The organism is Acinetobacter sp. SFB, assembly GCF_001647545.1.
Classification (GTDB): domain Bacteria; phylum Pseudomonadota; class Gammaproteobacteria; order Pseudomonadales; family Moraxellaceae; genus Acinetobacter.
Window position 1 is genome coordinate 1 of record NZ_LSZH01000011.1, and the last position, 115,343, is coordinate 115,343.

General features: G+C 40.0%; 96 protein-coding genes, 1 tRNA gene, 1 other RNA gene and 2 pseudogenes (1 of these 100 running past the window's edge). 53 read left to right on the forward strand and 47 right to left on the reverse strand.

Going from position 1 to position 115,343, the window contains the following annotated elements:
* Together AY606_RS16750 and AY606_RS04555 are read left to right on the forward strand one after the other, a co-directional pair.
* Positions 1-5,331: beta strand repeat-containing protein (locus AY606_RS16750; protein WP_155858123.1), on the forward strand; the 5,331-nt coding region annotated here is incomplete at its 5' end.
* A 93-nt stretch (positions 5,332-5,424) separates the two neighbouring features.
* Entirely contained in the window at positions 5,425-6,510 is a 1,086-nt protein-coding gene (locus tag AY606_RS04555) for a tetratricopeptide repeat-containing glycosyltransferase (RefSeq protein ID WP_067865424.1), read from the forward strand.
* Positions 6,511-6,633: 123 nt separating this feature from the next.
* On the opposite strand, the gene AY606_RS04560 is transcribed toward AY606_RS04555, so the two are convergent.
* A tRNA-Gly gene (locus tag AY606_RS04560) sits at positions 6,634-6,709 on the reverse strand.
* Between the two features lie 62 nt (positions 6,710-6,771).
* Complete coding sequence (gene cysS / locus AY606_RS04565; RefSeq protein WP_067865427.1) at positions 6,772-8,193, reverse strand: cysteine--tRNA ligase; 1,422 nt, start codon at positions 8,191-8,193, stop codon at positions 6,772-6,774.
* Positions 8,194-8,406: 213 nt separating this feature from the next.
* Here cysS and AY606_RS04570 point away from each other — a divergent pair, with 213 nt between their 5' ends.
* From AY606_RS04570 to AY606_RS04605, 8 genes are all read left to right on the forward strand, one after another.
* The gene (locus AY606_RS04570; RefSeq protein WP_067865430.1) at positions 8,407-9,384 is read left to right on the forward strand and encodes a KpsF/GutQ family sugar-phosphate isomerase; all 978 of its coding nucleotides are present in this window, start codon (positions 8,407-8,409) and stop codon (positions 9,382-9,384) included.
* Between the two features lie 3 nt (positions 9,385-9,387).
* Entirely contained in the window at positions 9,388-9,927 is a 540-nt protein-coding gene (locus AY606_RS04575; RefSeq protein ID WP_067865433.1) for a KdsC family phosphatase, read from the forward strand.
* A gap of 41 nt (positions 9,928-9,968) precedes the next feature.
* The gene (gene lptC / locus AY606_RS04580; protein WP_067865436.1) at positions 9,969-10,517 is read left to right on the forward strand and encodes an LPS export ABC transporter periplasmic protein LptC; all 549 of its coding nucleotides are present in this window, start codon (positions 9,969-9,971) and stop codon (positions 10,515-10,517) included.
* Entirely contained in the window at positions 10,501-11,067 is a 567-nt protein-coding gene (lptA, locus tag AY606_RS04585; RefSeq protein WP_067865443.1) for a lipopolysaccharide transport periplasmic protein LptA, read from the forward strand. Before lptC ends, lptA begins: the two co-directional genes overlap by 17 nt.
* Positions 11,067-11,813 carry an LPS export ABC transporter ATP-binding protein gene (gene lptB, locus AY606_RS04590; protein ID WP_067865445.1) on the forward strand — a complete coding sequence of 249 codons (747 nt, stop codon included), beginning with the start codon at positions 11,067-11,069 and terminating at the stop codon, positions 11,811-11,813. Before lptA ends, lptB begins: the two co-directional genes overlap by 1 nt.
* Positions 11,814-12,040: 227 nt before the next feature.
* The gene (locus AY606_RS04595; protein ID WP_249409219.1) at positions 12,041-13,507 is read left to right on the forward strand and encodes a TolC family outer membrane protein; all 1,467 of its coding nucleotides are present in this window, start codon (positions 12,041-12,043) and stop codon (positions 13,505-13,507) included.
* Complete coding sequence (locus tag AY606_RS04600) at positions 13,504-15,642, forward strand: type I secretion system permease/ATPase (protein ID WP_067865448.1); 2,139 nt, start codon at positions 13,504-13,506, stop codon at positions 15,640-15,642. Before AY606_RS04595 ends, AY606_RS04600 begins: the two co-directional genes overlap by 4 nt.
* Entirely contained in the window at positions 15,639-16,829 is a 1,191-nt protein-coding gene (locus AY606_RS04605; RefSeq protein WP_067865452.1) for an HlyD family type I secretion periplasmic adaptor subunit, read from the forward strand. Before AY606_RS04600 ends, AY606_RS04605 begins: the two co-directional genes overlap by 4 nt.
* Positions 16,830-17,170: 341 nt before the next feature.
* Here AY606_RS04605 and AY606_RS04610 read toward each other — a convergent pair whose 3' ends face one another.
* On the reverse strand, positions 17,171-20,113 hold the full coding sequence (locus AY606_RS04610; protein WP_067865454.1) for a BapA/Bap/LapF family prefix-like domain-containing protein: 2,943 nt from the start codon (positions 20,111-20,113) through the stop codon (positions 17,171-17,173).
* An 845-nt stretch (positions 20,114-20,958) separates the two neighbouring features.
* Between AY606_RS04610 and AY606_RS04615 the strand changes: the two genes are divergently transcribed.
* The 3 genes from AY606_RS04615 to AY606_RS04625 all read left to right on the forward strand — a co-directional run bounded on the left by AY606_RS04615 (position 20,959) and on the right by AY606_RS04625 (position 23,145).
* Complete coding sequence (locus tag AY606_RS04615) at positions 20,959-21,558, forward strand: IMPACT family protein (RefSeq protein ID WP_067865457.1); 600 nt, start codon at positions 20,959-20,961, stop codon at positions 21,556-21,558.
* Entirely contained in the window at positions 21,551-22,168 is a 618-nt protein-coding gene (locus tag AY606_RS04620; protein ID WP_067865459.1) for an acyltransferase, read from the forward strand. Before AY606_RS04615 ends, AY606_RS04620 begins: the two co-directional genes overlap by 8 nt.
* A gap of 134 nt (positions 22,169-22,302) precedes the next feature.
* Positions 22,303-23,145 carry a universal stress protein gene (locus AY606_RS04625; RefSeq protein ID WP_067865463.1) on the forward strand — a complete coding sequence of 281 codons (843 nt, stop codon included), beginning with the start codon at positions 22,303-22,305 and terminating at the stop codon, positions 23,143-23,145.
* A gap of 143 nt (positions 23,146-23,288) precedes the next feature.
* Here the strand turns inward: AY606_RS04625 and AY606_RS04630 are convergent, their stop codons facing one another.
* From AY606_RS04630 to AY606_RS04685, 12 genes are all read right to left on the reverse strand, one after another.
* Positions 23,289-23,954 (reverse strand): O-methyltransferase, encoded by a 666-nt coding sequence (locus AY606_RS04630; RefSeq protein WP_067865466.1) that lies wholly within the window; start codon positions 23,952-23,954, stop codon positions 23,289-23,291.
* 135 nt (positions 23,955-24,089) lie between these two features.
* Entirely contained in the window at positions 24,090-24,812 is a 723-nt protein-coding gene (locus tag AY606_RS04635) for a D-Ala-D-Ala carboxypeptidase family metallohydrolase (RefSeq protein ID WP_067865469.1), read from the reverse strand.
* Between the two features lie 145 nt (positions 24,813-24,957).
* On the reverse strand, positions 24,958-25,281 hold the full coding sequence (fdxA, locus tag AY606_RS04640) for a ferredoxin FdxA (protein ID WP_004651686.1): 324 nt from the start codon (positions 25,279-25,281) through the stop codon (positions 24,958-24,960).
* 204 nt (positions 25,282-25,485) lie between these two features.
* Positions 25,486-28,137, reverse strand: coding sequence for a DNA mismatch repair protein MutS (gene mutS / locus AY606_RS04645; RefSeq protein WP_067865471.1), 2,652 nt, complete (start codon positions 28,135-28,137; stop codon positions 25,486-25,488).
* Positions 28,138-28,565: 428 nt separating this feature from the next.
* The gene (locus AY606_RS04650) at positions 28,566-30,578 is read right to left on the reverse strand and encodes an esterase/lipase family protein (protein WP_502692108.1); all 2,013 of its coding nucleotides are present in this window, start codon (positions 30,576-30,578) and stop codon (positions 28,566-28,568) included.
* A 122-nt stretch (positions 30,579-30,700) separates the two neighbouring features.
* A complete protein-coding gene (locus AY606_RS04655) occupies positions 30,701-31,615 on the reverse strand; it encodes an ABUW_2363 family tetratricopeptide repeat lipoprotein (RefSeq protein ID WP_067865474.1) in 915 nt (304 codons plus the stop codon).
* A 231-nt stretch (positions 31,616-31,846) separates the two neighbouring features.
* Positions 31,847-32,653, reverse strand: coding sequence for a serine O-acetyltransferase (gene cysE, locus AY606_RS04660; protein WP_067865476.1), 807 nt, complete (start codon positions 32,651-32,653; stop codon positions 31,847-31,849).
* Complete coding sequence (locus tag AY606_RS04665) at positions 32,646-33,503, reverse strand: RNA methyltransferase (protein WP_067865480.1); 858 nt, start codon at positions 33,501-33,503, stop codon at positions 32,646-32,648. The genes cysE and AY606_RS04665 overlap by 8 nt, the downstream gene beginning before the upstream one ends.
* 33 nt (positions 33,504-33,536) lie before the next feature.
* Entirely contained in the window at positions 33,537-37,100 is a 3,564-nt protein-coding gene (dnaE, locus tag AY606_RS04670; RefSeq protein ID WP_067865483.1) for a DNA polymerase III subunit alpha, read from the reverse strand.
* 218 nt (positions 37,101-37,318) lie between these two features.
* Positions 37,319-38,014 carry a methionine ABC transporter permease gene (locus tag AY606_RS04675; protein WP_067865486.1) on the reverse strand — a complete coding sequence of 232 codons (696 nt, stop codon included), beginning with the start codon at positions 38,012-38,014 and terminating at the stop codon, positions 37,319-37,321.
* The gene (locus AY606_RS04680; protein ID WP_067865489.1) at positions 38,011-39,036 is read right to left on the reverse strand and encodes a methionine ABC transporter ATP-binding protein; all 1,026 of its coding nucleotides are present in this window, start codon (positions 39,034-39,036) and stop codon (positions 38,011-38,013) included. The genes AY606_RS04675 and AY606_RS04680 overlap by 4 nt, the downstream gene beginning before the upstream one ends.
* A 73-nt stretch (positions 39,037-39,109) precedes the next feature.
* Positions 39,110-39,979 carry a MetQ/NlpA family ABC transporter substrate-binding protein gene (locus AY606_RS04685; protein WP_067866596.1) on the reverse strand — a complete coding sequence of 290 codons (870 nt, stop codon included), beginning with the start codon at positions 39,977-39,979 and terminating at the stop codon, positions 39,110-39,112.
* A 908-nt stretch (positions 39,980-40,887) separates the two neighbouring features.
* On the opposite strand from AY606_RS04685, the gene imm45 reads away from it, so the two are divergent.
* On the forward strand, positions 40,888-41,193 hold the full coding sequence (gene imm45 / locus AY606_RS04690; RefSeq protein WP_067865492.1) for an Imm45 family immunity protein: 306 nt from the start codon (positions 40,888-40,890) through the stop codon (positions 41,191-41,193).
* Between the two features lie 120 nt (positions 41,194-41,313).
* Here the strand turns inward: imm45 and AY606_RS04695 are convergent, their stop codons facing one another.
* Entirely contained in the window at positions 41,314-41,781 is a 468-nt protein-coding gene (locus AY606_RS04695; protein WP_067865495.1) for a DMT family transporter, read from the reverse strand.
* A gap of 12 nt (positions 41,782-41,793) precedes the next feature.
* Positions 41,794-42,222, reverse strand: coding sequence for a DMT family transporter (locus AY606_RS04700; RefSeq protein WP_067865498.1), 429 nt, complete (start codon positions 42,220-42,222; stop codon positions 41,794-41,796).
* Positions 42,223-42,353: 131 nt separating this feature from the next.
* Between AY606_RS04700 and AY606_RS04705 the strand changes: the two genes are divergently transcribed.
* The 5 genes from AY606_RS04705 (at position 42,354) to AY606_RS04725 (ending at position 46,800) form a co-directional block, all read left to right on the forward strand.
* On the forward strand, positions 42,354-43,286 hold the full coding sequence (locus tag AY606_RS04705) for a LysR family transcriptional regulator (RefSeq protein WP_067865502.1): 933 nt from the start codon (positions 42,354-42,356) through the stop codon (positions 43,284-43,286).
* Between the two features lie 111 nt (positions 43,287-43,397).
* Positions 43,398-43,760, forward strand: a complete 363-nt coding sequence (locus AY606_RS04710) for a NirD/YgiW/YdeI family stress tolerance protein (RefSeq protein WP_067865504.1) — start codon at positions 43,398-43,400, stop codon at positions 43,758-43,760.
* Between the two features lie 391 nt (positions 43,761-44,151).
* A complete protein-coding gene (locus AY606_RS04715; protein WP_067865508.1) occupies positions 44,152-44,592 on the forward strand; it encodes a winged helix-turn-helix transcriptional regulator in 441 nt (146 codons plus the stop codon).
* A 348-nt stretch (positions 44,593-44,940) separates the two neighbouring features.
* Positions 44,941-45,744, forward strand: a complete 804-nt coding sequence (locus tag AY606_RS04720; protein WP_067865511.1) for an oxidoreductase — start codon at positions 44,941-44,943, stop codon at positions 45,742-45,744.
* Positions 45,745-45,801: 57 nt separating this feature from the next.
* The gene (locus AY606_RS04725) at positions 45,802-46,800 is read left to right on the forward strand and encodes an NADP-dependent oxidoreductase (protein ID WP_067865514.1); all 999 of its coding nucleotides are present in this window, start codon (positions 45,802-45,804) and stop codon (positions 46,798-46,800) included.
* A gap of 288 nt (positions 46,801-47,088) precedes the next feature.
* Here the strand turns inward: AY606_RS04725 and purD are convergent, their stop codons facing one another.
* The 8 genes and pseudogenes from purD to AY606_RS04765 all read right to left on the reverse strand — a co-directional run.
* Positions 47,089-48,372, reverse strand: coding sequence for a phosphoribosylamine--glycine ligase (purD, locus tag AY606_RS04730; RefSeq protein ID WP_067865516.1), 1,284 nt, complete (start codon positions 48,370-48,372; stop codon positions 47,089-47,091).
* Positions 48,373-48,502: 130 nt separating this feature from the next.
* Positions 48,503-50,077: a bifunctional phosphoribosylaminoimidazolecarboxamide formyltransferase/IMP cyclohydrolase gene (gene purH, locus AY606_RS04735; protein ID WP_067865519.1), complete on the reverse strand. Its 1,575-nt coding sequence runs from the start codon at positions 50,075-50,077 to the stop codon at positions 48,503-48,505.
* 94 nt (positions 50,078-50,171) lie between these two features.
* On the reverse strand, positions 50,172-50,441 hold the full coding sequence (gene fis, locus AY606_RS04740) for a DNA-binding transcriptional regulator Fis (RefSeq protein WP_001086304.1): 270 nt from the start codon (positions 50,439-50,441) through the stop codon (positions 50,172-50,174).
* Positions 50,442-50,826: 385 nt separating this feature from the next.
* The gene (locus AY606_RS04745) at positions 50,827-51,696 is read right to left on the reverse strand and encodes a DUF3426 domain-containing protein (RefSeq protein WP_067865522.1); all 870 of its coding nucleotides are present in this window, start codon (positions 51,694-51,696) and stop codon (positions 50,827-50,829) included.
* A gap of 15 nt (positions 51,697-51,711) precedes the next feature.
* On the reverse strand, positions 51,712-52,617 hold the full coding sequence (gene prmA, locus AY606_RS04750; protein ID WP_067865525.1) for a 50S ribosomal protein L11 methyltransferase: 906 nt from the start codon (positions 52,615-52,617) through the stop codon (positions 51,712-51,714).
* Positions 52,618-52,733: 116 nt separating this feature from the next.
* Complete coding sequence (locus tag AY606_RS04755) at positions 52,734-53,627, reverse strand: bile acid:sodium symporter family protein (RefSeq protein ID WP_067865528.1); 894 nt, start codon at positions 53,625-53,627, stop codon at positions 52,734-52,736.
* 285 nt (positions 53,628-53,912) lie between these two features.
* Positions 53,913-54,803: a bile acid:sodium symporter family protein gene (locus tag AY606_RS04760; protein WP_067865531.1), complete on the reverse strand. Its 891-nt coding sequence runs from the start codon at positions 54,801-54,803 to the stop codon at positions 53,913-53,915.
* Between the two features lie 280 nt (positions 54,804-55,083).
* Positions 55,084-55,431 (reverse strand): annotated as a pseudogene (locus tag AY606_RS04765) (hypothetical protein); the annotation flags it as partial.
* 257 nt (positions 55,432-55,688) lie between these two features.
* Between AY606_RS04765 and mnmG the strand changes: the two are divergent.
* The 3 genes from mnmG to AY606_RS04780 all read left to right on the forward strand — a co-directional run bounded on the left by mnmG (position 55,689) and on the right by AY606_RS04780 (position 59,555).
* On the forward strand, positions 55,689-57,569 hold the full coding sequence (gene mnmG / locus AY606_RS04770) for a tRNA uridine-5-carboxymethylaminomethyl(34) synthesis enzyme MnmG (RefSeq protein WP_067865537.1): 1,881 nt from the start codon (positions 55,689-55,691) through the stop codon (positions 57,567-57,569).
* 312 nt (positions 57,570-57,881) lie between these two features.
* The gene (gene mhpT / locus AY606_RS04775) at positions 57,882-59,087 is read left to right on the forward strand and encodes a 3-(3-hydroxy-phenyl)propionate transporter MhpT (protein WP_067865540.1); all 1,206 of its coding nucleotides are present in this window, start codon (positions 57,882-57,884) and stop codon (positions 59,085-59,087) included.
* A gap of 141 nt (positions 59,088-59,228) precedes the next feature.
* Positions 59,229-59,555: a hypothetical protein gene (locus AY606_RS04780; protein ID WP_067865543.1), complete on the forward strand. Its 327-nt coding sequence runs from the start codon at positions 59,229-59,231 to the stop codon at positions 59,553-59,555.
* 380 nt (positions 59,556-59,935) lie between these two features.
* Here AY606_RS04780 and glnG read toward each other — a convergent pair whose 3' ends face one another.
* Both glnG and glnL read right to left on the reverse strand, forming a co-directional pair.
* The gene (gene glnG, locus AY606_RS04785) at positions 59,936-61,417 is read right to left on the reverse strand and encodes a nitrogen regulation protein NR(I) (RefSeq protein WP_067865546.1); all 1,482 of its coding nucleotides are present in this window, start codon (positions 61,415-61,417) and stop codon (positions 59,936-59,938) included.
* Positions 61,404-62,513, reverse strand: a complete 1,110-nt coding sequence (gene glnL / locus AY606_RS04790) for a nitrogen regulation protein NR(II) (protein WP_067865549.1) — start codon at positions 62,511-62,513, stop codon at positions 61,404-61,406. Before glnL ends, glnG begins: the two co-directional genes overlap by 14 nt.
* A 360-nt stretch (positions 62,514-62,873) precedes the next feature.
* Between glnL and rimO the strand changes: the two genes are divergently transcribed.
* From rimO to lpxA, 12 genes are all read left to right on the forward strand, one after another.
* Complete coding sequence (rimO, locus tag AY606_RS04795) at positions 62,874-64,217, forward strand: 30S ribosomal protein S12 methylthiotransferase RimO (protein WP_067865552.1); 1,344 nt, start codon at positions 62,874-62,876, stop codon at positions 64,215-64,217.
* A gap of 58 nt (positions 64,218-64,275) precedes the next feature.
* Entirely contained in the window at positions 64,276-65,004 is a 729-nt protein-coding gene (gene pyrH / locus AY606_RS04800; protein ID WP_067865555.1) for a UMP kinase, read from the forward strand.
* Positions 65,005-65,081: 77 nt separating this feature from the next.
* A complete protein-coding gene (gene frr / locus AY606_RS04805) occupies positions 65,082-65,636 on the forward strand; it encodes a ribosome recycling factor (RefSeq protein WP_067865558.1) in 555 nt (184 codons plus the stop codon).
* A gap of 6 nt (positions 65,637-65,642) precedes the next feature.
* On the forward strand, positions 65,643-66,395 hold the full coding sequence (uppS, locus tag AY606_RS04810; RefSeq protein WP_067865563.1) for a polyprenyl diphosphate synthase: 753 nt from the start codon (positions 65,643-65,645) through the stop codon (positions 66,393-66,395).
* Positions 66,396-66,398: 3 nt separating this feature from the next.
* Positions 66,399-67,223 (forward strand): phosphatidate cytidylyltransferase, encoded by an 825-nt coding sequence (locus AY606_RS04815; protein ID WP_067865565.1) that lies wholly within the window; start codon positions 66,399-66,401, stop codon positions 67,221-67,223.
* Entirely contained in the window at positions 67,224-68,420 is a 1,197-nt protein-coding gene (ispC, locus tag AY606_RS04820; RefSeq protein ID WP_067865568.1) for a 1-deoxy-D-xylulose-5-phosphate reductoisomerase, read from the forward strand.
* 3 nt (positions 68,421-68,423) lie between these two features.
* A complete protein-coding gene (rseP, locus tag AY606_RS04825) occupies positions 68,424-69,779 on the forward strand; it encodes an RIP metalloprotease RseP (RefSeq protein WP_067865572.1) in 1,356 nt (451 codons plus the stop codon).
* 41 nt (positions 69,780-69,820) lie between these two features.
* Positions 69,821-72,325: an outer membrane protein assembly factor BamA gene (gene bamA, locus AY606_RS04830; protein WP_067865574.1), complete on the forward strand. Its 2,505-nt coding sequence runs from the start codon at positions 69,821-69,823 to the stop codon at positions 72,323-72,325.
* A 76-nt stretch (positions 72,326-72,401) separates the two neighbouring features.
* Complete coding sequence (locus AY606_RS04835; RefSeq protein ID WP_067865578.1) at positions 72,402-72,896, forward strand: OmpH/Skp family outer membrane protein; 495 nt, start codon at positions 72,402-72,404, stop codon at positions 72,894-72,896.
* A 3-nt stretch (positions 72,897-72,899) separates the two neighbouring features.
* Complete coding sequence (gene lpxD / locus AY606_RS04840) at positions 72,900-73,967, forward strand: UDP-3-O-(3-hydroxymyristoyl)glucosamine N-acyltransferase (RefSeq protein ID WP_067865581.1); 1,068 nt, start codon at positions 72,900-72,902, stop codon at positions 73,965-73,967.
* A gap of 6 nt (positions 73,968-73,973) precedes the next feature.
* Complete coding sequence (gene fabZ, locus AY606_RS04845) at positions 73,974-74,459, forward strand: 3-hydroxyacyl-ACP dehydratase FabZ (RefSeq protein ID WP_171255359.1); 486 nt, start codon at positions 73,974-73,976, stop codon at positions 74,457-74,459.
* Positions 74,456-75,244 carry an acyl-ACP--UDP-N-acetylglucosamine O-acyltransferase gene (gene lpxA / locus AY606_RS04850; protein WP_067865587.1) on the forward strand — a complete coding sequence of 263 codons (789 nt, stop codon included), beginning with the start codon at positions 74,456-74,458 and terminating at the stop codon, positions 75,242-75,244. The genes fabZ and lpxA overlap by 4 nt, the downstream gene beginning before the upstream one ends.
* Before the next feature lie 55 nt (positions 75,245-75,299).
* Here lpxA and AY606_RS04855 read toward each other — a convergent pair whose 3' ends face one another.
* Entirely contained in the window at positions 75,300-76,163 is an 864-nt protein-coding gene (locus AY606_RS04855; protein ID WP_067866598.1) for a YbgF trimerization domain-containing protein, read from the reverse strand.
* 295 nt (positions 76,164-76,458) lie between these two features.
* Here AY606_RS04855 and ffs point away from each other — a divergent pair.
* An RNA gene (ffs, locus tag AY606_RS04860) (signal recognition particle sRNA small type) lies at positions 76,459-76,555 on the forward strand.
* Between the two features lie 44 nt (positions 76,556-76,599).
* Here ffs and AY606_RS04865 read toward each other — a convergent pair.
* From AY606_RS04865 to AY606_RS04880, 4 genes are all read right to left on the reverse strand, one after another.
* Positions 76,600-77,199: a regulatory protein RecX gene (locus tag AY606_RS04865; RefSeq protein ID WP_067865590.1), complete on the reverse strand. Its 600-nt coding sequence runs from the start codon at positions 77,197-77,199 to the stop codon at positions 76,600-76,602.
* Between the two features lie 87 nt (positions 77,200-77,286).
* Positions 77,287-78,330: a recombinase RecA gene (gene recA / locus AY606_RS04870; protein WP_067724567.1), complete on the reverse strand. Its 1,044-nt coding sequence runs from the start codon at positions 78,328-78,330 to the stop codon at positions 77,287-77,289.
* A 144-nt stretch (positions 78,331-78,474) separates the two neighbouring features.
* Entirely contained in the window at positions 78,475-78,915 is a 441-nt protein-coding gene (locus AY606_RS04875) for an RNA-binding S4 domain-containing protein (protein WP_067865592.1), read from the reverse strand.
* Positions 78,908-79,594, reverse strand: coding sequence for an HAD-IA family hydrolase (locus tag AY606_RS04880; protein WP_067865595.1), 687 nt, complete (start codon positions 79,592-79,594; stop codon positions 78,908-78,910). Before AY606_RS04880 ends, AY606_RS04875 begins: the two co-directional genes overlap by 8 nt.
* A 13-nt stretch (positions 79,595-79,607) precedes the next feature.
* Here AY606_RS04880 and AY606_RS04885 point away from each other — a divergent pair, with 13 nt between their 5' ends.
* The 3 genes and pseudogenes from AY606_RS04885 (at position 79,608) to AY606_RS04895 (ending at position 84,639) form a co-directional block, all read left to right on the forward strand.
* Entirely contained in the window at positions 79,608-80,462 is an 855-nt protein-coding gene (locus AY606_RS04885; RefSeq protein ID WP_067865597.1) for a 3'(2'),5'-bisphosphate nucleotidase CysQ family protein, read from the forward strand.
* 56 nt (positions 80,463-80,518) lie between these two features.
* Complete coding sequence (locus AY606_RS04890) at positions 80,519-81,256, forward strand: histidine phosphatase family protein (protein ID WP_067865600.1); 738 nt, start codon at positions 80,519-80,521, stop codon at positions 81,254-81,256.
* A gap of 437 nt (positions 81,257-81,693) precedes the next feature.
* Positions 81,694-84,639: pseudogene (locus AY606_RS04895) on the forward strand (M66 family metalloprotease).
* Between the two features lie 109 nt (positions 84,640-84,748).
* On the opposite strand, the gene AY606_RS04900 reads toward AY606_RS04895, so the two are convergent.
* Positions 84,749-85,192, reverse strand: a complete 444-nt coding sequence (locus tag AY606_RS04900; protein ID WP_067865603.1) for an META domain-containing protein — start codon at positions 85,190-85,192, stop codon at positions 84,749-84,751.
* A 399-nt stretch (positions 85,193-85,591) separates the two neighbouring features.
* Positions 85,592-85,858, reverse strand: coding sequence for a 30S ribosomal protein S20 (gene rpsT, locus AY606_RS04905; RefSeq protein WP_005010321.1), 267 nt, complete (start codon positions 85,856-85,858; stop codon positions 85,592-85,594).
* 215 nt (positions 85,859-86,073) lie between these two features.
* Between rpsT and AY606_RS04910 the strand changes: the two genes are divergently transcribed.
* The 6 genes from AY606_RS04910 (at position 86,074) to AY606_RS04935 (ending at position 92,740) form a co-directional block, all read left to right on the forward strand.
* Positions 86,074-86,739 carry an NAD(P)H-binding protein gene (locus AY606_RS04910; RefSeq protein ID WP_067865605.1) on the forward strand — a complete coding sequence of 222 codons (666 nt, stop codon included), beginning with the start codon at positions 86,074-86,076 and terminating at the stop codon, positions 86,737-86,739.
* 12 nt (positions 86,740-86,751) lie between these two features.
* On the forward strand, positions 86,752-87,264 hold the full coding sequence (gene rraA, locus AY606_RS04915; protein WP_067865608.1) for a ribonuclease E activity regulator RraA: 513 nt from the start codon (positions 86,752-86,754) through the stop codon (positions 87,262-87,264).
* A gap of 22 nt (positions 87,265-87,286) precedes the next feature.
* Complete coding sequence (locus AY606_RS04920; RefSeq protein ID WP_067865611.1) at positions 87,287-88,063, forward strand: glutathione S-transferase N-terminal domain-containing protein; 777 nt, start codon at positions 87,287-87,289, stop codon at positions 88,061-88,063.
* 1,489 nt (positions 88,064-89,552) lie between these two features.
* Entirely contained in the window at positions 89,553-90,236 is a 684-nt protein-coding gene (locus tag AY606_RS04925; protein ID WP_067865614.1) for a response regulator, read from the forward strand.
* 32 nt (positions 90,237-90,268) lie between these two features.
* Positions 90,269-92,110, forward strand: coding sequence for a sensor histidine kinase (locus AY606_RS04930; RefSeq protein ID WP_249409220.1), 1,842 nt, complete (start codon positions 90,269-90,271; stop codon positions 92,108-92,110).
* A gap of 150 nt (positions 92,111-92,260) precedes the next feature.
* Positions 92,261-92,740: a hypothetical protein gene (locus tag AY606_RS04935; protein WP_067865620.1), complete on the forward strand. Its 480-nt coding sequence runs from the start codon at positions 92,261-92,263 to the stop codon at positions 92,738-92,740.
* A gap of 86 nt (positions 92,741-92,826) precedes the next feature.
* On the opposite strand, the gene AY606_RS04940 is transcribed toward AY606_RS04935, so the two are convergent.
* The 3 genes from AY606_RS04940 to AY606_RS04950 are packed head-to-tail and all read right to left on the reverse strand — an operon-like array spanning position 92,827 to position 94,988.
* The gene (locus AY606_RS04940) at positions 92,827-93,996 is read right to left on the reverse strand and encodes a ribosomal protein uL16 3-hydroxylase (protein ID WP_067865623.1); all 1,170 of its coding nucleotides are present in this window, start codon (positions 93,994-93,996) and stop codon (positions 92,827-92,829) included.
* Between the two features lie 15 nt (positions 93,997-94,011).
* Complete coding sequence (locus AY606_RS04945; RefSeq protein WP_067865626.1) at positions 94,012-94,605, reverse strand: Maf family protein; 594 nt, start codon at positions 94,603-94,605, stop codon at positions 94,012-94,014.
* Positions 94,605-94,988 carry a DUF2237 family protein gene (locus AY606_RS04950; protein ID WP_067865629.1) on the reverse strand — a complete coding sequence of 128 codons (384 nt, stop codon included), beginning with the start codon at positions 94,986-94,988 and terminating at the stop codon, positions 94,605-94,607. Before AY606_RS04950 ends, AY606_RS04945 begins: the two co-directional genes overlap by 1 nt.
* 140 nt (positions 94,989-95,128) lie before the next feature.
* Between AY606_RS04950 and AY606_RS04955 the strand changes: the two genes are divergently transcribed.
* From AY606_RS04955 to AY606_RS04970, 4 genes are all read left to right on the forward strand, one after another.
* Complete coding sequence (locus AY606_RS04955) at positions 95,129-96,316, forward strand: phosphoglycerate kinase (RefSeq protein ID WP_067865632.1); 1,188 nt, start codon at positions 95,129-95,131, stop codon at positions 96,314-96,316.
* 166 nt (positions 96,317-96,482) lie between these two features.
* Positions 96,483-96,755 carry a hypothetical protein gene (locus tag AY606_RS04960; RefSeq protein WP_067865635.1) on the forward strand — a complete coding sequence of 91 codons (273 nt, stop codon included), beginning with the start codon at positions 96,483-96,485 and terminating at the stop codon, positions 96,753-96,755.
* Positions 96,756-96,877: 122 nt separating this feature from the next.
* Positions 96,878-97,915, forward strand: a complete 1,038-nt coding sequence (fba, locus tag AY606_RS04965) for a class II fructose-bisphosphate aldolase (protein WP_067724604.1) — start codon at positions 96,878-96,880, stop codon at positions 97,913-97,915.
* A gap of 80 nt (positions 97,916-97,995) precedes the next feature.
* Positions 97,996-98,856, forward strand: a complete 861-nt coding sequence (locus tag AY606_RS04970; RefSeq protein ID WP_067865637.1) for an EamA family transporter — start codon at positions 97,996-97,998, stop codon at positions 98,854-98,856.
* 311 nt (positions 98,857-99,167) lie between these two features.
* On the opposite strand, the gene nfsB is transcribed toward AY606_RS04970, so the two are convergent.
* Positions 99,168-99,821, reverse strand: coding sequence for an oxygen-insensitive NAD(P)H nitroreductase (nfsB, locus tag AY606_RS04975; protein ID WP_067865640.1), 654 nt, complete (start codon positions 99,819-99,821; stop codon positions 99,168-99,170).
* Positions 99,822-100,165: 344 nt separating this feature from the next.
* On the opposite strand from nfsB, the gene hpaI reads away from it, so the two are divergent.
* Complete coding sequence (hpaI, locus tag AY606_RS04980) at positions 100,166-100,960, forward strand: 4-hydroxy-2-oxoheptanedioate aldolase (protein WP_067865645.1); 795 nt, start codon at positions 100,166-100,168, stop codon at positions 100,958-100,960.
* An 83-nt stretch (positions 100,961-101,043) separates the two neighbouring features.
* Here the strand turns inward: hpaI and AY606_RS04985 are convergent, their stop codons facing one another.
* The 3 genes from AY606_RS04985 to AY606_RS04995 form a co-directional block, all read right to left on the reverse strand.
* Positions 101,044-101,463 carry a hypothetical protein gene (locus AY606_RS04985; protein ID WP_067865649.1) on the reverse strand — a complete coding sequence of 140 codons (420 nt, stop codon included), beginning with the start codon at positions 101,461-101,463 and terminating at the stop codon, positions 101,044-101,046.
* A gap of 174 nt (positions 101,464-101,637) precedes the next feature.
* Positions 101,638-102,357, reverse strand: coding sequence for a UDP-2,3-diacylglucosamine diphosphatase (locus AY606_RS04990; RefSeq protein WP_067865652.1), 720 nt, complete (start codon positions 102,355-102,357; stop codon positions 101,638-101,640).
* Between the two features lie 115 nt (positions 102,358-102,472).
* A complete protein-coding gene (locus AY606_RS04995; RefSeq protein WP_067865654.1) occupies positions 102,473-102,982 on the reverse strand; it encodes a peptidylprolyl isomerase in 510 nt (169 codons plus the stop codon).
* 166 nt (positions 102,983-103,148) lie between these two features.
* Between AY606_RS04995 and AY606_RS05000 the strand changes: the two genes are divergently transcribed.
* Together AY606_RS05000 and AY606_RS05005 are read left to right on the forward strand one after the other, a co-directional pair.
* Entirely contained in the window at positions 103,149-104,873 is a 1,725-nt protein-coding gene (locus tag AY606_RS05000; protein WP_067865657.1) for a glutamine--tRNA ligase/YqeY domain fusion protein, read from the forward strand.
* Between the two features lie 190 nt (positions 104,874-105,063).
* On the forward strand, positions 105,064-105,513 hold the full coding sequence (locus AY606_RS05005; protein WP_067865659.1) for an SRPBCC domain-containing protein: 450 nt from the start codon (positions 105,064-105,066) through the stop codon (positions 105,511-105,513).
* A 178-nt stretch (positions 105,514-105,691) separates the two neighbouring features.
* Here the strand turns inward: AY606_RS05005 and AY606_RS05010 are convergent, their stop codons facing one another.
* The gene (locus AY606_RS05010; RefSeq protein WP_067865662.1) at positions 105,692-106,228 is read right to left on the reverse strand and encodes a lecithin retinol acyltransferase family protein; all 537 of its coding nucleotides are present in this window, start codon (positions 106,226-106,228) and stop codon (positions 105,692-105,694) included.
* A gap of 162 nt (positions 106,229-106,390) precedes the next feature.
* Between AY606_RS05010 and AY606_RS05015 the strand changes: the two genes are divergently transcribed.
* Positions 106,391-107,149: a phosphodiester glycosidase family protein gene (locus AY606_RS05015; RefSeq protein ID WP_067865665.1), complete on the forward strand. Its 759-nt coding sequence runs from the start codon at positions 106,391-106,393 to the stop codon at positions 107,147-107,149.
* 169 nt (positions 107,150-107,318) lie between these two features.
* On the opposite strand, the gene AY606_RS05020 is transcribed toward AY606_RS05015, so the two are convergent.
* From AY606_RS05020 to putA, 4 genes are all read right to left on the reverse strand, one after another.
* A complete protein-coding gene (locus AY606_RS05020) occupies positions 107,319-108,494 on the reverse strand; it encodes an outer membrane protein transport protein (RefSeq protein ID WP_502692109.1) in 1,176 nt (391 codons plus the stop codon).
* A 293-nt stretch (positions 108,495-108,787) separates the two neighbouring features.
* Positions 108,788-109,015, reverse strand: a complete 228-nt coding sequence (locus AY606_RS05025; RefSeq protein WP_067865671.1) for a hypothetical protein — start codon at positions 109,013-109,015, stop codon at positions 108,788-108,790.
* A gap of 251 nt (positions 109,016-109,266) precedes the next feature.
* On the reverse strand, positions 109,267-110,349 hold the full coding sequence (trmA, locus tag AY606_RS05030; RefSeq protein ID WP_067865674.1) for a tRNA (uridine(54)-C5)-methyltransferase TrmA: 1,083 nt from the start codon (positions 110,347-110,349) through the stop codon (positions 109,267-109,269).
* A 295-nt stretch (positions 110,350-110,644) separates the two neighbouring features.
* On the reverse strand, positions 110,645-114,415 hold the full coding sequence (putA, locus tag AY606_RS05035; RefSeq protein ID WP_067865677.1) for a trifunctional transcriptional regulator/proline dehydrogenase/L-glutamate gamma-semialdehyde dehydrogenase: 3,771 nt from the start codon (positions 114,413-114,415) through the stop codon (positions 110,645-110,647).
* Positions 114,416-114,533: 118 nt separating this feature from the next.
* On the opposite strand from putA, the gene AY606_RS05040 reads away from it, so the two are divergent.
* Positions 114,534-115,025 carry an Lrp/AsnC ligand binding domain-containing protein gene (locus AY606_RS05040; RefSeq protein WP_067865679.1) on the forward strand — a complete coding sequence of 164 codons (492 nt, stop codon included), beginning with the start codon at positions 114,534-114,536 and terminating at the stop codon, positions 115,023-115,025.
* Positions 115,026-115,121: 96 nt separating this feature from the next.
* Here the strand turns inward: AY606_RS05040 and AY606_RS05045 are convergent, their stop codons facing one another.
* Positions 115,122-115,343 carry the 3' portion of a sodium:solute symporter family transporter gene (locus tag AY606_RS05045; RefSeq protein WP_067865682.1) on the reverse strand. The gene runs 171 nt beyond the window's last position, so 222 of the gene's 393 nt are visible here — the last part of the coding sequence; its start codon lies beyond the right edge, outside the window; the stop codon is at positions 115,122-115,124.

A 115,343-nucleotide genomic window follows, 5' to 3' on the forward strand; every position in this document is an offset into this window, starting at 1 on the left:
GCGACCGGAGCAGACGGCAAAGACGGAAAATCAGCCCTGGAATTGTTGATTGAAGCGGGTGAATTACCAGCAGATGCAACCATTAATAATTTAATTGAATACCTTAAAGATGCAGATGGTGCTACGGGAGCAGACGGCAAATCAGCCCTGGAACTGTTGATTGAAGCGGGTGAATTGCCAGCAGGTGCGACGGTTACGGATCTGGTCGATTATCTCAAAGGTGCAGATGGCGCTGACGGTACAGACGGAAAATCAGCCCTGGAATTGTTGATTGAAGCAGGTGAATTACCAGCAGATGCAACCATTAATAATTTAATTGAATACCTTAAAGGCGCAGATGGCACTAACGGTACAGACGGCAAATCAGCCCTGGAACTGTTGATTGAAGCGGGTGAATTGCCGGAAGATGCGACGATAACGGATCTGGTCGATTATCTCAAAGGTGCAGATGGCGCTAACGGTACAGACGGTAAATCAGCCCTGGAGCTGTTGATTGAAGCAGGTGAATTGCCGGAAGATGCGACGATAACGGATCTGGTCACTTATCTCAAAGGTACAGATGGTGCGACCGGAGCAGACGGCAAATCAGCCCTGGAACTGTTGATTGAAGCGGGTGAATTACCAGCAGATGCAACCATTAATAATTTAATTGAATATCTTAAAGGTGCAGATGGCGCTAACGGTACAGACGGCAAATCAGCCCTGGAACTCTTGATTGAAGCAGGTGAATTGCCGGCAGGTGCGACGGTTACGGATCTGGTCGATTATCTCAAAGGTGCAGATGGCGCTACGGGAGCAACGGGTGCCACTGGAGCTACAGGTAATGATGGTGCAACAGGCGCCACAGGTGATACCGGAGCTACAGGATCTGCTGGAGTAACAGGTGCTACAGGATCTACGGGAGCCAATGGTACTGACGGTACGAATGGTGCAACGGGTGTCACTGGAGCAACAGGTGCCACTGGAGCTACAGGTAATAATGGTGCAACAGGCGCAACAGGTGATACCGGAGCCACAGGATCTGCTGGAGTAACAGGCGCTACAGGGTCTACGGGAGCCAATGGTACTGACGGTACGAATGGTGCAACGGGTGTCACTGGAGCAACAGGTGCCACGGGCGATACCGGAGCCACAGGATCTGCTGGAGTAACAGGTGCTACAGGATCTACGGGAGCCAATGGTACTGACGGTACGAATGGTGCAACGGGTGCCACTGGAGCAACAGGTGCCACGGGCGATACCGGAGCCACAGGATCTGCTGGAGTAACAGGTGCTACAGGATCTACGGGAGCCAATGGTACTGACGGTACGAATGGTGCAACGGGTGCCACTGGAGCTACAGGTAATAATGGTGCAACAGGCGCCCCGGGTGATACCGGAGCCACAGGATCTGCTGGAGTAACAGGTGCTACAGGATCTACGGGAGCCAATGGTACTGACGGTACGAATGGTGCAACGGGTGCTACTGGAGCTACAGGTAATAATGGTGCAACAGGCGCCCCGGGTGATACCGGAGCCACAGGATCTGCTGGAGTAACAGGTGCTACAGGATCTACGGGAGCCAATGGTAATAACGGTATGGATGGTGCAACGGGTGCCACTGGAGCTACAGGTAATAATGGTGCAACAGGCGCCACAGGTGATACCGGAGCCACAGGATCTGCTGGAGTAACAGGTGCTACAGGATCTACGGGAGTCAATGGTACTGACGGTACGAATGGTGCAACGGGTGCCACTGGAGCTACAGGTAATAATGGAGCCACAGGATCTGCTGGAGTAACAGGTGCTACAGGATCTACGGGCGCCAATGGTACTGACGGTACGAATGGTGCAACGGGTGCCACTGGAGCTACAGGTAATAATGGTGCAACAGGTGCCACGGGTGATACCGGAGCCACAGGATCTGCTGGAGTAACAGGTGCTACAGGATCTACGGGAGCCAATGGTACTGACGGTACGAATGGTGCAACGGGTGCCACTGGAGCAACAGGTGATACCGGAGCCACAGGATCTGCTGGAGTAACAGGTGCTACAGGATCTACGGGAGTCAATGGTACTGACGGTACGAATGGTGCAACGGGTGCCACTGGAGCAACAGGTGATACCGGAGCCACAGGATCTGCTGGAGTAACAGGTGCTACAGGGTCTACAGGAGCCAATGGTACTGACGGTACGAATGGTGCAACGGGTGCCACTGGAGCAACAGGTAATGATGGTACGAATGGTGCAACGGGTGCCACTGGAGCTACAGGTAATGATGGTACGGATGGTGCAACAGGTGTTAGCGGTTCAGCAGATTTAATTACATCGATTACTTTAAATTCTGATACAGATCTAAATGGTAAATTGAGTCAGGGAGAGCTTCGAGATCTACCGAACGAAGTCACTATTACTTTGGGAGCCGATGCGAAAGAAGGTGATAGTCTTGTTGTGAATGGTGCTATTTATATATTAGATTCGACCCATATAACTACCCACACGCTGATTGTACCTGTAGCTGTTCTCGATGGATTGAATTTCATTCGGGTAGATGCTTTCAATCCTGAAGGACAAACAGACATTGACTTCAAATTCTTTGAAGTATTAGACGGTAAATATATCGGTGATGTAAATGTCGTTAGTGATACTAACGGAAATAACATTATTGATAATAGCGAGCTTATTGCAGCTGGTGGCACAATAGATGTACGTGTTCAGCTCGGTGCAGATGTTCGTGTAGGAGACGTTGTTACTTTAGCAGGTAAAACTTCTCATCCCGTGATAGCAGCAGATATTACAAATGGATATGTAGATTTCATTGATGTTTCGGTAATTCAAGGACAGAAGGAAACTCTGGAAGTTGAAATAAAAACAGGTGCTGATGTATTAGATAAGGCATCGAAGGATATTCAAATTGACGGAGCACCACGCAAAATATTGAAATCTATTGATTTTACTAATGATATCAATAATGACGGCACACTCAATGCCATAGAAATAAATGGTAAAAACTATACGCCTATTAAAATTACATTAGGTGCTGATGCTAAATCTGGAGATATTGTTGTCGTAAATGGTGACAAATATATTCTGAATGCATCAGAAGTGAGTTCTGGCAGTTTAAATGTCAATGTAGCTGTACGAGAAGGTCAAAACCCAATTGAGATTAGTGCAATAGATGAGGGGGGTAATGTAGATCGTATATCCGACTCAATCATAGTCGATCTTGATCTAACCGATCCGATCGTAGATATAGAAGCGCTTACTCCGATCGACAGTGATAACCCAGCGGATGGTATTGCGAATCAAGTACTAATTACAGGGACATCGGATGAACCGAATGCACCCGTGGTGATCAAAGACAAAGATGGCAATGTGATTTGGGAAGGTGAGACTGATGATGCTGGAGCATTCAGCGCGACAGTAGACACAGCTGCGGTTCAAGCAGGTGATAATATCACAGTAGAAGTGACGGATAAGGCTGGGAATACAGGTAGTGATACAGCAGTAGCTGGAGACTTAATTTTTACAAATGATCCGCTAGTACTTGAAGATGATAGTAGCAATGCCGTTTATCAAGAAAGTCAGGTTAATCTAAATCCAATCGGTGAGTTAACATCTGACACAGCAATTCAGCTATTGGCTGGAAGTAGTGCTACAGACAAGTTAGAGTTTAGCATCTCAAATGGAGCGCAAGATGTTGTCATTACAGTCAAAAGCGAATCCTTGGTAACTGTGGCAGATGCATATTCATTTACTGTTATAAATAAGGAAACAGGTCAAGAATATACAGTGGCGGCATCAAGCACGGCTCAAGGCGGTTTAGTCGCAGGTGCTTTAGGATTAGAGGCACTGGGTGTTATCGGTGATGATGGCAATGGCCTACGACTAGATATTCATGACTTGCCGCCAGGCGATTATGAAGTCGTGGTTCAGGGTGATCAAAGTAAATTGGCTGATATCTTATCCACTGTGAGTTTAGAAGATTTAGGTAGTAATACGGTTGAAACTCTAATTCTGGATACGGTTACTGGTTTGCTCAAAGATGCATTGATTGGCAATAATGATAATATTACTACTGGACTCTTAAAGCAAATTTCAGTAAATGAACTACTGACTTTAATTGGTGATAACAATATCACTGGATCATTAATCAAGACACTACAAGAATTGTTAAATAGTCCTTTATTAAATAATCCATTGACTGGAATGCTAATTGGAGACTTGCTTGACGCAAATGTTGGGAATGTTATAGCCGGTAAGACGGGTGGTGCATTAGGGGGTGTACTAGGAATATTAGGTCTAGGTGGTGCGCTTGATGTTGCGCTTGATGCTGTTGTGAATGATCTAGTATTGAACAACCTTGATTCAATTGGTGAAGATTTATTTAATCTTGTGATCGAGCCATTAATTGCAGATGTACTACTGGCAGGTTTGATTGATAATTTAAGTTTAAATGATGCTTTGAATGGCTTATTAGGTAGTATCAATAGCTTATTAAATGGTATTGGTGCAGATGGCCTGCTCCCTGCATTGGATGATGTGTTGGAGTTAGTGGCTCAAGAAATTCTAAGTAATCCGGCACAGTTGTTTAATGAAGTGAATGCCGCAGTTTATGGGGTTGATGAAAAAACATATGTTGCCGAAGGTAATGTACTTGCGAATGATGATGTAGTAAATGGTTCAATCATTGAAGTCAACGGAGTTCCTATTACCTTTGATCAAACAGATGTAAATGGCAAATACACTATCATTACTGGTACTCACGGTACATTGCAGCTTTATGAAGATGGGCATTATATCTATACGTCCACAGTAACATCAGGGAATGCTACTTCAGTAGTTGATAATTTCACGTACACCGTTCAAGACAAGTATAACAATACTGAAGATGCAGTTTTAACCATTACAACAGATCCAGTAAATGAAACTATCGATTTTTCTGGTACATCCAGCGATGATATTTTGCAGGGTGGTGCGGGTGATGACATTCTGACAGGTGGCGAAGGGATCGATACTGCAATTTACTACCTATTAGATAATCTAGATGCCACAGGCGGTAATGGAACTGACACTTGGACTGATTTTGCAGTGGATTCAGCAGCAGACAAGATTGATGTATCGGCCTTACTTGATGGTCTGCAAACTGCAACCAATATTGGAAGTTATATTTCTGTCAAAACAAATGCGGATGGAGATGCTGTTATCACTCTTGACCGAGATGGTACGGGTACGGAATTTACCACCAAATCAGACCTGTTGATTTTGACAGGTGTCGATGCAATATCTCTAGGTGGTACGCCAGAAAGTCCATTGCAGGCTCTATTAGAAAACAATCAAATTATATTCTAAGGATGACTGTCTAATAAATCGAAAAGGTACTTTGCGGTTTTGGATGCAAAGTACCTTTTTTATCATTAAGTTGTGATTGAGGATGTAGGTGTTATGAAGCATCATATTCGACTAAATATGATTGTAAAAAATGAAGCGCATGTCATTTTAAGATGTTTGGCTTCTGTCAAGCCTTGGATTGATTCTTGGGTGATTGTTGATACGGGTTCGACCGACGGCACACAAGAGATAATTCAAAATTATTTGCAAGATTTACCGGGACAATTATTGGAACGGCCATGGAAAAATTTTGGTTTTAACCGTACTGAAGCTTTGCAATTGGCTTTAACTGATGCTTTACCCAAAGCAGATTATTTACTTTTTATTGATGCAGATGAAAGTTTATTGGCTGAATCTGGTTTCAGTTGGCCAAATTTAATGGGTACAGCATATTATTTTAATTGTATCTATGACAATTTACGTTATTGCCGAAATGCTTTGATCTCGACACGCTTAGCTTGGTCATGGAAAGGGGTTTTACATGAGTATTTACATTCTCATCATCCTCATCAATGGCAAACGCTTGAAGGTTTGAATATATTTATTCAGCATGATGGCGCCAGAGCAAAAAGTGCAGATACATATTTGAAAGATATCGCAACATTGGAACAGGGTATTCAAGATGAGCCAAACAATTTGCGTTATGTTTTTTATCTGGCACAAAGTTATAGAGATGCAGGATTATTAGATAAAAGTAGAACGTATTTTTTAAAACGGGCCAGTGCAGGAGGTTGGGAAGAAGAACGTTGGATGGCTCAATTTCGTGCCGCTCAAATGGCAGAACGCTTAAAACTTCCTCATGAACAAATTTATCTAGAATATTTACAAGCGTGGATAGCCAGACAGAATCGTGCCGAACCTTTATATGAGTTAGCCCGCTTTTACCGTTCTTTAAATCAATATGATTTGGCCAGTTATTATGCCCAACAAGCAATACAAGTTGGCATGTCTAATGACAAGTTATTTGTTGATGCAAGTGTCTATGAGTGGCGAGCATTAGATGAACTGAGTGTTTCAGCATCCTACTGTCAAGGTTATAAAGAACAGGGTAAACAAGCGATATTAAAACTTTTGCAAGAGCAAAAATTCCCACGTTCTGAAGCAAAAAGAATAAGCTGGAATCTGAAGTACTACGCCTAATTTCATTATATCGAGCTTTAGATTTATCATTTAAAAATCAGATGTCATTTTTGCAAAATGAACTGATCAAATATTTAAAGCAATAAAAAAAGCCCTGATTAATAATCAGGGCTTTTCGTATTCTGGAGCGGGAAAGGAGACTCGAACTCCCGACCCCAACCTTGGCAAGGTTATGCTCTACCAACTGAGCTATTCCCGCAATGGTCTGCATTATAGAGAATTTAATGAAACTGTCAACTCCCTATAATTACAAATGAGCAATTAATCAGCACGACGCCAAATAGTACCTTGACGGGTATCTTCCAAAACTATCCCCTGATCGAGCAAGGACTGGCGAATTTCATCCGCTTTGGCAAATTCTTTGGCTTTTTTTGCATTCACACGTTGTTGGATCAAATCTTCAATTTGTGCTGCTGTTAAGCCTAAAGCTTCCTGACCGATATCAGATTTTAAGAAATCATCGACATTGTGCTGAACCAATCCAAGAATATTAGTGAGATGACGTAAAGTTGAATAGTAAACAGTTGCCTGTTGTTGGTTTTCATCTTTCACTGCGCGATTCAGTTCTTTATTGATTTCGAACAATACTGCAATTGCTTCAGAGGTATTGAAGTCATCACGCATGGCTGCATTAAAACGCTCAACCAACGCGTCATCTAAAGCATCAGTAGTTTTTTCCGCATACACTGCCTGATAGGCTTTAAATGAATGATAGAAACGAGAAAGAGTATTTTTTGCTTCTTTCAGTGCAAAGTCAGAAAAATTGACCGGGCTACGGTAGTGTGATGACACAATAAAGTAACGAATCACTTCAGGATGGAATTTATCCATCACGTCACGAATGGTAAAGAAGTTGCCTAAAGACTTAGACATTTTTTCGCCATCGACATTGATGAAGCCCACATGCATCCAGTAATTCACATATTGTTCATCAGTCGAAGCTTCACTTTGTGCAATTTCATTTTCATGATGCGGGAACATTAGGTCGGAACCACCACCATGAATATCAAAATGATTGCCTAGGCAGCAAGTCGACATGGCTGAACATTCAATATGCCAACCCGGACGACCATTGCCCCATGGTGAAGCCCATGACGGTTCATTTTCTTTGGCATGTTTCCAAAGCACAAAATCGAACGGATGTTTTTTCTCCACTTCAACATCGACACGCTCAGAAGCGCCAGCTTGCATATCTTCTAATTTACGGCCAGACAAACGACCATATTTGGCAAATTTTTCTACCTGAAAATACACATCGCCATTATTTGAAGGATAAGCAGTACCTTTATTGACTAAATTACCGATCATATTTTGCATTTGATCAATATAGTCAGTCGCACGTGGGGCTTGATCTGGGGCTAAGCAACCCAAATTTTCAGCATCGTCATTCATCGCTTGAATAAAACGATCTGTTAATGCAGTAATACTTTCGCCATTTTCATTGGCGCGTTTAATAATTTTGTCGTCAATGTCGGTAATATTACGAACATATTTAACCGTCCAACCTTGACTGCGCAAAAAGCGAATAATGTAGTCAAATGCAACCATGACTCGAGCATGTCCAATATGACAGTAATCATAAACTGTCATACCGCAAACATACATATCGATATGTCCCTCGACACGCGGAACAAATTCTACTTTTTTACGTTGCTCTGAGTTATATAGAACAAAAGGTTGCATAGGTCTTCAAAAGGCTAAATATAAGATGGCTCATCTTAACCTAAGCATTTTTTTTCATAAAGTTTTATACGCTTTTTTTATATGCGTGTGAAAAGTTATACATTTAGAAACGTGTCATTTGCGTAGATATGATAAAATTGCGAAAATTATTTTTGCTTGATTAGAGTCAACGCTTTATAGCGTTAAGGTAAACCTACTTTGAACCCACCAAATATGCCAAATCAAATAGACTTCCAAAAAGTCGCATTAGAAACTTTGCGTATAGAAGAACAAGCGCTAGAAATATTGGCGACGCAAATCGATGAACGTTTTAGCCATGCATGTGAAATTATTTTGCAGTGCCGAGGACGATTAGTCATTACCGGTATGGGCAAATCGGGTCATATTGGTCGTAAAATGGCAGCAACCTTTGCGTCTACTGGTACTCCCTCATTCTTTATGCATCCGGGTGAAGCAGGGCATGGCGATTTAGGTATGCTGGTTCCGGGTGATGTGCTGATCGCGATTTCAAACTCGGGCAAGAGTGATGAAATTATGATGCTGATGCCGTTGATCAAACGTTTAGAAATTCCGTTAATCACCATCAGTGGTGATGACAAAGGACCTATGCCGCAAAATGCAGATGTCGCTTTAACCTTGGGTAATATTCAGGAAGCTTGTCCACTGGGTTTGGCACCCACTTCCAGTACTACGGCAACTCTAGCCTTGGGCGACGCGCTGGCTGTTGCTTTACTAGATGCCCGTGGTTTTACTGCGGATGATTTTGCCATGTCGCATCCGGCGGGTGCATTGGGTAAACGTCTGTTATTACATGTCAAACACTTGATGCATACCGGTGCAGAATTACCCAAAGTATCTCCAGATACACCAATGAATCAGGTTTTATACGAAATTTCAAACAAACGCCTAGGTTTAACCACAATTGTAGATCAAAATGATGTTCTACTTGGTATTTTTACCGATGGTGATTTACGTCGTTTAATAGATAAGCAACAAGGTTTTGATGTGAATCTGGTCGTATCGGAAGTGATGATCAAAAATCCTTTAACCATTTCGCAAGAAGCACGTGCAGTTGAAGCTTTAGAGCGAATGAATGAAAAGAAAATCAATCAATTTGTTGTGGTAAATGATGTAAATCAAGTCATTGGTGTGATTAGCATGCATGACCTGATTCAAGCTGGGGTAAATTAACAAATGGCATCTTATATTTTATTGGAACAGGCGCGTCATATTGAAGCTTTGGTTCTGGATGTCGACGGTATTTTAAGCGATGGTTTTGTGACATTGACTAATTCAGGTGATGAAATTAAATCATTCGATATTCGTGATGGCCTAGGTATGAAACTTGTACAGCAGGCAGGGGTCAAAGTCATTATCATTACAGGACGTAAAAGCAATATTGTAGAAAAGCGCATGTCTGATTTAGGTGTAGACCTGGTTTTTCAAGGCCGTGAAGATAAAGGTACTGCATTACGTGAAGCATGTGCGCAACTGAATGTTGCTCCAGAAGACTGTTTATATATGGGTGATGATTGGCCTGATCTTTCTGCATTTGCCATTGCAGGTATGAAAGTGACTGTGCCGAACGGTCATGTCGAAGTCCGTCGTCGTGCTGACCTGGTGACTCAGGCAATGGGTGGACGCGGTGCAGTACGTGAAATCTGCGATATGATTTTGATGGCAAAGGGGGCTTACCAAACGCTTCTTGAAAAATATACGTCTATCCCACATTAATAGTTAAATAATTCATTTCATTTGAGTTAAGTACCACACTTATGGATACAAAAGTTTTATACGTAACTGCTATAGCCATTGCAGCTATAAGTGGTGGTTACTACTATTACAGCGGTAAGGGCAATAAACTTGAGGCTGATTCAGCCAGAAGTATGACCTATTCTGCTGAAAAAATTAATCTCACTCAAACCGATGATGACGGTAATTTGTCTGTCCGCGCTAAGGTCGATCGTCTTGAGCAGGACATGCAAAAACAAACCTCAAGACTCACCAATTTGAATGCGTCGATGTATACAAAGGGTGCTGTAGATGCCACTTTTTATGCCAAAGTCGCAAATGGTTATGATGATAATGAGCGCGTGGTTTTGTCTGGAGATGTGTTGGCGGTAAAGTTGATGCAACAAGGCAAACTGCAGTTTCGAACTACAGAGTTAACCGGCTATCCTAAAACTCGTGAAATTGAAACCAATAAACAAGTCATTGTGCAATCTCCGCAAGCTGAATTTGTAAGCCAAGGTCTGAAAGCCAATTTTAATAACGGTCAATACGAATTTTTTAATATTCGAGGAAAATATGAACCAAAATCTTAAGCTTACATTTTCTAAAACCTTGCTTCAGCAAGCAGCTTTAGTCGGTTTGGTTGTATTCTCATCGGCAACGGCATTTGCAATTCCTTCTGACCGAAGTCAGCCCATTTCCTTGGTGGCTGATCGGGCAACCTATAATGAAAAAACGGGTGTGACGACCTATACTGGTAATGTCATCATCGAGCAAGGCACAATGAAATTGCAGGCCAATTCAATTATTGCCAACCTGAACAGTCAAAAAGAAATCAGCACGATTACTGCAACAGGTGGTCCTGCGCGTTTTCAGCAAAAAGTAGATGTCAATAAAGGTTTAGCCAAAGGGCAGGCACAAAAAATTCTCTATAATGCCCAAACCGGAATTATCACCTTGTCGGGCAATGCCTTATTAGAGCAAGGTGGCGCAAGTATTCGTGGTAATACTTTGAAATATAGTATGAATAAGGGTGATATTGAAGCAACCGGTACGCCAAATAACACGGGTTCATCTTCAGGTCGTGTTCAAATCGTAATTCCACCTTCTAGTTCAAAATCATTCCCGGGAGCACGTGATTAATGGAACAATCGCCAAACCAACCACAAACGCTTTGTATTAAACATCTTGCAAAAAATTATAGTAAAAGATGGGTGGTTAAGGACGTTTCTTTCCAGATGCAAAGTGGGCAGATTGTCGGATTACTTGGACCCAATGGTGCAGGTAAAACCACGAGTTTCTACATGGTGGTGGGTTTAGTCCGTATGGATAAAGGCGAGATTTATTTGGATGATCTTGATTTATCCGATTTGGCCATGCATGAACGTGCCCGTAAAGGGATTGGTTATTTACCTCAAGAAGCTTCTATTTTTAGAAAAATGACCATTTCTGAAAATATTATGGCGATTCTTGAAACCCGTAAGGATTTGAACAAACAGCAACGTCAACAGCGTTTAAGTGAATTGCTGGCCGATTTTAAAATCACCCATATTAAAGATTCTTTAGGGATGAGTGTTTCGGGTGGTGAACGTCGTCGTGCCGAAATTGCTCGTGCTCTGGCTGCGGACCCTAAGTTTATGTTACTCGATGAACCTTTTGCCGGGGTAGATCCTATTTCTGTAGGCGATATCAAAGACATTATTCGAAATTTAAAAGATCGTGGAATTGGGGTGCTGATTACCGACCATAATGTACGAGAGACTTTAGCAATTTGTGAGCGTGCTTATATTGTCAGTGAAGGGGCAGTAATTGCAGAAGGAACACCGCAAGAAGTACTGGAAAATGAAACAGTGCGCCAAGTGTATTTAGGCGATGATTTCACCGTTTAATGATAATTTTAAAAAAGGGTGATTTTTCATTTAAAAATTGACTAGATCATCCTAAATTTATACCTATAAAAATGACAATTACTATACAAAAACAAGCGTATTTTTCACTAAATACGCTAAAATATTCATAAAGTATAATTGTCCCTTCAATGATGTTAAACAATCAAAGTAAAGTAATTTTTCGGCAAAATATATTTTTGAGAAGCATGCAATGTCTAATATGTTTTATGACTTTAAACACAAGTTATACACATGCAACCCATTCCAAAGAGTTTTTAGAAACAGTTAAATCGGGAATTGGCCAAATTTTTGTTCCTAAGTCCGATGAAAACTATAATAAAGCTGATATTCAAAGCCTTAGTAACTTTCAATTAGATACCTCAAAAGTTCAGGAATTACCTGTAATACAGCGTTCTGATCAGACAGATGCTTTTTCTAAAAATCAACCCATGTATCAGCCTGTTAGCCAATTAAGTTTCAATGAAACCATTCTTCGGGCATTACAGCGCAGTCCAGATGTTTCACAGAGTGTTTCGGTTTTAGCTGGACAGGGGGCTTATATTGATGTTGCCAAAGCCGGGTATTATCCACAGCTTTCAGGTGGATTATCGACCGGAGACTTAAGTTCGGGTGAACGTGGGCGCCAGCTCATCAGTCTGAATGCCACCCAAATGCTCTACGATTTTGGCAAGGTAAAAAGTGGGGTGGATATTCAACAGGCAAAGCTTAGCGCTGAACAGGCCAATGTTTTGCTGAGCATAGACAATGTAGCTTATGAAACTGTCAATGCGATCGTGAATATTAAGCGTTATCAGGAAATCACCCAAATCGCACAGCAGCAGATTAACGGCATTTCACGCATTGCTGAAATTACAAATTTAAGAGCAAAGGCGGGGATTAGTACCCAGGCCGACCCAGTTCAGGCACGTGCAAATTTAGAAGCTGCACAGGCCAATTTAGTGGTACAGCAAACCCAGCTGAAAAAATTTCAACAGAAATTACGCACATTATTGGGCGTGGATGTGACAGGACAGGATTGGGCTATTCCAGAGCGTGTGGTGAGGGATTCCGATTTATACGGTGAGCCTGAATTTAACAAAATTCCCAGGATGATTGCGGCACAGGCAGAGGTACAGGTTGCCAAATTTCAAAAGCAACAATCAAAATTAAGTAACTATCCCACTCTGAGTGTTAAAGGTTCACTTAGTCAGGCCTTGAATGGACGTAATCCCAATAATAATGAAGATGATGGGATGTATAATTCCATCATGCTGGAAGCGAGCAGTAATCTGTATCAGGGAGGGGCAAAAGCATCCCAGACCCGTGCTGCCAGTTATGCCGAAGAAGCGGCAAAAGCAAAAGTTAATTCAGTCTATCTGGATGTGCTAGATGAAATCCGGCTATTACGTGAAGAAATCGAAAATAAGCAAGGTCTAATGAGCATTTTGATTGCGCGTAAGGAAACCACCATTCGTACCCGAGAGCTGTATCAGGAGCAATATAAACTCGGGACACGTTCAGCGGTTGATTTGCTCAATGCAGAACAGTCCATTCACAGTGCAGCTCAAGAAATCGAAAATACACGTTATGACATTTATGACGCAATTGTGCGATACATTACTGTTACAGGACGTTCTCGTGATCTCTATGATCTTAATAATATTCCAATCCAAGGGTTTGAGATTCAGCCATGAATAATAAAAACAATTATCAACCCTGGCTTCAAGCTGTACTCACGATTGCCAAACATTACCGTATAGAACCATCTGAAGAACGTATTCGTTTACAGCTTGACTGGAATTCCAATCAGAATGTCGATGATATCATGACACTGATGACGCGCCAGATCGGCATGAGTTTGCGTAAGTGTGCATTCAGTAAAGATTTAATCAATCCATGGCGGTTACCTGTTGTGGTGGAATTTAATGATGGTCAGGTCGGTGTTGTTGAAAAAGTTGATGCTGAAGGTAATGCCAATGTCCAACTGAGTGGTGATCAAGGTCTTGCACAGACTTTAACCCTGGATGTGCTGCAATCCAATATTCGTCAGGTCTATATTCTTCGACCTGAAAAATCCGTACCAGATGCGCGGGTGGATGAATACATCAAACCTTATGAAAGCAGCTGGTTCTGGTCAATTGTATTACGTGACTGGAAACGTTATATCGATGTGATGTTTGCCTCCATGATTGCCAACATTTTGGCCTTGGCGACTATTGTTTTTTCCATGAATGTCTATGACCGGGTAATTCCGGCCCAATCTGTTCCCACTTTATGGGTACTGGCCGGAGGTGTACTGATTGCGGCAATTTTCGAATTCAGTTTGCGGGTCGCACGAATTTATCTGTCTGACATTATTGGTAAACGTGCAGATTTAAGAATTTCAGACCGGGTTTTTGGTCATGCTTTAAGAATAAAAAACAGTGAGCGATCAAAATCCACCGGGACCTTTATTTCACAGATTCGTGAGCTTGAGGGCGTACGTGAACTGGTGACCTCAACCACAATATCAGCCATTGCCGATTTACCTTTCTTTCTGCTGTTTTTGGGGATTTTCTGGCTGATTGGCGGCAACCTGTTTTGGGTAATGCTTCTGGTGGTGCCTTTAATGATCCTGCCTGGAATTTTGGCACAAAAACCTTTGGCTAAACTGGCCAGTGAAGGAATGCGTGAAGGTGCAATCCGCAATGCCATGCTGGTTGAAGCAGTACAAGGGATTGAAGATATCAAGCTCTTGCGTGCAGAAGCCCGATTCCAGAATCAGTGGAATCACATGAATGAATCATCGGCAGATGTTTCAATGCGTCAGCGCAAGATTGTGGGTGTGATGAATGCCTGGACCCAGAAAATTCAGGGTTTGACCTTTGCAATTGTGGTGCTTGTGGGCTGCTTTGCGGTGATGAAAGGCGATATGACCACGGGTGCTTTAGTGGCTTGTTCGATGTTGTCTTCACGCATGCTTGGGCCAATTGCACAAATCACAGGTGTACTGGGTCGCTGGCAGCAAGCCAAAGTGGCTAAAAATGGACTGGATGAGTTAATGAAGAAACCGGTGGATCAGCCGGACCATGCCCATTTGATTCATCGTCCGGCACTAAATGGTCATTATGAATTAACCGGCATGACCTTTAAGTATGGTGAAGATGATCCAAAACCAAGCCTGATGATTCCAAATCTCGAAATCAGACCGGGCGAAAAAATTGCGATTCTTGGGCGTAATGGTGCAGGTAAATCGACCCTACTGCAATTGTTGTCAGGCATGCAAACTCCGGTTCAGGGCAAAATCAAACTTGATGGTGTTGAACTGAGTTTAATCGATCCTTCGGATGTACGCCGTGATATGGGCTTACTGAACCAGAATGCACATTTATTCTTTGGTTCGGTGCGCGAGAACCTGACGCTTGGTGCACCTTTGGCCAGTGATGAAGAAATACTGAATGCCTTGAAAATTACCGGTGCAATTCATTTTGTGCAGGAGAAAAAAGAAGGCTTGGATCATATGATTCTTGAAGGCGGTGTGGGTTTTTCTGGTGGTCAGAAACAGGCACTCTTACTGGCACGTTTACTGATTCGCCAGCCAAATATTCTGTTGCTGGATGAACCCACAGCATCGATTGATGATGTGTCAGAAAAACAACTGATTGATCATTTGAAATTATGGCTCGGTCAACGCACCCTGATTGTTGCAACACATCGCCGTGCAGTACTGGAACTGGTGGACAGAATTATTGTGGTGAATGATGGCAAGATTGTGATGGATGGACCTCGTGATCAGATTCTCAATCAAAATCAGCCACAGCAACATCAGGTTGCAGGAGCTAACTCATGAGCGCGGAATCACAGAACCTGAAAAATACCATCAAAGTTACTGAGCTTGAACCGCCTTTACCCAAAGCCAGTGTATTTATCTGGATTATCTGTTTGGGATTAATCACCTTATTGCTATGGGCGTGGTTTTTTAAGCTTGAGGAGGTATCTACCGGAACCGGTAAAGTTGTGCCTTCTTCAAAAGAGCAGATCATTCAGTCACTTGAAGGCGGTATTTTAACTAAGTTAAATGTTCGTGAGGGTGAAATTGTCAAGCAGGGGAAAATCCTGGCTCAGCTCGATCCGACTCGACTTGAATCCAACGTTGGCGAATCCGCTTCCTTGCTGATGTCCTCACGCGCCACTTCAGCACGTTTGAGAGCAGAAGTGAACGGAACGCCGCTTTCTTTTCCGAAGGAAGTTTTAAAAGAAAGTAAACTGGTGCAGGAAGAAACCGCACTTTATAATTCACGCCGTGCCAATCTGGATGAATCCATAGCCGGTCTGCGTCAGGCATTAAGTCTGATTGAACAGGAATTGAGCATGACCGAACCGCTTGTGGCTAAAGGTGCTGCAAGTGAAGTGGAGGTTTTACGTCTGAAACGTGAAGCCAATAATTTGCGTAATCAGATGAATGATATTCGCAACCAGTATTATGTGAAGTCACGTGAAGAATTATCCAAAGCCAATACTGATGTAGAAACACAGCAACAAGTGGTGAGAGGAAAGTCAGATACCTTAAGCCGTACAGTATTCAAAGCGCCAATGCGTGGGATCGTCAAGGAAATTGATGTCATGACCATTGGTGGAGTCATTCCACAAAATGGCAAGCTGATGACTATTGTTCCGTTAGATGAAAAATTATTAATTGAAGCGCGAATTTCACCACGAGATATTGCATTTATTCATCCTGGGCAGGAAGCTTTGGTTAAAGTCACGGCTTATGACTATTCTATTTATGGCGGATTAAAAGGCAAGGTCACCACCATTTCACCAGATACCATACGGGATGAAGTGAAGCAGGACCAGTTTTATTACCGGGTTTATATTCGAACCAATACTGATAAACTGACCAATAAAGCGGGTAAGCAATTCAGTATTACCCCCGGTATGGTGGCTACAGTGGATATTAAAACCGGCCAGAAATCAGTCCTGGATTATCTGCTTAAACCTTTCAATAAAGCGCAAGAAGCCTTGCGTGAACGTTGATTAAAAACTGAGAACCTTAAGTTAAAACCTTCTTTTACAGGAGGTTTTTTTATTGCTTGGATGAGCAGAGGAAGGGCATAAGTAATTAATTTAGCTCGGGACTGAGAGAGTATTTTGCACTCCAAATTCTTTGAACAAAGCTAACTTTCAACCTGAAGAACAAACGAAGATTATCAAAATTTTACTGGTAATCATCATTATGCTGGTGATTGCATCGACTTGGTTTTAGACGTAGTAAATATTTGCCTAAGATAAAAAATCCCGCTTAAAGCGGGATTTTTTATCTTTACTATTGGATTTTATAAGAAAATATTTCGAAAAAAATTTTCTTATCTGGCTAGTCAAATTTGATTATATTTAATCAAATCATCAAGGACTAAACTTGCACTGTTTGTATTTTGCAAAATAATTAGCTCTGTTGGCGCATAGCTTATGTCCGTTACCGAACCATCACGATCGATCGTTACTACCGTATCGTGGCCACGCTGTTCGAGTGTTATATAATTGCCAAGATTCGATGCATTTACAGTCTGATCACTCAGTAAAGCTGAAACATCAATCATGTCACCTTCAGCAGCATTAAAGTCAGTCCAAGTATCTGTACCATTGCCACCAGTCGCATCAGTATTATCCAGTAAATAATAGATTGCAGTATCTGCTCCAGCACCACCTGTCAGAATGTCATTACCTGCACCGCCTTGTAACAGGTTATCTGTTGGGTCATCGGCATAGTTAATGATTTGATTTACAGTATCAATGTTGATAGTCAAGTCTGCTGAAGCTGTTTCCTCATTCATCTGTCCAGCATTGCGCGTTACGGTATAGCTAAATACCTCACTGATTGGAGTTCCTTGTCCATTTAAACTATCAGAATTATAAATAAAGTTACCATCATCATAGAGTTTAAGGACTCCATAGCTCCCCTGAATAAGAGTGAACTTACCATCTGCATCAGTTGAATTGAAAGTTACTGGCACGCCATTTACTGCAGTTAATACACCATCACCCCAGTTATCGGCTTGAGTACCATCTTCTGAGCTTTCCTGAATATTTCCTGTTGCACGGTACGTTTCTCCATTCACAACATATACTTCGGCGGTCGTTCCACCTAATATAGTTAATGGATTACTCAAAATTTCTTGAGCCACAAGATCCAATAATCCATCGACAGTTGGTAAAACGTTACCTAATCCCAGAGTATTGAGTAAAGTATTTATTGAACCTAACAAGGTATTCAGCCCCGTTTCCAGGCCAGAACCTTCGAGTACAGTATCTAACAAGATATCGCTAACTAATGGTTCTACTAAATTATCGAATAATGCTTGGCCTGTACCATCTACACCATCTAAAATTCCACCAATCAGATCATTTACTGCTACATTTAATGTCCCTGCTAAGATATTTCCTACAACAGGAATTTCAAGTATCAAGCCCAGTACGCCACCTGCACCACCAGAAAGGATTTCAGCAACACTACTGTCTAATAAATCTCCTGTAATAGAGGAAAGAACTGGATTATTTAAAATAGCCGTAAGCGTATTTACTAAAGGAGTTAGAACTGGAGAGTTTTCGGCAAGTCTAAGCAGCTCGCCTAATTCTAATTGCTCTAATAGCCCACGAGGATCGATGTCTGGACCCGTTAGGAATGTTTCTAGTGCTCCTAATACCGTATCCGCTACCACCTCATTGACTGTATTATTACCTAAATTTGCTAAATCTATACTTGTTAAAATATCTGCCAGTTGTGAAGAGTCACCATGAATAGAAACTTCATAATTCCCTGCAGGCAAGTCACTAATGTCCAATCTCAGCCCTTGAGCATCTGCAACTCCCCCTAATAATTCTAATCCTAGTGCACCAGCAACTAATCCTCCTTGACTTGTATCTGCTGCTGCCACCTGAAATTCTTCACCAGTCGTCGTATTTCGCACTACGAAAGTAAAAGCACTAGCTAAGTCCACTAAATTATCTTGCTGTACAGCAATCACAACATCTTCCGTACCACTATCAATAGTGAAATTCATTACTGCTATTCTTGAATCTCCAGGAAGAACATTAATCAAATCTTGTTCATCTATTGTCGCAAGTGGTGTAGCTGTATCAATAGTCTTGTTAACGAGTAAGGCAGAAATCTCATCATTGGCTAAACTCAATGGTAGTTCCGGATTATTCACCACACCATTCGGCAGGTCAGCGGTATTAAAGCCTGCTGCATCATTACCGGCAGTATCCTGAATGGCATCGAGATCGTTTTCAGCACTTGGGTCGGTATAGACCACATTGACGTTCTGACCTGCGCTGATCACCGGATCCGTGATCAGGGTTAGGGTATTTCCATCTGCAATAATATCGATCACATTGACCGCAGTCTGGTCAGGGGCCGTACCGACCGTCACCACCAGACTGCCTGCAGGCGGCAGATTGTCTGCATCCAGGGCTTCATTAAAACTGAGTTCAATATTGCCGTTCTCATTGACTTCAGCATCGATCAGTGTAGGAGATGTCGTATCTGGATTTTTTACACCGCCTACTTCAGCAGAATCGAAATCCTCCAGTATATTACCGTCTGAATCTTTGATACCTTGATCATTACTAGGCGTACTATCTTGATAATCAACAGTTACTTCTTGACCATCGCGAATTTCTGGTTCAGTAACCAATGTAATCTTATCGCCCTCCACGATAATGTTAGTAACTGGAATTTCTTCTCCATCCACGATTACAGTAAAATCCTCAGGACGGGGATTTGAACCATTTACATTCTCATTAAAGCTTAATTCGAGCTGACCATTTTCATTAACAATTATATCGGTTAATTTTGGTGGGGTAGTGTCTTGACTTCCCGAACCGGAATCACCACCAGAAGAACCTCCTGAACCTGCAGCAGCAGCTATAGCCCCAATCGCTAAAGCTCCACCCAACCACGGTAGAATTCCGGCAGCCATATTTGCGCTTTCGACAGTACCTTCTGTGAGTGGATGATAAATTATAGTGTCCAGCATTTCGCCATTCTGATCAGTAAACTCTGCCCAGTATAATTTTCCTTCGTTCTCAAAAACAATTCGATTAGCATTCTCCGGATAGTCGAAATAGTTTTCAATAATAATGCTTTCGCCATTTTTGAGGCGAATAACAGCAGAATTCCCTTGACGAGTAATTTTTGTTACTTCATCAATATCAGCACTGATCTGAATAACTGAATTTTGTGTTAGTTTCACAATATTATTATCAATATTCTGAATAACTTCTCCATTTTTCACAGACAGTATTTTAATTGTAGCCATATCGAATCTCCCGCCTTTTATAAGTTATTTATTTCTAAAAATTAATCAAATTTAAATAACATTAAAATTTAAGATTGGGAATCGAGAAAAGAGAGCTTATAAATAGTTTTAAATTTCTAACAAATTATTAATTAAAAACTACAAAATTATAATTAAATGAATTTAAAACAATTAATTTTTTAATCCCTTAAATAGTATAGGGTGTACTTTGTGATGCATAGTTTGGTAAATTGACTATAATGTGTTAGATGTCACAAAAAATGGTAGGTTATGGAGGTGTAAAATTAGATGCAATTTATTACATAAATCAACAAATATTAAATTATTTTAACTAAATAAAACATTAAGAGATTAAAAACATCAGTTTATTTTATAGGTATGTTTAATTTATATTAATCAAAGTAACTAGAGTTTTTAATAGATTAATTATTTATATAATAATTTTAATTTATATATAAATAATTAATCTTTTCTGGTAAATAACAGGATTAAAATTATTTATTCGATATAGAAAGTAAGTTAATAAATGACTGTCTCAATAATTCTGTTTGCTAAGCCCCGTGTTATGCTTCCACTATTATAGTTTTAGACTTTATTTTTGATGAATGAAGCATTCTTGCAGCTTAGTTACACAAGGAAATATATTTACCTCACTTAATCATAAAGTGATTAGATTAATACTTGAACTTGTGTATTTTTCTAAGCACTTTATGCTCCTAATACTGGAGCATACTGTATCTATTCTTATTAGAAGATGATGTTACAACTCAAATGCTGATCTAAGTTGGCTACAGAGGTTTTAAAACACGTTATAATTTTATATTGATTTTTTTATTGTCAGATTTATGCCTTTTACCATTGCCTCGCCCGTTACTTTCGAAGAAGACATCAAAAAAAGTCGCTTTCAAGCCATTGCTGTGCCTGTCGAAAATGAACAGGCGGTCAAGGATTTTTTGGAGACTCATAAGGATCTCAGTACCACACATCAATGCTGGGCATGGAAAATTGGGCACAATGTTCGGTTTAATGATGATGGAGAGCCATCTGGAACTGCAGGAAGACCTATTCTAGCCACTATTGAAGGCAATGAATTAACCAATATTCTGGTTCTGGTCAATCGCTGGTATGGTGGGATCAAACTCGGAACAGGCGGCTTGATTCGCGCTTATGGTGGCTGTGCAGGACAGTGTTTATTGCTGGCTGAAAAAATTGAGCTGATTGAAAAGAAAAAAGTCAGTTTTGCCTGCCAGTTTAATGAATGGTCGATCTTTCAATACGAACTTGATCAACAGCAAGTTGAATTTAAAGCAGACTATACCGCAATGGGAGTTCAGGTCGAAGCTTTACTACAAATCCATCAAATAGAAACTCTGGCATTAAAAATTCAGGATGTGACGCGCGGTCGTGAACACCTCAAAATTGTAGAAGAACCAAACAATGACTGAACAAGATCTACTGTTAAAATATCGTGAACAGCATAAGCACCGTTTGAACTATATGCCGTGGTTATATTGGTCATTAAAACCGAAAAACCGGGCTTGGGCTGAAACATGGCAAAAAGAATATCAAGCCTATTTAATGCAAATGGAAACGGTTGAGATTGGGGAAAACTGTTTTATTTCACCGCTGGCACATATTTTTGCCGAGCCGGGTCGTAAAATTGTGATTGGGGATGATACATTTATTGCGGCAGACTGTACTTTGCATGGGCCATTAGAAATAGGCAATGAAGTTGCGATTAACCATCACTGCATTCTTGATGGTGGACGAAAAGGGATCAAGCTACATGATCAAGTCCGCATCGCTGCATATTGTCATTTGTATGCCTTTGACCATGGCATAGAGTTAGAGCAGCCAATTTATCAACAACCAGTCCGTTCACAGGGTATAGAAATTGGGCAAGATGTCTGGCTGGGCGCTCATGTTGGTGTAAAGGATGGCATAACTATTGGATCGCATGCGGTGGTTGGAATGAATAGCATGGTCACAAAAAATGTGGAAAGAGCGACTATCGTAGCTGGTAATCCTGCAACGTTTATTCGTTATAGAAATTAAAAAATTCAATAAAATTAATATGAATTAACGAGTAAGTTTAATTACATAAAAGCATGCACAGTCTATAAGAGTTATGCTAAGTTAAAAATAACAAATAGACTTAAAGCCTTTGATGGCGAAAAGCGAGGCGAAAAATGAAACGTGTAATCGCTTGTATTGATTCTTCTCCATGCGTAAATGCAGTTGCTGAAGCTGCTGCCTGGGTTGCGAAGGAGACCCAACGTGAATTGGTGTTATTACAGGTTTTAGATTATTATCCCGCCAGTTATCACTTGGGGGAAATAAGTGGGGTAATCGGCTTTGAAAGTAATGCAATGTTACTTAAAGAACTGGCTGAACTTGAACAGAAACAAAGTGAATTGGCACTGAATTATAGTAATAATTTACTCGATCATATTAGCGAAATGATTCAGCAAAAATATGGTTTAACTGCCTCACATCTACAAGAAAAAGGCGATTTTTTAGAACAAAGTTTTAATGTGCTCAGAGATGACGATATTGCGATTATTGGTCGAGTTGGAGAGCGCTCTGCAGAGCGGAATAAACCCATTGGCAGTAATGTTGAAAACTTTATTCGCGGGGTGAATTGTACCGTAATGACCGTGGGGGAGAACTTTAAGCCACCGACGCGATTTATTTTTGCCTATGAATATTCACCCACCTGCGTCAATTTGATGAAACGAATTGCACAAAGTGATTTGTTAAGATTATTACAATGTCATGTGCTCTATGTCGGCGATCATCCAGAAATATTAAATGAACCGGCACAATACTTACGTAATGCAGGTCTTGATGTGGTCATGGAATATCGTTATGGTGATGTTTCTGAAAATATACTTGAATATCAGAGTGAACATGAGATACAACTGATAGTACTTGGTGCATTTAGTCACAGTAAAATTCACCAGTTCTTTTTGGGCAGTGTGGCAACGACTATTTTCCGAAATTCAACTGTACCGTTACTGGTGGTAAAATAAGCAAAAGTGCTGCTTATAAAGTATGATTAAAAATTAGTCATAGTTATCCGCATAACTTGTGGATAACTATATGGACAGTCTGTGTAAATTGCTAATAAATAAATAAAAAAACAGTGCGATTGTTTTTTGATCTTTGTGTCAAATTATTTCACTATAGCCAATGCAAAGCCATCATGACCCTTGCTGCCTACAGTTTGTAAGGCGGTACAAGACAATATTCGGGGATGGTTTTGTAAAGCGACAAACATCTCTCGGATACCTTCAATACTGGGTTTGTGATTTTCAGGATTGATGATATCACCCGCACGAATGACATTATCAAGCACGATAATGGTCCCTGAATGAGACAAGTCTAGGCTTAATTCTAAATATTCAGGATAACTCTGTTTATTGGCATCAATAAAGATGAAATCGAAAGCTTCGAAGTCAGCAGGCAGTGCTTTTAATACTTCAGCTGCACGTCCCACTTTCAGGTCAATCGTTTGTGGAAGTTTGGCATTGTGGATATTTTCCTGAGCCAATGCAGCGTGCGTATCTCGGCCTTCAATGGTTAAGATATAACCATCTTCAGGCAGTGCGCGCGCTAGCCACATGGTGCTGTAGGCTGCAAAAGTACCCAGTTCAAGTACACGTTTGCACTTGTTCATCTGAATGAGCATTTGCAGCAGCATGCCTTGATTGGGTGCTACGGCAAGGTGATCTGGAAAACCTTTTTCTTCTGTGTTTTTTAAAGCCTGTAGAAGAATAGGGTCTTCTGGAATTAAATGTGAATCGATGTAAGCATCAATCTCTGTCCACATTTGTTGCATAGTTTCGTCACCTTTTTTGCGATGCAAGCATTTTAAACCTTTCTATTCAGAGTGCAATTTATCGTTTAAATTTATTCATGATAAGGCAATAAAAAAGAGATCATGAAGATCTCTTTTGAAACTAAATTGGTTGTATTAGTAATTGCACATTGAGCTATTACGGGATAAATCAGGTCCCCAGGTGCGATAACCTTGGGTATCAATATGGATTTGACCTGAAGCATACAGTCCTAGTCCCATATTCAGGCTTTGACCATGCTGCGCCCAGAATTGGCATAATTTGAATTTTGAATTTTCGATGTAGGCATAATCTTCCGCTTGAGGATAAGCGGGTCCAATACGGAAATCGATGGCAGAGTTAAATAAATGACGAGAGGAGTTTGCCCCGCCGGCACACTGATTCAGTGGTAAATCACGGTAAACTGAAGTGACTTCAAAATCTGTGAGAACTTTGGCTGCAACCAAATATTTAAATACACGCAAAGTCGGAATTTGGTTGTCCCACAACTCACGGTTTGGAATCATGTATTGTGAACGAGCACATTTTTGCCAATCACGAGCTGTACGCATGAGTTCAAAACTGGGAATGATATTGCCTACGCCATTACGTTCAAGAAACACTTCATATTCGCGCACGCGTCGTAAATTATCGCCTGTAGCTGCCCAAGCATTATAAGCATATGGAACTGTTTTAGGCGGAACAGGGCGTTCAATGATGATACGTTCTTGGGGAATGAAGATTCTTTTTCCATCGGGAGTCGTGGTGGTACGTCCTTGTTTCTGAGGAGATGTAGTACATCCAATCATGACAAGTGGGATTAAACCGAACCCGATTAATCCCTTTAGAAAATGCTTCATTATAGAAATCAAATATTTATAAATACCTGTACTATTTTAGTCTAAATTGATGGATGAAATTTGGAAATATTGCAATCAAATGTGTATTTTAGGTATAAAAAAAGATCAGCAATGACTGATCTTTTTTCGAGGTCTGAGAACAGGATTACTTTTCCAAGTATTGCAACTTGTCAGCTTTACCATTCCATTCTTCACGATCAGCAGGTTGATCACCAATTTGGGTGATGTTCGGCCATTTTTGTGAAAGTTCAGTATTAAGTTCAATAAAGACTTCTTGACCTTCCGGTAACTCATCTTCCGAGAAAATAGCATTCGCAGGACATTCAGGTTCGCAGAGTGCGCAGTCAATACATTCATCAGGGTTGATGACGAGGAAATTTGGACCTTCGTAGAAACAATCTACTGGACAAACTTCTACGCAGTCTTGGTATTTACATTTAATACAATTTTCAGTGACAACAAAGGTCATGGCGACAGCTACCTAAAAAATATGGTTCTAATTACTCTTGCTGTATTCTAGGCAAAAAAGCATGTAACTAACAATTGCTTTTATTGATATTTGTTATATATAGGGCTGTTAATTTGATAAAAATTGAATATTTGCTTAAATAGGGCTTTTAAATGAAAAAGACTCCTATTTAGAAGTCTTTTTCTTATTCATGATGATTTCAAATTAAGCTTCTAACGCATCTTTTAAAGCATAAATTTGTTGGAGTGCTTCTCGTGGTGAAAGACTATCCACATCTAAAGCTCTTAAAAGATTCAGCGCAGGTACATCTTTTTCGACTTCAACAATACGTTCAATCACTTCAATGGATGATTCATCTACCACACTGAATAAATCATTTTGCACCGCTTTATTCAGTTGATGGTGTTGCTGTTTCTCTAAAATTTTTAAACGATTTTGGGCCTCTTTAATCACGCTGGCAGGAATACCGGCTAACTTTGCCACTTGCAGACCATGACTTTGACTGGCTGGCCCATGCTGAACCTTGTGCAACAAAATTAAATTGCCATTTAATTCTTTGGCGGTGACATGGTAGTTATCGATGCCAGATTCTTTGCCGAGTTCCGTGAGTTCAAAATAATGGGTCGCAAATAAGCATAGGCATTTAATCCGTTTGCTTAAGTCAATTACACAAGCCCAGGCCAAAGACAAGCCATCATAGGTGCTGGTACCACGTCCGACTTCATCCATCAGTACCAAAGACTGGTTGGTGGCATGATGCAGAATTTGTGAAGTTTCCGTCATCTCCACCATAAAGGTCGATTTACCGGTGGATAAGTCATCCGCTGAACCAATACGGGTAAAGACCCGATCAATTGGACCCAGTACTGCGGATTTGGCAGGGACATAGCATCCACAATAGGCCAATAAACTGATCAATGCGGTTTGACGCATAAAGGTCGATTTACCGCCCATATTTGGTCCTGTCACAATGACCATGCGGTGGTTAAAATCTAGCGTAGTATCGTTTGGAGTAAAAGCTGTTTTACTCAAGGCTTCAACCACAGGGTGGCGGCCAGCTATAATTTTTACCCCAATTTCAGGGCTAAATTCTGGACGCGCCCAGTTGCGTAAACGCGCCTGATGAGCAAAATTGGCCAGCATGTCAATCTGTGCAATCGCACTGCTCATCATTTGTAAATTGCCGATATCTTGACGTAATTCATTCAGCAGCATTTCAAACAGCATTTTTTCACGCGCCAGTGCACGTGATTCACTGGACAGTACTTTATCTTCAAAAGACTTGAGTTCTGGCGTGATATAGCGCTCTGCATTTTTTAAGGTCTGGCGACGAATGTAGTGATCTGGTGCCTGCTCAGCTTGCGCGCGAGTCAGTTCAATGTAGTAGCCACTAACACGGTTATAACCAATTTTCAGGGTTGAAACCCCGGTATTTTTACGTTCTTGGATTTCCAGATCGATCAGGAACTGGCCGGCATGATCACGAATTTTACGCAGTTCATCCAGTTCACTGTCAAAACCTTCTGCAATGACATTGCCATCACGAAGTAATACTGGAGGATGTTCAACAATGGCAGACATCAGGCGTTGGTATAGCCCTTTAAAATCACCCAATTCATTATCTAACTGTTGAATTAAGGTGGATTGCTGGGCTTGAGTAATGGGCTGAATGGCATGGCGTAATAAAGGAATTTGCGCACAGGCTTGGCGCAGTTGGACTAAATCACGTGGACGCGCGCTGCCTAAAGCAATTCGGCTCAGCACGCGTTCAATATCACTGATGTCTTTCAATACCAAGCGAATCGGTGATTCATGATAGCTATTAAGCATCGCTGCAGTTGCATCAAGCCGGGCATCGAGTAATTTGGTATCACGCAGCGGCTGCATTAAGGTACGGCTGAGTAAACGTCCACCCATAGCCGTTTGACAGTCATTGATCAGCTGGAATAGGGATGTGCCATGATCAAACAAGGGTTCAACTAATTCTAAATTGCGACGCGTGACTGGATCTAAGGCAATAAAGTCACTGCTTTGTTCCAGTTGAATGGAACGGATATGCGGTAAAGCTGTTTTTTGGGTTTCTTTGGCATAGTGAATCAGTGCGGCTGCAGAGGCTTTTGCCAGTGGCAAATGATCAATACCGAAACCTGACAGTGTCGAAACGGCTAACTGGTCACATAAGGTTTTTTGCGCATTATTGACATTGAAATCGACATTTGGACGCTTGGTGACAGGGCACTCCAATTGTTTTTTGATTTGTTCAATAATATTGGGATCAACAATATCTTCATCTACCAGAATTTCGCTTGGCATTAAGCGAGAAAGCTCAATCGCCAGTTGCTCGTGTTGAAATTCTTGTTGTTGAACCTTGAAAATACCGGCACTTAAATCTAACAGCGCAATACCAATTTGATTCTGTTGTATGCAAAGTGCGACTAAATTTGACGATTGATGACTGTTAAGCAGCGCATCATCGGTCAGTGTGCCAGGCGTAATAATTCGAACCACACCGCGTTCCATAGGTGCCTTGCCGCGAGTGCCTGCGCTCTCGCCTTCACCCAGCTGTTCGCAGATGACCACGGTTTCGCCCTTCTTGACCAAACGTGCCAAATAACCTTCAGCTGCATGGTAGGGTACGCCCGCCATCGGGATCGGTTCGCCATTGGCTTTGCCACGATGGGTTAAGGTAATACCCAGTAATTTTGCTGCTTTATGCGCATCATCAAAAAACAGTTCATAAAAATCACCCATACGGTAAAACATGAGTGAATGTGGATGCTGCATTTTGACGTTCATGTACTGTTGCATCATTGGCGTTAAATTGGAAAAATCAGCCATGATTTCCGGGTAACTCATTGAGGTAAAATCCTTAAATATTTGAATAAATCTAGATCACTAAAAACTTGGCTGCCTCACCAATTTCAATTTTTTGCATGAAGATAAGTTAATTTTCCAGTAACACATTCTGCTTATATTTTTTGATTTTCTGGCAAATCCTGTACATAAAAAACTTCACTTCATGCGAGTGTCTTATCTTAGCAAATTTGCAAGAGTAGAGAAAAATGCTTTGCAATAAATAGGTAAAAATGAGGAACGGTTTTTTATTTTTCTATGAAGAGGGTAAGACGAGAATATAGCTGTAGTAAAGATCAATAAGCTAGATCTGAACTATTTTAATGGTGCGTGGAAATAGCCTAAGAAAATATCTTCACATTAAATTTAATAGAAAATCAGTCGACAATACATTATCTAAATTATCGACTGAGATTGATCAATCTTAGTTCTTAAGGTTTATGCAAACCTAATTGGGTCAAATGGAGACGTAATATGCGACGTAATTCTAAAATGGCTTCCGGTGTTTCTTGAATAGAATGTCCACCTTTAATGATCTTTTCAGAAACTGCCCCATCTAAGTGAGCACTTTTATAGGTAACGACATCGTCGCTAATGATATTCAGATCATTACTGTCAGTGATGTTGCCCATAATAGAATGGAAAGCGAGACCTTTACGTGGGTTAATGTCTTTGGTCAGTTCCATAAATTTTGACTGATGGCTTAAGTCACTTGGACCATTTTGAATAAGACCATGATCAATCTGGGTTAAGAGTTCTTTAACGTCAAGATCCTGGGTTTGTACACTGTCACTGAGGGCAGACAGGAATGCACCCGGTAGACGAATAATTTTACGTGCTGCCTTGGTAAACCAGCGATCGGCATAATCAGTTCCTTTATGCGGGGTGGCCAGAAATATCGCACGACTGAAATTAGGAATATCTTTAATTACGAGGCGTTGTGAGACGATCGGTAATTTTTGATATTTATTCAATTGGCGATTGTTCATCATGCCCAAAGCTTTTTTGGTCACATCTGCATCACTCACCAACAGGCGGGCAATAATACCGCCCATGCTATGTCCAATCACCACGGCATCTTTTTTGGCGGGTGCTTTGGAATCAATTTGTGCAAAAGCTTGGCTAAGCAGGGCATAGATTTGAAAGCGGCTTTCAATAATTGGCATATTGGTTGAATAAAACACTTGCCAGACTTGAAAATTCTCACGCAGTACCGTGTCACCCATCATGTCATTGGTCAGTCGAATCCATGCTTCAGGACTACTCGCTAGACCATGCACCAAAACAATGACTTTTTTATTCGGGTTATAAGGTTCGAGCATATATAAATGCGGCATGGTGAGATGATCATCACGATTAATCAGGGTCAAATAGGCGGCTTTACCCAGATTATTTTGTGCCAGCCATAAACCATAGGGAGTCGAAAAGTTAGCAGCAAGCGGATAGGTTTTTCCTGCCAGATCAACTTTTTCATACTTGTATGGATCAAAAGCTTTTAATTCAAACTCTGAGTTATTTAAAATATCCTCAATGGTTGTCGCAACTTTCGGCTGAGCGGTAAGAGTGGCTGCCAAATAGCGCGCTTGATGAATATTCGGATTGATGCCATTTTTGTAGCTAAAATTCATCGGGTCGATAATGTATTTATTTTTACCCTTGCCGATATCATCCTTAACTTGTGGTAAAACCACGACAAATTCTGAACCAAAACCATCACGGCGGTTAATCGAACGTAATCCTGAAAAATTCAGGTTATAACTTGAAAGCAGTTGCTCAATTTTCTGTTCTTTAAGTTGCGGATAATGATCAAAGTTAATACTGTAGATGCTGTCACCCACTTTAATCCGTTGTTCGACTTCCGTAGGTTTGTGACGTAAGCCATAAGCAGACACCAATTTAGCCAGGGCCAAGTTGTAGAAGTCACGAATTTGAACCTGTCTGTTATCAAAAATGCGGTCTTGGGGGCCACGTTTCGTTTTAAACATGTAGGCATAACTGTAACGAATACTTTTATCCAGCATATAAAGTTGTTGATCCAAACATTTATCATAAGTTACTTGCTGGAGCTGCTGTTTTTCTTGTGACTTGCTGCTACTCAATATTCCGACTTTACAATCACTTGAATTTTCAAATGTTAAGGCTTTGGCTAAATAAACTTCACTGGCTGTAGACAATAATTGTTCGTCTTGAACTTGGGGGATTTGTTGTAGTTCTTTGACGCATTGTTCGGGTTCATCAGAGCAGATTTTCGCTTCACGGCCCGTCATTGAAAGCACGTTTAAACTCGCTTCACTCAATTTGTTGCGGGTCAGTATGCTTTCTCGTTCATTGGCGATGGTGACATTGATGGCTTGATTTTTAACACTTACAATTTGACATCCTGTCAGCAGATAACTACTGAATAGCGTTGCAAATAAAACTTTGTATATCTGTTTTGGCATCATAATAGTCTGCAATAAGGATTTGTTTGAATTTTTATTCATCATACGATAATTTTTCTAATTTTCAATTCACCCAAATAAAAATAGACCGTACTGGACGGCCTATTTAAATCAATAATTAAAAATTAAGACGCTTTAGGTGGAGTAAGGATTTGCCATACATTCCAGCGACCTTGCTTTTCAATTTCAGCAATTAAACGGTCAGCCACTTCAGCTTCTTGCGGATATTTTATCTTGTAATTTTTCAAAATTTGGAGCGCATTTTTCTTTTGTTCCATGGCAATGTAGTTATTTGCCGCAGATAGATAGGCTTCTTGAACACCCGCTTGCATTGCCTTATCTAAATAAGGGATCGCTTCACGCTGACCGCCACCTTCAGATAAACCAAAACCAAACCAGAAGTTTGCTTCGGCATCTTCTTTGTTAATTTTTAAAATACGCTGTGCATAAGTTAAAGATTTAGTGGTATAGACCGAACCCAAGTCCAAGTTGCGGGCCATGACGCTGGCTTTAAATGCACGAATCAGCACATCAAAAGATGCATTATCTCTAGATGCCAAGGTATCAAGCTGCTGAGTCAATTCTTTTAACTTCGCTTCAAAACCTTTACGTTCCTGACGTTCAGTAAAACGAGGCGGGTAATGACGTGCTTTACCTTCAACCAGTTGCAAGAAGTCATCAATTTCAGTGACATCAATTTCATTTTCGCCTGCAAGTACCGCAAATTTCAAATTACGTTGATTGCTGTTCACGGTTGGAACGATCAGTTTGTTTACATCTAAAGTCACTTTCTTGGAAGGATCGCTTTGCAGATTGACTTCCATTTTAGTGACAGGCTGCGCTGCAGCTTGTTTTAATGCGATTTCAAAGGGAGGCGGAGCATTGTAGTTAAACGGATTTAGCGCATAGAATGGTGGAGTCACATCAGGTTCTGTGAAAATAATCGGACTAGTCGGCTTTTCATCTTTTTTAGGTGTCGTGCTACATGCGGATAATAAAGATACAGCAATTAATGTGCATGCCAACGGCTTAAGGGTCATATTGGGTCATCCATTCATTTAGTTTTAAAATTGATCAGAGTTTGCTGCTATATCATTATGAAACAGTCGTTTAGAATGACTAAATATCCTGCGCCATGTTATATGAGCTAAAAGTATGCACCGTCGCAAACATAGATGAAGTGTCAACAAACCCATCCTGCATGTTGGTCAGTCTAAAAAAACTATCACGAACATGCAAGTTAGCGCTTGTTAATCTTTGAGATAAGTACTTCAGGCTTTGGATTGACTGCTTTGCGCTTCACATTCACGGCGTACATCTTCAATAATTTTAAGCTCTTCCACACTAAAGGGCTGTTCGTCTTGTTGCTTTTTAAAAGAAGGATCAAGTAAAGATAAACGCTGACATAAACTATTCATGCGTTTCTCATTATGCTGAATTCGATCCAGCAAAACCCGCATACCGTCTAAAATTGGATCCGACTGATCTTGTGTTGCCGCATACGGCTGGAAACCGATACTTTGCGCATAATCACGGCGACGTGCTTCTTCCGCATCTTTAGGCTTGTCTTTGGTGATAAAGCGCGCTGGATTACCCACAGCTGTGGTATCAGGTGGAACTTCTTTGGTCACAACCGCATTGGAGCCGACTTTGGAGTTTTTACCCACGGTAAAGGGTCCAAGAATTTTTGCACCTGCACCTACCACCACGCCATCTTCCAGGGTGGGATGGCGTTTGCCTTTGTTCCAGGTGGTTCCGCCGAGTGTTACGCCATGATAAAGCGTGACATCATCCCCAATTTCGGCAGTTTCACCAATCACTACACCCATGCCATGATCGATAAAGAAACGACGACCAATTTTTGCACCCGGGTGAATTTCAATACCTGTGGCAAAACGACTAAAAGAAGACAGCAGGCGCGCAGAGCCTTTACACTCTTTTTGCCAAAGTTCATGGGCAATACGGTGCATAATCAGCGCATGTATGCCTGGATAGGTGGTGAGAACTTCTAAGGTGTTTCGAGCTGCAGGATCGCGCGCGAATACAGCCTGTATGTCTTCTTTAAGCTGTTTAAGCATTAGGTTGATCCTCTGAAGAATCTGTTGTTTTGTCGGTAGATTTTTTCCATTTACCGCTATTCATGGCTTGTACACGCGTAAATATGCCACGAAGTAAATGATATTCCATACGGTCTAATTGTATACGTCCAAAGAGACGACGCAAGCGTAAAGGCAATAAACGTGGATTTTTTGGATCCATAAACTCAATTTCTGCCAACATTTTTTCAATATGTGGATAGAACTGTTCCATTTGTTCATGCGTAACCAGAGGTTCATCCCATTGCATGTCAATTTCATCAGTCACATGCATCGTAGCTTCGGGATTTTCTTTCTGCTCAGTCAATGCGATTGCTGCCATACGCATTTCATAGCAAATCACCTGAATGGCTTGGGCAACATTGAGTACGCCATAATCGTTATTGACTGGAATAGTGACGTGATAATTGGCCATCGCCAATTCTTCATTGGTCAAACCACGGTCTTCACGACCAAATACAATTGCAATTTCCTGTTGATCTTTGACCACGGCATTCAGCGATTTTTCCGCGGCAGGACGTGCATCCAGTAAAGGCCACGGAATGGTGCGGCTACGTGCACTGGTGCCAAAAACCAGATGACAGTCTTTAATCGCATCTTCTAAAGTAGGCACAATTTCAATCTGCTCGATCAAATCGACAGCGCCCGCCGCCAAAGCATTGATATCTGGATGCGGATAGGTTTTAGGTTCAACCAGTACCAGCTTGGATAAACCCATGGTTTTCATTGCTCTTAAAGCACTGCCGATATTCGCAGGTAAGGTGGTATTGACCATGACAATACGCACATGGGAGAGATGTGCTGAAACAACAGCATTGTCAACTTGACTCATAATGTGTCCGATTTGAATTTAAATATTTAAAAACTAAGAATATTGGTTGGCTTCAGCCTGATACATATCCATCGCATCATCCATGCTGACATTGGCAGGTGGCGGTGCAATATATGCCGGCTGACTATGATGCGCGGCCTTGGCAGCTTTGGATTTCACTTGATATTCAATGTGAATGACATCCTTACCAAAATAATCGCGCAATTTCACCAGCAGTTCATCCTGCGGTGCAACTTTCCAATTCAAACCCAAGTGAACTTCCGCAGAAGCATAGGGATAATCAATTTGTAATTGCATTGGAATATGATTACACATATCGACATTACAAAACGGAAGCAGAATCTTTTGTAAATCCTGACTCAATGTTTTGCTCAGATGTTCATTATTCAGTTTAATCTGGATGCTATTGGCACGTTTCTGACGAATTTCATTCAGGCTGAATGCCTTGGTTAAACGTCCCATTGGACGGTCATAACCTTCACGTTCATAGATTTCGCCTTCAATTACCACCACACGGTCGGCCTGAATGATATCTTTAAAACGCTGGAAACGTTCATGATTGGCAGAAACTTCTATACGCGCCGTCCCATCATCCAGAGTCACCATCATCCTGTTGGGGAAGTTGGCAACATCCACCACCAATCCGGCAAATACCGTGGTGACACCGCGACGTGTCGGGGTTAATTCATTAATTCGTACAGGAATAAAGGACTTTAACTCTGGACGATAAACATCAATTGGATGTCCGGTAAGATATAGTCCAAGCGTGTCTTTTTCGCCTTTTAAACGAACTTCATCTGACCACGGTTTTACCGGTTTGGATGGTTTACGTTGAACTTCTTCAACTTCACCAAACAAATCCATAATTCCGGTTTCGCGATTGGAGCGTGCTTGGTCAGCCGCTTGAACCGCTTCTGGCAATTGCGCCATAATGCTGGCACGATCAATACCCAAACAGTCTAAAGCACCGGAACGGATGAGTGCTTCTAAAGTTCGTTTATTGATTTTTTTCAAATCAATACGGTGGCAAAAATCGAATAAATCTTTGTAAGGTCCATCTTGCAAACGTGAGTCAATCACCGATTGCATGGCTGCTTCACCTACGCCTTTAATTGCACCCAAACCATAAACAATGGTTTTTTCATCGCTGGCATGAAACTTGTAAAAAGACATGTTAATGGATGGTGGAAATACTTCTAATCCATTAATACGGCAGTCATCAATCAAAAATACAATACTGTCGGTATTCTGCATTTCTGAGGTGAGTACCGCTGCCATAAATTCAGACGGATAATAGGCTTTTAACCATGCTGTTTGGTAGGCAATTAAGGCGTAAGCTGCCGCATGCGATTTGTTAAAACCGTAACCTGCAAACTTTTCCATATAGTCAAAAATATGGTTGGCTGTCGCTTCATCAATGTCTTTTTTTGCAGCACCTTCAATAAATATTTGACGCTGCTTGACCATTTCTTCAGGTTTCTTTTTACCCATGGCGCGACGCAACATGTCCGCGCCACCGAGGGTATAGCCGGCACAGTACTGTGCGGCCTGCATTACCTGTTCCTGATACACCATGATCCCGTAAGTCGGCTCAAGTACGCCTTCCAATAACGGGTGTAGATATTCAAACTCGCCACCATGCATACGGTGGATAAAGTCAGGAATAAGATCCATGGGGCCTGGACGGTACAACGATACGAAAGCGATAATTTCTTCGAACTTGCTTGGACGCGCCTCTTTGAGCATTTTTTTCATGCCGACGGATTCGAACTGGAATACCGCAGTGGTATTGGCATCCGCAAAAATCGAATAGGCTTTGGCATCGTCTAGCGGAATATGCGCAATATCAACGGTTTTTTCCGGCCCAACGCGTTTATTAATATTTTGAATCGCATCTTCAATCACGGTCAGGTTACGCAGACCCAAGAAGTCGAACTTGACCAGACCGGCTGATTCAACATCGTCTTTATCGAATTGTGCGACGCGGTTGGTACCATCCGCATCGCACATTACAGCTGAATAATCGGTAATTTTACCCGGTGCAATCACCACACCACCGGCATGTTTACCGGTATTACGGGTAATGCCTTCAAGTTTAAGTGCCATTTCCCAGATTTCAGCCGCATCATCATTGTCTGGGTTGGATGGGTTGGTGACAATATCTTTAAGCTGCGGTTCCATGTCGATGGCAGCACGAAGGTCTACACCTAAGGGCTTGGTCGGGATCAACTTCGAGATACGGTCTGCAAGTCCGTAGGATTTGCCCAGTACCCGCGCGACATCACGGATGGCACCTTTTGCCGCCATGGTTCCGAAAGTGGCAATCTGTGATACAGCATCACGACCATAATGACGGGCCACATAACCAATCACCCGGTCACGACCTGCAATACAGAAGTCGATGTCAAAGTCGGGCATCGAGACACGTTCAGGGTTCAAGAACCGTTCGAACAGCAGGTCATAACGTAGCGGATCGAGATCGGTGATTTTTAGGCTATAAGCCACCAGCGAACCGGCACCTGAACCACGTCCCGGACCGACGGGTACGCCATTATTTTTCGACCATTGAATGAAGTCCATCACAATCAGGAAGTAGCCGGGGAATCCCATGTTCAGGATCGTGCCAATTTCGTAGGCTAGACGTTCATCATAAACCTTACGAATTTCAGGCCAGTCTTCATCACGTTTTTCAACTGGATAAAGGAATTTTAAGCGTTCTTCCAAGCCTTGTTTAGAAATATGCTCAAAGAAGGTATCAATGGTATGACCTTCGGGAACTGGAAAGTCGGGAAGATCATTGAAGCCTAAACGCAAGCTGACATTACAGCGTTTGGCAATGTGATAAGTGTTTTCAATCGCTGTAGGAATGTCTGAAAACAGTTCAGTCATTTGCTCGGCAGTTTTAAAATATTGTTCAGGCGTGTAAGAACGTGGGCGACGGTTATCACCAAGCACATAACCATCGGCAATACACACACGGGCTTCATGTGCTTCAAAGTCGCTTGCTGCAATAAAGTGCACATCATTATGTGCCACAACACCAATATTGTATTTTTGAGCCAGTTTAACCGCACCTGCAATAAAACTTTCTTCATCGGGTCGGTCGGTACGGGTGAGGGCTAAATAAACCCGGTTGCCAAACTTTTCAATCCATTCTTCTAATAATGCTTCAGCTTTTTGCGGATTCGATGAGTTAAGCATCTTGCCGACATCACTATGCATGCCTAATAGCACGATGATGTCTTCGTTTTGTTCAAGCACCCATTCTTTTTTTACGCAAGGAATATCAAGCTGTTGACCTTCAATAAAGCCGCGCGAAATAATTTCGGTCAGGCTGCGCCAACCTTTATTGGTCATGGAAAGCAGAGTTGCTTTATGGTCTGCATCATTCAGGCGAATGACACCGCCCAAAATCGGTTTGATGCCATTATCCAGACATTTTTTATAAAATTTAACTGCGGCATGCAAGTTGGACAGGTCTGTTAATGCCAAAGCTGGCATTGCATCATTCACTGCAGCTTTCATAAGATCAGGGATACGTACGATCGATTCCGTAATTGAAAATTCTGTATGTATACCAAGATGAACAAAGTGCATAAATGAGTCCCTGCAAAAACTGACGGCTATTTTAGCATGCTCTGAATATGGGAATGGCTTAATATTTACCAAATTCGATGTAGATTTTTGATCATATTATTAACTATAGCCGCTGTTTTTATTGATAAAGTCGGAAATCGCATCATTTTTAATCAGAATATTTTTGCCAAATTAAAACCCTCAAGATGAGGGTTTTAAGGATTTAAGCTGATCAATATTTATCTTAACTTGGCGAGCCATTCACCCAAGGTCTGAACAATTTGCACCAACAGCAACAGCACAATCACGGTTAAGATCACTACGCTGGTATCAAAACGTTGATAGCCGTATGAAATTGCCAAATCACCAATACCGCCGGCACCGACTGCACCGGCCATTGCGGTTGCGCCAATTAAACTGATGGTCGCAGTGGTTAAATTAAGAATCAGTGAACTGCGTGATTCAGGCAAAATGAACTTGAAAATAATCTGTAATGGGGTGGCACCCATGGCTTGAGCAGATTCCACAATCCCTTCATTGACTTCTAGCAATGAAGTTTCAATCAGACGTCCCATATACGGGCCAATATATATGGTCAATGGAACAATCGCTGCCCAAGTGCCGATTGAAGTACCGACTAAAAATTTGGTGAGGGGAATAACCGCAATCAGCAAGATAATAAATGGAAGTGAACGCAAGGCATTCACAATCGGGTTGAGAATATGATAAACCGCTCGGTTGGGAAGAATGCCCTCAGGACGAGTAACTAATAAGATAATCCCCTGAATAAAGCCCCAAATTCCGCCAAACAGCATGGCAAAGAACACCATATGAAAGGTTTCTTGCAATGCCGTGACAAATTGGTCAATTGACAGCGAGCTTTGCCAAAACGACGCAGTCAGTTCAGTGAGCCATTGTACGATTAAATCTCTCATACCTGATCTCCTGAATGTTCAACTTTTACGCCATTTTGTTCTAAAAATTCAATTGCTTGCTGAATGATTTCTGGATCACCTAACAATTGAATAAACATTTGTCCAATCACGGTGCCATTAATTTCGGTCATATTGGCAAACAAGATATTTAAGCTAATATCAAATTTCTTAATGACCGCTTGTACCACAGTTTCTTGAGCAGATTTGCCTAAAAACTGCAGGCAATAAATGCTGTTGTGATTCTGGTTTTCGAGATTCTTTAAAATATTGACCGGTAACTGTTGTTGAAGCACCGTTTGAATAAAGTTTTTCGTGGTGGGATGCTGCGGCTGACTAAATATTTCCAGAGTAGTACCGGTTTCAATCACTTTGCCTTGTTCCATTACCGCGACATAATCACAAACCGTCTCAATTACATCCATTTCATGGGTTACCATCACAATGGTGATGTTCTGTTCTTGATTAATCTTCTTGAGCAAAGCCAAAACAGATTTGGTGGTTTGTGGATCCAGTGCAGAAGTCGCTTCATCGCAGAGTAAAATTTTGGGATGATTGGCGAGCGCGCGGGCAATACCGACGCGTTGTTTTTGACCACCCGAAAGCTCATCGGGGAAAGCATCTTTTTTATGTTTGAGGTCAATAAACTCAAGTAATTCATTTAAGCGCTTTTCACGCTCAACTTTGCGGATGCCCAAAAGTTTCAGTGGCATTTCAATATTTGCCGCGACAGTTTTGGTTTGCAACAAATTGAAGTGCTGAAAGATCATACCGATATTTGCACGTTCTTGACGTAATGAGCGTGCATCCAAAGCAGTAAAGTCTTTTTGATTAATCATTACCTGACCTTCATTCGGTCGTTCTAATAAATTAATCAAACGAATTAAGGTGCTTTTACCCGCGCCACTATAACCAATAATGCCAAAAATACTGCCTGCTGGAATTTCCAAATTAATTTGGTCCAGAGCGCGTATGGTTTGACCTTTGAGCTGATAGTGCTTTGAAATGTTTTTAAATTCAATCATATCGTCAGAAACTAAGCAGAAAATAAAAAACAGGCAAAATGACTTTGCCTGTTTGGTTTGGATGATTATATTACTATTTTGTTTCAGTTAAATAACTAATTGGTTTATTTACATCCACCTTAGTACCGCCAAAGTGTTCTTGCACGTATTTGTTCACAGCTTCGGTATGATACAACGCGCCTACTTTTTGTAGTAGAGGATCATCTTTACGAGATTCAGCAGTCGCTAAAATGTTTACATTTAACTTGGTGCTTTGGTCTACTGGCTCATAGTAGATCGAGTCTTTCAGTACGTTCAAGCCACCTTCAAGCGCTAGAGTATTGCCTAAAACAATCGCATCTACTTCATCTTTTACGCGAACAGCTGTTGCCATTTGAATCGGTTTGATTACGATTTTTTTAGCATTTTCAGTAATGTCGTTTGGTGTGCCTGTTGCAGGATTAAAGTCAGCTTTAAGTTTTAACAGACCTGCAGATTGAAGAAGGAGCAGGGCACGTGCTTCATTGGCTGCATCGTTTGGAATAGCAATGGTTGCACCATTGGCAAATTCTTCAACTTTTTTTACTTTGCTCGAGTAAATACCCATTGGCTCAAGGTAAGTGGTAGATACCGGTGCAATCTTGTCTTTATTCGATGCATTGAATGCCACCAAATAAGCATATGACTGGAATGCATTGATATCGACTTCTTTGTTGGCTACCGCAGTATTCATGGCAACATAGTCAGTGAAGTTTTTCACTTCAAGTTTAATACCGGCTTGCTTGGTTTCCGGTAATGTTGCAATAAAACGCCAGATATCTGCATCTGAACCAGTGGATGCCATTACAACAGTCTGTTCTTTTGCTGTATCACTTTTTGCTGCGTCTGTTGCAGGCGCTTCTGGTTTAGAGCAGCCTCCCAAGCCAACGGTTAGGCCTAAAACAAGTCCAAGGAGCTTTTTCATATATTCATCCCAAGTAAATTTAATTTTGGCTTTAAATTTACGCATAATTTATTAGAGAGATTTAAGTCGAAATCGAAATCAGTATAGAACGAAGGTGTGATTATAGTCATCATGTCCAAACGTTTCTCTGATAGATGTGCAGCACTATATAATTTACAAATTAGGCTATGCAATCAGCAATCTGCCGAATAGTGATTTAAAACGATGATAATTTTTTTAAATCATTGTATTCATTAATGAGATTGCGTTTCTACTCAATCAAAATTTATCTCATCATAGCAATAAATCTATATGCATAATAGTGATTATAAATCACACAATTAGCTTTATTTTTCATAACAAAGGTTGGGGTTTTAATAAAATAACTCATAAAACAATAGATTAAGTTTATTGAAATTAATAAAACGGATCATTTGATGTATTTAGCTTCTATATAAGTTTTTTGAAAATATAAAGATGAAAACTGAATAAGTGAAAATTTTAAACTTACCTGTTTTATCTTAATGCTCTGGATCTTTGTTTTTAGGGTTTTTAGGAAGTTTTGTTGGATGAATTAAGGTGGAAACTTCATAGTGAGTTTGTTAATGAGGTAATAGTAGAGGGAAGAGAGGAAGCAAGTTTTTATACGGAATATTGTTTCGAAGAGTTGGTGAATTGTTCAAGAAATAAACGGCTTGAGAAATCGGCGAAAACTTAAACAATATTCTTAGTAAGAAGTACCAAAAATGCGCATAAAAAAGCCGACTTGTTTCGAAATCGATTTTTTACTAATTACTTGGTTATGAATAAATTATTAAGTTATTGATATTTAAATTAATATGTAGGTGTGTTGCGTATAGGCGCTATTATGTTAAATGGCTAAGAAATACTGTATTTTTATGAATTAAATAGCATTATGAATCTATAAAATGAAATGGTCTAAATTAATTGATTTTGATGAGCAATATTTACAGCTTGGTTATCTTCTAAAATTTAAAGCACATTATCCATTTGAAGAAGAAGTAATAATGATGCTTGCTGAAGCACCCCATAAAGATGGTTTAGCCCTAATAACAATTAGTGGCTATAAAGCAGGTATTAACTGTTATCAAAAGCTACCAGTATCCGAAGTAACGAAAGATTGGATTATATTCAATTGGAAAAAATGGGTTTGGCCAGAGAGTGAGCTCGATGATGTCTTTGTGCGTTCTCAATTGAATTATGATGAAATATAGTTTAGCTTTTATAAAACTAACATAAGACCCCTTATGCGAAGCCTAGATATTAAATCTAGGCTTTCTATTACGAATAATTCGCATTAGTTTAAATTAGAGGTTATCTAGATAAATTATTGTCTATACTTCACTTTTTTTGGCTTGATCTATAGCATTACTTTTATAAATAAAAAATAGTGCAATAGCTAAAAAGAAAAGAGCAGCAGCTCTCGAACTATCCATACTAATAACTGCATTATCAAACCATCCAAAATGATCTATCAATAAACTCATTACTAATTGTCCACTGATTACGGTAACAGTTGTTGCAGCAGCACCCAATCTAGGCATAGCAAAAACAACTATGAGCATATAAGCAACACCACAAAAAGCGCCTGTTAATTGCCATCTCGGAGCGGTAAATAAGTTTAATGAATGAGATGGTTCAAAGAAAAATGCAAGCATGAAACTGATAAGTGTGCCCATCACAAAGGTTAACCAGGAACTTTCTAATACACCTACTGTTGTGCCAAGACGGCCATTAATAGATGATTGAGCACATAATACTGCTCCACTGAAAATAATGACAAATAACATTATGTAAATCATGGGGAAAGTTCCTTATTGAATAAGCCACAATGCAGTTAAAATGGCAATTAATGCCCCAATACGATATTTGTCTACAGTTCGTTTATTACTACCTAATAAGCCCCAATGGTCAATAATAAGACTAGCAGCCACTTGGCCAAATAAAATACCGATCATCGTTAAACCGACACCAATGTAAGGTGTCGCAACAGTTAAAGAGACTACATAGATTGGACCTAACAGCCCTCCTGTCAGTAGCCAGCGTGGTTGTTTGAACATAAGAGCAAGCCGTGGACGGCCAAAAATAAGTCCAAATGTTAGTAAAATAGAACCTAATGCAAAAATTCCTAATGTGGCCCACATATGCCCAATTTTTTCGCCCAGTGGACCCAGCAAACCAGCTTCGATAGATAACCCCATACCAGCAAAAAAGACCAATGGGAAGATCCATAACTGTTTCATAAATTACTTCTAGATGAATAGGAAAATGAATTATATTTATTTAGCAAAAAGCTACAATGAATCATTTTTTCAAAACATAATTGTTATAATCACAATAATTAATTCTTAAATATAGTTCTAGGAACAGTAAAATGCAGTTAACAGCATTACGTTATTTTGTGATGATAGCGACTACAGGTAGCTTTTCTACAACAGCACAGCATTTTAAGGTTCCTCCTTCTTCTGTATCCAGATTTATATCTAAACTTGAACAAGAAATTGGACAGCAGCTTTTTTATCGTAATACAAGATCTGTTAGGCTTACTGAAATAGGGGAAAAGTACTATATTCAAATCAAAGACGTACTTGATACTTTAGATTTTGCTAATGAAGAAGCTACAGGTAAAAACTCAAATTTAAAAGGATTAGTGCGAATTAATACGGCTGTTGCACTAGGACGGTTGCATATAGCGGATATTGTTAATAAATTACAGGAGATATATCCAGACCTTTCAGTTGAACTAACCCTAACAGATACATTTATTGATCCCATAAGTGAAGGTGTAGATATTGTTATTCGTATTGGATCACTACAAGATTCGGCACTGATTGCAAGAAAGATCTGTGACCAGACATATTTATTATGTGCTAGTCCTAAATACCTTGAACGGTATGGAATGCCCGAAAAACCTCAAGATATAACAAATCATTCATGCCTTGTCTACAAGGGCGTTGCAGGTAGCCAAACTTGGCATTTTCGCCACGCAGAACTAGATAAGGCCATGCAAGTTGAGCCTCAAGGCTCTTTAACGAGTAATAATGTTGATGTGTTGGTTAAAGCAGCATTAGAAGGTCGAGGTATAGTATTATTTCCAACATGGATTTTCGAAGAAGATTATTTTAAGAATAAACAATTGGTGAAATTATTACCTGAATGGTTTAGCACAGTAGAAAGCTATAAAGTTGGAATTTATTTAGTCTCGCCTGAAAACAGAATTCGTTCAAAAAAGGTAAGAACGGTTCTAGATTTCATATTGAATGAAATTGGAAGTCCCCCTTATTGGAATAATGTTTTGAATATATGAACTGAGTAAAGAGATTTTCATTTTAGTTTTCTAAAATTAACATAATACACGTTATACGAACTTTAAAAATTTGGTTATATAAGAAGATCATCATAAATAAGAGTAATACTCATGAACAAAATACTTTTAACTACAATTACTGGGCTCTGCTTGTTGGGTAGTAGTTTAGTCTTTGCTAAATCAGAAGTAGCTTTAGTGAAAGAAGCGAGCAAAAATGTCGTAACTGTTGCGAAAGCAAAAACTTTAGCAGATGAAACAGGAGTAACCTTAAAAGGTACAATCGTTCAGCATATTTCTGGTGATGATTTTGAGTTTAAAGATTCTACAGGTTCAATTGTAATTGATGTGGATGATGATCTATGGAAACCTATGCAACTTAAAGCAGGCGATCAAGTGAGTATAATTGGTGAGATAGATACTCACCGAATAAAACCTACAGATATTGATGTAATTCGAATTGAAAGAATGAAATAAGACTTTAGAATTTTGATAAATTGGCTTGAATTATGTTCGAGCTTTTTTTGGTATTCCCAAGTAAAAATGTCCTATATCCGATCTAGGCATCACCATATCAATCCGTCCGCTTCGATAATCGCAAAAGTGCATATTCTAAAAGCGGACATTTCTATTTTGGGCTTACATTTTTATTTCATATAACGTCCAGTATGTTAAATAGAGGTGAATCTTAATCTTTAGCCAATATAATTTTCAGTTGATATCACTTGAGCATAAGCAAATTTAAAAGCAGCCATTTAATGTTGCACGGACATGGCCAGCAAGTACTTTTATAGAATAATTCTAATAGTTAAGAATATAAAATCATGTTACTATTAATTTAGTAGTTACTGTTGAATTCGTTGATTTTATGAGTAAAAATATTAGTCTTGAAGTCTGCCCAATAGCAAGAAGCTTAGCAGTTTTTGGCGATGCTTGGAGTATATTGATATTACGAGATGCACATTCAGGATTTACACGATTTGATCAATTTCGTAAAAGTTTAGGCATCGCTCCTACAATGTTAACTAAACGTTTATCTGTATTGGTGGATGAAGGGTTACTTGAAAAGAGAAAATATTCTGAACATCCGCCACGTGAAGAATATGTATTAACTCAAATTGGTAAAGATTCTTTATCGGTTTTATTTGTGATCGGTGCATGGGGACGTAAGCATACATCTTTTGAAAATCGTGAAAAAATGCCTATTTTTCTTGATACTGAGAATGGGACAGAAATTAGACCTATTGTAATTGATCAAGTGACGGGAGCTGAAATTGGCACTCGAGCGATTCACCAACACGTTGAATAAAACTCAAAGTACTCATTGTGAGTACTTTTATACTTATAAATCAATTTGATGAATTATTATTTTACGTGCTTGAAATGATGGGGTACGAAAAAGAGAAACTATCATTAATTCTATAATAATTGCATTCAATCCAACATTCATTTCTTTTAATCTTCAGATTTCACTCAATTTTATGTATTAGCTCTTAAACTAAAAAATAAAGTCAGTATTAATTTAATCTTAATTATAAATCCGTAAAAATGATTACTATCATTTTAGTAGTAACTATTTTAATTTTACATTATGATCAAAACTTCAAGGTGAAATTGATTATCTAATCATCAACACATTGCAAGTGAGAAATTTTGTATGAAGAGTAAGGTAGTTCTGATTACAGGTGCATCTTCTGGTATTGGTTTAGCAACAGCCGATCTTTTACATGATGCCGGTTTTATTGTGTATGGTACCAGTCGACGTGCAAGTAATGCTTTTCAATATAAATTTCATCTGATCGAGCTAGATGTAAATAACGATGATTCGGTTAATCATGCAATAGAAAAAGTTCTTCAAAATGAAGGTCGAATTGATGTTTTGATCAATAATGCAGGATTTGCAATCGCACCCGCTGGTGCTGAAGAAAGTTCGATGCAACAAGCGCAAGCTATTTTTGATACCAATTTTTTTGGTGCTGTCCGAATGACCCGTGCTGTACTTCCAATAATGCGCCAACAGAAAGCAGGATTGATTCTGAACATTAGCTCTGTTTTAGGACTGCTGCCAATGCCCTTTGGTGCACTTTATTCTGCCTCAAAACATGCGCTTGAAGGTTATTCGGAGTCTTTAGATCATGAATTGAGGACGCATGGAATTCGTGTTTCACTGATTGAACCTGCTTACACTAAAACGTCATTAGGCATAAACCTACTTGAAGCAGATGCAAAAATCTCAGCGTATGAGCATAGTCGTGAGAAACTACATCAACAAATGATAAAATCAATAAATAAGTCAGATGACCCTAGTGTTGTTGCCAAGACTATTTTAAAAGTAATCAATAGCTCACAAATATTTCCGCGATATACCGCAGGTAAAACTGCAAAACTTTTAAAGAACATCAGACGATTTGCTCCGGTAAATTTATTTGACAGCTTAATTCAGCGAAGTTTGAAAGTGTAATCTAACTCAAAAAATCCATTTCTACCGACCAGAACATTAAATATATAAAGGTTCCAAATGAAAGCAGCTTATATTAATCATTATGGAAAAATCCATGATATACAGCTAGATGAACAGCCTCAACCCTCTATGACAGAAAATACTGTACTTGTTCAGGTTCATGCAGCAAGTATTAATCCCCTTGATTTACGCGTGCTGGAAGGTGAATTTAAAGCAATTATACCTGTTAAGTTTCCATTTATTTTAGGCAATGATTTTGCTGGTGTCGTTGTACAAATTGGTTCTAAGGTTACTCAGTTCAAAATTGGTGATGAAGTGTATGCCAAGACAGATATGAATGGGGCTTTTGCCGAATATACCGTAGTTGAGCAATCGTCACTTGCAATAAAACCTCAAAATATTTCGATGGAGCAGGCTGCATCACTACCTCTCGTATCCTTAACCGCATGGCAAGCCTTAGTGGAGATTGCAAAAGTTAAATCAGGACAAAAAGTATTGATTCATGCAGGCTCAGGTGGTGTAGGATCGATAGCAATTCAGCTTGCCAAACATCTAGGTGCAACTGTCGCCACAACAACAAGTGGTAAAAATATTGGCTGGGTAAGAGAATTAGGCGCAGATATTGTTATTGACTATAAAACGACAGATTTTGAGCAAGAACTGAAAGATTATGATGTAGTCTTCGACACTCAAGGTGGAAAAGTTTTAGAGAAATCAGTCAATGTTCTAAAGCGTAATGGACGCATTATTAGTATTTCCGGGCCGCCAGATAAAGCCTTTGCTAAAGCAATCAATGCAAACTGGTTATTAACATTTATTATTCCTCTCTTAAGTTTGTCAATTCGTAATAAAGCCAAAAAAAGAGGGATTACCTACTCATTTTTGTTTATGCAGCCGAATGGTCAACAGCTATCTCAAATATCAAATCTTGTTGAAATAGGAAAAATAAAGCCTGTGCTAGATACAGAATATGATTTTTCCAAAATAAAGGAAGCACTTGAATACGTAAATACTGGACGTGCTAAAGGTAAAGTTATTTTAAAAATTTCCGAATGATAATGTTCCCCCATAGTAAAATTTTATAGAGAAAGATTTTAATGTCATCGCTAAATCCAAGCGATCTTTATAATTTTCCTAAAATTAACATAATTTAGTTTATACGAAATAACTTTTTAATTATTTAAAAACATGTGGTTAAGCTTTATTTGAAGGGGAGAATGTAGCTGACTGATGTTCAGTATGAAATATCAGCTTCTTGAAATCATACTTAGATTTTAAAACGAGTAAGTCTAAAAAGCCCACGAAAATGTGGGCTTTTTAGACTTACTTTATTCTTTAAAAGAATTAAGCATTTTCACGCGCAATCGCACGGTAACCAATATCTTTACGGTATTGAACGCCGTCAAAAGTCACTTTTTCACACAGTTCCAATGCTTTCGCTTGCGCTTCGCCAATTGTGTTACCGAGTGCAGTTACACATAGCACACGACCACCAGCAGTCACAATTTTACCGTTTTCATTGGCTTTAGTGCCTGCATGGAAGACTTTGGCATCAGTCATGATCGTATCTAGACCTGAAATTACATCACCATTACTTGAAGTTTCCGGGTAGCCTTTAGATGCAAGCACGATACCTACAGTTTTACGTTCATCCCATTCAGCTTCCGCAGGTAAGTTCCCTGCAATACCCGCTTCAACCAAATCTACCAAAGATGATTTTAAACGCATCATGATCGGTTGGGTTTCAGGGTCACCAAAACGGCAATTAAACTCAATCACTTTAGGTTGACCTTGTTCATCAATCATCAAGCCAGCATACAAGAAACCTGTATATACGTGACCGTCTTTTTTCATACCTTCAACAGTCGGACGCATTACTTCATTCATGGCTTTTTCGAACACCTCAGCTGTCACAACTGGAGCAGGAGAGTAAGCACCCATACCACCTGTGTTTGGACCTTGATCGCCTTCAAAGATACGTTTGTGATCTTGAGAGGTTGCCATTGGCAGGATGTTGTCGCCATCAATCATACAAATGAAAGATGCTTCTTCACCGGCCAGGAATTCTTCGATGACAACACGAGAACCTGCATCACCAAATTTGTTACCTGCCAACATATCATCAATGGCATCGAATGCTTCTTGATTAGTCATGGCAACAATCACGCCTTTACCGGCAGCAAGACCGTCAGCTTTAATGACAATCGGTGCACCATTTTTTTCAACAAAGGCTTTCGCTTCAGCAACATCAGTAAAGACATCGTAGAATGCCGTTGGAATGTTGTGGCGTTTCAGGAAATGCTTCGCAAATGCTTTAGAGCCTTCAAGCTGTGCTGCAAATTGAGTCGGGCCCCAAATTTTTACAGCAGCTGCACGGCAAGCATCGACTACGCCATTGACGAGCGGAGCTTCCGGACCAACAATCACAAGTTCTACAGCATTATTTTTTGCAAAATCGATAATTGCAGCATTGTCTAAAATACTTAAATTAACATTTTCACATTTATTTTCAGTGGCTGTACCTGCATTGCCCGGTGCAACAAAAACTTTCGCTACTTTATCGTCTTGCGCGATTTTCCATGCCAATGCATGTTCACGTCCGCCATTACCCAATACTAAAATATTCATCGCTTCATACTCCATGAATCGAAATAACATAAAGTCCTCAACCCAGAACAGGTGAGGACTCTATGCAAGATTTAGAAATCTGTTTTAAACCACATGTATGACTTTGTCATTACAGTCAGGATGCCATCAATTAATGACGGAAATGACGCATGCCAGTGAATACCATTGCTATGCCAGCTTCATCAGCCGCTGCAATAGTTTCTTCATCACGCATAGAACCACCCGGTTGAATAATGCATTTGATTCCTGCTTGAGCAGCATTATCAATACCATCACGGAATGGGAAGAATGCATCAGACGCCATTACAGCACCTTCAACCACTAAGCCTGCATGTTCAGCTTTAATCGCTGCAATACGAGCAGAATTGATACGACTCATTTGACCTGCGCCGACACCAATGGTTTGACGACCTTTGGCATAAACAATCGCGTTGGATTTCACGTATTTCGCAACTTTCCAGGCAAAGATCATATCGTCGATTTCAGCTTCAGTTGGTGCACGTTTAGTCACAACTTTAAGATCATCTTTAGTGATCATGCCTAAGTCTTGATCTTGAACCAGTAAACCGCCATTTACGCGTTTATAATCCAACTGAGATTTGCGCGCATCGATTGCTGGAAGTTCACCACATACCAGTACGCGGACGTTTTTCTTCGCACCAGTCACTTCAAGTACGCCATCAGCAATACTTGGTGCAATGATGACTTCAACGAATTGACGATCAACAATTGCTTGTGCAGTTGCAACGTCTAATTCACGGTTGAATGCAATGATGCCGCCAAATGCAGATTCAGGATCTGTTGCATAAGCGAGATCGTAAGCTGCCTGGATGCCATCTAGAGAAACTGCAACACCACAAGGGTTCGCATGTTTAACGATTACACACGCAGGTTTAGCGAAAGATTTCACACATTCAAGGGCTGCATCTGTATCTGCAATGTTGTTATAAGAGAGTTCTTTGCCTTGAAGCTGAGTTGCTGTTGCAACAGACGCTTCAGTTGCTGTGTCTTCTACATAGAAAGCAGCAGATTGATGAGGATTTTCACCATAACGTAAATCTTGAGCTTTATTTAATTGCGTATTAAAGGTACGTGCAAATTTGTCTGCCTGACCTTCCTCGACACCTACGCGAGCGCCTAGGTAAGAAGCGATCATGCCATCGTACTGTGCAGTATGTTCAAATGCTTTAACTGCCAAGTCAAAGCGAGTTTCAAGAGATAACGCACCGTTGGTTTTTATTTCAGCAATTACGGTATCGTAATCAGCAGCATTAACCACAATACCCACAGACGCATGGTTTTTCGCAGCAGCACGAACCATGGTTGGGCCACCAATGTCGATATTTTCGATTGCATCAGCCAATGAACAGTTCGGTTTAGCAACGGTTGCAGCAAATGGATACAGGTTCACAACCACTAAATCGATGGCATCGATATTGTGTTCTTGCATTACCGCTTCGTCTAGACCACGGCGAGCTAAGATACCCCCATGAATTTTAGGATGTAGTGTTTTAACACGACCATCCATCATTTCCGGGAACCCAGTGTGCTCTGAAACTTCCACTACAGCGATATTGTTGTCTTTAAGCAACTTATATGTACCGCCAGTAGATAAAATTTCTACCCCAAGAGCTACAAGGTTTTTAGCAAATTCAACGATCCCTGATTTATCAGATACAGAGATTAATGCGCGTTTAATAGTCATGATTTTCGTCAACAATATTAAAGGTCTAGATTAAAACAGAAGGCAAAATATAAGATAAAAAAAATGCCCACGGTAACCGTGAGCATTTTATCATTTATTCACTCATTAAACCGTGAGCTTTTAACTTTTTACGTAAAGTACCACGGTTGAGTCCGAGGATCTCGGCAGCGCGTGTCTGATTCCCACGCGTATATTCTAGAACTACAGATAGAAGAGGTTTCTCCATTTCTGCCAGCACCATGTCATATACCTGAGAAGGTTGCTCGCCTTGCAATTGTGCAAAATAATGGCGAACTGCGCGATCTACGTGAATACGAAGAGCGACATCAGATTGTGCAGTAAAAATAGGAGATTTGCTATTCATGCGAATTAATCCGAAAAATCAAATATCACTTGGGTAAAGGGATATATAAAAAGGGTCTAAAATTTTAATTCCGTTTTAGGTCCTAAAACGGAAGTTCTAAAACTTGTACATTTAGCTTGCCACAACTCGACGGTTTTGATCGAAAATTAAGCGTAACAATAGTTTAATATTTGTTACTGACCAAAATCAAAACAAAAAAATCTACTCAATACGCATTATGATGATAAAGCGCATATAAGCTAAACTATAATTGTTGTGAAAATAGTGAGGAGTTTGCAGCACAAAGCTTTCGTGGCGCGTATAATAGCATTGTCTAAGAAAAAGTGAGCAAGAAAACTGCATTTTTTTTACATTTTTTTGTTTTTTTTAATAGTTTTTTTCAATATTAAGGTCGAATTATTTCCAAACTGTAGGTATCAAAGCTTTTGCGTTCCACAGGAAGGCTAAACTTGAATTTAAAAGGACTATTCTGTGGAATTCGTTGTATTCCGGTAAGACTGTCAATCAGGTATTCAGAAGGCTGGAAAAAATAAGAAGAAATAATTTCCCCATTATCTTTTAAATTTACCTTAATAATTGGCAAGGCTAAACTTTTAGAATGGTAATTAATGAGCTCACCGGTGAATTGAGTTTTTTGTTTAGAAATTTGTTTTACTTTCACTTTATTGGTGGAGATGAGACTATAATTTTGTTCCATAATCGAACAATTAAATGCCTGACAGGCGCTATTAAATAAACCACTAAACACCGGACTATTATTTAAAATTTTTGGATTAAACCAAAAAAATTGAAAAATAAGTAAACCAATCAAACATAAATTAACAACACTCCATAAAACATAGTTCCAAGGACTTTTTTTATTTTCTTGTTCTAATTTTTCAGACCAATTCAGAGCTGGATATGTTCCAATCGGGTCTGTGCTGAAATAATTTAAATTGTTGAGATAGGTTTTTAAGTCAATATTGGAGTTTTCCACTTTACGATCGAAAATATCCAATAAATATTGTTCTGGGTGCTGATTTGCCATAAAGGTCTCAGCGTTTATCACATGAGATTGAGGGTTTTTATTGTCAAGATTTGCAGGGGAGGTCGATGTAGTAGAAGGTTGATCTGCTTCTACTACAAGATGCGTTAACGCATTAAAATTTGTCGAACATTTCGCGCAACAAACCATGCCTCGAGCAACTGTCAGTTGAGCCACGGAGACTTTATACTTGGTAAAACAGTTAGGGCAGTAGGTTTGTTTTTCGCTCATAGTCTATTCAAAATTTTAATGGGTATTTTGGCGTTTTCCTGAAATTCGGCACCAATGTTCTTCGCGTTTTTCGACTTGAAGTATATCAAAAAACTCAGAATAAACACTAGAAACATCAGCAACTTGCTCTTCTAATATGCCTGCAAGTGCGAACTCGCCCTCAGATTTAACTAAAGTTGCGAATTCAGGCGCAAGAGCCATAAGCGGGCCAGCAAGAATGTTTGCGACAAATACATCCGCTTTTTGAGCTTTAAACTCTTCATTGAATTCATCAGGCAAACCAACAAATAAGTTTCCTAATACCCCATTCAATTCAGCATTCTGTTTAGTCGCCAGCACTGCTTGAGGGTCAATATCCGTGGCATATACTTTTTTGGCACCGAATAACAGTGCAGCAACGCCTAAAATGCCTGAACCACAACCATAATCAATGACAATTTTATCTTTAAGATCAGTTTTGCCGAGCCATTGTAAGCACAGGAAAGTACTGGCGTGATTACCTGTACCAAAGGCTAGACCTGGATCAAGCTTAATATTTACAGCATCTGCTTCTGGGGCTTCCATCCATTCTGGAACAATCCAGTATTTCTCACCGATTTGAATCGGTTCATAAGCATCCATCCACGTGCGTTCCCATTCTTGGTCTTCCATAAACTCATGACGTAATGGCGCTTCAGGCATTTGTGCGGTAATAAATGTCGTTAAAGCATCGACATCAATTTCTTCACCTTCTTCTTGGGCGTAGATGCCGGTCACAATGACTTTATTCCAAAGTGGAGTTTCACCTGGAAGTGGTTCAAGTAAGTCCTGATTTTCAGCATCATCTAAAGTTACGCTAACAGCGCCTAACGAACTGAGGAGAGTTTCAGTAAAATCGACTTGAGCTTGATCAACGGTAATATGAATTTGTAACCACTTCACGGAGATAACCTAAATTTGTGTTTTTAAAAATGCCATTGTAACGGAACTCAGGCTTAAACAACTATAGATTGATAAAAACTATGCTGAAAATAAAAGGACGCCTACCTGCCATCCTTTTATTTGGACCCTATGAAGTAACTCACTACGGCGTGTGGCTGTGGTGCAAATTTATTGAGCAGCATGCCAAATGCAGCGGCAAAGACATACATGAAAATAGAATACACTGCGGCTGGCATAGCAATGGTAGAGCTGGCCATGACAGTAAGGGCAATCGTCATGGCAAGTGTGCTGTTATGAATGCCAATTTCAAAAGCGCAAGCACGGGCTTGGGCACTATTAATACCCAGTAAGCGCGGTACAAAATAACCAATGATTAAACTACACAAGCAGAATAAAACAGTTGCCAAGCCCACTTGCGCTAAATATTCCAAAATTTGATGACGTTCTTTTGCGACTGCACCAATAATAATTAGTATAAGAAAGCTCACCGCAAAAATGCGCAGCGGTTTATTTAGTTTGGCCGTGAAGTGGGGAGCATAACGTCGAATCAGCATACCCATCCCTACAGGAATAATAATGATGGCAAACACTTGCAATATTTTGCTGAACTGCAAGCTAATTTGTTGTCCATCATTCATAAAGTATTGAATGGAAAAATTAACAATAAAAGGCAGTGTAAAAGCAGCAATGACTGAATTGATCGCAGTTAAAGTAATATTGAGTGCTATATCACCTTTAAAAAGATAGCTAAATAAGTTGGCTGTACTTCCTCCGGGTGAGGCTGCAAGTAGCATCAGGCCAACAGCAAGCAGAGGCGGAAGCGCTAATACTTTACAAATGATAAATGCAATGCTGACTAAAACCACCAATTGGCAAAACAGGGCAATGAAAACCACCTTGGGTTGCTGGGTTACGCGGGCGAAATCTTTTAGGGTAAGCTCTAGCCCTAAACCAATCATAATAATGGCAAGTGCTAAAGGTAATAAAATGGTGATGATTCCGGAATCCATTCAAAATCTCCTTTTTAAATTCGTTATTTTTTTGCTCTGGGTGGAAATTTTCTTGTACTGATTTATATAACTTGAATACTGTTAAGTGTATAGCGGATATATATAGAATATGGAATAGCAAAAATTGTTCTTTAGTCACTACCTGGTAATCGCATTAATTGTCTTTGATTTTTTTTGCTTGGAATGAAGACAATTGCGCGGAGGAATCATTATTTTACTTAGATTTTATTCCCATCACAGCCTAGATCTATCAAAAGCATCTATTGTCTCTATGAATCAGACATTTTAATCATTCATTACTGCTGAATTTTCTTCTTTAGGGAGTCGTGGGCGTCTTGTTAAAATGTAGCCAAAGATAAAAGCAAAAATGTACATAAAAATAGAATAGATTCCAGCAGGTAAAGCAATGGTGGTACTAGATAATACGGATAATGCAATCGTCATTGCAACTGAGGTGTTATGAATGCCTATTTCAAAGGTACAAGCGCGTGCCTGTTTGTCAGAAATCCCTGCCATATGCGGTATAAGATAGCCAACCGATAAACTGATAAAACAAAAAAGCGCAGTTGCAAATCCAATATCGGCAAAATATTCGACAATGTTAAAACGTTCTCTATATATGGCATAAAAGAAAATCAAAAATAAAAACAGCACGGAAAATAATCGCATGGGTCTATTCAGTTTTAGTGCAAGGTTGGGTGCGATTGAACGAATCAACATTCCCAAACAAACCGGGATAAAAACAATTAAAAAGACTTGGGTGATTTTTTCAGCCGGCATACCAATTTTTGCATGGTCACCTAGAAAGTAATGAATCGACAGATTGACGATAAACGGCAAGGTAAAAGTACAAATCAGCGAGTTAATCGCGGTGAGCGTAATATTGAGTGCTACGTCACCTTTAAAAAGATAGCTGATTAAGTTTGCAGTTGGTCCACCGGGTGAAGCAGCCAGGAGCATCAAGCCTACAGCTAATAGTGGAGGGAGTTTTAACAAAATACAGATTAAAAAAGCGATCAAAACCAGAATAATCAGTTGGGCAAATAAAGCCAAAAAAATAACTTTAGGGTGGCGTTGTATACGAAGAAAATCTTTTACTGTAAGTTCCAGCCCTAATCCTGTCATCATAATGGCAAGCGCTACGGGTAAAAAAAAAGCAAATAAACCCGAATTCATGGAATATCCTTTTTTCTATTTTTTATCCTTTAATATGCTTTGAGTTTAAACGAGTTGTGTAAATAATCAATATGCAGAACGGGTAAAAGTAGTTCTTTTACCCGTTGATAATTTGAATAAAATTAGTGTCTTATATAAATTATTGCGACAGAAGTTTAGGTTAAGGTTGCATTTGTGGTTGAGTTTGCATTTCAGGTTGCATTCCAGGCTGAGAATACATTTGACGTTGCATATCCGGTGGGGACTGCATTTGACGTTGCATATTAGGTTGGGACTGCATTGAAGGTCGAGGTGGTACAAAACCTAAAGCGCATTTCCCTTTGATTTCTGTACCATTCACCATTACCATTTTAGTATTCATATCTCCACTACAAGCAGTGGTTAATTCTACTTCATCTCCATTAACAGCAGCATTTTTTGCAGAAGGGAAGAATTGAGGTTCACAGGTACCATTCCAGATTACACCTCGATAAGCAAAGCTGACTTGAGCACCTTGAGTTTTACCTTTACAAACCTGTTGATATTTCTGCGCATTATAAACCTTTTCAACTTTATCATTGGCAGAGGCTGCAAATGGTGCAAGACATAAACCACATAGAATGGATGAGAGCAGGAAATTCTTATTCATCTTTTATACCTTTGGTTGTAATGTATCCAATATCAAGCTTAAAAAATAACCAAAATAAAACAATGCCAATCACGTAAATTTTTGCCGACTAAGTGTTTTGTTTCTATAGTAACTCTGCAAAGCATGATTACATTGCAACTTTTTATGGATTGCTACACAGTCAGGTCTTGATTGATAAAATCGACTGATTTTATCCACTTATCTTTCTCAGTTTTGATATAATAATCCGTCTTTCTTTTTTTATCTCTCAAACCATTATGCATTATCCTAAAGTTTACGATGTCATTGTTATCGGTGGCGGTCACGCAGGTACCGAAGCAGCACTTGCTGCAGCGCGTATGGGTCGCCAGACTTTGCTCTTAACTCATAACATTGAGACTTTAGGGCAGATGAGCTGTAATCCTGCCATCGGTGGTATTGGTAAATCCCATTTAGTTCGTGAAATTGATGCCTTAGGCGGTGCAATGGCACTTGCTGCCGATAAGAGCGGTATTCAATTCCGTATTTTAAATTCACGTAAAGGCGCTGCGGTACGTGCCACGCGTGCGCAAGCAGACCGTGTACGATTTAAAGCAGCCATTCGTGAAACTCTAGAAAATCAGGCTAACTTAGATATTTTCCAGCAAGCGGCGGATGATTTAATTGTTGAAGGCGATACAGTTAAAGGTGTAGTGACTCAAATGGGGATTCGCTTTGATGCGAAAACTGTGGTGTTAACTACGGGTACCTTCTTGGGAGGTGTCATTCATGTCGGACTTGAAAAATCTAACGGTGGTCGTGCGGGTGATCCGCCATCAATTTCATTGGCTGCACGTTTACGTGAATTGAATTTACCAGTCGGTCGCTTAAAAACAGGTACACCGCCACGTATTGATGCACGTTCAGTTGATTTCTCTGTCATGACGCCGCAGCCTGGTGATTTCCCGTCTCCGACCATGTCATTCATGGGTGATGCATCTATGCATCCGGAACAAGTGAATTGCTATATCACCCATACCAACGAACGTACTCATGAAATTATTCGTGGCGGACTCGACCGTTCACCTATGTATACCGGTAAAATTGAAGGGGTAGGTCCGCGTTATTGCCCGTCAATTGAAGATAAAATTCACAAATTTGCAGATAAAAATTCTCACCAAGTATTCCTTGAGCCAGAAGGTCTGGATACGCATGAGCTTTATCCAAACGGTATTTCAACTTCATTACCTTTTGACGTGCAGTTTGAATTGGTACGATCAATCCGTGGTATGGAAAATGCGCACATTCTTCGTCCGGGTTATGCAATCGAATACGATTATTTTAATCCACAAGCATTGAAATTCTCGCTTGAAACTAAAGCCATTGCTAATTTGTATTTTGCAGGTCAGATTAACGGTACCACGGGTTATGAAGAAGCGGGTGCACAAGGTTTACTTGCAGGCTTAAACGCTGCACGCCGTGCCTGGGACCAAGAACAATGGACACCAAAACGTGATGAAGCGTATATGGGCGTGTTGGTTGATGATTTGATTACACTCGGTACAAAAGAACCGTATCGTATGTTTACTTCACGTGCCGAATATCGTTTGATGCTGCGTGAAGACAATGCGGATCAACGTTTAACTGCAATCGGCCGTGAAATGGGCTTGGTTGATGATACGCGTTGGGCAGCTTATTGCGAAAAAATGGAAGCAGTGGAAAAAGAAACTGGTCGCCTACAGCATTTATGGGCTGCGCCCAACAATCCAATGGGTAAAAAATTCGTTGAGTTGACAGGTGCAGATCTTTCTAAAGAGTGTTCTGCGATTGATTTGTTGAAACGTCCAAATATCAATTTTGCTCAAATTGCAGAATTAACCAATTCTGAAGTGACTCCATTTGTGGGCGAGCAAATTGAAATTGCAGTGAAATATGCCGGTTATATCAACCGTCAACATGAAGATGTTGCACAGATGAAGCGTCTGGAAGAAACACGTATTCCTGCCGATTTTGACTTTGATATCATTTCTGGTTTATCGCGTGAAATCACCTTGAAATTGAAAGATGTGCGTCCTGAAACTTTAGCGCAAGCGAGCCGTATTCCGGGTGTTACACCTGCTGCGGTACAGTTAGTCATGATTACGATTCGTAAGAATGCCCAAGCGAAGAAATCTGCGTAATTTTCCGGTTTAAAAAAACCCGCATAAGGCGGGTTTTTTTATGCTTAATTTTCATGAATCAATTTTGAATATGGTTTAATCACAAATAACTACTATAAATATAAGTCATTGAAAATAAATACCAATAAATAATACTAAGACTTAAATTGTCTACTTGTTTAATCTTTTAAGTCTAATTTGATGGGCTTTCCATATTTTTATGCCATGAAATCCGACTATTGTAGTGGTATTTCTATCGAACGATTGCACAGAGAATAGTGAGATGAGTCGTTATTGTAAAAACGATTTGTATACTATTGATGGAGATCAATCATGGCACAAACACACACAGGGAAACTACAAAAAATCTTAACGATATTTTTGTGTTTTTGGGTCGCATTTTTTGAAGGTTTCGATCTTCAAGCACCAGGTATTGCAGCGAAAGGAATTGCGGCAACCTTTGGTTTAGATCAGATTCAGATGGGATATGTCTTTAGTTTGGGCGTATTTGGAATGCTGTTTGGGGCATTCTTTGGTGGACGTATTGCAGATTATTTGGGACAAAAGAAAGTCCTGATGTTATCTATTGGTATTTTTGGTGTTTTCATGTCGCTGACTGCAATTGCACCAAGCGTCGAATTTTTATACGCAGCACGCTTCTTTACTGGACTTGGCTTGGGTGCAGCAATGCCGACCATGATTTCAGTGGTGGGTGATGAAGCAACGGAAGCCAATCGCGGCAAGTTAAATAGCCTGATGTATTGTGGTTTACCCGTTGGCGCAATTTTTGTAGCTGGTCTGGCAATTTTATTGCCTGAAATCGAATGGCATACCTTGTTTTTGATTGGTGGTTTAACGCCGTTAGCGTTTATTCCATTTATGGCGTTTATTCTTAAAGATAAGCCAAACCCTGTAGCTGTAGCACAAGTATCTACACAAGCTGTTCCGGGAATGGCGCAAGTATTGTTTAAAGACCAACAGTATAAAAATACCTTGCCACTTTGGGTCGGTTTCTTCTTTACCTTAATGATCAATTATATTTTGATTAGCTGGTTGCCTAACTTGCTGATGGAACAAGGTTTGCAAAAACAACAAGCATTCATGGTGATGTTGGTATTCCAGGTGGGCGCGGTAATTGGGACTTTGGCTTTGGGTTACTTGCTTGATCGCTTAAAACTCTGGCAAATGGCAGTGATTATTTATAGTGGTTTGTTTGTTGCCTTGAGTTTGTTATTCACCACCACATCTATTCCAATGTTGGTTTTGGCGGGGGTAATGGGCGGGATCTTCTCAACAGGTGGTCAATCCATTCTTTACGGTATTTCACCGATCTTTTATTCAGGCACCGGTAAAGTGACCGGTGTGGGTAGTGCGATTTCTCTAGGGCGTTTAGGTGCGATGACCGGACCCTTGCTGACAGGGAAAATATTGGCGCTCGGTTTAGGAACCACGGGTATTTTAATGGCGAGTTTGCCGGCAGTGGTAATTTCTGCTGTGGCGGTCACTGCATTATCGCGTTATAAATCTGCGCATAAATAGATGATTGCTGATCTTTAAAAAAACATGACTTTAAAAAGGGAATCTAAAGATTCCCTTTTTTATTGCAAATATGGATTGAAAAAATAAAGTCGGCTCAATAATTTGCTAAAATGTATATATAGCAAACAGACTTATTTTTATATGGCTTATCAACTTATCTCGTTATCCATTCAAGCAACGGACAACATTCAGTGTCCCCATTGTCAACAAGATGTCATTAATTGGGCTGAAGAGCAGTATGTGCAGCCTTGTGAGCATACTTTATTTATTGCCATGGATATCGGTTTTGAATATATGACCGATGAATTTGAGCAAAGCATGCCGCGTTCGGTGGATGATCTGCATGCGCATGATGATCAGGTAAATATGTTTGCAGAAATCACGCAATCTACTTATCCCAATTATTTGATTTTTCAATCTGATTTGGGCATAGCTGGGTATTCTCGCTATGTAGGTTTTACTGCATAAATAGCATTTAACAAAAAAGCTTCCGAACCTGGTAATACTCGTCAGTTAAGAAATTTTAAAATAAACTATTTAACTTTTGATTAGTGTGGAAGGGGCCTTAGCTGTTTTAATCCTATCTTAGGGGTTCATTGCTTCCGTGCGAACCAGTGTTTCTATTTGCTAAAAGAACTAAAAGCATTTTTGTTATTCATAAACCTGTTTAATTTGTATTTCTTAATCTTTTATTGAAAAGACAATAGCTTACTAACATCTGGTGGATTGTGAATGGCGTTTATATCTATCGAATGAATCTCCATAATTATAAAAGATAATGCCAGTCAATTTTTAACTGACTGGCATTATCTTGAAGAGGCTTTTATTTTTAGGGAAGTAGAAGGAATTTAGTTTTCGATAACTTCTTCTTCAATATCCTCATCTGCGGTGTCCATTCCTAATTCTTTCAGCTTGCGAGTCAAGGTATTACGTCCCCAACCGAGTAATTCAGCGGCATGACGTTTGCGACCACGGGTTTGCTGTAAAGCGGCAGTAATTAAAGTACGCTCGAACATGGGGGTAGCAATGTCCAGAATCTTCATTTCGCCATTTTTAAGCTTTTGGATCGCCCATTGCGCCAGTAATTCATCCCAATGATGCAGCGAAACACGATCAGAAGTATTGTGCGGTTGCGCCTCATCACCAGAGCGTTGAATGGGAATCTGTTTTAATTCAGCTGGTAAATCCTCAGGATAAACTTCACGTCCGGTAATCATGACGGTAAGCCAGCGGCAGGTGTTTTCTAGCTGACGGACGTTGCCTTGCCAAGGTAATTGTTGCATATACTCTTGGGTTTCAGGACGCAAGATTTTAGGATTCACCCCTAATTCTTTACCTGCACGTGCCAAGAAATGCTGCGCCAACATCGGAATGTCTTCACTACGATGGGCCAGTTTTGGAATATGAATACGAATCACGTTCAGGCGATGATACAAGTCTTCACGGAAGCGGCCATCATGCACCAGCTTTTCCAGGTCTTGATGCGTTGCTGCAACAATACGCACATCAACCTTTACCGGAATATGTCCGCCCACCCGATAGAATTCACCATCTGCCAAAACACGCAGTAAACGTGTTTGGGTTTCAAAGGGCATATCACCGATTTCATCTAAAAATAGCGTACCGCCGTTGGCTTGTTCAAAACGACCTTGACGTTGTGAGTTGGCTCCAGTAAACGCGCCTTTTTCATGACCGAAAAGTTCAGTTTCAATCAGGTCCTTAGGAATGGCGGCCATGTTTAAGGCAATGAAAGGCTTGCTGCTACGTGGTGAATGACGATGCAGGGCATGCGCAACCAGTTCTTTGCCAGTTCCCGATTCACCGTTAATCAGTACAGTAATGTGTGACTGTGACAAACGGCCAATCGCACGGAAAACTTCCTGCATTGCAGGTGATTCACCAATGATTTCGGTGGTTTGAATAGGTGGTGCTGTTTTTGCAGATTCTTGTTGTTGTAACTTGGCAATATGCAAAATTGCGCGATTGACCAATGCCAATGCTTCATCAATATCAAAGGGTTTTGGCAGATATTCAAAAGCACCGGTTTGATAGCTTGAAACCGCAGATTCCAGGTCCGAATGTGCGGTCATAATAATGACAGGCAGATCAGGGTGACTGGTTTTGACTTTGCCTAAAAAGGTTAAACCATCTATTCCTGGCATACGGATATCGGTCAAAATCACATCAGGTGTATCTGTATTCAGTTGATCAAGCGCAGATTGTGCTTCTTCAAAACTGGTAACGTCAAAACCTTCTTCTTTAAATGTTTTTTCCAATACCCAGCGCATGGCGCGATCATCATCAATTACCCATATTTTATTTCGCGACATGGTTAAACTCCCAAGGTAAATATAAGCTAAAGACTGTTTTTCCTGGAACTGACTGGCATTCAATCATTCCGCTATGTTGGTGCATAATATTTTGTGCAATGCTCAAACCAAGGCCTGTGCCCTTGGCACGTCCTGTGACCAATGGATAAAACACCGATTCTAAAATCTCTTCTGGTACACCTGGACCATTGTCTTCAATATCAATACGAACAGCAGAACGCTTTAACACACCATTAATAGTAACGAGGCGTTGAATCCGTGTTCGCAAAATAAGTTCAGGTTGATGGTCAACAAAGAATTCTTTATTTTCCATCATGGCTTGTACGGCATTTACGCTAATGTTGAGCATCACCTGAATCAGCTGATCACGGTCTGCCATGACGTCAGGTAAAGACAAATCATAGTCCCGAATGATTTTGATTTTCTTTTTAGTTTGATTGGTAACCAGTGAACGGACACGTTCGAGTGGCTCATGTACATTCACTGATTCATAACTTGGTAATTGACGTGAACCGAGCAGGGTATCTGCCAGATTACGTAAGCGATCCACTTCACTAATAATAATATCAGTAAATTCTGAATATTGAGGATCATTTAAACTACGTGCCAGCAGTTGGGTTGCACCACGAATGCCCCCTAAAGGATTTTTAATTTCGTGTGCCACACCACGAATCAGTTGCCGTGCAACTTGATGTTGTTGAATCAGGTTTTCTTCTTTAGAAATTTTCAACATCCGGTCGATTGGATTTAATTCTATTAGTAGAAGTGGGTGATACGGTTTTTGATCGTTTATTCGTGAAACCGTATAATCCACATGCATATCTTTAAAGTTGACACTGATAGTTGCTTCGCGGCGGGTGTAATTTTGTCCCGTGATGAAAGTGTTCAATAAAGCTTCTTCAGTATTGAATTCATCATCCGGCATATGCAGTAAATTCAAAACAGGCTGGCCTGACGCGCGTAGCAAACTAATGTCAAACAAAGATTCACAAGAAGAATTTAAATAAAAAATATTCAGCTGGCTATCGACCAGTAAAATGGCGGTGGTTAAGTTATCCACTAAAAGGCGATAGTCGATCCCGACGGGTTGATCCATTAGCGAAAGTATCCTGTATTAAAATAGCGCAATGGTATCTGCACCTCTTGTTATTCCTCCCTGTTATGGGACATTCAACCAGTTAAATGTTGTCGAAATAAAGCAAAATGCACGCCAACTTTGAGCAAGGGTGGAAATAAAAATTCTGAAGCTATAAAAATGTGCTTTTTGTTATTTGAGTACAGAATTTAAATAACATATTAAAGCAAATAAAAATATTAGTGAACCAAAATGGTGCGCTTAAAATATTTGATAAAAATTTGGACGTATTTTGGTGCGTTATGCAAAGAGTCGGCTTTCTACCTATTTTTATGATCGGAAAAGACATACAATACGCGCATTATAGTGGAGTGCAGATTCATGAAATCCCCCAAAGTCGGTTTTGTTTCTTTAGGTTGTCCTAAGGCATTGGTAGATTCCGAACGAATTTTAACTCAGTTAAAGACTGAAGGTTATGATGTAGCATCAGATTATGAAGGTGCTGATTTGGTTGTTGTTAATACCTGTGGTTTTATTGAATCTGCAGTACAAGAATCGTTAGATGCAATTGGCGAAGCGATAAGCGCAAATGGTCGTGTCATTGTGACTGGCTGTTTGGGTAAAGATGAAGACAAAATTCGTAAAATGCACCCAAGTGTCCTTAAAGTGACCGGTGCCGCGGCATATCAAGAAGTGATGGAGGCCGTACATCAGTACGTACCTGAACCACCAAAGCATAACCCATATATTGACCTTGTTCCTGAACAAGGGATTCGTTTGACCCCTAAACATTATGCCTATTTGAAAATATCGGAAGGCTGCAACCATCGTTGCACATTCTGTATTATTCCAAGCATGCGTGGTGATCTGGTTTCTCGTCCTGTAGGTTCGGTTTTAAGCGAAGCACAAGCGCTGAAAAATGCAGGCGTAAAAGAAGTCCTTGTTATTTCTCAAGATACTTCTGCTTATGGTTTAGACACCAAGTATAAACTCGATTTCTGGAACGGTCAGCCGGTTAAAACCAAATTCTTCGACATGTGTGAAGCCTTAGGTCAACTCGGCATCTGGGTGCGCCTACATTACGTTTATCCATATCCACATGTGGATGCGGTGATTGACTTGATGGCACAAGGTAAAATCCTGCCATATCTGGACATTCCTTTTCAGCATGCCAGCCCGCGGATCTTAAAATTGATGAAACGACCGGCGCATAGTGAAAACACATTAGAACGCCTTAAACTTTGGCGTGAAAAATGTCCTGAACTGGTGATTCGTTCAACATTCGTGGTGGGTTTCCCGGGTGAAACTGAAGAAGATTTCCAGATTCTGCTTGAATGGCTCAAGGAAGCACAGCTTGATCGCGTAGGTTGCTTTACCTATTCCCCTGTAGAAGGTGCGACAGCAAATGATCTGCCGGATCATGTACCTGAAGAAATCAAGCAAGACCGTTACGAACGCTTTATGCAAGTACAGCAAGAAATTTCAGCAGCCAAACTGCAAAAACGCATTGGTCAAACCATGACTGTACTGGTAGACGATCTGGAAGATGAATTTCCGGTGGCTGTGGCACGTTCTTATGCAGATGCGCCTGAAATTGATGGTAATGTCTTTGTTGAAGATATTGATAAGAGTCAAGTTAAAGCTGGTGATTTGCTTGAAGTCGAAATTACCGATGCAGATGAATATGATTTATATGCAAAGTTAATTCGAATTAAAGCAGCTTGATCTGTCATAAAAGTATACGAATAAAATTTTAGATATTGGAAGATTCGGAGATTTCCTGATGTTGGATTCAAAAAAGCCCCGTTATGAACGTATTTTGCTCAAGCTTTCTGGTGAGGCGCTTGCTGGAAATAAAGACATGGGGATTGATGCACAAGTGCTTGATCAAATGTCTTTAGCCATTGCACATTTGGTCGGTTTGGGTGTGCAAGTCGGTATCGTGGTAGGTGGTGGTAACCTGTACCGCGGTAGCCAACTGCAAAAAGATGGTTTGGTTGGCCGTGTAACAGGTGACCAAATGGGTATGCTTGCCACTGTAATGAATGGCTTGGCATTACGTGATGCTTTGGTGCGTCGCAATATTAAAACCCGTTTAATGTCTGCTTTGCCTATTGGTGCAGTCGTTGAATCCTATTCAAGCCGTGATGCGATTCGTTATTTAACTCAAGGTGAAGTGTGCGTATTTGTTGCAGGTACGGGTAATCCGTTCTTCACTACGGATACAGCCGCTTGCTTGCGTGGTATTGAAATTGAAGCCCACCTGATCTTGAAAGCCACTAAAGTGGATGGCGTATATAATAAAGATCCAAGCAAATATGACGATGCAGTAAAATACGAAACGCTTACCTTTGATCAGGTACTAGATGAAAAGTTGGGCATTATGGATTTAACGGCAATCTGTTTATGCCGTGACCACAATGTGCCACTTCAAGTATTCGATATGAATAAGTCGGGTTCATTGCTTTCAGTGGTTATGGGCGAAAAAGAAGGGACTCACGTTACCAATTAATGACGTGAGCCTGAAAGCTCTTTATACTACATGCTATTCAATAATTACATCTCTTAGAATTAAGTAAGGAAGATCATATGATTAACGATCTTAAAAAAGACAGTGAAGACCGTATGAACAAGACTTTAGAGTCTTTAGAACATGGTTTTGCTAAAGTTCGTACTGGCCGCGCACATCCATCTATCTTGAATGGGGTGATGGTTCCTTACTATGGCTCTGACGTGCCTCTCAACCAAGTGGCAAACGTGGGTCTTGAAGATTCTCGTACACTGGTTGTGCAGCCATTTGAGCGTACAATGGTTTCAGCAATTGATAAGGCGATTCGTGAAGCTGGTTTGGGTTTAAATCCGATTACTGCTGATGCTATTCGTGTTCCAATGCCTGCACTGACTGAAGAAACACGTCGTGACATGCAGAAAGTTGCACGTACTGAAGCTGAAAATGCAAAAGTTGCAATCCGTAACATCCGTCGTGATGTATTGGGCGACATCAAAGCATTATTGAAAGAAAAAGAAATTTCTGAAGATGATGATCGTCGTGCATCAGATGATATCCAAAAAATCACGGACAAATTTGTTGCCGAAGTAGACCGACGCCTTGCTGCGAAAGAAGCTGAATTGATGAAGGTCTAAGATTTAATGACTGTATCAGAAGACAGTTTACCTCTTCCAAAACATGTTGCCATCATCATGGATGGCAACAATCGTTTTGCAAAAAAAATGCAAATGCAAAAGGGTGCTGGACACCGTGAAGGGAAAAATGTCCTGGATCCGATTGTTGAGCACTGTAGAAAAAATAAAATTCAAGCATTAACCGTTTTTGCATTCTCTAGTGAAAACTGGAATCGTCCCCAATTTGAGGTTGATCTACTCATGGCATTGTTGGAAGAAACAATCCAGGAGCAACTGCCTCGAATGCAACAATTCAATATTGCTTTACGTTTTATTGGTGATCGTTCTCGTTTAACTGCACATTTGCGTGAGTTGATGTTGCAAGCCGAACAATGGACTGCTAAGTTCGACAGCATGACTTTGACCATCGCCATCAGTTATGGTGGTATGTGGGATATGGCACAGGCTGCAAAACAAATTGCAGCAGATGCTGTGGCAAAAAAAATCGCAGTTGAAGATATAAATGTTGAGTTGTTTGGGCAACATGTCAGTATGGCGGATTTACCCGCGGTAGATTTACTGATTCGCACTGGTGGTGATTATCGTTTGTCAAATTTTTTGCTTTGGCAAGCCGCTTATGCTGAGTTGTATTTTACCCAAACCTTATGGCCTGAATTTACTGTTGAAGAATTCGATGATGCATTGGCAGTTTTTGCTGGTCGTGAACGTCGTTTTGGTAAAACTTCAGAGCAAATCCAACAAGAGAAAATCGAGAATTAATAAATGTTAGAGCGGATTATAACCGCATTGGTATTGGTAGCAGTCGTACTTAGTTGTATGTTTGCTACACAGTCTCAGTATCCAATGTTTGTGCTGATGATTGTTGCAGCAGGGGTCGCAGGATATGAGTGGTTTAAGCTCATGCCAGGAAAAAACAAAAATCTTATTAAACCCTTTGCTTGGGGTTATGGATTGGCGACCGCAGCATTAGCAACTTTGGCCTTATATTTTAATGATATCGCTCTATTACTTTGGGCAGCTTCCATTTTTTCATGGATTTTAAGCATCTTTTGGGTTAAATCGTATCCAAGTTATGATGGATGGTATAATCCAAGCTTAAATGTAATCGGTTTTATTTTAATTTCTGCTGCGGTTACCGCAATTTTTTCGGTTTGGCATAGCTCGCCATGGTGGCTCATGTACCTGTTTTTACTGGTATGGGGCGCAGATAGTGGTGCTTATTTTGTCGGACGTAAGTTGGGTAAGAAAAAACTGGCACCAGATGTCAGTCCAAATAAATCGGTTGAAGGTTTATATGGCGGTATTTTCACTGCAATGATTATTGTGGTGGTGGTTGAAGTTGTTTATTTAGATTTAACTTTAGCTCAACATATTCTGTTTTTAATTTTATCTATAGTGACAGTATTTAGTTCTGTATTGGGTGATTTGTTTGAATCTATGATCAAACGTCGTGCAGGAATTAAAGATTCGGGTCGTATTTTGCCAGGACATGGTGGGGTGCTTGATCGTATTGATTCATTGCTTGCTGCTGCTCCAATTTTTGCTGCAGGCATGTATGTTTTAAAACTTATTGGTGTAGATTTATAGATGTCACAATCTGTTTGTATATTAGGTGTAACGGGTTCTATTGGTCAAAGTACCCTGAAAATTCTGCAACAACATCCTGAAAAATATTCTGTATTTGCAGTCACGGCATATAGTCGGATTGCGGAACTTGTTGAAATATGCAAACAGTACCGACCGAAAATCGTGGTTGTTCCCTCCAATAAAGTTAATGAACTAAAACAATATTTTAAAAATCAAAATATTAATCATATTGAAATTCTAAGCGATGAAGCCGGTTTAATTGCTGTTGCTGAACATGCCGATGTCGATGTGGTCATGGCGGCAATTGTCGGTGCGGCAGGTTTATTGCCTACACTGGCAGCGGTTAAAGCTGGTAAGCGGGTTCTATTGGCAAATAAAGAAGCACTGGTGATGTCGGGTGAACTCATGATGCAAGCTGCGCATGATTATCATGCAGAACTGCTTCCTGTGGACTCGGAACATAACGCTATTTTCCAATGCTTGCCTCAGAATTATTTTCAGACTAAAAGAAATGGCCAACCCAAACAAGGTGTGTCACGTATTTTGCTTACAGCCTCTGGCGGTCCTTTTTTAAAGCATAGTCTAGAACAATTAAACAGTGTGACGCCTGCACAAGCGTGCAAGCACCCGAATTGGTCGATGGGACAAAAAATTTCTGTCGATTCTGCAACTTTAATGAATAAAGGCTTGGAACTCATTGAAGCCTGTCATCTCTTTGCAATTTCAGAACAGTTTGTAACAGTGGTGGTTCATCCGCAGAGTATTATTCACTCTATGGTTCAATACGTGGATGGTTCGACTTTGGCGCAGATGGGTAATCCTGATATGTGTACCCCAATTGCACATGCGCTGGCATGGCCTGAACGTATTCAAACCCATGTGCCTGCACTTGACCTGTTTATGAATCATCAGCTAGATTTTCAAGAACCTGATACTGCACGTTTCCCTGCATTGAAGTTGGCTCGACAAGCAATGCAAAGTGGGGGGCTGGCACCCGCAATTTTAAATGCTGCGAATGAGATTGCTGTTGCAGCATTTTTAAAAAGTAGCATTGGCTTTACTGAAATTCCTCAAGTGGTTGAACAAACCTTGAATCAGGTTGAAAGTGGTGCTGCGGAATCGATTGAACTTATTTTACAAGTTGACAAGCTTGCTCGTTCTGTAGCCCAGCAAATTGTCATCAGTAAAGGAAACTAAAGCATGAGTGCCTTGTTTATTGTTGTGGCAGCCATTCTCTTACTTGGACCGCTTATCGCGATCCATGAGTTTGGACATTATATTGTTGCACGTAAACTTGGGGTGAAAGTTTTAGTCTATTCCATTGGTTTTGGGCCAACATTGCTGAAATGGACGTCTAAGAAGTCTGGTATTCAATATCAGCTTTCTGCATTGCCATTAGGTGGCTATGTAAAAATGTTGGATGAGCGTGAAGGCAATGTTGCTGAACAAGATTTACCCCAAGCATTTAACCGTCAGCATCCTTGGAAGCGGATCGCCATTGTAGCCGCAGGTCCACTCATTAATTTAGCTTTTGCTGTGGTTTTATTCTGGATTTTATTTATCCCATCGCAAGAACAACTCAATACCCGTGTGGGTAAAGTGTTACCGAATTCACCTGCTGCAACTGTTCAAATGCAGATTGGTGACAAAATTACTACAGTGGATGGTACTGAAACACCTACCTGGGAAAAATTGAATTTTGCTTTGGTCGATCGTGTTGGTGAAACAGGTTCAATCCAAATTCAGGCAGAACGTGAGGGGCAAGTCAAAACCTTCCAGTTACCCATTCACGATTTCTTAAAGAATCAAAATCAATCTGCTTTAGATAGTTTAGGCTTTATGCCATATCGCCCCAATATTCCTGCTATTGCTACTAAACTCAGTGAAGATGGTGCAGCGATTCGTCAAGGGATGAAAGAAGGCGATAAAATTATTGCGATTGATGGGGTGAAAATGAATGATTGGTTCGATGTGGTTCAAGTTGTTCAGGCTTCACCAGAAAAAATGTTAAAAATAGATATTTTACGTCAAAATCAATTGCTACATTTACAGGTGATGCCACAGGGTAAACGTGACAACATGGGTAATGTTTCAGGTGTGTTGGGTGTACAGAATATCCCCGGGAAAATAAATATTCCTGCAGATTACAAACAAATGATTCAATATAGTCCGACTGAAGCATTTGTGATGGCGGTTGATAAAACGGGTCAAATTTCAGGTATGATTTTGAACTCGATCGTCAAAATGTTTCGTGGTTTAATTGGCCTGGATAATCTATCCGGTCCAATCACCATTGCCAAAGTGGCAGGACAAAGTGCGGAAATGGGTTGGCAGACCTTTATCTCTTTTATGGCTCTAATGAGCGTAAGTTTAGGTATTTTAAATTTATTACCGATTCCTATGCTGGATGGTGGACATTTAGTTTACTATTTTATTGAGCTGATTCGTGGTAAACCTGTTTCTGAACAAATACAATTGGTTGGTTTGAAAATTGGTATGGTACTGCTCGGCAGCATGATGCTCCTGGCATTATTCAATGACTTCATGCGTTTATAACAACGCAGATTCGAAATAAATTAACATCGGAAAAGACTGGCATGCAGCACACACATTTATTTATGCCTTTGGCGCTCATTAGTGCAATGGCAGCAGTACAACAAGTATATGCAGCAGATGAATTCATTGTCCGCGATATCAAAATTGACGGGCTTGTTCGTTTAACGCCAACAAATGTCTATGGGATGTTGCCGGTCAATGCTGGCGATCGTGTCGATGATACGACTATTGCAAATTCGATTCGTGCTTTATATGCCACGGGCTTGTTTGATGATATCAAAGCATCAAGAGAATCGGATACGCTCATTTTTACCGTGGTTGAACGTCCACTGATCTCCAAGGTGGAGTTTAAAGGGAATAAACTGATTCCTAAAGAAGCCCTTGAAGATGGGCTGAAAAAAATGGGTATTGCCGAAGGTGAGGTTTTGAAAAAATCTGCCCTGCAAACCATTGAAACCGAACTTGAACAACAATATATGCAGCAAGGCCGTTATGACGCAGATGTAAGTGTTAAAACAGTCGCTAGACCAAACAACCGAGTTGATCTAACCATCGAGTTTGTGGAAGGTAAAGCAGCTAAAGTTGTTGACATCAATATTATTGGCAATACTGTTTTTAAAGAAAGCGAGATCAAGCAAGCTTTTGCAGTTAAAGAAAGTAGCTGGAGTTCGATTGTTACCCGTAACGATCGTTATGCACGAGAGAAGATGGCTGCCAGCCTGGAAGCTTTGCGCGCATTGTATTTAAACAAAGGTTATATCAATTTTAATATTACTAACTCCAGCTTGAACCTGAGTGAAGATAAAAAGAATATCTTTGTTGAAGTCGCTGTAGAAGAGGGTGAACAGTTTAAATTTGGTGAGACCAAGTTTCTGGGTGATGCACTTTATAAACCAGAAGAATTGAAAGCGCTGCAAATTTATAAAGATGGTGAGACTTACTCTCAAGAAAAAGTAAATGCAGTCAAACAGCTTTTACTTCGTAAGTATGGTAATGCAGGTTATTACTATGCCGAAGTGAACATGGTTCCTGAAATTAATGAAGAAAACAAACTGGTTAATTTGAATTACTATATTAATCCAGGTCAACAAGTGACGGTACGTCGTATTAACTTCACCGGTAATACCAAAACTGCGGATGAAGTATTACGTCGTGAAATGCGTCAAATGGAAGGCGCATTAGCAAGCAATGAAAAAATTGATTTGTCTAAAGTTCGTCTGGAACGGACCGGTTTCTTCAAAACTGTAGATATTAAACCTGCCCGTATTCCTAATGTACCGGATCAGGTTGATTTAAATATCAATGTTGAAGAGCAACATTCTGGAACAAGTACCCTGGCTGTAGGTTTCTCACAAAGTGGTGGTATAACCTTCCAGGCGGGTTTAAGTCAGACTAATTTCTTGGGTACAGGTAATAGTGTATCTATCGATTTGTCTCGTTCAGAAACGCAAGACTATTATAATTTAAGTGTGACTGATCCGTACTTCACCATTGACGGTGTACGTCGTGGTTATAACATGTATTACCGTAAAACCAAGTTGAATGACGACTATAACGTCAACAACTACGTGACGGACAGTTTTGGTGGTGGTATTAACTTTGGATATCCAATTGATGAGAACCAAAGCATCAGTGCAGGTCTAAATATTGACCAAACTGACGTCACCACAGGTCCATATGTTTCGACTTATGTTCGAGATTATTTATTAGCGAATGGTGGTAAAGCTACTGGTTCAGGTACAAGGTGTAGTGTCACACTTATCCCAGATCCAACAACAGGTATACCTACTTGCCCAGCGGGAGCAGAAGTTCCATTTGATAATGAATTTAATGGTGATTTTTTAACCTATAATTTAAATTTAGGTTGGTCTTATAATACTTTAAACCGTCCTGTTTTCCCGACCTCAGGTATGTCACATCGTGTGAATGGTGAAATTGCATTACCAGGCAGTGAAGTTGAATATCAAAAACTGACCTATGATGCGCAAGCATTCTTGCCATTGCCATATGACTTTGTGCTTCGTGGCTATGGTAAGTTAGGGTACGGTAATGATTTACCTTTCTATAAAAACTTCTATGCAGGTGGTTTTGGTTCAGTTCGTGGCTATGACAACAGTACCTTGGGTCCGAAATATCCGGGTGTAACATATAATGAGACTAGAACTAAGGACTATGATCCTGAAGAAGTGGGTGGTAATGCTCTAGTACAATTCGGTGCAGAACTCGCATTACCATTACCATTTAAAGGAGACTGGACGCGTCAGGTTCGACCAGTAGTCTTTGCTGAAGGGGCACAGGTATTTGATACCCAATGTAGTGTTCCTAATGGAAGCTTATATTTAAATGGCAATGCTGGAGTTGATGCTAAACAATATTGTGAAGACAATTTTGGTTTTGATGCTGACAACTTCCGTTACAGCGTTGGCGTTGGCTTTACCTGGATTACCATGATTGGTCCCCTTTCACTCAGCTATGCATACCCATTAAATGATAAACCGGGTGATCAAACTAAAAATATCCAGTTTGAAATTGGCCGTACATTCTAAAATTGCCTAAGAATAATTCAGGTTGTGTTAATACATTATTGGATGTATTGACACAACCAAACTTAAAGAGAAAATGATGAAAAAAATGATGATGGCGATGGGTATCGCTTTGGCAAGCATGAGCTCTTTGACGCAGGCCGGTTATGGGGTGATTGATTTAGAACGTCTGGTGGAAAATAGTAGTTATTTAAAACAACAAAACACCGCTGTACAGCAAAAAATTCAGCCACAAACCACTAAAATTGAGCAACTGTCTAAAGAGCTTGAAGTATTACAGCAACGAGCACAATCCAACACCAAATTTACTGATGCAGAAAAGCAAAAACTGTCGGCACAGTATCAAGCCAAGTTTCAAGAGTTGAATCAATTACAACAATCCGTGCAGGGTAGTGTGCAAAGCTCCATTCAACAAATCCGCACTGTTTTTGATGCGCGTGTGAAGCAAGCTGCTGAACAATTGCGTAAAGAGAATAATTTAGATATTGTTTTAAATAAAAATTCAGCGCTTGCCTATGACCCTAAATATGATTTAACTGATAAAATGATTCAAAAGGTCAATATTATTAAGTAATCAATGAATCCTAGACAATTTCGCTTAGAAGATCTTGCTCACCTTGTACAAGGTGAGTATGTCGGTCAACCTGATTTAACTTTAGAAGGATTGGCAAGCTTAGATGTCGCTCAAGCCAAACATATTGCATTTGTAAATGCGGAAAAATATTTAGATCATGCACGTGCCTCAAAAGCAGGTGCACTCATTGTCACTGCAGCTTTAAAATCCCAGTTAGATACGCATAATAATTTTATTATTGTCGATAATCCTTATCTTGCTTTCGCAATTTTGACGCATGTCTTTGAAAAAAAACATACCGGGCAGGGTATCGAAAGTACAGCTAAAATTCATTCGTCTGCAATGATTGCTGATAGTGCCTATATTGGACATTATGTGGTGATCGGTGAAAATTGTGTGGTGGGCGATGAAACCGTCATTCAATCCCACGTTAAAATCGATGATGATGTAGAAATCGGCAAACAATGTTTTATTGATTCACACGTCACTTTAACCGGTGAAACTAAAGTGGGCAGTCGAGTACGTATTCATGCTAACAGTGTGATTGGTGGAGAAGGTTTTGGCTTTGCCCCTTATCAAGGCAAATGGCATCGTATTGCACAATTAGGCTCGGTTAAAATTGGGAATGACGTCCGAATTGGATCAAATTGTAGTATTGATCGTGGCGCATTAGACGACACAATTCTTGAAGATGGCGTGATTATTGATAACCTTGTGCAAATTGCGCATAACGTTAAGATTGGCGCCAATACAGCAATTGCAGCAAAATGCGGTATTGCAGGGAGTACCACAATTGGCAAAAACTGTGTATTTGCAGGTGCAGTCGGAGTGGTAGGTCACATCAATATTACGGATAATGTTACAATTACCGGCATGTCAATGGTCACAAAAAATATTTCTGAGGCGGGTAGCTATTCTTCTGGCACACCCATACTGGAAAGTTTGCACTGGAAACGCGCTGCTGTACGCTTTAAACAATTAGCAGATGTGCCATTGACCCAACTGGTGAAACGGCTTGATCATATACAGGCTCAAATAGAGTCCCTTGAATCAACTTTTAAGCGTAAATAGAATATGATGACTGAGTCGAATACTCCTGCATTTACGAAGCCTGAATTGCCAATGCACATTCAACAAATTCGTGAATATTTACCTCACCGCTATCCATTTTTATTGGTCGATCGAGTCGTTGATGTGACTGATAATGGTATTGTTGGTTATAAAAATGTTTCGATCAACGAAGAGTTTTTACAGGGACATTTCCCAGGTTATCCAATTATGCCTGGAGTGCTGATTGTTGAGGCATTAGCTCAAGTCTCTGGTATACTTGGTTTTATCATGAATAATGAAAAACCAGGGCCCGGTTCATTGTTTCTTTTTGCGGGCGCTGAAAAGGTTCGTTTTAAAAAACAAGTCGTTGCTGGTGATCAACTCGTATTAAAATCAGAGTTGGTTATGCATAAACGTGGCATTTACAAATATAATTGTATAGCCACTGTTGATGGCGTTGTAGCAACTACCGCGGAAATTATAGTTTCGCATCAGAAAATAGAGCAGGCATGAGTAATAACGATTTAATTCACCCAACCGCCATTATTGACTCATCTGCAGTGATTGCTGCAGATGTACAAATTGGTCCTTATTGTATTATTGGGCCACAGGTCAGCATTGGTGAAGGCACTAAGCTACATTCACATGTAGTTATAGGTGGCTATACTCGCATTGGGAAAAACAACGAAATATTCCAATTTGCGAGTGTGGGTGAAGTATGTCAGGATTTAAAATATGCTGGCGAAGAAACCTGGCTTGAAATTGGTGATCACAACTCAATTCGTGAACATTGCAGTTTACACCGTGGTACGACTCAAGATCAGGGCATCACTAAAATTGGTAGCCATAATTTATTGATGGTGAATACCCATATTGCACATGACTGTGTGGTGGGCGATTATAATATTTTTGCCAATAATGTCGGTGTTGCTGGACATGTTCATGTCGGCGATTATGTGGTAGTGGGTGGCAACTCCGGGATTCATCAATTCTGCAAGATCGATTCTTTCAGCATGATTGGCGGTGCTTCGTTAATTTTGAAAGATGTTCCTGCTTATGTGATGGTTTCAGGTAATCCAGCGCATGCATTTGCAATGAATGTAGAAGGTATGCGTCGTAAAGGTTGGTCTAAGAATGTGATCCAAGGACTGCGTCAAGGATTTAAATTGATTTACAAGGAAGGTTTAACCACCGAACAGGCGATTCAACAGATTCGTGCGGAAATCCTGCCTGAAGTTCCTGAAGTTCAGTTGCTGATTGATTCTTTGGAACAATCGAAGCGTGGTATTGTTCGTTAATTAAACATGCTACTAAATAAAAAAGACACCTTCTATGGTGTCTTTTTTTGTATTCTTATTTTTTGAAATAACCCGCTTCTTCCGACTTTGGGTAATCTTTGATTAGCTTGGTTTTAAGTTGATTGGCCAGTGCTGTATTACGATCTACATCTTTAGCAATATTATGCAGTTGATAGAGGGCAAGTGAAGCCTTGGCCGAATTTGGATATTGATTGATTACAATGTTGTAATTCTTTTTTGCTTCAGCATAATTGGTCGGTTCAATGGCTAAATTGAATTCTGCCAACCAGAAATAAGCATTACTAATATAAACACTGTTGGGATTATTTTTAATAAAGTTTTTCATCGGTGCAATGGCTTTTTTCGCACCACCTTGTTTATAGGCATCTAAAGCAACCGTATAAGCTGCTTTATCCATTTCAGCTGAAGACTGTTGAGCACTAGTGGGTGGTGTTGCTTGTGTATTTGTAGTCTTTGCTGCTGGTAGTGTAGTCGTTGTCTTTGCTGTGACTACGGTTGGGCTATTTGCGGTGCTGGGAGAGGTATCTTGTTGATTATCCTCCTCTGAGGTTGCGCTTTCCGGATCTACTTTTTGCTGCAAAAGTTCTAGGCGCTGATCCAGATCAGTATAGCGATTGGTGAGTTCATGTTTAAGCTTGTCAATTTCATTGTCCTGTTCTTCAATTTTGCCGCGTAAGGCACGAATATCATTTTCTAATTGCTGGTTTTTCTGCATGATTTGCCAGTTCAGATTGGTCGGTACATTGGCAGTTGCAGCACCAGAATTAATTGCGACGCTGTTAGCGCTCGGCTCAACAGGGTTTTGACTTAAACCACGAGATTCAATTGGAATGTTGGCATAGAGAGAAACTGAACCAAATAAGGCGAGGGCACATAAAACATGCTGTTTGAGCATCATAAAAATATCCATGTCGTATTCTTAGGTATATTCAAAATTTGCAATATTTAGAATGTACCTATTTAAAAGATCTGAACACATTAAAAACGTCCATGCGGTGAAATGCAATATGCATTTACAAACTTGTCGTAGGTTTAAAGTAATTGATAGCCTTGATAAAAAATATAAAAAAATGCTGTTTTTAATCAAGATTGTTTTTTTAATAATCAAACAAAAGCGATGTGGCACGAAAAGTCGTTGCAAGGCTTGCAAGTTAAATAAAAATCTCTATACTCTGATCTTGCAATGGTAGCCCCGCTGGTGGCTTCGCAATTGTACTCTGTGAACCCCGCCAGGACCGGAAGGTAGCAACGGTAACAGAACTATGATGTGCCGAAGTTTTGCTAGTGGGGTTGCCACCAGTTTCTAAAATAATAATTCTTATTGTATTGTTCTCTTAAAACTCATCTTCTTTTCTTGTAATTGCTTTGATAATCGCATCCATTTCAAACCCCCGATACATTAAAAAGCGAATCTGTTTTGCTTTAAGTTTTGGCTCTTTTTCTACTTTTGTGCCATATTTTTTTACTTTCAGTTGATAAGCCTGTTCATTCCAATCGGTTTCTTTTAATTCTTCCTGAATTAAACTGGCGTCAATTTTTTTTGATTTTAATGCCAACTTAATACGGTTTGGACCTTTGCCTTTACGTTTTTGGCTAGACAGCATAATTTCTGCCACGCGTTGGTCACTTTGATAATTTTCTTTTGCTAACTCATCGACCAGCTTCAATACCTCATCACGATCCATGGCATATAGCGCAAGCTTCTCAATCAGGTCGGCTTTTGAATATTCTCTGCGTGTCAGTATGGCAAAGGCATAAGAGCGTAAGCGCGAGCCTGTAAGACCTTTAGGCTTGGGCTGTGGGTCATCTTCAAAATGTAATGCTTCTGATTCTATGGGGGCGGATAATGCTGCTGTTGACTCTGTCGATGAATCATCAAATTGTTGCTTGATGGCTTCATAGTTAAGCATTTTTGGAAATTTAGGATTACTCATATCGTGTATCGATCACATCAAATAAAAAACGCCCCGTAGGGCGTTTTACAGTTTAACTCGAAAAATTCGACTTTAACATCATGCTATTTAAGCATCGAGCAAGTCTGGTTCTTCTTCATCTTTTTCTTCAATTGGTTTGGTCACAGGGGTTAACAGCTTTTCACGAATAAGTCGATCAAGTTCCTGTGCAATTTGAGGATTTTCCTCTAAATGGCGGATAACATTATTTTTACCCTGACCAATTTTATTACCTTGATATGAATACCACGCACCTGCTTTTTGAACCAGCTCTTGCGCAACTGCAAGATCAACCAGTTCACCCAGCTGATTCACGCCTTTACCATACAAAATCTGGAATAATGCTTCTCTGAACGGAGGTGCCATTTTGTTCTTCACGACTTTAACACGTGTTTCAGAACCGACAATTTCATCGCCTTCTTTCACTTGACCAATACGACGGATATCGAGACGTATTGAAGCGTAGAATTTAAGTGCATTACCACCCGTTGTGGTTTCAGGGCTACCGAACATCACACCAATCTTCATACGAATCTGGTTAATGAAGATGACCATACAATTAGAGCGTTTTGCATTACCGGTAATTTTACGTAATGCCTGACTCATCAAACGTGCTTGTAAGCCCATATGTGAATCACCCATCTCGCCTTCAATTTCTGCGCGAGGGGTCAATGCAGCCACGGAATCGACAACGATCATGTCAACCGCACCTGAGCGAACCAGCATGTCTGCAATTTCAAGTGCCTGTTCACCATTGTCTGGCTGAGAAACCAACAGGTTGTCAAGGTCTACACCCAGCTTGCGTGCATATTGAGGATCAAGCGCATGTTCGGCATCGATGAAGGCACAAGTACCACCCGCTTTTTGACATTGTGCAATCGCTTGCAGAGTCATCGTGGTTTTACCCGAAGATTCAGGCCCGTAGATTTCTACGATACGACCTTTCGGTAAGCCACCAATACCCAAGGCAATGTCCAGTGTTAAAGAACCTGTAGACACCGCTTCAACAGCCAGTACGGTATTATCACCAAGACGCATAACTGTGTTTTTACCAAATTGTTTTTCAATTTGGCTTAGGGCAGCATTTAGCGCCTTACTTTTATTATCATCCATCTCACAACCTCAAAACGATGTCACAAAAATATTAACTTAAGTGGATGAGTTACTTTAAAACGTGTTCCACCCAAGTATAGTGACAGATTCATTCTTTATGTTCTATATCAATCCGGTCGAGTACGACAGAATATGACGCTTAAATTAATCATCGCTGTATGACCAGTCCTGGCCAAACTGTTGATCATTATCTTGTTTGAATTTGCTGATTAGTCGGCGATCTTTTTTACTTGGCCGATGTTCAGGTCGGGCTAGATTATGCAACTTTCTTTGTGTTGTAAGCAACTCTCGTCGTGCAACACTAACTTCAGTTTCATCATAAAGTTGTTGTGCAATCGGGGCTGCACCACGGTTTGCTGACAAGGCTTTGATCAGAATGGTTTTCCGATCAAAACCTTGCAGAATGGTCAGTTCCATTCCCACGCGAATTTCTTTGGAAACTTTTACGCGTTCACCATTATGGTGGACTTTCCCGCCTTCAATAGCAGCTTTAGATAGGGAACGGGTTTTAAAAAAACGTGCCGCCCACAGCCATTTGTCAACACGCATACTTTCAACAGTGTTTTGTTGAGAGGGATTAGGCATATTTTTTCTGATCCTCAGCTTGTTCTAACACAACGATTAAATCGGTTAAGTCTTGTAAAATAGCATAAGGACTTTCAGTCCGCATCTTTCCTTTAGATGAGGGCTGTGCAATGGTAATTAAATTGCCAATACCAAATTTTTTTGCACTGTTGAGTACTTTTTCTGTGTCATCTATAAAATAGGCTTGATTGATTTGGAAGGGATGAAGTGCTTGTAGTTTTTGCCAGAATTCGATCGACTCTTTGGCGTAACCGATACTTTCACTGCTGATCATCACATGAAAATAATCGGCCAGTTGGGTTTGTTCCAGTTTAAACTTTAAGCCTTCGCAATCTGCGTTGGTGGCAATCCAGCAAGCATAGCCATTGCTTTTGAGATAATCGAGTAACTCTAAGCAGCCTGCACGCAGCGCAACTTTATGTTTAAATTCATGTTGCAGTGCCAAGGTGTCGACCCCAACTTTTGCGCTCCAGAACCGGGTTGAGTACCAATTTAAGGTATGATTATGTTGCTGATAGAACTGAAATAACGATTCAGTGCTTTGTTCGAGCGTGCAGCCATGCGTGGCCGAATAGCGAATGGGAAGTTGATGATTCCAGATGAAATCATCATAAGCAAGGTCAAGGAGCGTGCCATCCATATCAAAGATGATGGTCGGTTTTTCTGAGTAATTCGGCATATATAGGTAATCTATGTTCAAAATAACAACAGCACCACAAGATGCTTTAATTTTACAGCTTATCCCTATTGTGACACAGGCATGTGAAATTTTGCGAGTGGAATATCAGGCCTATTGTGCAGGTGAGGCTTTCGATATCGAGCAGAAAAGTGACAATTCACCTGTGACCCAAGCTGATTATCGGGTCAATGACTTTATCACCACAGCATTACAAAAAAGTTTTCCACAGATCCCTGTATTGTCAGAAGAAGGGGGCCATACCGATCGTAAGCAATGGCAAAAATTCTGGTTGCTTGATCCTTTAGATGGAACCAAAGAGTTTCTGCATAAACGCCCTGAATTTACCATTAACTTAAGTTTGGTGGAAGGCGCAGATACTACTTTTGCGATATTGGCAATTCCTGCTGAGCAGAGCCTTTATATTTGTCCGAAGCAAGGTCTACCGTTGAAATTTGAGACTCAAACCGGACAATGGCTAGAATATGCAGAAGATGAACCTGGCGCAGCGATTAAAGTGGGTTTAAGTCAAAGTAGCCAAGGTCGGTCAAAATATGGTGAATACTTGGAAATATTAAGACATGAAGTTGAGATTGTTGAGTTCAAGGCAGGGAGTGCTTATAAATTTTGTATGATGCTTGAAGGAAAGGTCGATATCTATCCACGCTTCCATCCAACGAGCGAGTGGGATACCAGCGCAGGTCAATGTTTACTGGAGCGGATTGGTGGTGGATTGGTAGATTTGCAAGGCCGTCCTTTTTTATACAATCAGCGAGATAATTTGTTGAACGGCGGCTTTATTGCCTTTAAGAATATTGAAATAAAAAAATTGGCATTCCGTGCTCTAGGACTTATGGCGAACATGTATTGAGGTGATGTTTTAACATGTTATAGTGTACCGAACCATGTTTAATCTTTGGCTGCATCATGGCGCTAGACCTACTCCCTGCAAGTATGCTCAAGGCAATTGATTTGTTGCCCGATGCAAAAACACCTGTAACTTTATTTACTCGGCATTCTATTCGTGAAGTAGTGGCTGGGCAGGGTTTGGCTGGCTACGATTTGCAGTTAACCTCACAAGGTCGCGATTTGGCACAGGCGTGGGGAACTTATTTAATTGAAAATACAGACCGTAGTATTCAACACTGTATTTCAAGCCCCATTCAACGTTGTGTCGATACAGCAGTTTTAATGATTCAAGGTGCAGATTCTAGTACACTTGCGCAGAATACACATTGTATTGAAATTGTCGAGCAAGGCTTGTTGGTTGAACCGGGAAGTTTTGTGCTGGATATTAAACAGGCAGGTCCATATTTTATAAAACAGGGCGCTTTAGGCTTCATTAATAGTTTTGTTAATAATGCCTTGCCGGGAATGAAACATCCGATTACGGGCGTAGTAGACGTATTAGAACTTATTTATAACACCCATCCACAAGATCATTTTGGTCTAAGTTTGGCAGTGAGCCACGATACGATTTTAGCGGCAATCATTGCTGTGATTTCGGGGCGTAATACCATTAGTCGAGAAGACTGGCCTCAAATGATGGAAGGTTTATTTGTCTGGTTTGAAGGTGACGAGTTTTTAGAATCAAAACTTAAATGGATTTGGCGCGGTAAAGTCAATGAGCTTTCGATTCGAGAGTTTCAGGAATTAGAAAAATAAAAAATAGAAAAATAAAATACATATTTAGAAGAAGAAAAAATTTGCTCACATTAAAAATTTCTTCATGAAGCTTTGCATTTAAAAAATGATAAATCCATGTTATCTGCTGTAATTTTAAATATCTGATCAGTATTGGCACTAACTAAATTGACGTTGGTGTTATATACGCTGACTTTTAAAAAAATGCGTCATACATTTAAATATTTTATATAAATAAATGTTCTATCTCGCTCTCATTTTATTGCAAAAACTGAATAATAAGCCCAGGAAATACAATTTTTTCGAGCTGTACTTTGCATATTTTCTAATGGCTGGCCTTGGTATTTTAATATATTATTTCTATAAGTTAGTATAAATTACTGATTAATATGGTTTTAATTCAGTCACATAATTTTTATTTTTTTGGAGAGTTGTGGTGATATTGGGGTGGAAGTGTGATGCGGTTACGGTTTAAATACTTAACTTTATGTACCTTATCTATAATGCTTATGGCATGTGGTGGTGGGTCTGGTAGTTCTGAAGGGAATATTCCAAATAAAGTTCCTGAGGATGGTACCAATGAACTCCCAGGGGACGGTACGAATGAATTACCCGGGGATGGTACGCCAGAAACACCAGATACGAGTATTCCGTCAACACCGATCGGACCAAGTACGCCAATTAACCCGGATACGAGTATTTCTTGGACACCGATTGGACCGAGCACACCTGTTAAGCCAGATACAAGTATCCCTTCGACGCCGATTGGACCGAGCACACCTGTTAAGCCAGATACGAGTATTCCTTCGACACCAATTGAGCCGAGTACACCGGTTATCCCGCCATTTATTTCAAAATATCCAGAACCTAAAAAAGATGTTATAGAAGAATCTATCTTAGGTTTTTTTGATTTAAATAAGTTCGGATTTAATCGTCAAATTAGAAATGACTTAAATGGTAGTTTTTCAGCGATGGTACAATTTGCACAAAGCCATGTGGTCAACCCTAAAAACAATGAACAAGAATATTTGCCAAGGTTAACCACTGAGAAAGATGCGCTACTTTTGGTGACACCAACATCAGAAATGGGCAATCTAGAAAGTTTAAATGCTGAAATATATTTGGGTCATCAGCTTATTCGGACCATTCGACTCAAAGAGCCATCTCGTATTTCATTTTCAGACCAATCTAATGCTGATGATCGTCCGCGGGTTCAGTTTTCAAAACGAGCATGGACAGCTGCGTTAAATTGGGATGAGGTTCGTACAGGTTTATCTATCCGAATCATTGATCCGGCAAGTAATAAGAGTGGTGATTTACGTTCTGAGGATATTGATTTTGCAGTGCCCGGAGAGCTGGTCGTTCAAAGTATCCGATTAGGTTTGCTCACTGATCCGCCTAAATCAACGGGTCATTATATGTTGCTTGAACCTGAAAAGGCAGGGACAGATTATTTTCAGACGATTCCAGCAGCACATATGATTGTCAGTAAATATGAGGATATGAAGCTTGAAAAGGTCATGGTTGCAAGTGGCGTAATTTATGATGTAGCCAGTGCAACCACGGGTGGAGTATATGAAGGTGATATGCGTGAAAATACTGCAAAATCAACCTTTAGTGTAGGGATTAATCTTGCAAACTGGGGTGTGACAAGCTCATCAATGCAGAGTCAGGAGCAACCACAATTAACTCAAAGCGTTGTTATTCATCATGCTCGTGGCAATTACAGTAATGGTCAATCAAATCATGGACTCAGTGGTGGTAATGGAATTTTAACGCTCATTGACTCGGTGGGTAATGAATTTAGTCATGAGATTGGACATCATTATGGTTTGGGTCATTACCCAGGTTCAGTTGGAAATAACATGTTTTTGGCTGCACATCATGCAGACAGTGGTTGGGGATATATTGCATTTAGAAATAAAATGCGTGGAAATCTAAATTGGGGAGCAACTAATTTAGGGGACGGTACAAATGGCGTACCTAATTTCCAAGACAAATATGCCTATGGCTGGGATGCAATGTCAGGTGGTTCATCCGCAAGTTCGATTTCACGATATACCCATTACACCGGTTATAGCACCCAACAAAAAATTCAACCTGCTTTTGATCGTTATAATTGGGCTGCTGACTCAGCTACAGGTTATAAAAAGTGGAATGCAGTGACGAGGATGATGGAGGTGTCTCAACCTAAAGTTCCTCAGTCAGGTAATGTTTGGTATAACAGTACAGATGGTAATTATTTAAAACCACGCTTATTCAGTGTACCTGTTTATACGATCTTGGGAGGATATGATCCTGTAAATCAAAAAGGATTAATTTATCCTGCGGCACGTGGTAACTGGGGTAATGTATTTAACTTGCCACAAGCCAATGTAGGTACAGCTGCAAATTGCTGGTTGAGTGTACAGTATCTAAATGGTTCACAGAATATTGCCTTAGCACCACAGCGTATGAATGGTAATGCAAATAAATTCCATATCAATTTGGCGCAAAGTGATCAGCCACAATCTGTTGATTTATATTGTCAAAAAGTAAATGAGCAGGCAGTTAAACTCTCAAGTATTAATATTCCTGTAGCGACTGAAGCGATGTCGCCTTATGTCAGTATTGGTCAGCAAGATACTTACTCCGCTTTAAGACATATTGAAATGCCGTAACTGGAACAAGCCTTTATACAAAATAAAGGTAAAGAAGTGGTAAGTTTATTGCCTGCATTTAGATTGTTTTATGATTCATATCGTAATTTTAAAGATGAGCTTTCGCCAGAGGCTCAAACTGAAATGGTACGTTATACACAGCAACAAATTAAAATTTATCGTTTGAACCGTTGGGTTAATGTTTATCATGCCGACTTGGATAGTGGTAATGCAGAAGCATTGGAAGCTTTCCATAATTTCGTAAATGAACTTGGCTTAAATGCGGATGTCCCATTAGCAAATGCGAACATGTTAGTTATGCCAAAAATGGGGAATAGCTGTCTGAAAGTAGAGAGCCTTAATACAGGTAAGCTGAATGTTTATATGAGTGGTAAAAATGGGTGTACGGGAGAGCCATCTACAATGTGGATTCATGATGCAGTGGGTAAGCTTCATAACCAACAGTATCCAGATCTATGTTTAACCACTTCTAGAGCACTTACATCGTGTAATAATGATTTACAGGGGCAACTATGGGGCGTTACAGTAAATGGTGATACACAACAGTTACGCCAAGGCAATAGCTGTTTAGATCTCTATGGAGGCTGGACGCCAAGTGCGGATGGGCGGGGTGAAATTACGATGTATGGTTGTGGTAGTGGTAATAACCAAAAATGGACGATTGTTCCTCAGAATCAAAGTTTGATTTTGGCAGCATCAAAGGGGCGAAATTTAAAGTTGTTATCTAAAATTTTAGTAAAATAGTAGCGCTGTAAGTTATTGATTAAAAAAAACAAGCCCTATAGAGAGCTCGTTTTGTAAAGTCCTGATAGGAATAGACACAAAAAGCCCTCACATGAGGGCTAATTTATATCTATTTAAGATTTTTAAATTTAATCACCGCGCTATTATTGCTATCGAGTAACTTCAATTCATTCTTCGAGGCATCGTAACTTACAACTTGGCTTAAGGCTTGAGAGAATTTTTGGGATAAATTAGTGGCACTGGAACACGCATTATTTTCTATTGCTTTTAGATTTGCAAATTTGATCTGAGTTCCCATAACCGCATAACCTCCCCTGAATTGGTTACATCCATCGGTGCCGCTTACTTCATGACGATCAAATCTCATAGCGGGGACAGCAGACTGTGTCGGGTCAGCTTTATAAACAACTTGATTGATTTCGGTTAGGACCCAATTTTTATTCTGTAATTGGGTTAAATTTTGATCGGTAGAGGGGTTTGGTGTAGAGGTACTGCAACCAGCCAAGGTTAAAGAAGTGACTATACTGGTTGCTAGAATAATTTTTCTTAACATTGCTTTTCTCCAATTAATTTAATACTTAAAGATAATTGTGAGTCAGTCAAAACAAATTTCAGTTTATAAAATTTTCTTAGAATTCATTTGATTATTAACTAATCCTCTACAAGAGTTGATCTGAAAATAAACATGTATTACTTTGAGTAAACAGGAGGTATTAAAAGATAAAAATATTAAAACTCAATTATAGGGTGTGGTTAGAATTATTTATTAATCATATGTTTATTGTATAAATAATTTAAGCAGGATTTACCCAATGGGCTTTTTTAATTGATTACAGGCTAATCTTAATCAGCTTAAAGAGTTTAAGTTCAAAAAGTTAAGATATTTTCACTGTAAATAATGAAATTTCGGGCGTAAAAAAAGCCCTTAACGGGCTTTTTTCAATGCAACAACTTAGTTAGCCAAAGCTTTAACTTGTGCATTCAAACGGCTCTTATGACGAGCAGCTTTGTTTTTATGGATGATGCCTTTATCAGCCATACGGTCAATTACAGGTACCGCAGTTTTGTATGCTTCTGAAGCAGCAGCATAATCACCAGCAGCGATTGCAGCTACTGTACGTTTAAGATAAGTACGAACCATAGAACGTAAGCTAGCGTTGTGTTTGCGTGCTTTAACGTTTTGACGAGCACGTTTTTTAGCTTGAGCAGAGTTTGCCACTCGTGCACTCCTTGAATTAGATTGGTCTGGGCGGGCTGAAATTGCAACTGAAAACCTTCATCAGAAGAATTATCACCAGCCCGTAAACAAGTGCCATATTGTGATTAAACTATGACGTTAAGTCAAGTCTTGACTTGCTTTGACAACATTTTAGATGCATAAAAAGTATAAAGAAACCGTTAGATTAGTAATAACCTATAGAGATTGCTTAAAAAATGACTAAATCAATTAAAAGTGCGATTGTAATTGGAGCAACGGGTTTAGTAGGTCGTGAGCTACTGAAACAACTTAATCGTATAGAAAGTTGCGAGAAAATTACCGCTGTTGTCCGTCGTGAAGATTCTTCACTCAAAAGCTTAGAAAAAGTACAACAATTCATTTTGGATGATTTTCTGTTACTCAATGACGAAGATGTGAATGGATATAGCCATGCATTTAGTTGTTTAGGGACAACGTTAAAAAAAGCCGGATCTAAGCAAAAATTTCATGATATTGATTATGAAATAAATGTACATTTTGCCGATTTGTTTGAATCGACCCATACTCACTATTTGCTGATCAGCGCGATGGGCGCAAATACCAATTCAAATTTTTTCTATAATAGAGTAAAAGGTGAATTAGAAAAGCATATCCAGAGTTTAGATCTGCAATGTGTGTCGATTTTACGTCCTTCATTATTGTTGGGTGATCGTCCAGAACAACGTAGCTTGGAAGACCTGACTCAAAAGCTATATCAGAAACTTTCGCATTTAGTTCCCAATTCATTTAAATATAAGCCAGTGACAGCAAAGCAGGTGGCTCATACTATGGTCGAGGCAGCGCAAACTCAAACTGAAAAGTTTGAAATTTATGATAATTTACGTATACAAAATTCTAAATGAGGGAGCTGAAAAGTGTCTAATGCAGCATTTGTAACTTGCGATTTACTTGACGACAATCCAGAAAAAGAAATTCAGGTGATGACACCATCCATCGATGGTAAATTCTTTAAAAGCTATGGCGCACGTAAAAGTTTTGCGGGTCAGGTCGTGACTGTGAAATGCTTTGAAGATAATTCGCGGGTAAAAGAACTGCTTGCGACTGATGGTACCGGTAAAGTGCTGGTAGTAGATGGGGGGGCTTCAATGCGCTGTGCCTTGATGGGCGACATGATTGCAGAGTCAGCGGTTAAGAACCACTGGAATGGTGTAGTCATCTATGGCTGTATACGGGATGTTGATGCGATTGCTGAATTGGATCTGGGGGTACATGCATTGGCTGCAATTCCACAAAAAAGTAATCGCAAAGGCATTGGCGAGGTCGATTTAACTTTGTATTTTGGTGGGGTAAGCATCCATTCTGGCGATTATCTCTACGCGGATAATAATGGAATTGTGATTGCAAAAGAAAAATTAGTCGACCTATAACGACAGTTACATAAGGATAAAAATGGTGAATCATCAAATTAAAGTTGTACAGGCTTTAGCTTCAGCCTTGACTGCAGGTGGACGCGGAGTTAGTGGCACTGCATTTCCTCAACAGCCGGAAAAACCACTCAAACTTTATGAGTTTGAAGGTTCGCCATTTTGCCGTCGTGTACGTGAAGTCATGACTTTATTAAATCTGGATTATGAAGTTTATCCCTGTCCAAAAGGTGGACAGAAATACCGAAAAATTGTCCAAGAGAAAGGTGGAAAAAAACAATTTCCATTTTTTATTGATGAAAATTCGGGCACCCATATGTATGAGTCCCAAGACATCATCCATTATTTATTTAAGCATTATGGTCGAACTGGAAAAACGCCGAAAAAATTTGCGCACTATCCCAAAATTCCTGTGGCTGCTTTTGCGGGAACAATCATTAATGGTGCACGTGGGGTGTGGGTGAATAAAAAAATTACTGATCGTGAAGTGCCTAGCCAACTTTTAGAATTATGGGGTTTTGAAGCGAGTCCATTTACACGCATTGTACGTGGTGTTTTAACTGAACTGGAACTTCCATTCATATTCCATAATGTGCCTAAAGAACGCTGGCAAGATATGGGCCCCGCAGTTTTACGTCTGAAGCCAGGAAGGTATCAACCCCTACACGGCGGTAAACGCGCAAAAGTGGTTGAAATTATGGGACGTGATATCCAGGTTCCTTATTTAGTTGACCCGAATACAGGCGTGAAAATGTTTGAGTCAGCCGATATTGTTAAATATTTAAAAAAACAATATAGCTGAATGATCAAAACGACAATCAAGAAACAGCTAGATCAGCTGTTTTTTTATCTCAATGAATCAATTTCCTTTCACTCCGACATTGGTACATAATAAATTTAATTGAGATGAATTAACGTCACACGACATATAAGTTGTCATTTACGAGGCATAGAATGTCATTGAACGATAAATGATTTTATAAAAAACAATGAAAATTTATATTTAATGACTCTAATAATAAGTTTTTAAAATTTTTTTATCTTACTTTAATAAGTGCTTAGTGAATATATAATGAGCTCGAATCTAAATAGAAAAAGCTGACTCTTTTACTTGCTTATCAAATGGTGGCACTAATAAAACGGGGGGCAAACAATGGTTTAGGCTCAGATAATGAATCTACTGGTTCAGTTCTTTAGAAATTGCACACCTCAAAGACATATAAAATCATCTAGAGCTTTCCCCATGCAAGTGGTTTTTCAACAATCACCGATGTTAAACAGAATGTAGATGGCATTATTACTGAATTTGGCTCATATAAATTAAAGGGAACCATAGTAGGTAAAGAAATTTCCGGCAACAAGAACTATGTTTTAGCTCTGATTACAAAAGGGCTCATTGAATACAATGCCAATGGAGAAAGCAAAACGACTGATGTTTCTAAATATGCAAATAGATCATATTATAATTTTGCTTATAATTCTTTACTACAAAAACGTACTTTGCCAAACGCCAAGCTCGTCAATTGTATTGATGTAAATTCGACTCAACCAAACAGACCAATGCCAAAAGTAACACGGACTTTGTAACCTCAAGTATTCATAACGGAAGTATCATCTTAAACCCTGATGATGCTATTGAATTTACAGCAAAAATTGCAAGTGATGAAACTTCTTATACTTCTTCAGTGGAGTGAGGAGATCGGTTCAACAATTACAATTTTTACAAGCTTTTAGGGATTAAGAGTCAACTGAGCGCATCTATTCAGATCAGAACATTCAATATTGCAGATAATGGCGCAAATAGTCTTGTTGTAGATTCAATCTATAATAGACATTGAATAGTGGTGAATCCTATGAAGCGGCAATGACGATGACAGGTAACTACTAAGGAAATAAATTTAAGCCATTCATAAAAGCCAGAGATTAATTCTTTGGCTTTCTTATAAACTTATCTCAAATTCGCTTAGTGGAAACTCATTTTTTCAGAAAATGACAGAGGTTGTGTCGTTTCCTAATGCTATTAAGTTTAACCATGATATCTAATTTAACGAACTCTAATTACTACAAGTGACAGGCGTTGTGTCACCTGATGATTAATTTATTGATCAAGTATTAATCAGCGATTGAATCATCAGAGTTTTTATTTTATCGTGTTAAATTGAGAGGATAAATCTTAAAATAACAAACTATAACTTTAATTATTGGTATAAAAGTCATCAAATTACTTAGTTTTAGGGATATTCTTTTAATTGTTTTCCCGTTAAATTGGATCAATAAAAAAGGGGTAGTGTGTGTCGGGATTAGAAACGATTTTACCTGTACCAGTTTTAATTGTTGAAGATGAAGATCTCATTCGAGAACGATTAAGAAATATATTGGCCGAATTGGGTTATGACAATGATGAGCTTATTTTTGCCAAGAATCTAAAAGAAGCATTCCTGCAAATCGAACAGCAACCTATTTCCTTGGCCTTGGTCGATCTCGGCCTTCCTGATGGAAATGGCGTGGAGCTGATAGAAAAGCTGCGTAGCCTAGATAGTAGTGTCTTAATTTTAGTAATTTCAGCGTGGAGTACTCAAGAAAGTCTATTTTCAGCGATTAAAGCGGGTGCGACGGGTTATGTCTTGAAAGAGCGCGATGATGCGGAGGTGCGGTTAGCTATTCGCAGTATTTTGCGTGGTGGAGCACCGATTGATCCTTTTATTGCACAAGAAATTTTAAAACAGATTTCAGCTTCAGTGATTACAGAATCGAATGATGATAAATCATTAGAGTCGGCTGTGGCACTTTTGACCAATCGTGAGACAGAAATTTTAGACTTGGTTGCCCAGGGGATGAGTAATAAAGAAATAGCGGAACAATTATTTGTCTCTAAATACACAGTTGAAAGTCATATTAAGCATATTTACCGAAAATTGGCTGTGACGAAAAGAACTAAAGCAGTGAGTACAGCACGATCCTTAGGGATTTTATGAAGCATTTTATTCTGCATTTTCTTTGCATATTAATGGCTCTATTTAGTCAAATCAGTTATGCAGAAATAACTAAAAGTATTAATGCACAATGTGCAGTACAGATTCATTCTATTGGTACCGTTAAGACCAGTTCAGACACAGTTTTACCCAAGCAGGGTTGGCAATCTGTAAATTTGCCAGATCAGTGGCAAAAGCGCTGGAAAAATTATAATGGAGCAGTATGGTACAAAATCCAATGGAGCTGGTCATGTCAAAATAATGCGAAGTTAACAGAGCCGATTGCTTTTTCAGTAGATTATATTAATTCTGCGGGCGCAATCTTTTTAAATGGTGATTTACTCTGGAGAGATCAGCATTTACAGGAACCTTTGTCAAAAAGCTGGAATATGCCACGTTACTGGATTTTACCAACGTCGGGATTAAAATCTGATGAAAATGAAATTTTGATTTATGTGAATGGTTTTGCTTTTCAATCTCCCGGCCTTGGTAATATCTCCTTTAATAATATGCAACGCAATTATGATGCATATCAGAGCAAAATTTGGAACCGCAGAACTTTATTTCTAATAAATATCATTTTATCGATCACTTTGGGGATGATCTGTTTTGTGATCTGGTTATTAAGACCTAAAGAAACTCCCTTTGGTTGGTTCGCATTAAGTTCATTACTATGGGTGTTATTTATTTCCAATGTACTGACTACAGAAATATTTCCATATCCAACCAGCTTAATGGCAACCCAAGCAAATTTGACTTTCTTTGTCCTGTATATTGTTAGTTTCTGTATTTATTTACTCCGATTTATTCAAACACATTTAGCCAAAATTGAAAGTTCGATTTATTGGGTGACTGGACTTGCTATCGCTTGTATTTTTCTCACGCCTCAACAATTTGTTGATTTGGTTTTTCCACTGGTATTTTTAATTTATGTAGGCTTATTTTTCATTACCTATCTCTATATAAGCTACCAAGCGATGCAATCTCGAAGATCAGATTATATTTTTTTAGCCATTTGTTTAACCGGAATTTTCAGTTTTGCTGTAGTGGATATTTTATTTTTATTATCGGAATCAACATCTGATGCACGACCATTATCACCCTATACCTCACCGATTATTATCTTTTTTGTGGTGGTTATATTGGGCGTGAGATTGACACGCAATGTAAAGAAAATAGAAACATTTAATGCAGAACTGGAAATTAAAATCAATCAGGTCAGTCATGATTTAAGTTCAAGTCTGAATGAAAAACATCAGTTAGAAATTGAGAATGTCAGGCTGCAAGAAAGAATACATCTATCCCATGATTTACATGACGGTTTAGGTGCATCACTGGTTCGTTCTATGATTTTGGTAGATCAAAGTGCCCATAATATTCCAAATCAGCAATTTTTATCGATGCTTAAATTATTAAGAGATGATTTAAGACAAATTATTGATAGTGGTTCATCTGCTGATAATAAAATTCCAGTCAGTCCCGTGATGTGGGTTGCACCCGTCAGACACCGCTTTAGCCAGCTGATGGATGAGTTAGAGGTTCATTCAAAATGGACTTTTCCTCGTGAGTGGCAGGTAATACCCAGCGCACTACAGTGTTTGACCTTGATTCGGGTTTTAGAAGAAAGTTTAACCAATGTAATTAAGCACAGTCAGGCAAAAAATGTAAAAGTATCGATGACTTATCTTTTAGAAAATCAATTGATTTTGACCATACAAGATGATGGCGTGGGTTTTGATACGGATTGTGTGGCACAACAGGGCTTAAGTATTGGTATGCGCAGCATTAAAATGCGCTTAGAACGTATAGGGGCGGAACTTAACTTATCTTCTGAAGAGGGATGTACGATAATTCAAGCCATGATTCAGCTTAAATGATTTCATGCCGCTGAAATAAGCTTGTAATAAATAAATTGTCAGGTGAGAGCTGAAGCTAATCATAGCCTTTAAGATATGAGCGTTCATTGTTCTATCTAAAAAAGATAATTATTAAAAATAAATTTTGGTGACAAGATAAGGGGAGATGTGATGAGTAATCATTTAAAACTAAATAATATTCAGGAACTCGATGATTTAAAGACTTTAAATATAAAAGATTTGAATCAACTTTTTAAAACAGGAACTTGTCCAAAAATTGAATCTTTAAATGGCAGTGCAAAAGGTATGGTGATTAAACCCTTTTGGTTTCAGCGTTTAAATCTTTGGCGAGGTAAAGTATTTAACCTTTCACCTGCAGGAGAATTAACAGGATTGAATCGATTAGTAATTGGTAAAATTGAAACCCAAAGATATCAATTTAATGCCCATATCGGAAAATCACTATTTAGTGACCAAGATGTTCTGATTATCAATCATAATTTATCTGCTAATCCAAATTGGGTCAGACGCTATCATGATGAAATGGTACAAATAGATACAGATCTTTATTTAGCGACCTCGCACTATCGAATTGGTAAAAAATTAAAATTTGTAAGTTATTTTGCGTTTGATTTTACGAAATCTAAATAGAAAATGAATAACCTCTATTTTTCATATGCCTGATTAAATTTAGGCTAAGAAATAAGGGGAAAGCTAATTTCCCCTTATTGTTTAGTTTATTCTTGCTCTGCAGCAGGTAATAACATCAGAATCGATTCATTTAACAAGTTCACGATGTCTTCCAGCATATCTGGATCATAAAGATTTTCATCAAGTAATACCGGATTGCCATCGGCCAATTGTTTTAAAATTGGTGCAAAGGCTTCAGAAATACAAATGCCTTCACCATTGGCCCAGAATAGTAACTCATCTTCATCTTCGGTATAAAGTAGGCGTGATGCCGGCTCAAGAATGAGTGAATAACCTTGATCCATGGCTTCTTCTAAATCACCTGTACCCAGTGCTTCAGCCTCAGGAATATTTTCCGGATATTTTGGCTCCGACATCAGACTCATCAGTGCATCTTCAAGCACGGTTGGATTTTGCAATTGAGCTAAAAGTTCTGCTTTTAAATACTCAAGTTCAGCTTGACTGATTTGACCGATCGGACTGATTTTATCGCGGATGATGTCTGTGAGTGGATTTTTAAGCAATGGATCATCGGCAAATTTATCAGTGACGCGATCCATCATTTCAGCCACATTCGGCATACGGAAGCCAAATGAATATGTCAGACAGTCATCTTCTGCTACGCCGTAATGAGATAAACCTGGTGGCACGTAGAGTAAATCGCCCGGCGCTAAAACTTCATCAAAATTGACATCTATCTCTGGCAGTAATTTTAACGGTTGACCTGCAACAAATTCGCTTTCTGCATTACACATTTGACCTAATTGCCAACGGCGGTGTCCATGACCTTGAACTAAAAATACATCGTAAAAATCAAAATGTTTACCGACTGAGCCGCCTTTTTGAGCATAGGACACCATGATGTCATCACGACGCCATTGCGGAATAAACGGAAATTTTTTCCACAGTTCTGCCAGATCAAAAGAGTAGTGATCTACAGCTTGTACCAGTAAAGTCCAAAGTTTTGGCATCTTCTGGAAATCAGCTTTGATTAAAGGCGATGATTTTACAGACCATTGGTTTGGATCTTTATCTTTTTGTTTAATGAGGCGGGCACTGACATTTTCATCCAGTGCGAGTTCCATGACATCGCTAGGTTCTAAAAGATTCGCAATTTCAGGAAGCGCATTACGCACCAGTAATGGTTTTTTCTGCCAATATTCGGCAAGGAATTGTTCAGCGGTAATTCCGCCTAAGACATCTAAAGGTTGAGACATACATACAGCCTAAAATTAAGGAACTAAAATATTCAATTGACGCAGGATATGGCACAGCTGAATCATCGGCATACCCATCAAAGTGGTTTGGTCTTGTCCAGTCATTTGCTCAAACAGGCTAATCCCCAAGCTTTCACATTTGAAACTGCCGGCACACATTAAAGGTTGTTCTACTTCAATATAACGCTCAATTTCAGCAAGACTGAGCTTGCGAAATTTAACCTTATAGTGTTCGACCAGCGTGTGTTCAAAGCCGCTAGAAAGTTGTTGCACACTTAAGGCAGTGCTGAAATATACGATTTTATCGGAATTGGCTCGCAGTTGTTTCACCGCTTTTTCAACAGTGAGCGGTTTGCCAATAAAAATATCCGGTGCACCTTCACGCCAAGCCACTTGGTCAGATCCAATTACAATCGCTTCTGGATACTGTTCTGAAATAGCTTTGGCTTTATCAAAAGCCAGTCTTTTGGCTAAATGATCTGCATGATTTTCACCACGGGGAGATTCATCAATGTCAGGCACGATGCTTTGATAATCGATGCGAAGACGGTTCATTAAGTCTTTACGAGTTTGGCTGCTGGAAGCCAAAATAATTTGCGGAGTACTCATTACACTGCATATTCCATAAGCACATCAAGCGGAACATAGGAGAGTACAGCTTGATGGCAAGCTTGAACTTTAATCGGAGGAGCGATACCGGCTTGGTATGCTTCAACCCAACGGGTCACACAAATACACCAAAAATCACCGGGCTCTAAACCTGGAAAATCGACTTCGGGTAAAGGTGTGATCAAGTCATTACCTACTTTTTGTGAAAAATTAAGAAACTCAGCGGTCATCTGTACGCACATTGTATGCTGACCAAGATCGGTTGTAGCCGTATGACAAAAGCCGTTACGAAAATATCCGGTAATAGGAGCATAGCAACAGCTAGCCATAGGTTCGCCTAAAACATTTAAACGATTGATATTTGGATCTGGGTGAATAGACATAAGCTCTAAATCATGGGGTGGCTTTTGACTATGATAATCAAAACTTTGCCTTTCGACAGCTTTTATGCAAAAGAAGCTAACCTTTTTCTACATAATCATTTAAAATCGGGCGGTTTTTATATCTATAAAGAGAGCTATACATGAATTTTCAGCGTATGACTGACCTCGATTTAACAGGTAAACGTGTTCTTATCCGTGAAGATTTAAACGTACCTGTGAAAAATGGTGAGATTACAAGTGATGCACGTTTACGCGCTGCACTTCCTACAATTAAAGCAGCGGTAGAAAAAGGCGCTACGGTAATGGTTTGTTCTCACCTTGGTCGTCCCGTTGAAGGTGAACCTAAACCAGAACAGTCTTTAGCTCCTGTTGCTGCTTATTTGACTCAAGCTTTGGGTCAAGACGTTAAATTATTAACTGACTACTTAGATGGTATTGAAGTTGCCGCAGGTCAGGTGGTATTGCTTGAAAACGTGCGTTTCAACCCGGGTGAAAAGAAAAACAATCCTGAACTTGCACAAAAATATGCAGCACTTTGCGATGTATTTGTGATGGATGCATTTGGTACGGCGCACCGTGCAGAAGCCTCGACTGAAGGCGTAGCGCGTTATGCTACTGTTGCAGCGGCAGGTCCATTACTTGCAGCTGAACTGGATGCTCTAGGCCGGGCACTTAAAACACCTGCATCTCCAATGGTTGCGATTGTTGCAGGTTCTAAAGTGTCAACTAAACTGGATGTGTTAACTTCGCTTTCTGGCATTTGTGACCAAATTATTGTTGGTGGTGGTATCGCCAATACATTCTTGGCTGCTGCTGGCTACAACGTAGGTAAATCATTATGCGAAAATGATTTGATCGACACAGCCAAAGCCATTGCTGCAAAAGTATCAGTTCCGCTTCCAACAGATGTTGTGGTTGCAGATGCAGCTGAAATTAACTTTGCTGATTTCTTGGGTTCATTGGCTCAAGCAAAAGCCGTAGTTAAAAACGTTGCGGATGTAACCGACAACGACATGATTTTAGACGTTGGTCCAGAAACTGCAAAAGCATTTGCTGAAATTATCAAAACTTCAAAAACGATTCTTTGGAATGGTCCAGTGGGTGTATTTGAAGTCGATCAATTTGGTGAAGGCACGAAAGCCTTGTCTTTAGCAATTGCTGAATCAGCAGGTTTCTCTATTGCGGGTGGTGGTGATACTTTGGCTGCAATCGATAAATATGAAGTGGCTGACAAAATTGGTTATATCTCTACCGGTGGTGGCGCTTTCCTTGAATTTGTCGAAGGCAAAACACTGCCTGCAGTAGCTGTATTGCTTGAGCGTGCTTAATCTTTAGATCAGAAACTTTAAATCAGATTAAGCCATAAAGTAAATATGACAAAAGGTTGACTCCGGTCAGCCTTTTGTCATTGTGCAGTACATATTGCAGTCATCAAAATGAAATATATCTGCAATAATATGACCTTCATTAAATCTCCTGTCCTAGGAAAATCTGATGAACTTGAAATTAATACTTGCAGCGCTTCTTATTGCACCTTTGACTTTAACTGCTTGTGCCAAGAAAGATGAAGCTCCAAAAAATGATGCAGCTGCAACAGCGGCTGTAGAAGAAAAAATTACACCAGAGCAACAGGCGGCAATTGATTCACTTGACAAACCTGTTCTGGATGAAAAAAATACAGATGTACCTGCGGAAATAGCCAATGCGAATGCAGATGAAGCAACTCCGGTAGCCGAAGCTGCAGCTTCTGAAGCCACTGCACCTTAAGTTTGTTATGTTTTATTTAAAAGTCCCTGCATAAGCAGGGATTTTTTTTGAAATAGTGTTTTTTATTACTGAATTGAAATGATTCACCATGTAGAATATGGGGCATCAACTGGGAGGACATTATGGCACTTATCTCATTGCGCCAGCTCTTGGATCACGCCGGCGAACACAACTACGGCGTACCAGCGTTTAACGTAAACAACTTAGAACAAATGCGCGCAATTATGTTAGCCGCAGACGAAACGAATTCACCTGTTATTGTTCAGGCATCTGCGGGTGCTCGTAAATATGCAGGCGCTCCGTTCTTACGTCATTTAATTTTGGCAGCAATTGAAGAGTGGCCACATATTCCAGTGGTTATGCATCAAGATCATGGTACTGACCCTGATGTATGCCAACGCTCAATCCAGCTGGGCTTTTCATCAGTCATGATGGATGGTTCATTGGGTGCAGACGGTAAAACGCCTACAAGTTACGAATACAATGTTGATGTAACACGTCGTACAGTTCAAATGGCGCATGCTTGTGGTGTTTCAGTTGAAGGTGAAATTGGTTGCCTGGGCAGCCTTGAAACCGGTATGGCCGGTGAAGAAGATGGTGTAGGCGCTGAAGGTGTTCTTGACCATTCTCAGCTTTTAACCTCTGTTGAAGAAGCGACCCAATTCGTTGCAGATACCAATGTAGATGCTTTGGCCATTGCAGTGGGTACTTCACACGGTGCGTACAAATTCACCCGTCCACCTACAGGTGATATTTTAGCCATTGACCGCATTAAAGAAATTCATGCGGCATTGCCAAATACCCATCTTGTTATGCACGGTTCAAGCTCTGTGCCACAAGAATGGTTGGCTGTAATCAATGAATTCGGCGGTGACATCAAAGAAACTTATGGTGTGCCAGTTGAGCAATTGGTTGAAGCAATCAAGCACGGTGTTCGTAAAATCAATATCGACACTGATTTACGTTTGGCATCAACCGGTGCGATGCGTCGTATGATGGCAGAAAAACCAAGCGAATTCGATCCACGTAAATTCTTCTCTGCAACTGTAGATGCAATGAAACAAATCTGTGTAGACCGTTACACAGCATTTGGTACTGCGGGTCATGCAGACAAGATTCGTCCAATTTCTTTAGAGAAAATGGTAAATCGTTATAAATAATCGTTAAAGATTATCTATAATCAAAAGCCCACATCTGTTGTGGGCTTTTCTGTATTTAATACCTAAAAATAAGGCAAAAGATGGAACTTATATTTGCAGCGGCATGCTGTAGTGTCATCATCTCAATTCTGTTAAAGCTCGCTAAAGCCAAAGGTTTTGATGCATTGCAAATGATTGTCTGGAACTATGCATCTGCCAGTTTGTTATGCTTTTTATGGTTTAAGCCAGATCTGCAGCATATTTCCATACTCAATACGCCGTGGTGGTTGATTGTTGCCTTAGGTGTTTTGCTGCCGAGTATTTTTTTATGCTTAGCCAAATCATTGCAATATGCCGGCATTATTAAAACTGAAATTGCCCAGCGTCTATCTGTAGTTCTCTCACTTTTGGCCGCATTTTTTATTTTTCAGGAACAGTTCAATAGCGTAAAAATCATCGGTATTGCTTTGGGAATTGCGGCAGTAATCAGTATTTTATTTTCTCATCAAGCCGAGACAGGGCAGCCATCTTCAAAGCAGGCGATGTTATATCTTGCCCTGGTGTGGTTTGGCTATGCATTAATTGATGTGCTGCTCAAATACACCACTGGATTAGGCGTACAGTTTGCCGTCGCCTTAAATTTAATGTTTATCTGTGCATTTATACTGTCATTGACTTATATTGCGATTACCACAAAAACGGCGGGTAGCCAAAAGAACATTCTGGCTGGACTGGGCTTGGGTGCGCTGAATTTTGCCAATATTGCACTGTATGTTAAAGCGCATATTTTATTGAAAGACACACCTGCAATTGTGTTTGCAGGCATGAATATTCTCGTGGTGCTATTTGGTGCATTCAGCGGCTTAATCATCTTTAAAGAAAAATTAAAGCTTGCTACCGCGGTGGGTTTACTTTTAGGTGTGACTAGTGTGCTTTGCCTAGCTTATGCGATATCTGTTTAAATAGGGTTTTTGCAAAAGTTTTTGGGTGCTTAACGATGTCAATGGTGTCGGCAGTTCCTAAAAGTAAGCCAGCCTGCTTGCATTCTGGACATGTCGGGTAAAAAGAAATCGCATTGGTGGAATATTGATGCATATAAATTTTGTTGCAGTATGTACATTCAAATTTCATGGGCATTTTAGTTGTAGCAGGAATCATGATATGAACTACCTTTTATTTTTAGCGCAAATATACCTCAATATTGTTGCAAGAATAAGACCTGAAATGACATGAAAGGGGGCGATACCCCCCTTTTATTGTAATAAATCGTTAATTAAAGCTGAGTGAAAATCTGTTCTTTGTCTAGACGTGATTTTGGCAGTTGGGCATTGAAATCATTTTCACTACGATAACCAAGTGTCAGTAATACCGAAGAGATTAAGCCTTTTTCTGTTAACTGTAATTCATCACTGATGATTTGTTCATCAAATCCACCAATGGGTGTTGCATCAATGCCTTCAATTCCAGCAGCCAAAAGAATTTGACCTAAGGCAATAAAGGTTTGATTTTCCGCCCAGCGCTGAATATCACCTTTTTCATTGCGATAATAATTGACATAACCGCTACGGCTATCTTTTTGGCCTTGTTTGGCGGTTGAGTCTTTAAAACGGCCACTAATATCATCTTGAGTAAGCAAGTTATCTAAATGCTGTTCGCTAATATCTGCTTTAGTACAGAACAAAATAGTATGTGACGAATCTAGAACTTTGGGCGCGTTATAGGCATATTTCCCCACCAGTGCTTTAGCGATCCGTTCTTTAGCTGCCTGATTATCCGCAATAAAAAAGTGCCAAGGTTGGATATTGATAGAAGATGGAGTTAAACGTAAGATTTCTAATAAACGTGCAACCTGTTCCTTGGGGATTTTTCGAATAGGATCATAGGCTTTGGTGGTATAACGGGTTTTCGAGACGTTTAAAAGATCCATGAATGATTACTCCACTTATAAATTATATTGGTCATTTTACCTGAAGAGCTATCCAAATGGTTCATAACACGTGGATGTCACTATAGACTTTGGCATGATAAAAAAATATGCATAGTAAATAGCTTTCTTCACTTAATTTATTACACTTTATATCAGGCAGTATTGGTATCTTGTTTAGCTTAAGTTTCAAATCTGATCCATGATTTTATAAAACCAGGTATGGGTATTTTCAATAAATTAAGCGTTTTAGCACATCAAGAAATAGGTTTTCGATATTGGTACTTTTAGAAAAATGGCGTTTAATCATTATTAAGTAAAATATAAACCACTCCGAGAGCAGGTGTATGGAATTTAGCAATCACTTTAAAAGAAAACTAAAAACTCAACAGCAAATTGGGTTATGGGTCGGTTTGGCAGATGCTTACGCTACAGAAATTGCAGCCAATGCCGGATACGACTGGTTGCTGATTGATGGCGAACATGCGCCCAGTGATTTAAGAACCACACTTTCCCAATTGCAAAGTATTGCAGCATATCCATCCCAGGCCGTGGTGCGTCCACCCATTGGCAGCGTGCAACTGATTAAACAATTGTTGGATATTGGCGCGCAAACCTTATTGATTCCGATGTTAGAAACGGTTGAACAAGCAGAACTGATGGTGAAAGCAGTGCGTTATCCGCCTGAAGGGATTCGGGGTGTAGGAGCAGCTCTGGCACGTGCAACCCGTTGGAACAGTATTCCGAATTACTATGAGACTGCTCATGAAAATATTTGTCTGTTGATTCAGATTGAATCAGTCACAGGTCTGGAAAACCTGGATGATATTTTAAAGGTGGATGGCATTGATGGTGTGTTTATTGGTGCTGTGGATTTGTCTGCAACCATGGGCTATCAAGGCAATCCAAACCATCCGGATGTGCAAAAGGCAGTGGTGAATGCGATTCAACGTATTCGTGCAGCAGGGAAGGCAGCCGGGATTTTATCCACACAGCATGAAGCCACTCAGCAATATTTGGAACTCGGGACGGAGTTTGTAGCAGTGGGCGTAGATACCAGTGTACTGATGAATTCACTGCGTGAACTTTTGGCCAAATACAAAAATGGGGTAGATGTACCGAAAGTTTCGGATGGCTATTAATCTCAATAATTCTAAATAATAGAGAACAACTGCTTAAGCCAAATAGAAAGCCCCTGATTTTTTATCGAGCAGGGGCTTTTGTATTAGTATGCGTATTTTAAATCAGTATATTCATTCAGAGACATTGCCACATGCTTGTCAATGAATTCACGAATATCGTCGCTAGTCATAGGCTGCCCTTGCTTGGTAATCACGTTTTCCATCGGCGCTTGACCGGCAGCAGTAATTTTATAAACGAAGTTACACAGCACTTTATAATGAGAATCTGCTTTAACCATGCACGTCACGTAGCTATACGCATGTTCAAAATTCAGGTCAGTATGAGAAAAGATAAACTGGTCAAATAATTTCAGCGCTTTACCATCTTGCAGTGCTTTTAATTCATCCACAATATTGCTTTCAAATTGCACAGCATAGCGTTCGGAAATAGGTTTTCCGTCGACTAAAAGTGAAACTTTGTCGTCGTCATGATGGGTCACTGTGATATTGCTAAAATTAGACATGCAGATCTCTAAAATTGAATGAAATGTTATACGCTGATTATGTTTGAATTGATTTACAAATCAAGAAATGATTAGGTAGGTTGATTATATTCAGAATAAATAAACAACGGTCATGAGTAATACGCTGTAAAGGATTTCGCTTTTATACGATCAAAAAGGGATGTGCAATTTAAATTAATAAGTCCAAGTCTTTAATTCTAATGTTTGATAATCCTGTTCTGGATCAATTTCTAAAATTTGTGCTTCGTGTTCGCGCCAGTCGCCTAAAACAATCCGTGATTTACCATGTTCATTATGGATATTAGGGCGGTGGGTATGTCCATGAATCAGTACATCCACTGCTTGAAGGGATTGTTCAACGGCTTGTTGATTCACATCCATAATCTGATAAGACTTCACTTGTTTGGTTTCGGCACTTTTTTTACGGAAACCATTCGCCAGTTTCTGTCTAAAACTCAAAGGCATACTTTTAAGAAAACCTAAAAGTAGCGGATTACGAATAATTTTACGGAATTTCTGGTAGGACACATCATCGGTGCAAAGCAGATCGCCATGTTCAAGACGGATCTGGAGATCACCAATCTTTAAGGTATCCACATCAGGCAACAAAGAGCCATTGAACTGCCTTAAAAAGCCTTGACCCAGCGCAAAGTCGCGGTTGCCGACTTGAAAGTAAACATGATTACCGGCTTGAGTGAATTGTTGTAGAGCAGTGATAACGTCATCTAGCCATGGAGCAGAGTAATCATCCCCAATCCAGGCATTAAACCAGTCACCTAGAATATAAAGCTGCGTGTCTTTATTTTTATAGTGTGCCAATAAATCCAAAAACCCCCGAACGAGTCGAGGGTGTTCAGGTGACAAATGTAAATCGGCGATAAACAGATAGGTCACGTATTTTCCTTAATATTTCCTCTCCAAGTCCATCGAGTGAATAGAGGGACTATGTCTTTAGCCTTATTTCTTAAAGCAGTGCCTTAAAAACTGATTAAAGACGCAGAGGAGGTTTTTATTCAGAAATAATTTTAGCAGATTCAATAACTACATTTTCTAAAGGAACGTCAGCGTGGTGACCACGGTTACCGGTACGAACGCCTTTAATTGCTTCAACCACATCTAAACCTTCAACAACTTTACCAAATACTGCATAACCCCAGCCTTGTGCGGTTTTACCAGTGTGGTTAAGGAAAGAGTTATTTTTCACGTTAATGAAAAATTGCGCAGAAGCAGAATGAGGTGCTTGAGTACGCGCCATTGCGACCGTACCTTCTTCATTGCTTAAACCGTTGTCAGCTTCATTTTCAATAGAATCGCGTGTGGCTTTTTCTTTGAAGTTTTCATCCATGCCACCGCCTTGAACCATGAAGTTTTCAATGACACGGTGAAAAATCACGCCATCATAAAAACCGTCACGTACATACTGAAGAAAGTTAGCCACGGTAATCGGGGCTTTTTCATCGTTAAGTTCAAGGACAATACGTCCTTTATTGGTGTTTAATTCGACTTGAGGAAAACTCATTCTATAATCTCCTGATCATGGACAAAAAAACCCATGGTTTTTTGGTTGAGAGAAGCATAAGCAAACTGTAAACTACAAGGCAAGCAAAAACGTTACTTTCTTTGTTAAAAATTGAGAAAAGCGTTTTAATTATCCTATTTTATCTTATAGAAGTGATTTATCAACTATGAAGCCGAATGATGTTGTTTCATCCCTGCCAAATAACCCGACAACTCAAAATCAATCTGTCGATGCTGCGCAGCAAGAACAACAGCCTGGCTTAGACTTTGTACGCCAAGTGATTACTGACGATCTAGCAGCAGGCCGTACACAACAAGTGGTAACACGTTTCCCGCCAGAACCGAATGGTTATTTACATATTGGTCACGTAAAAGCCATTTGTCTGAATTTTGGGATTGCCCAGGAATTTAATGGCGTGTGCAACCTGCGTTTTGACGATACCAATCCAGATGCAGAAGAACAAGAATATGTAGACGGTATTGCCAATGACGTAAAATGGTTAGGTTTTGAGTGGAATGGTGAACCTCGTTACGCATCGAGTTATTTTGACCAGTTACATGCTTGGGCAATTCAATTGATTCAACAAGGCGATGCTTATGTCGATTTGCAAACGCCTGAAGAAATTAAGTTAAACCGCGGTAATTTCAAAGAGCCGGGTAAAAACTCTCCTTATCGGGAAGCTTCTGTTGAAGATAATTTAGCCAATTTTGAAAAGATGAACAATGGCGGTTTGGGTGAAGGACAAGCCGTACTGCGTGCCAAAATTGATATGGCATCTCCAAACGTACATATGCGTGATCCGATTTTGTATCGTGTACTTCATTCTGAACATCACCAAACCGGTGATAAATGGAAAATGTACCCAATGTACGATTACGCACATCCATTATCAGATGCGATTGAAGGCATTACGCATTCATTGTGTACTTTGGAATTTCAGGATCACCGTCCGTTTTATGACTGGGTGATTGAAAAGGTTAAATCGCCATCTGTTCCGCATCAGTACGAATCTAGCCGTTTAAATGTCGATTACACCATTACCTCGAAACGTAAATTGCGTAAATTGGTTGAAGGCAATCATGTTAATGGCTGGGATGACCCGCGTATGCCAACCGTAGTCGGTATGCGCCGTCGTGGTTTTACCCCTGAAGGTCTGCGTGATTTCTGTAAGCGTGTAGGTGTGTCTAAAGTGGATGGCAGTATTGTTGATGTGGCAATGCTTGAATACTGTATCCGCCAATCTTTAGAAAATACCGCTGCACGTGGTATGGCGGTATTAAATCCATTGAAAGTGACCTTGACCAACTTGCCTGAAGATATGGATTTAACCCATGCACGTCATCCGAACGTAGACATGGGGGATCGCATTATTCCTTTATCTAAAGAAATTTATATTGATCGTAAAGACTTTGAAGAAGTGCCGCCAAAAGGCTTTAAACGTTTGATTCCAGAAGGTGAAGTACGTTTACGTCATGCTTATGTGATTAAATGCGACGAAGTGATTAAAGATGCGCAGGGTGAAGTGGTTGAACTGAAATGTTCAATTGACCCTGAAACCTTAGGTAAAAATCCGGAAGGCCGTAAAGTCAAAGGTGTGGTGCATTGGGTTTCTGCAACCAAAGCTGTGCCTGCTGAGGTTCGCGTTTATGATCGTTTGTTTACTGAAGCTGCTCCGGATGCAGATGACGACTTCTTGGCGCACTTAAACCCGGAATCTTTAACTGTGCTTCAGGCGATGATTGAACCTGCTTTGGCACAAGCTCAAGTTGAAGATCGTTTCCAGTTTGAACGTGAAGGGTACTTCGTGGCAGATCAATATGATCATACAAACGATAAGCCGGTGTTTAACCGTATTTTGGATTTAAAAGATAGCTTTAAGCCAGGTAAATAATTTAATTGTGCTTTAATTTAAAAAGCTCAACTTCGGTTGGGCTTTTTTGTAGCCTCCAAGCAAGAATTGGTTTTAACTGTGTATAGTTTCTTATGTAATCTTATAAAATCCATCCTTTTTTCTGCGCTAAAACCTTTCATCAATGCGAAAGTATAGAGATTATCATTGTAAAAAGATGAGGCTAAGAAAAATGAATAATGTCGTTATCGAGACACAGATGTTAATTCGTAAAGCGGTTGCTGAGGTATTCAATGCCTTTATTGATCCAGAAATTACCAGCAAGTTTTGGTTTACTTCCTCTACGGGACATTTAATGGAAAATAAAAACGTAGATTGGTACTGGGAAAAATATGAGGTGACGACCAGTGTTTTTGTGGAACAGTTGATTAATAATCAATTAATCCAGATCAGGTGGGGTGAACCAAAGTCTACGGTAGATTTCATTTTTGAAAAAATATCCGAAAATGAAACCTTTGTTAGAATCCGTAACTACGAGATTCCTTTAGACGGTTCAGAGCTAATTGCTTTTGTGATTAAACAGACCAATGATTTCACTACACTGTTAGATGGCGCTAAAGCCTATTTGGAATATGGTGCACAACTGAACTTGGTCAATGACAAACTTCCACCCTTTGATTAAAGGCTTTGAGTTTCTCAATATAAGCATCTTATCAACTGAGCAAAATTAAAATTTTCATTGTGCTTTTTTTAGAGCGTTTGCAGTTGAATAACACGAGTTGAGCAGCACATCTCTTCAGTTTTTTACGCCCCTTTGATAGGGGCTTTTTATCTTTTATAGATAGTGGCCCAATTCAAAATTAAGGATTTTTTTCTTCAGGTTGTTTTAATAGTAAGGAGGGCGGCAGACGTTTTTTTGCTTTATCGCGTAATTTTTTCTTGATATATAACACCAAAGCGAAACAGGTGGTGGTGATGGTCAGCAACATGCTATTCATATAACTCATGATTGAGCTGACATAGCCAATGGTGGTCAGGCGGTTCATCATGTGAATGACTTGTGGACTGCTTTCAACACCGGTAATGGCCCAGGTGCACAAATGTTCGCAATTATTAATAATCAGATGATAGTTGTTTTCGTTCATACGAGAACGCATACGCCGTACAACCTTACGGCCCGTAAATTTGGGATTGTTATAGTGTTGAACAATAATGGTTTTGCCAAAACTGAACTTTTCTATGGATGTTATCTCAATCGGACGTTTTTTGAATAAATGTGCAAAACCCGAATAATGAATTACCCGGCCACGCCCTGCATAAATGCCATGATGGGAATAGCCTAAGTGTTTAACAATAAGATGTGTTCCTAAAGGAAACCGGATTTTCTGCTGTTGCATTCCAGACTTAATCAATAAAGTTGTAAATGTATTTTGTTGACGTAGTTTACTGCTTCTTCATAAAAGAATCGACTATTTCACTAAGCTTAAAGATTTTTTTATAAAAACTACAAGCATGGGATAAAATTTCAGCCTAAAGCTGAGTGATTCGGGAAAGGTAAAATGAAGTATCAGTTTTTCTTAAAATATACCGTAATTTTCGCTTTAAATATGGCTTCAGTCAGCCATGCAGAAATTTACGTGGAGCGCTGGCAAAGCAATGCTGTTGATGTAGATGTCGTAAAGATAGAACAGCCTCAAAACTTACGTTTATTTTTAAATGATGCTAAAACCAATCAGCCGCTGCATAAATTTGATGCAGTTCAGAAAAAATTAACGTCTTGTGAAAAGTTATTATTTGCCATGAATGCAGGAATGTATCATTCAGATTATTCTGCTGTCGGTTTATATATAGAAGCATTCCAACAAAAGCATAAATTAAACAGGATAAAACAAAGCTTTGGTAATTTTTATCTTCAGCCGAATGGTGTGCTGGCCTGGAATCAGAATAAAAGCATAATCGCCACCACAGATGACTACGCCAAGATAAAGTTTAATGCAGATTATGCGACGCAATCTGGGCCGATGCTGGTGATTAATGGAAAAATAAATCCGCAATTTTTAGAGCATTCAGACTCATTTAAAATTCGTAATGGCGTGGGGATTAAAGATCAGACGCTCTATTTTGTGATCAGCAATACTGCGGTGAGTTTTTATCAATTTGCACAATTTTTCCAACAACAATTAAAAGTGCAGAATGCATTGTATCTGGATGGCTCAATTTCAAGCGCCTATATCCCACAATTAAAACGTGCAGATTCAGCTTTTAAACTTGGCCCAATGATTGGGTATATTGATGCACAAAGTTGTAAAAAAGACTAAGGTTTTCAAATGTTAAAATGATCTACTTATGTACCTTATAATTTCCACTTTTTTTGCCTCATTCCAGTATTTGGACTAGGTATAAGCATGATTTTTAATTTGTAAATTTACATTTATAGTGAGTTTTGGGTGGATTTTGTACTATTAACTGAATGAGATTATTGATAAGTTAAAAATGATATCCAATTTTTAAACCATAGCCTATAGCATGATTGTCATTGAATTCACCTACTTTCGAAGCTTCTGAAACGCCTGGAAGCGGTAGATTATAAGTTCCATCTTGTACAGTTACATCTCCCAACCAAAAGTATTTAACCTCGCCTGAAATAAAATAATTGGATTGAGGATTGAACTGTAATGCTAAACCCATTCCGTAATATCCTTTAGTTGGATTAAAGATAGAGGCCGGATTGCCTGTACCCGAATCCCAACCAATATCAAAGGCACCCGACCATTGCGGTGTCCATTTTTTTGCCACACCCACTGTCGCGCTCCACTGATCTTTTCGATAGTCATCCAGATTGAATCCATCGCTATAAGCTCCGCCACTCATTGTGGCCGTTGACTGTTGGGATAATGCACTGAATTGGGTGGGGCGAATCACAAAATCTTTCCAGTTGACCCAACGAATACGGGAGTAAAACAAAGTGCTAACCGTAAGACCCGTTTGAAAATCGAGGTTGACGGACTGAGGTGTGGAAATTTTAGTTTTATTTTCATCAGTCAAAAGCAGAGCTGTTCCTAAGACATTTTCGGTGACATTGATTTTGTGATCAATTTTGGAGTGGTAGGTTAATGCAGTTTTTAGTGCTTTTTCAGGCAATTGGTAGGCGAAACCAGCCAGCCAGCCAATGGCCGCATCTTGCTTGAAAATAGCGTTATAGCCATTAAATTCCTGATAAACCAATCCGCGTAGCGAAACATGACCCTTAATAGTCTGAAAAGCGGGTCCTGCATAAAAATTGTAGTTTTTAAAAGGTTGATAACCTAAAACCAGACTAAGGTTTTGGCTATCCACATTGATCTGTGTACCTTGTTGACTAACCGATGGATCAGAAAAACTGCCATTGTCTTTGAGTGGATATTGAAGGTCTGCGCCAAATGGCTGATCGTAAAGGATGCCGAAAGAGAGTTCTGGGGTTAATTGAAGTTTAAGGGCCGCGCTATAGTATTGAAAATTTTGGCTAACATTATTGGTTGAATAGTCATCAACAGCTGAATTGACCAGATCTGGACGTGTACCTAAAGTGTGTCCTGACACTTCAGGATCAGCCGCATTAAGGGAAGCTTCAAAATAATGGCCCACTTCTAGAAAAGGCAACAAGGATTGGCCCGATTGATCCATTGCTGCAGCCATGCTATGGCTTGATATGAGGCTGCATAATATTGCCAGTCTAGGATAATACCGTTCCATATATTTTCCTTTTTATTCGACTCATTTTTTATTTTTAAGGCATTCTTATTTTATTTATTAAAATATTTCAAATATGAGTAAAGCACTTTTAACGACAAGGGAACAGTAATTTTTGGATGAATTCACGGAACTATGTTTCGAAGTATTAAAATCTAAAAATGAACAGTTTTGACAGGCAAATAAAAAGGCATTTAGTGAACTAAATGCCTTTGAATTAGACTCTACTATTGGAGGGGTAGATGCTGTAATTCGTTTAACTCTTTACGGCTATAACCTCGTGAAGCTAACACCTTTTTAATTCCAATGATGACATCCTCATCTGTTGCCTTTGCTAAAGCTTGGATCAGTTGTTCATTCGATTTACAAGAGTAATCATTTTCGACACACGAGATTTGATTCTTGTGTTCGTTTTGCTGTTGATTAGCGGAAAACAGCTTTTGCCAAAAACTCATAGAGCCTTCTTATGCCACTTAACATAGTTCGAAATATATCCAATTCCCTAAATAATACAAGCCTATGTCAGTGATAAAAGCAGCAATTGAACTTTAAATTTTCCGATGATATGGGGCAAGTTTAACGATATTATGAGATTTACTATTTGGAATTGCTTATATTCTATTGATTTTAATATAAATAAAAATGAAGCTCCAGCGAACTTCATTTAAATAACCACATATATAAACTTAACAATGAAATAAATTGTTTAAATCTTTTCCAGTAATACACCGGATTCTACATGGTGGGTATAGGGGAACTGGTCAAACATGGCAAATTTGGTCACTTTATGCGTGGTTGATAAGGTCTTTAAGTTATCTTCTAGAGTGTCAGGATTACATGAAATATAAATGATACGTTCGAAGCGTTGAATCAGTTTTAAGGTTTCATCATCAATACCTGCGCGCGGAGGATCAACAAATACCGTGTCAAAATCATAGCTGGATATATCAATCTCGGCTTCCTGCAGACGGCGGAATTCACGTTCACCATTATAGGCTTGGGTGAAATCTTCAGCAGATAGACGCGCAACCTGAATATTGTCAATCTGGTTCTGTTCAATATTCCACTGCGCCGCATAAACAGATGATTTAGCCAGTTCAGTGGCCAGTACGCGATTGAACTTGGTTGATAGTGGCAGGGTGAAGTTACCATTACCACAGTATAGTTCAAGTAAGTCTTTGTCCGACTGTTCTGCAGCATTACATGCCCATTCCAGCATCTTTTGGCATACTTGTGCATTGGGCTGGGTAAAGCTGCTTTCAATTTGCTTGTATTGATAGGTCCGATCGAATACTTGCAGTTTTTCAACCACAAACTCATCGCTTAATACCACTTTTTGACCGCGGCTACGACCAATCAGTTTGATATTCAGTTTTTCAGCCAGTTGTTTGGCCAAGGTTTCCCATTCGGCATCCAGCGGGCAACGATAAATCATTGACACCAGCATTTCGCCTTTTAAAGTCGTCAGAAAATGAACTTCAAATAGGCGTTTAGACAATACCGGATTGCTTTTCAGTTCTTGCAGCAAAATCGGCATCAATTGATTAATGCTCTGATCTGCAATCGGGAATTCGTCAATGCGAATCACTTGTTTTTGGTTATCTTCACTGCGTTCAAACATCGCATAAAACATATCGTCGTCAGTATGCCAAATACGGAATTCTGCGCGCATACGGAAGTTTTGTTCAGGCGACGGAAATACGTCTAAAGAAGGAGGATTAAACTCGGCAAATTGAGCAGAAATACGTGCAATCTTGGCATCAAGTTGTAACTGATAAGCTGAAGTCATATGCAGTAAAAATCACGAACACATTGAAAACAGGGATGGTAACAAAGTTTGCATAAGATGACTAAACTTATTGCCCATTCTGCGGCAGAAATATCGTTTCAACCAAAATTTTGGCTAGATATAGAGAGTACTTATTAATGATGATGATTTTAAGCTTAAGGTATAAATTGATTTAAAAATCAGTAAATTAATAGATGGTTATGAAAAACAAGCCAAGTCAACCTGACCAAGGAACGGTCGACTTACTAAAGAGGAAAAACATGAGAGTTATAGAATTAAGCTTTTAAATTTAGCCTTAAATTAAGGTCATCAGGCTGGTATTACCTCCTGCTGCAGCGGTATTGATACTGATCGCGCGCTCAATCACCAATCGTTCTAAAGGAATATCATAATCGAGCGGCTGCAAATGCGTGATACCGATAATCGCACCTGGGCGAGAAGCAATCTGATGTTGCAACTTTTGCAGTTGGGCTTTGGTGGCGTGATGTAGTATTGCCTCAAAATCATCGGTTTCAATATGTTGAATAAAAATAAAACGATCTGCAATTTCTTTTGGCATGTTAGAAAGATATTTGAGCACAAAGGTATTTTTAGCCAGAACGACAGGCTGACTGCCGACTGCAAAAATTGCCGCCAATTGCTGAATCTGATCCTGTTCCAGATCCGCTAAAGAAAGTACCCGTTTTCTGGGGAGTACGACATATTGATTACTTTCACCAGTGGGGCCTTGCAAGTCATAATGATGACCTGAGCAGAAAGCGGGGCACGGTGTAAGTTGATATTGAGGAAAGTTTTTCTCAGCCCAGCGATAAAACAGTTCATATAAAGGCTGATGCGCTGGTTGTGTTTCAAGAGATTGAGTTGCAAAAGGAGTTGCCAGTTTTTTAGCAGAGCAGTGTTGCATCAAACGGTACAGATAAATAGGACCGCCCGCTTTAGGACCTGTACCGGATAAACCTTCACCGCCAAAGGGCTGAACGCCGACCACAGCCCCGACAATATTGCGATTGATGTATAAGTTGCCGACTTCTGCATGTGCAATCACGGTTTGAATGGTTTCATCAATACGGGTATGCAGCCCCATGGTGAGGCCATAACCTTTGGCATTAATCTGTTCAATGAGCTGTTCCAGCTGCCCGTATTTATAGCGAATCACATGCAACACAGGACCAAACACTTCACGCTGCAAATCGTCCAGATTTGGTAATTCAATCAGCGTCGGGGGAATAAAAGTGCCTTCGGTTAAAGCTTGATCCTGTGCAGGATTTAACATGAACTGATGAACGGGATGACCTTTGCTGCGCATCTGATCAATATGCTTTTGAATATTGCTTTGCGCTTCTATATCAATCACAGGGCCGATATCGGTTTTTAACAGGAACGGATTACCAACATACAGTTGTTGCATGGCGCCTTTCAGCATATTAATGACGCTATCTGCATTATCTTCTTGTACACAGAGCACACGTAAGGCAGAACAACGTTGGCCGGCACTGTCATAAGCCGAACTTAGCACATCTAGAATCACTTGTTCGGTTAGTGCGGATGAATCGACAATCATGGCATTTTGACCACCCGTTTCCGCAATCAGTGGAATGGGCTGACCAGATTGACTCAGTCTGTGCGCAAGGGTCTTGTGTAAAATTTTGGCCACATCGGTTGAACCGGTAAACATGATCCCCTGAATACGCGTATCCCCACTTAATTGCGCACCGACGGTTTCACCGTGGCCGGGAAGCAGTTGCAAAACATCTTGAGGAATACCTGCTTGCCAAAAGATTTGAATCGCTTGCGTGGCAATCAGCGGTGTCTGTTCAGCCGGTTTTGCAAGTACGGTATTTCCGGCGACCAGTGCTGCTGCAATCTGTCCGGTGAAAATAGCCAATGGGAAATTCCATGGACTGATACATAACATGGGGCCGAGTGGTTGAATCAATGTATTTTGATCCAGATCGATCATTTGCGCAGCGTAATAACGCAGGAAGTCGATGGCCTCACGAACTTCTGCAATGGCATTGGCATAGGTTTTACCGCTTTCACGGCACAGTAAAATCATCAATTCCTGCAAACGCGATTGCATGATGTCTGCAGCGCGTTGCAAACAAGCGGCACGTATATTTTTCGGCGTATTTGTCCATTCAGCTTGAGTATTGACTGCATTATCCAATGCCAGATTGACTTGTATAGCAGTTGCTTCTTGTACATGGCCGACAACATCGGAGTGATTGGCAGGATTTAAAATGGTAATGAGTTCCGAATTATCATCAGTCAGACTATCTTCGCTCCTGAGGTTTTTACCCAAAGCCTGAGCTTGCCATTGTTGCTGACTGAAATCTTGTGCAGTTTGATTCAGCGACATTAACTCCTGATCATTGGCTAAATCCAGACCGGTCGAGTTTGAGCGAGTATCGCCGTATAAATCAGGTGCGAGGGGAATCGCGGGATGCTTTTGCCCAATCTGTGATTCTTTGGTAACATTTTTCAAAATTACTGAGTGTGGATTTTCAATCAGATCTTCAATTATTAAGGATTTATCTGCAATACGGTTCACGAAAGAGGTATTGGCGCCATTTTCCAGTAAACGTCGTACCAGATACGCCAGTAACGTTTCATGATTGCCGACCGGTGCGTAAATACGACAAGGCACGCCCAGTTTGTTATCCATTTTATCGCCCACCACTTGCTCATATAGGGGTTCGCCCATGCCATGCAGACACTGGAATTCATACTGACCGCTGTAATATTGGTGTGGATTGGCCAGATGGTAAATCGTGGCCAGCGTTTGGGCATTGTGCGTCGCAAACTGCGGATAAATCTGCTGTGGGGCAGCCAGGAGTTTTTTGGCACAGGCAATATAGGATAAATCAGTATGTACTTTACGGGTAAATACCGGATAGTCGCTCATGCCATCAATCTGGGCTTTCTTGATTTCACTATCCCAGTAAGCACCTTTGACCAGACGAATCATCAAGCGTTTTTGACTGCGTTTTGCTAAATCCACTATGTAATCAACGACATTGAAACAGCGTTTTTGATAGGCCTGAATCACAAAGCCGATCCCTTTCCAGTCGGCAAGACTAGGCTCAAAACACAGACGCTCTAATAGTGCTAAAGAAATTTCCAGACGTTCAGATTCTTCTGCATCAATGTTTAGACCGATATTGTAGCGTTTCGCCAGTTCTGCCAATTGCAGTACTTTTGGATACAGCTCCTCATGCACACGCTCAACCTGTGCACGTTGATAGCGCGGATGCAGGGCAGACAGCTTGATCGAAATGCCAGGGCCGTCATAAACATCTTTGTCTGGTGAAGCTTGACCGATGGCATGAATTGCATGGCTATAATCTTGATAATAACGTTCAGCATCATGTTCTGTGAGTGCCGCTTCACCGAGCATGTCATAGGAATATCGGAAACCTTTGTCTTCTAGAGGTTCAGCATGTTCTAGAGCTTCTTGAATGGTTTCACCAGTAACGAACTGTTCACCCATCATCCGCATTGCTACATCTACCGCTTTACGGATAATAGCGCGACCGCTACGTGCTAACAGCCCGGTCAGTACGCTGGATAAACTTTTTTGTTTTGGCGTTTTCATCAGTTTTCCTGTCAGCATCAGACCCCAAGCCGCAGCGTTGACAAATATCAAGCTACTTTGTCCGACATGTTCTTTCCAGTTGCCCTGATTGATTTTGTCGCGAATCAACAGGTCACGGGTGGCGCTGTCCGGAATACGAAGCAAGGCTTCTGCCAGACACATCAGGGCTATGCCTTCTTGAGAAGATAATGAAAATTCTTGCAATAAACCCTGAACGATCCCCGCTTTACCATTCGAGCTTTTACGTTCACGCAATGTATGGGTCAGGTTAAATGCAAGATCATAAATACGCTGATTCAGTTGTTCAGAAATCTGGCTATGTTCAAGCAGATTTTCAACACACTCGGGTTCAGCACGGCGCCAGGCAGTATTAACCTCAACTGCATAATTATTCTTTTCTTTGAACTCAGTAATATATTCAAAGTGAGGTTTCGCCGGATTGATGCGGGTTTCTGTATCCATCATATTCATGCCAACGTCCTGTGACTGCCAATTTTTTGTTGAGTCAAATACCGTATATAATTTATGATTACAGAAAGGATGCCGAATAACTCACTATAATTTTTATTTATTTTAGAGAATAATTCAGATGACGAGCCCGATTTTCACATTAGACAGAACGGATATTAAAATTTTAGATATTCTGCAAAATGATGGACGGATTTCAAATATCAAACTGGCTGACGCAGTGAATTTGTCAGCCACTGCAGCACTGGCACGGGTGCAGAAATTAGCCAAAGACGGTTTTATTTTGGGCTATGAAGCCAAGCTGAACCCTGACATGCTAAATGCCAGTTTTGTAGTTTTTGTGGAAATTTTACTGGATAAAACCACACGCAATGTATTGGAAGAATTTTCCGATGCGATCATGCAATATCCTGAAATTGTAGAATGCCATATGATCAGTGGCAGTTTCGATTTTGTGGTGAAAATTCGCTGTGCCAATATGGAAGAGTTCCGCAGAATTTCAGGACAGGTGCTCTGGCAATTGCCGGGGGTAAAAGAAACACGAAGCTATCCGGTAATGGAAGTGATTAAAGAAAGCTCGAAAATTCATCTTAAAAATAAAGGACAAAAATAGAAGCAATAAAAAGGAGCTTAGGCCCTTTGTCTTCCAGTAAAATTCAAGTAAAAATCAGCTGGGTTTTAGTAGGGATTTTTAGCTTAGGCAGGTATTTCATTTTTTAACGCTGTCATTTCCTTTTATACAAATCATATACCTGTTCAAAACCTTGCAATACTTCCTGAGAAGGCATTTTTCAAGCAAGCTCACTACAACAATGCTCGCAAATGAAAGAATGAAGCCCGGAATAATTTCATACAGTTCCGTACTGGCCAGGATCTTTTTCCATAAAATGATTGTCACAGCCCCAATAATAATACCCGCAATCACGCCATT

Coding starts and splice junctions, on each gene's coding strand:
- AY606_RS04555 (WP_067865424.1), top strand. CDS start 5,425: ATGAAGCATCATATTCGACTAAATATGATTGTAAAAAATGAAGCGCAT.
- cysS (WP_067865427.1), bottom strand. CDS start 8,193: ATGCAACCTTTTGTTCTATATAACTCAGAGCAACGTAAAAAAGTAGAA.
- AY606_RS04570 (WP_067865430.1), top strand. CDS start 8,407: ATGCCAAATCAAATAGACTTCCAAAAAGTCGCATTAGAAACTTTGCGT.
- AY606_RS04575 (WP_067865433.1), top strand. CDS start 9,388: ATGGCATCTTATATTTTATTGGAACAGGCGCGTCATATTGAAGCTTTG.
- lptC (WP_067865436.1), top strand. CDS start 9,969: ATGGATACAAAAGTTTTATACGTAACTGCTATAGCCATTGCAGCTATA.
- lptA (WP_067865443.1), top strand. CDS start 10,501: ATGAACCAAAATCTTAAGCTTACATTTTCTAAAACCTTGCTTCAGCAA.
- lptB (WP_067865445.1), top strand. CDS start 11,067: ATGGAACAATCGCCAAACCAACCACAAACGCTTTGTATTAAACATCTT.
- AY606_RS04595 (WP_249409219.1), top strand. CDS start 12,041: ATGACTTTAAACACAAGTTATACACATGCAACCCATTCCAAAGAGTTT.
- AY606_RS04600 (WP_067865448.1), top strand. CDS start 13,504: ATGAATAATAAAAACAATTATCAACCCTGGCTTCAAGCTGTACTCACG.
- AY606_RS04605 (WP_067865452.1), top strand. CDS start 15,639: ATGAGCGCGGAATCACAGAACCTGAAAAATACCATCAAAGTTACTGAG.
- AY606_RS04610 (WP_067865454.1), bottom strand. CDS start 20,113: ATGGCTACAATTAAAATACTGTCTGTGAAAAATGGAGAAGTTATTCAG.
- AY606_RS04615 (WP_067865457.1), top strand. CDS start 20,959: ATGCCTTTTACCATTGCCTCGCCCGTTACTTTCGAAGAAGACATCAAA.
- AY606_RS04620 (WP_067865459.1), top strand. CDS start 21,551: ATGACTGAACAAGATCTACTGTTAAAATATCGTGAACAGCATAAGCAC.
- AY606_RS04625 (WP_067865463.1), top strand. CDS start 22,303: ATGAAACGTGTAATCGCTTGTATTGATTCTTCTCCATGCGTAAATGCA.
- AY606_RS04630 (WP_067865466.1), bottom strand. CDS start 23,954: ATGCAACAAATGTGGACAGAGATTGATGCTTACATCGATTCACATTTA.
- AY606_RS04635 (WP_067865469.1), bottom strand. CDS start 24,812: ATGAAGCATTTTCTAAAGGGATTAATCGGGTTCGGTTTAATCCCACTT.
- fdxA (WP_004651686.1), bottom strand. CDS start 25,281: ATGACCTTTGTTGTCACTGAAAATTGTATTAAATGTAAATACCAAGAC.
- mutS (WP_067865471.1), bottom strand. CDS start 28,137: ATGAGTTACCCGGAAATCATGGCTGATTTTTCCAATTTAACGCCAATG.
- AY606_RS04650 (WP_502692108.1), bottom strand. CDS start 30,578: ATGATGCCAAAACAGATATACAAAGTTTTATTTGCAACGCTATTCAGT.
- AY606_RS04655 (WP_067865474.1), bottom strand. CDS start 31,615: ATGACCCTTAAGCCGTTGGCATGCACATTAATTGCTGTATCTTTATTA.
- cysE (WP_067865476.1), bottom strand. CDS start 32,653: ATGCTTAAACAGCTTAAAGAAGACATACAGGCTGTATTCGCGCGCGAT.
- AY606_RS04665 (WP_067865480.1), bottom strand. CDS start 33,503: ATGAGTCAAGTTGACAATGCTGTTGTTTCAGCACATCTCTCCCATGTG.
- dnaE (WP_067865483.1), bottom strand. CDS start 37,100: ATGCACTTTGTTCATCTTGGTATACATACAGAATTTTCAATTACGGAA.
- AY606_RS04675 (WP_067865486.1), bottom strand. CDS start 38,014: ATGAGAGATTTAATCGTACAATGGCTCACTGAACTGACTGCGTCGTTT.
- AY606_RS04680 (WP_067865489.1), bottom strand. CDS start 39,036: ATGATTGAATTTAAAAACATTTCAAAGCACTATCAGCTCAAAGGTCAA.
- AY606_RS04685 (WP_067866596.1), bottom strand. CDS start 39,979: ATGAAAAAGCTCCTTGGACTTGTTTTAGGCCTAACCGTTGGCTTGGGA.
- imm45 (WP_067865492.1), top strand. CDS start 40,888: ATGAAATGGTCTAAATTAATTGATTTTGATGAGCAATATTTACAGCTT.
- AY606_RS04695 (WP_067865495.1), bottom strand. CDS start 41,781: ATGATTTACATAATGTTATTTGTCATTATTTTCAGTGGAGCAGTATTA.
- AY606_RS04700 (WP_067865498.1), bottom strand. CDS start 42,222: ATGAAACAGTTATGGATCTTCCCATTGGTCTTTTTTGCTGGTATGGGG.
- AY606_RS04705 (WP_067865502.1), top strand. CDS start 42,354: ATGCAGTTAACAGCATTACGTTATTTTGTGATGATAGCGACTACAGGT.
- AY606_RS04710 (WP_067865504.1), top strand. CDS start 43,398: ATGAACAAAATACTTTTAACTACAATTACTGGGCTCTGCTTGTTGGGT.
- AY606_RS04715 (WP_067865508.1), top strand. CDS start 44,152: ATGAGTAAAAATATTAGTCTTGAAGTCTGCCCAATAGCAAGAAGCTTA.
- AY606_RS04720 (WP_067865511.1), top strand. CDS start 44,941: ATGAAGAGTAAGGTAGTTCTGATTACAGGTGCATCTTCTGGTATTGGT.
- AY606_RS04725 (WP_067865514.1), top strand. CDS start 45,802: ATGAAAGCAGCTTATATTAATCATTATGGAAAAATCCATGATATACAG.
- purD (WP_067865516.1), bottom strand. CDS start 48,372: ATGAATATTTTAGTATTGGGTAATGGCGGACGTGAACATGCATTGGCA.
- purH (WP_067865519.1), bottom strand. CDS start 50,077: ATGACTATTAAACGCGCATTAATCTCTGTATCTGATAAATCAGGGATC.
- fis (WP_001086304.1), bottom strand. CDS start 50,441: ATGAATAGCAAATCTCCTATTTTTACTGCACAATCTGATGTCGCTCTT.
- AY606_RS04745 (WP_067865522.1), bottom strand. CDS start 51,696: ATGAGCGAAAAACAAACCTACTGCCCTAACTGTTTTACCAAGTATAAA.
- AY606_RS04755 (WP_067865528.1), bottom strand. CDS start 53,627: ATGGATTCCGGAATCATCACCATTTTATTACCTTTAGCACTTGCCATT.
- AY606_RS04760 (WP_067865531.1), bottom strand. CDS start 54,803: ATGAATTCGGGTTTATTTGCTTTTTTTTTACCCGTAGCGCTTGCCATT.
- mnmG (WP_067865537.1), top strand. CDS start 55,689: ATGCATTATCCTAAAGTTTACGATGTCATTGTTATCGGTGGCGGTCAC.
- mhpT (WP_067865540.1), top strand. CDS start 57,882: ATGGCACAAACACACACAGGGAAACTACAAAAAATCTTAACGATATTT.
- AY606_RS04780 (WP_067865543.1), top strand. CDS start 59,229: ATGGCTTATCAACTTATCTCGTTATCCATTCAAGCAACGGACAACATT.
- glnG (WP_067865546.1), bottom strand. CDS start 61,417: ATGTCGCGAAATAAAATATGGGTAATTGATGATGATCGCGCCATGCGC.
- glnL (WP_067865549.1), bottom strand. CDS start 62,513: ATGGATCAACCCGTCGGGATCGACTATCGCCTTTTAGTGGATAACTTA.
- rimO (WP_067865552.1), top strand. CDS start 62,874: ATGAAATCCCCCAAAGTCGGTTTTGTTTCTTTAGGTTGTCCTAAGGCA.
- pyrH (WP_067865555.1), top strand. CDS start 64,276: ATGTTGGATTCAAAAAAGCCCCGTTATGAACGTATTTTGCTCAAGCTT.
- frr (WP_067865558.1), top strand. CDS start 65,082: ATGATTAACGATCTTAAAAAAGACAGTGAAGACCGTATGAACAAGACT.
- uppS (WP_067865563.1), top strand. CDS start 65,643: ATGACTGTATCAGAAGACAGTTTACCTCTTCCAAAACATGTTGCCATC.
- AY606_RS04815 (WP_067865565.1), top strand. CDS start 66,399: ATGTTAGAGCGGATTATAACCGCATTGGTATTGGTAGCAGTCGTACTT.
- ispC (WP_067865568.1), top strand. CDS start 67,224: ATGTCACAATCTGTTTGTATATTAGGTGTAACGGGTTCTATTGGTCAA.
- rseP (WP_067865572.1), top strand. CDS start 68,424: ATGAGTGCCTTGTTTATTGTTGTGGCAGCCATTCTCTTACTTGGACCG.
- bamA (WP_067865574.1), top strand. CDS start 69,821: ATGCAGCACACACATTTATTTATGCCTTTGGCGCTCATTAGTGCAATG.
- AY606_RS04835 (WP_067865578.1), top strand. CDS start 72,402: ATGAAAAAAATGATGATGGCGATGGGTATCGCTTTGGCAAGCATGAGC.
- lpxD (WP_067865581.1), top strand. CDS start 72,900: ATGAATCCTAGACAATTTCGCTTAGAAGATCTTGCTCACCTTGTACAA.
- fabZ (WP_171255359.1), top strand. CDS start 73,974: ATGACTGAGTCGAATACTCCTGCATTTACGAAGCCTGAATTGCCAATG.
- lpxA (WP_067865587.1), top strand. CDS start 74,456: ATGAGTAATAACGATTTAATTCACCCAACCGCCATTATTGACTCATCT.
- AY606_RS04855 (WP_067866598.1), bottom strand. CDS start 76,163: ATGATGCTCAAACAGCATGTTTTATGTGCCCTCGCCTTATTTGGTTCA.
- AY606_RS04865 (WP_067865590.1), bottom strand. CDS start 77,199: ATGAGTAATCCTAAATTTCCAAAAATGCTTAACTATGAAGCCATCAAG.
- recA (WP_067724567.1), bottom strand. CDS start 78,330: ATGGATGATAATAAAAGTAAGGCGCTAAATGCTGCCCTAAGCCAAATT.
- AY606_RS04875 (WP_067865592.1), bottom strand. CDS start 78,915: ATGCCTAATCCCTCTCAACAAAACACTGTTGAAAGTATGCGTGTTGAC.
- AY606_RS04880 (WP_067865595.1), bottom strand. CDS start 79,594: ATGCCGAATTACTCAGAAAAACCGACCATCATCTTTGATATGGATGGC.
- AY606_RS04885 (WP_067865597.1), top strand. CDS start 79,608: ATGTTCAAAATAACAACAGCACCACAAGATGCTTTAATTTTACAGCTT.
- AY606_RS04890 (WP_067865600.1), top strand. CDS start 80,519: ATGGCGCTAGACCTACTCCCTGCAAGTATGCTCAAGGCAATTGATTTG.
- AY606_RS04900 (WP_067865603.1), bottom strand. CDS start 85,192: ATGTTAAGAAAAATTATTCTAGCAACCAGTATAGTCACTTCTTTAACC.
- AY606_RS04910 (WP_067865605.1), top strand. CDS start 86,074: ATGACTAAATCAATTAAAAGTGCGATTGTAATTGGAGCAACGGGTTTA.
- AY606_RS04920 (WP_067865611.1), top strand. CDS start 87,287: ATGGTGAATCATCAAATTAAAGTTGTACAGGCTTTAGCTTCAGCCTTG.
- AY606_RS04930 (WP_249409220.1), top strand. CDS start 90,269: ATGGCTCTATTTAGTCAAATCAGTTATGCAGAAATAACTAAAAGTATT.
- AY606_RS04935 (WP_067865620.1), top strand. CDS start 92,261: ATGAGTAATCATTTAAAACTAAATAATATTCAGGAACTCGATGATTTA.
- AY606_RS04940 (WP_067865623.1), bottom strand. CDS start 93,996: ATGTCTCAACCTTTAGATGTCTTAGGCGGAATTACCGCTGAACAATTC.
- AY606_RS04945 (WP_067865626.1), bottom strand. CDS start 94,605: ATGAGTACTCCGCAAATTATTTTGGCTTCCAGCAGCCAAACTCGTAAA.
- AY606_RS04950 (WP_067865629.1), bottom strand. CDS start 94,988: ATGTCTATTCACCCAGATCCAAATATCAATCGTTTAAATGTTTTAGGC.
- AY606_RS04955 (WP_067865632.1), top strand. CDS start 95,129: ATGAATTTTCAGCGTATGACTGACCTCGATTTAACAGGTAAACGTGTT.
- AY606_RS04960 (WP_067865635.1), top strand. CDS start 96,483: ATGAACTTGAAATTAATACTTGCAGCGCTTCTTATTGCACCTTTGACT.
- fba (WP_067724604.1), top strand. CDS start 96,878: ATGGCACTTATCTCATTGCGCCAGCTCTTGGATCACGCCGGCGAACAC.
- AY606_RS04970 (WP_067865637.1), top strand. CDS start 97,996: ATGGAACTTATATTTGCAGCGGCATGCTGTAGTGTCATCATCTCAATT.
- nfsB (WP_067865640.1), bottom strand. CDS start 99,821: ATGGATCTTTTAAACGTCTCGAAAACCCGTTATACCACCAAAGCCTAT.
- hpaI (WP_067865645.1), top strand. CDS start 100,166: ATGGAATTTAGCAATCACTTTAAAAGAAAACTAAAAACTCAACAGCAA.
- AY606_RS04985 (WP_067865649.1), bottom strand. CDS start 101,463: ATGTCTAATTTTAGCAATATCACAGTGACCCATCATGACGACGACAAA.
- AY606_RS04995 (WP_067865654.1), bottom strand. CDS start 102,982: ATGAGTTTTCCTCAAGTCGAATTAAACACCAATAAAGGACGTATTGTC.
- AY606_RS05000 (WP_067865657.1), top strand. CDS start 103,149: ATGAAGCCGAATGATGTTGTTTCATCCCTGCCAAATAACCCGACAACT.
- AY606_RS05005 (WP_067865659.1), top strand. CDS start 105,064: ATGAATAATGTCGTTATCGAGACACAGATGTTAATTCGTAAAGCGGTT.
- AY606_RS05010 (WP_067865662.1), bottom strand. CDS start 106,228: ATGCAACAGCAGAAAATCCGGTTTCCTTTAGGAACACATCTTATTGTT.
- AY606_RS05015 (WP_067865665.1), top strand. CDS start 106,391: ATGAAGTATCAGTTTTTCTTAAAATATACCGTAATTTTCGCTTTAAAT.
- AY606_RS05020 (WP_502692109.1), bottom strand. CDS start 108,494: ATGGATCAATCGGGCCAATCCTTGTTGCCTTTTCTAGAAGTGGGCCAT.
- AY606_RS05025 (WP_067865671.1), bottom strand. CDS start 109,015: ATGAGTTTTTGGCAAAAGCTGTTTTCCGCTAATCAACAGCAAAACGAA.
- trmA (WP_067865674.1), bottom strand. CDS start 110,349: ATGACTTCAGCTTATCAGTTACAACTTGATGCCAAGATTGCACGTATT.
- putA (WP_067865677.1), bottom strand. CDS start 114,415: ATGAATATGATGGATACAGAAACCCGCATCAATCCGGCGAAACCTCAC.
- AY606_RS05040 (WP_067865679.1), top strand. CDS start 114,534: ATGACGAGCCCGATTTTCACATTAGACAGAACGGATATTAAAATTTTA.